Origin of the sequence: Aeromonas sp. s2 (assembly GCF_040907935.1) — a bacterium.
GTDB classification, from domain to species: domain Bacteria; phylum Pseudomonadota; class Gammaproteobacteria; order Enterobacterales; family Aeromonadaceae; genus Aeromonas; species Aeromonas dhakensis.
In genome coordinates, this window is record NZ_JBFOCR010000016.1 from 115,032 (window position 1) to 203,782 (window position 88,751).

The window sequence follows — 88,751 nt, forward strand, 5'->3', positions numbered from 1 at the left end:
GGCCTGATCCAGGGTCAGCTCATCGAGCCACTCCAGATCTTTTTCCAGCAACACCAGCAGGTGCTTGTCATTGAGCCTGAACTCCCTGGCCTCCTGACCGAGGCGGGTCGAGCTGACCACGGTCACCGGATGGGTCAGATCCTCGGGCTGCAGCTGTCTTACCCGCTCCTTGACGATCCGTACCCGGGCCGCCCCGTCCAGGCGACCGAATTTCGCCTGCAGCATCACTATGGGTTCGTGAAACAGGGTCAGGGTCTGGGCCTGCTCCTGCTCGGTCGGCTCCAGTCTCGGCTCCGCCGCCCACCCGCTATCGACCATGAGCAGGGCCAGCAGCATCCCTGCCAGCCTGATGATCCCTCTGTGCCCCATAACCTCTCCCTCGTGACCGTCAGGTTTCATCATGATGACCACGTTCGGCAACGGACGGGGCAACGTCCCCCTATCCCTCTCCTGGCGTCATCCATGACACATAGGGCTCATCGCCCTCGCTTGCAAAAAATCGAGTCATAACAAAGATCACCAGCAGTAATAGCACTGCCGTCGCGGCGGCGAAAGGGGCAGCACTGCATTGTGCCACTGTGCTCACTTCGCCGGTCTGGCGCCTCAGTCAGGACTCATATTGATATGCTGCCAGAGGCACGCATAAAAATGAACGCCATGGCGTCCTCTTCCTGATCCATCGCGCGTCAAGGTGGCGAGCCAGCGGCTGCCTTTCACCCTGCTCTGCGCGACATGAGTAAACAACAGGGCCGCTCAACCCCGGTTGAGCGGCCCTGTTTCATCGAGACGGCGGTCTGCTTATCACCCCTGCAGCAGGGCCCCGGCCACCAGCACCGCCATGGTGATGAGGGCCACCCCTATGATGAAGGGCAACACCCAGCGCACGAAGCGATCGTAGGGGATCCTGGCGAGCGCCAGCCCCGCCACCAGGTGGGCGGCGGTGGGGGCGAACAGGTTGATCCAGCCGGAGGCGGACTGGTAGGCGGTGATCACCAGATCCCGCGAAATGCCGGAGAAGTCAGCCAGCGGCCCCATCAGCGGCATGGAGACAGTCGCCAGCCCCGAGGTGGAGGGGATGAAGAAGCTCAGGATGATGTGCACCAGATAGGCCATCAGGATGAACACCGACGAGGAGAGCCCGCTCACCAGCCCCTCGGCCCAGTGCAAGATGGTGTCGATGATGACCCCATGCTCCATCACCACATAAATGCCGCGCGCCACCGCCACCACCAGCGCCACCCCGATGAGATCCCGCGCCCCGTTGAGGAAGGTTGCCACATAGTTGGACTCCGGCATCCGGTTGATCAGCGCGATCAGGATGGAGGCGCTGAAGAAGAGGGTGGAGAGCTCGTCAAACCACCAGCCCAGGGTGGGCAGCAGATCGATGCCCAGATCGGACCAGGGCACCACCGCATAGATCATCAGCAAGAAGGAGCCGAAGAAGACCAGCATGGTGAGCTTCTGCTTGCCGCTGAAGGCGAGGTTGCCGCTCTTCATCTGGGAGAACTCGTCGTCATAGGCGATGTCGGCCAGCACGGAGCGGGACTTGTCCTGCTGCACCTGCTTGGCGTAGCGCATCACGAACCAGGAGGCGAAGATCACCAGCAGCAGCCACTGGATGACCCGCAGGCCAATCCCCTCACCGATGGGGATGCCGGCAAAACCGGAGGCGATGCCGGTGGCAAACGGGTTGACGGTGGAGGCGAGCACCCCGACCCCGGAGCCGAGCAGGATGATCCCCGCCGCCACCATGCGATCGAAGCCCGCCGCCATCATCACCGGCACGATCAGCGCCCAGAAGGCCACCGTCTCCTCCGCCATGCCGAAGGTGGAGCCGCCGAGGGCAAACAGGGCGATGAGCACCGGAATGAGCAGCCGCTCGCGCCCGGCAAAGGCACGGACGATGGCCCCTACCCCGGCATCGAGCGCCCCGCTCTGCATGGTCACCGCCAGAAAGCCACCGATGATGAGCACGAACAGCGCCACGTCCGCCGCCTTGTGAAAGCCCTGAATGGGGGCCTTGAGCACATCGAATAGCCCCTGCGGCTGGGAGGGGAGCTCGGTGTAGCTGCCTGGCACCGGTAACAGCCGCTCGTCGCCGCTGTAATCTGCCACGGCCGCCGCAGCCACCGGCTGCTGGCTCTTAGCGGTCACATAGTTGTATTTGCCCGCCGGCAGCACCCAGGTGAGGGCCGCCATCAGGGCGATGATGATGAAAAGCAGGGTGTAAACCGTGGGGAGTTGGCGCTTCTTGGGCGCGTCATTTGGAGTGGTCATAGCTTCCGTACCTCGGCAATGCCGTCATGTGATCCGATCACCGCCAGACTAGCGGGTTTGATATGGGAAAAAGGTGATCGCGGATAATAAAATTTCGCAAGTTGGCGGGATTTTTGCCAAAAAAACGGGGCCCCGCGGGGCCCCGTTTTCACTTGGGTCAGACTCAGAGTTCGACCACGTCGAACTGCACGTCCGGATTCACGTCCGCGTCGTAATCCACCTCGTCCAGCCCGAAACCGAACAGGCGCAGGAACTCCTGCTTGTAGCCGGTGTAATCGGTCAGCTCGGAGAGGTTTTCGCTGGTGATGGACGGCCACAGGTCGCGGCAGGTCTGCTGTACGTCTTCGCGCAGCTCCCAGTCATCCATGCGGATGCGGGCCTGCTCGTCCAGCGCCAGATCGGCGCCGTACAGACGGGTGCGCATCATGCGATCCACCTGCTCCATGCAGCCCTCGTGAATGCCCTTCTCCTTCATGATCTTGAAGGCCATGGAGATGTAGAGCGGCATCACCGGAATGGCGCTTGATGCCTGGGTCACCACGGACTTGAGCACGGCCACGTGGGCGGTGCCGCCCTTGGCGGCCAGATCGCCACGGATGGCGGCGGCGGCGCGGTCCAGATCTTCCTTGGCGCGGCCCAGGGTGCCATGCCAGTAGATGGGCCAAGTCAGATCGGTACCGATGTAGGAGTAGGCCACGGACTTGGCGCCGTCGGCCAGCACGCCCGCATCGCGCAGGGCAGCCATCCACAGCTCCCAATCCTGACCGCCCATGACGGTGATGGTGTTCTGGATCTCTTCCTCATTCGCCGGCTCGACGGTGGCGGTGATGATCTGATCCTTGTTGGTGTCGATGGCGGTGGTGGTGTAGACCTCGCCGATGGGTTTGAGGGCGGAGCGCACCACTTCACCGGTTTCCGGCATCTTGCGCACCGGCGAGGCCAGGGAGTAGACCACCAGGTCAATCTGACCCAGATCCTGCTTGATGAGCTCGATCACCTTGGCGCGGCATTCGTTGGAAAAGGCATCGCCGTTGACGCTTTTCGCGTACAGACCTGCCTCTTTGGCGGCCTTGTCGAAGGCGGCGGAGTTGTACCAGCCGGCGGTACCGGTCTTGGTTTCGCTGCCCGCTTTTTCAAAGAAGACGCCGAGGGTGGCGGCGCCGGAGCCGAAGGCGGCGGCAATGCGAGACGCCAGGCCATAACCTGTGGAGGCGCCGATCACCAGCACCTTCTTGGGGCCATTCTCGATGGTGCCCTTGGCCTGGGTATAGGCAATCTGACGACGAACATTGGCTTCGCAACCGACCGGGTGAGTGGTGGTGCAGATAAAGCCGCGAACCTTGGGTTTGATGATCATGTGTTGTCTCTTATCCGTTTGATGGATGAAATCGGGGCATAAGATACCTCATCTTGCCGCGATAAGGTGCTCTGATGTGTTGAATCGCAGGGAAAATGAGCAAATGGAGGGACAAAAACCGCCGCCGCCCCTCCTACCGTCACGCCCTCAGGCGGACTTGCCCCGTTCCCCCTGTTGCCGCTCCCCCACATGGAACAATAAATAACGACAAAACAAGCAGTTCCCCCCAATGGCCAAGGCGATGGCCAAAGAACCTGTACTAGTATTCAGACGGTCGGTTATTGTCATGAAGAGCCTCACAGGGGTCTTAACAAGGAGCTCCGCCATGTTTTGGAATCGCACGGGAAATCACGACAAGAGTGAACAAGCGGCAAAGATCGCAGCACTCGGCGCCTTTGAGCAGGCCATCCAGTCACGGCTGCCCTATATCGAATTCACCCCGGAGGGGGTCATCACCTTCGTCAACGATCGCTTTCTCGCCATCGTGGGCTACGGCCGGGAGGAGGTGATCGGCAAGCACCACAGCTCTCTCTGCTTCCCCGACGATGTCAACACCCGGGAATACGAGCAGCTATGGCAGGAGCTGCGGCGGGGAGAGTCGCGCAGCGGCCGCTTCATTCGGCAGGCCAAATCGGGCAAGGCGGTCTGGCTCGAAGCCAGCTACTTCCCGATCCTCCTCGATGGCAAGGTGATCAAGGTGGCCAAGGTGGCCTCCAACGTCAGCGAGCAACAATCCACCCTGGAGCGCACCCAGGCCCTGCTGACAGCACTGGACAAGTCCCTGGCCGTCATCGACTTCCAACCCGATGGCACCGTCATCACCGCCAACCAGAACTTCCTGCACTGTTTTGGCTACCGGCTGGACGAGGTGGTGGGTCAGCCCCACCGCATGTTCTGCGACGAGGAGTTTTATCAGCAGAATCCCAACTTCTGGCGGGATCTCGGATCCGGCGCCATCCAGTCCGGGCTCTTCATGCGCCGCGGCCGCCACGGCGAGAAGATCTGGCTGGAGGCCACCTACAACCCCATCTTCAACCACGAGCGCAAGGTGGTGAAGATCATCAAGCTGGCGAGCGACATCAGCGAGCGGGTGGAGAAATCCATCTCGGTGCGCGAAGCGGCCCAGAAAGCCTGCGCCATCGCCGGTGAGACCGTCTCGAGCGCCGCCAAAGGGCGGGAGGTGATCGACAAGGTGCTGGAAACCTCGGCCCACATCAACAGTTCGGTCAGCGAGGTCACCCGGCAGATAGAGAACCTCAACCAGCAGTCGAGAAGCATAGAGTCCATCATCTCGACCATCAGCAGCATCGCGGATCAGACCAACCTGCTGGCGCTCAACGCCGCCATCGAAGCGGCCCGCGCCGGCGAGCAGGGGCGCGGATTTGCGGTGGTGGCCGATGAAGTGCGCCAGCTGGCGGCCAGAACCTCCACCTCCACCGGCGAGATTGTCTCCGTCATCCGGCTTAACTCCGACATCACCTCCAGGATCACCCAGACCGTCTCGGTGGTATCGGAAAAGGCGATGGCAGGTCAGGCCCAGGCCGACATCATCGCCGGCGTCATTCAGGAGATCATCGAGGACGCCAACTCCGTCTCGGAGACGGTCAAAGGGCTCTCCATCTAGCCATTTCGCCCACAACAGACAGGCGACGCCGGTGCGTCGCCTGTTTGCTTTGTCTCCTGTGTTACCCGCCTGCATTCGATGGGGTGCTCCGCCCGTTACCCCTCGGCGGTGACGGCCTGCGCCCCCTTGCGCCTGGCCGGCAGTTGCCCCAGCGCGATGCCCAGCAGCACGGCGCCGCAGGCCACCCATTGCAGGGCATTGAGGGTCTCCCCCAACAGCAGGTAGGCCAGCAGCAGGGTAAACACCGGGATGAGATTGACGTAGGCTGCCGCCAGCGTCACCTTCACCTGGGTCACCGACCAGTTGTAGAGCAGGTAGGCCCCGAGCGTCACGCAGGCACCGAGAAAGACGATGACCGCCATATCCTGCCAGGCCCAGTCTGCAGGCCAGGGCTCGCTGAGGGCAAAGGGGGCGAAAAAGAGGGTGCCGACGAAAGCCTGCAGGGCGGTCAGGGTCAGCACGCTGTAGCGGCTGCAGAGCATCTTGAACACCACCGAGTAGGTGGCGGCGCAGAACATGGCCGCCATCTCCAGGCTGTTGCCAAGCAGGGCGTTGGGGGCAGACTCATCGGCTCCGCTGCCAAAACCGAGCAGGGCGATGCCGAAGATGGCCACGGCAAAGCCGAGCAGCTGGCGGCGGCTCACCCGCTCCCCGATCAGCAAAAAGGCGACCAGGGCCACCACCAGCGGCAGCAGGGCGCAGACCATGCCCGCCTGGCCGGCGCTGGTGTAGCGCAGGGCGTTGACCTCCAGCAGAAAATAGAGACAAGGCTCCAGTGCCCCCATCAAGGCCAGCCAGCGCCAATCCCCTGGCTGGTAGCGAAAATTGCCGAGATAGCGGTAGCAGCACAGCCAGCAAAGGGCCGCCACGCTCATGCGCATGAAGAGCACCTGACCGAAGCCCCAGACCGCCAGCACGTGCTTGAGCGCGATGAAGGAGCTGGACCAGAGCAGCATCGCCAGAGTCAGGGTAAAAATGGGTAAAGGGCGCACGTTTCCTCCATGAAATTGGCTATTTGAATAATAACCATGCGGCCTTGCGGTTGTTAAAAGGCACCTAAAATCAGATAATACCGCCGCCTTCAAACCGGATAACCAACCTGCAATGACTGAGTACCTGCTTTTACTGGTCGGCACCGTGCTGATCAACAACTTCGTGCTGGTGAAGTTTCTTGGCCTGTGCCCCTTCATGGGCGTCTCCGGCAAGCTGGAAACCGCCATCGGCATGGGGTTGGCGACCACCTTCGTGATGACCCTGGCCAGCGCCTGTTCCTATCTGATGGAACACTATATCCTGATCCCGCTGAACATCGCCTACCTGCGCACGCTCGCCTTCATTCTTGTGATCGCCGTCGTGGTTCAGTTTACCGAGATGGTTATCCGCAAGAGCAGCCCCACTCTCTACCGTCTGCTTGGCATCTTCCTGCCGCTCATCACCACCAACTGTGCCGTGCTGGGGGTGGCGCTGCTCAGCATCAACGAGCACCACAACTTCATCCAGAGCATCATCTACGGCTTTGGTGCCGCCACCGGCTTCTCGCTGGTACTGATCCTGTTTGCCGCCATGCGTGAGCGCCTGGTGGCCGCCGATGTTCCCACCCCGTTTCGCGGCGTCTCCATCGCCATGATCACCGCCGGCCTGATGTCGCTGGCCTTTATGGGCTTTACCGGCCTCATCAAGATATAGCGCTATGATTCACATTCTTTTTGCCGTTCTGGTGTTGGCTCTGCTGGCCCTGGCTTTCGGCATCATTCTGGGCTTTGCCGCCGTCAAGTTTCATGTGGAAGCCGATCCCATCGTCGATCAGCTCGACGCCCTGCTGCCGCAAACCCAGTGCGGCCAGTGCGGCTACCCTGGCTGCAAACCCTACGCCGAGGCACTGGCCAACGGCGATCAGATCAACAAGTGCGTGCCCGGTGGCGATGCCACCATGCGCAAGATTGCCGATCTGATGGGGGTCGAACCCCAGCCGCTGGGCGGCGCAGAAGCCGCCGTACCGGTCAAGAAAGTCGCCTTCATCCATGAAGATCAGTGCATCGGCTGCACCAAGTGCATCCAGGCCTGCCCGGTCGATGCCATCGTCGGTGCCACCAAGGCGATGCACACCGTGATCAAGGACGAGTGCACCGGCTGCGATCTCTGCGTCGATCCCTGCCCGACCGACTGCATCGAGATGATCCCGGTGCCCACCACGGTCGACAACTGGAAGTGGGATCTCAACAACGTCACCATTCCGGTCAAGATAGTGGAGTAACCATGCAGTCCTTACTCGAACGCATCAAAGCCGGCACCCTGTGGGATTTTCACGGCGGCATTCATCCTCCCGAAAACAAGGAGCAGTCCAGCCTCACCCCAGTGGTGGACGCGGGTCTGCCGCCCCAGCTCATCATTCCGGTGCGCCAGCACGCGGGCCCGGCCGGCGATCTGCTGGTGCGGGTCGGCGACCGGGTCAAGAAGGGTCAGCCACTCACCCGTCATGAGAAGGGGCGGATCGTGCCGGTGCACGCCTCTACCTCCGGCACCATCACCGCCATCGGCCACCATACGGTGGCCCACCCCTCCGGTCTCGACGATCTCTGCATCACCCTCACCCCGGATGGCGAAGATGCCTGGGGCGAGCGCAAGGGCCAAGCCGACTACTGGAATCTGGAGCGGGGTGAACTGCTCGAGCGCATTCAGCAGGCCGGTATCGCGGGCCTTGGCGGCGCCGTGTTCCCGACTCACAGCAAGCTCGATGGCCGCGGCCAGCTCACCGAGATCCTCATCGTCAACGGCCTCGAATGCGAGCCCTACATCACCACCGATGACCGGCTGATGCAGGAGTATGCCGACGAGATCATGGACGGCATCCGGGTGCTCAAGCACCTGCTCAAACCCAAGCTGACCCTGATCGGGGTGGAAGACAACAAGCCGGCCGCCATCGGCGAGCTGACCCGTCACGCCACCGACGAAGACGTACTGGTCAAGACGGTCCCCACCAAGTACCCCTCGGGCGGCGCCAAGCAGACCATAGAGCTGCTCACCGGTCGTCAGGTACCCAAAGGCGGCCGCGCGGTGGACATGGGCATCATGGTGCTCAACGTGGCCACCGTGTTTGCCATCAAGCGCGCCATCATCGACGGCGAACCGCTCATCTCCCGCATCGTCACCCTCACCGGCGACGCCTTCAAGAAGCCGGGCAACGCCTGGGTGCTGCTGGGCACGCCGGTGCGCTGGCTGCTGCAGCGCTTCGAGCTGCAGCCCGAGGCGGATCAGCGGGTGATCATGGGGGGGCCCATGATGGGCTTCACCCTGCCCCACGCCATGGTACCCGTGGTCAAGGCCACCAACTGCCTGCTCTCCCCCACCCGGGCCGAGCTGCCGCCACCCGGTCCGGAGCAGGCCTGCATTCGCTGCAGCGCCTGTGCCGACGCCTGCCCGGCCAACCTGTTGCCGCAGGAGCTCTACTGGTACAGCCGGGCCAAGGAGTACGACAAGGCAGAAGGGCTCAACCTGTTCGACTGCATCGAATGCGGCGCCTGCGCCTGGGTCTGCCCGAGCGAGATCCCGCTGGTGCAGTACTACAAGATTGCCAAGGATGATATCCGCGAGGCCCGCGCCGAGGCCGAGAAGGCCGAGCGCGCCAAGCAGCGCTTCGAGGCCAAGCAGGCCCGCTTCGAGCGGGAGAAAGCCGCTCGCGAAGCCCGCCATGCCGAGGCGGCCGCCCAGCGGCGCCAGGCCATGACGGCGGCCGGCGGAGAAGATCCGGTAGCCGCGGCCCTGGCCCGTCTCAAGGCCAAGCAGGAGGCTCCCGTCACGGCCGTTGCCGCCACTGCCGAAGGTGTGCCCGACAACAGCGCGGTGATCGCCGCCCGTGAGGCCCGCAAGCGGGAGGCGGAAGCCCGCCGCGCCGCCAAGGCGCTCGACACGACGGCAGCCGAGCCGGGCGATGCCACTGCCACCACTGAGGCGGATCCGAAAAAAGCGGCCATCGCCGCCGCACTGGCGCGGGCCAAGGCCAAGAAAGCAGCCCAGAGCGGTGACACCGAGGCGGCACAGGCCACCCCGGAGGATGCCACAGCATCAACCAGTGCTGCTGCCCAGAGCGATCCCAAGAAGGCCGCCATCGCGGCAGCCATTGCCCGTGCCAAAGCGAAGAAAGCGCAAGCTGGCAGCGAGACAGATGCCACCGAACCAGGCGCTGACAGCAGTGCGGCGACAGCCGAGCCGACCGGCGCGGGAGACGATCCCAAGAAGGCAGCCATTGCCGCCGCCATCGCCCGTGCCAAGGCCAAGAAGGCCGCGGCTCAGGCACAAGGCGACAAAGCCGTAACCGAGGGTGAAGAGGCCGTTGCTGCCGTCCAGCAGCCTGACACTGCCGACGCAGATCCCAAGAAGGCAGCCATCGCCGCCGCCATCGCCCGTGCCAAGGCCAAGAAGGCCGCGGCTCAGGCGCAAGGTGACACTGTCGTAACCGAGGATGAAGAGGCCGTTGCGGCGGCCCCTGCTTCCGCCCCGCAACCTGACGCTGCCGATGTGGAACCCAAGAAGGCGGCCATTGCCGCCGCTATCGCCCGCGCCAAGGCCAAGAAGGCCGCGGCTCAGGCGCAAGGCGACACCGCCGTGAGCGAGGGTGAAGAGGCCGTGGCGGCTGCGCCAGCAGTAGTTTCGCAGCCTGATGCCGCCGAGGCGGATCCCAAGAAGGCGGCCATCGCCGCCGCCATCGCCCGCGCCAAGGCCAAGAAGGCTGCGGCTCAGGCGCAAGGCGACGCAGTCGTAAGCGCGGATGAAGAGGCCGTTGCTGCCGCCGTCCCGCAGCCTGATGCCGCCGAGGCGGATCCCAAGAAAGCGGCCATCGCTGCCGCCGTGGCCCGTGCCAAGGCCCGGAAACTGGCGGCCGAGGCGGCAGCCCAGGCCTCCCCTTCTCCATCGACCGACAAGAGCCACTGATCCATGTTCAATATCGCGAGTGCGCCGTTTGCCCATAACCGCAGACAGACCCAAACCCTGATGTTGCTGGTGATGCTGGCCTGTCTGCCCGGTTTTCTGGCGCAGAGCTGGTTCTTTGGCTGGGGCACCCTGATCCAGATCCTGCTGGCCCTGGTCACGGCGCTGGCCTCCGAAGCCCTGGTGCTGCGTCTGCGCCAACGCCCCGTCAAGCCAGCCCTGCTGGATGGCAGCGCGGCGCTCACCGCCGTGCTGATCGGTCTCTCCCTGCCGCCGCTGCTGCCCTGGTGGATGCTGGTGCTGGGCACGGCGTTTGCCATCATCATCGCCAAGCACCTCTACGGCGGACTGGGCCAGAACCTGTTCAACCCTGCCATGGTGGCCTATGTGCTGCTGCTGGTCTCCTTCCCGGTGCAGATGACCAGCTGGCTGCCGCCGTCGAGCATCGCCGCCTACGACATCGGCTTTGGTGATGCGGCCTCGGTGATCTTCACCGGCTTCAGCCTGGATGGCTACAGCATGGCCCAGCTCAAGCAGGGGGTGGACGGACTGACCATGGCCACACCGCTGGATACCCTGAAAACCGGGCTGACCCAGGGCCTCACCGCCGGCGAAGTGATGACCCACAAGGTGTTCGAGGGCTGGGGCGGCATCGGCTGGAGCTGGGTCAACCTCGGCTACCTGCTGGGCGGTCTGTTCCTGCTGCAACAGAAGGTGATCAACTGGCGCATCCCGGGGGCCATTCTCGGCGCCCTGCTGCTGGCTGCCACCCTGGGTTATCTGGTGACGCCGGATGCCACCGCCACCCCCATGTTCCACCTGTTCAGCGGCGCCACCATGCTGGGGGCCTTCTTCATCGCCACCGATCCGGTGAGTGCCAGCACCACACCGCGCGGCCGCCTGGTCTATGGCGTGCTCATCGGGGTGCTGGTCTACCTCATCCGCCGTTTTGGCGGCTACCCGGATGCCTTCGCCTTTGCCGTGCTGCTGGCCAACCTGTGCGTGCCGCTGATCGACAGCCTGACACGCCCCAAAGTCTATGGAGCCCGCCGCAAATGATCTCGACAGCCAACGCCTGCATGGCTTGCTGGACAGACAGCCTGAGCTGTCCCGGCGCCCATGACGCCCGTCGTATGAACGTCGCGCACACCTCACTCTCAGGAACGATGCAATGTTAAAGAGCATGCGCAAGAACGGCGTCACCCTGGCCATGTTCGCCCTGGCCTGTACCGCCCTGGTGGTGCTGACCAACGAATTGACCCAGGGCCGGATCGCCCATCAACAGCAGCTGGAGAAGCTGCGCACCCTCTCAGCCCTGTTGCCGGAGGGGAGCTATGACAACGATCTGGTGGCCAGCTGCAAGCTGGTGCAGAGCAAGCGCTACCTGGGCAGCGATCAGCCAATGCCCCTCTACACCGCGACCCTGCAGGGCACCACCACCGGCTATGCGCTGGAAACCGTGGCCCCCGACGGCTACAGTGGGGCCATTCGCCTGATCGTCGGCACGGACGCCAAGGGCACCGTCAGCGCGGTGCGGGTGTTGACCCACAACGAGACGCCCGGTCTTGGCGACAAGATAGAGTTGAAAAAATCTGGCTGGATCAACAGCTTCGTCGGCAAGTTCCTCAACCGCGACAACGAATCCAGCTGGGCCGTGAAGAAGGATGGCGGTGAGTTCGACGCCTTCACCGGCGCCACCATCACCCCCAGGGCCGTGGTCAAGGCGGTGAAGAACCTGCTGTTGCTGCAACAGGAGCACCCCGAGCTGCTGCGGGACGCCCCCGCCTGTGACGCCACCCCCTAACGCCGGAGCACAAGCTATGGAACAAGTTGATGTGATTGACGGGCAGAGCCCGATCAGCGAGAGCAATGGCCGCCGTGAAGAGCTCAAGGAGCTGATGCTGCAGGGGCTGTGGAAGAACAACCCTTCCCTGGTGCAGGTGCTGGGGCTCTGCCCCACCCTGGCGGTCTCCTCTACTTTCACCAATGCGCTGGGGCTCGGCCTTGCCACCATGGCGGTACTGGTCAGCTCCAACCTCGCCATCTCCCTGGTGCGCAACTGGGTGCCCAAGGATATCCGCATCCCGGTCTACGTGATGATCATCGCGGCCCTGGTGACCAGCGTGCAGCTGTTGATGAACGCCTACACCTACGGCCTCTATCAGGCGCTCGGCATCTTCATCGCCCTCATCGTCACCAACTGCGTCATCATAGGCCGGGCCGAGGCCTATGCCTCCAAGAACCCGCCGCTGCTGGCGGCCATCGACGGCTTCATGATGGGGCTGGGCTTTACTCTGGTGCTGCTGGTGCTGGGGGGCCTTCGCGAGATCATCGGCATGGGCACCCTGTTTGACGGTGCCGACCTGCTGCTGGGTGAGTGGGCCAAGTCCCTGCGCATCGAGCTGTTCCATGCCGACGCCAGCCTGCTGCTGGCGATCCTGCCCCCTGGCGGCTTCATCGGCCTCGGCCTGATGATCGCCGGCAAGAACGCCATCAACGACTGGATGGGCCGCAAGCAGAGCGCCGAGAAGGCCCACTGCAGCGTGCCGGCCGCGGGTGCCCGCGCGACCCAGCTCTGAGCCAAGAGGGAGCCATGAACAACCAGAAACGCAGACTGATCCTGGAGCGACTGCGGGACGACAATCCCCACCCCACCACAGAGCTCAACTTCACCACACCGTTCGAGCTGCTGATCGCCGTGCTGCTGTCGGCCCAGGCCACCGACGTGAGCGTCAACAAGGCCACCGACAAGCTCTACCCGGTGGCCAACACCCCGCAGGCCATGCTGGATCTGGGGGTGGACGGGCTCAAGGAGTACATCAAGACCATTGGCCTGTTCAACACCAAGGCCGAGAACGTCATCAAGACCTGCGCCATCCTGCTGGAGCGCCACGGCGGCGAGGTGCCGGAGAATCGCGAGGCCCTCGAGGCCCTGCCTGGTGTTGGCCGCAAGACCGCCAACGTGGTGCTCAACACCGCCTTCGGCTGGCCCACCATCGCCGTCGATACCCATATCTTCCGGGTCTCCAACCGCACCGGTTTTGCGGTGGGCAAGAACGTCGATCAGGTGGAGGAGAAGCTGCTCAAGGTGGTCCCGGCCGAGTTCAAGCTGGATGTGCACCACTGGCTGATCCTGCACGGGCGCTACACCTGTCTGGCCCGCAAGCCGCGCTGTGGCTCCTGCATCATTGAAGATTTGTGTGAGTACAAAGAAAAAGTCTACCCCGAGAGCTGATCCGCAGGGCGAGGCCTGGCTCACAGGCGTCTGCGGACCCGGGCCTCGGGCCATAGATTCAAGGCAGTACCAATCACCAACCCGGAGAATTGAGCAATGAGAATTCTGCATACCATGTTGCGCGTCGGCGATCTGCAACGTTCCATCGACTTCTACACCCGTGTGCTGGGCATGAAACTGCTGCGCAAGAGCGAGAACAGCGAATACAAGTACACCCTGGCCTTCGTCGGCTACGGCGACGAGAAGGATGAGGCCGTCATCGAGCTCACCTACAACTGGGGCGTGAGCGAGTATGAGCTGGGTTCGGCCTACGGCCACATCGCCCTGGAAGCGGACGACATCTATGCCACCTGCGAGGCGCTGCGCGCCGCCGGTGCCAAGATCACCCGCGAGCCGGGTCCGGTCAAGGGCGGTACCACCGTCATCGCCTTCGTCGAGGATCCGGATGGTTACAAGATTGAACTGATCGCCAAGAAAGATGCCGGCAGCGGCCTTGGTGAGAGCTTCTGATCCAGGCTTGTCCCCGAAAGAACCAAAAAGAGCGCCGAGGCGCTCTTTTTTATGGCGAAGATATCGCTCAGATGGCGCCATTGCGGCCCATGTTGATCACCACCCGCCGGTTCTTGGCACGGCCACCCTCGGTCTCGTTGGAGGCGACGTGCTGCTTCTCGCCGTGCCCTTCCACCGAGATCTTGCCGGGATCGATGCCCAGATCGACGAATACCTTCTTGATGGCATCGGCCCGTTTCTCGGAGAGCTTCTGGTTCGGCCAGCGGCCGCCATAGCTGTCGCTGTAGGCGTCGATCACCACCACGTCGATGCTCTTGTCCACCTTCACGTACTCGCCGATCATCGCCAGCCGCCGCTTGGAGGCCAGCGACAGCTGATCGCTGTTCTTGTCATAGGTGAGCACGCTGAAGGCGATGTCGTTGAAACTGTAGGGCAGCAGGCCGTTCACGCAGTCCATGAAGGCCTGGTACTTGACCCGGAAGTTGACCGAGGAGAGGGAGACCCGCACCGGCCGGTTCTGGCGATACCAGTCGCGATACTGGAAGGTCGGCATGCGCCCTCCCTCCAGCTCGTCCAGCATGGTCCAGGCGGTCTGCCCCTCCACCAGGCCATCAAACTGCTGGTAGAAACGCAGCTGGCTTATCTCCCGGCCGGCCAGGCCAGGACGCCAGATGGGCGGCATGATGCCCAGACTCACCGTCTGGGTCTGGGCCTGCTGGCGCAGCCCCTTGAGTTCGAAGTCCAGATTGATCTTGCGACCGGCGCGGCTGACGAAGGCCCCCGTGCCCCAGCTGGGGATGGGATGCTCGAGCCGGCACTCCACCTGGGTATCAGAGGTCAACCGCCAGACGGATTGATCCAGGCCGGCACCGAATTCGGTGACTCCCGCCTGCAACTGCATACTCACTGATATGCTGACCAACCCCAACACCCAAGCGTTCAACTGCCTGCCCTCCACACGATCTCTGGTTAGGTATCGGCAGGGGCAGGACAAGCTTTAGGTCAAAGCGCTCAATGGGGTGAAGATCCGCCCATCAGCTTGAAGCTGGCGATGCGGCCTGCCAGCTCTCGTGCCAGCTGATCCAGCTCAACGCTGTTCTGCTGCAGGGTCTCCGAGTGCTGGCGATGCGCCTCGTACACCTCGCGGATGGTCATCACGTTGTGCTGGATATCATCGGTGACGTAACGCTGCTCCTCGGTGGCGGTGGCCACCTGGGCCGTCATGTCGCTCACCTTGCGCACCTCGTTGACGATGTCGGTCAGCTCGCTGCCCGCCCGCTTGGCTTCGGTCACGCTCAGCCCCGCCTGCTCGGTTCCCAGGTGCATGGCCGTCACCGCCTGATTGGCCCCCTGGCGCAGACGCGCCAGCATCCGCTCGATGTCGTCGGCAGCCTGCTGAGTGCGCGATGCCAGCGCCCGCACCTCTTCCGCCACCACCGCAAAGCCGCGACCGGATTCTCCGGCACGGGCCGCCTCGATGGCCGCGTTGAGGGCCAGCAGGTTGGTGCGATCCGAGATCTGCTTGATGAGGTTGAGGGCCTCCCCCACCGACTCGGTATCCTGATGCAGGCTGTCCACCAGTTGCTGGGTATCGCTCAGGGTACCCGCCACCAGCTGGATGGCGTCTATGGTCTGATCCACCTCCTTGTCCCCCTGCCGGGCCCGGCCGATGGCCTGCTGGGTCGCCAGCGAGGTCTGGGTCGCGTTGCGCGCGATCTCCGCCACCGTCGAGGCCATCTCGGTGGCGGCGGTCGCCACCAGGTCCACCTGACCAAAGCCCCTGGCCACCCCGGCGTTAACCTCGGAGATGACGTTGGCCGAGGCGGCGGCGCTGCGGGTCAACACCTCGCAGGAGCGGCGAACCGCCAGCAACAAGCCTTCCAGGTGTTCGAGGAAGTGGTTCAGATCCCGCGCCAGCGCCCCCAGCTCGTCGCCGGATTGCCAGTTGACCCGCACCGTCAGGTCGTTCTCCTTCACCAGCCGCTTGAAGGTCTGATGCAGCGCCGTGAAGCCCAGGTGCAGATCCCGCACCACCCGCCAGCAGACGAAGGTGGTCAGTGCCACGCACAGCAAGACCCCGATGGCAGCCCACCAGAAGTCGCTGGCACTCTGGGCCCGCATCTGGTCGACCCGCTCGGACAGCTGTTGATAGAGGCGATCCTCACTCTGTTTGAGCAGGCCTATCTTGTCGGTACTCAAGGCAAACCAGGCTTCGGCATCCACCCCGAAACCACCGCTGGCCGCCTTGTCGAGCGCCAGTTTCTCCATGGCGGCCACCTTGGCTACCACGGGCGAGGCCAGGCTGTCGGCCAGCAGCTGGCGCTGGGAGGGGCTCGCCACCGCCTGGAAGCGTTCAAGATAAGTATTCTGGGCCGCCAGCAGCGAGATAAACTGCTGCAGCAGTGCCGGCGTGAAGCTGTCTCGGCCGAACACGTTGCTCAAGGTCGCCCGCTCCAGCCCCATCCGCTCCTTGCTCTGCAAGAAGGCGGCATAGGCGTTGGTCTGCAGCGCTATGGTGGCATCCCGGCTGTGGATGCTGATCTGATCCACCACCGCCAGCAGGCGGGAGATGATCCGGCTGTAGACGCCGACCTGCTCCGCCACCTCCACCCCCAGCGCACTGACCCGCTCGCGCATGGCCGTCAGCCCGGCCAGCTCCTGCTGCACCTCGCTGAGCGCCAGCAGGGCCGGGTCTTGTGCAAAACGCTGCAGCAGGCCATCCACCACCTTGCGCTGGGCCGGCAGGGCATCGCGGAACTTGTTGCCGCCAGAGCCGAGGAAGCCGGCCGACATGCCGCGCTCTTTTTGCAGCTCGTGGGCCAGTTGCGCCGCTTCCCGAACCACATCCAGCGCGGCCTGGGCCTGGCTCATCTCCTGTTCGACCCGATAACGCTCATACACGTACCGGCCGGAGAAAAACAGCAGGGCCAGCAGTGGCAGGCAGACAACCAGCAACATCTTGTGCGCCAATCCCAGCTTCTTCATCCTTGCTCTCCATTCCATTGATTGAGTGGTCAATTATAAGCTCGCGTGTCGATAATAGAATCGGCTAGCGCCTGCAGGGCGGCGGAGATGGGACAAGGGCCCGCTTTTTTGCCATAATGCCGCCTCATTTCACGCCGACCGAGATACCATGACCGACGCAGTTCACACCCTCAAGGGCCGTTTTCGTGGCTTTTACCCCGTCGTCATCGATGTTGAAACCGCCGGGTTCAATGCCAGAACCGACGCTTTGCTGGAGATCGCTGCCCATACCCTCAAGATGGACGAGCAGGGCTGGCTCGTGCCCGATCAGATCTTCCATTTTCATGTCGAACCGTTCGAGGGCGCCAACCTGGAAAAGGCGGCGCTCGACTTCACCGGCATCGACCCCTTCAATCCCCTGCGTGGCGCCGTCAGCGAGAAAGAGGCGCTGACCGAGATCTTCAAGGGCATTCGCAAGGGGATGAAGGAGCAGGATTGCGGCCGCGCCATCATAGTGGCCCACAACGCCACCTTCGATCACGGCTTCGTGATGGCCGCCGCCGAGCGGGCCGGCCTCAAGCGCAATCCGTTCCATCCGTTTGCCACGTTCGATACCGCGGCGCTCTCCGGCCTGGCCTTGGGTCAGACGGTGCTGGCCAAGGCGTGCCAGAGCGCCCGCATCCCGTTCGACAACAAAGAGGCACACTCCGCCCTCTATGACACCGAACGCACCACAGAGCTGTTCTGCCATATCGTCAACCGCTGGAAGAGCCTGGGTGGCTGGCCACCCGCTCACCCGGACAACGAGAGTGACGATGCGGGCGAATAAACCCCGATCTCAAGCAGGCTGCCACGGCAGCCGCTTTTCTTTGCACGGTTTGCCTCTGCTGGTTTATTCCTGATCTGGTTTGACCAGAATAGATAATAAAGTGCCATCCAGCGCCTTTTTTCACGCCTCCGACCCCGTTGTCGGCAGCAGAGCGCCGTGAATGCTGCAGATAGGCCATCAGCCTGATTTTTTACTCGACATTTGTCACATTTTTCGCAAACTAACTGCCTTTCACACGACAGACAGCAACACAAACTATAAGGAAATCAAATGAATCCTGTTGTTATCGCAGTGGCGCTGATGCTGGTGCTCAGCCTACTGCGGATCAATGTGGTGGTCTCCCTCGCCATCGGCGCCATCGCGGGCGGCCTGATCGGGGGGCTCACCCTTGAGCAGACGCTCTCCACCTTTACCGGTGGCCTGGGTGGCGGCGCCGAGATCGCCCTCTCCTACGCCATGCTGGGTGCCTTCGCCGTCGCCATCTCCCGTTCCGGCATCACCGATCTACTGGCCCGCAAGGTGATCAGCCAGCTCGGCAAGGATGCCAGCAGCACCCGCATTCTCTGGGTCAAGAGCCTGCTGCTCGCCTCCGTGCTCGCGGTCTCCGTCTCTTCCCAGAACCTGATCCCGGTCCATATCGCCTTCATTCCCATCCTGATCCCGCCGCTGCTGCACGTCATGGCCCAGATGCAGATCGACCGTCGTCAGGTGGCCTGCGTCATCACCTTCGGCCTGACCGCGACCTACATGCTGCTGCCGGTGGGCTTTGGTGGCATCTTCCTCAACAACATCCTGGCCAAGAACCTGATCGACAACGGCGTGCCGGTCGAGCTCAGCCAGCTGCCGATGGCGATGGCCATCCCGGTGCTTGGCATGTTCTGCGGCCTGCTCATCGCCGTCTTCTTCAGCTACCGCAAGCCGCGCCAGTACGATCTGGAGAAGATCCTGGCCGCCGAGCCGGAGACGGTCGAGCTCAACCTCAGTCACATCTGGGTGGCCCTGCTGGCCATCGCCGTGGCGCTGGGGCTGCAACTGATGACCAACAGCATAGTGCTGGGGGCCCTGGCGGGTTTCGTCATCTTCACCTGTGGCGGCGTCATCAAGTTTCGCGAGAGTCAGGATGCCTTCACCCAGGGCGTGCGCATGATGTCCCTCATCGGCTTCATCATGATCTCCGCCGCCGGCTTTGCCGCCGTGATGAAGGAGACCCACGGGGTCGACAGCCTGGTGCAGTCCGTAGCCGGCATGATGACCGGCCACAAGGGGCTGGCCGCCCTCCTGATGCTGCTGGTGGGCCTGCTCATCACCATGGGGATCGGCTCCTCCTTCTCCACCGTGCCCATCATCGCCACCATCTATGTGCCGCTGTGCATCCAGCTCGGCTTCTCGCCCATGGCCACCATCGCCCTGGTGGGGGCAGCCGGCGCGCTGGGGGACGCGGGTTCGCCCGCCTCGGATTCGACCCTGGGCCCCACCTCGGGCCTCAACGCCGACGGCCAGCACGACCATATCTGGGACAGCGTGGTGCCGACCTTCATCCACTACAACATCCCGCTCATCCTCTTCGGCTGGATTGCCGCCATGGTGCTCTAAGCCGGGCAGCAAGAGACAAGACAACAAAAAGGCGACCTACGGGTCGCCTTTTTGCTGCCTTCATCGTGCCATGTATACGCCGGAATATACGAGCGGACAGGCGAGGTACTTTTCCTTCCTGGCTGCGCTGTCGGCCCTCTCTTGTTCTGTTCGCTCTCCCCTTCGCGCAGGTTCTGCTCGCAACGGCACAAGGCGGCTCCTGGGCTTGCAACCTTAGTTACCATCCTGCACCTGGCAGTCGATACCGGTGGCAGTGCCAGGCAGTCTGTCGGTGATATCAATGGCGCTCAATGGGTGAGCCCCACCAGCACAGCATGGGTAAACCACAGGCAACAAAAAGGCCGCTCGATGAGCGGCCTTTTTAAATAACAATCAGAGCTTAGCTGTCGCGGCGCTTGCCACCGAACTTGCGACCCTTGTCGAAACCGCCTTCACGGCGATCCTTGTTGAAGGGACGGTCACCCTGCGGACGGCGATCCTTGTTGAAAGGACGGTCGCCACGGAACGGACGATCACCGCGCGGCGGACGGCTACTGGTGTTACCACCGGCCGGCACCTCGGTGTAGCGGCTGATCTGCAGCGGACGCTGGCAGACACGGGCCTTCTTGATCACTTCCAGCACGTCCGGGCTGATGCCCTTGGGCAGATCGACGGTGGAGAAGTCGTCAGCGATGTCGATGTTGCCGATGAAACGGCTCTCGATGTTCGCTTCGTTGGCGATGGCGCCCACGATCTGACCCGGCTTGACGCCGTGATGGGCACCCACGTCTACGCGGTAGCGCTCCATCTCCACGTCCGGGTTGTCTTTGAGCGGACGCGGCTCCAGGGACGGCATGCGACGGGCCGGGCGATCGCCACGGTCACCGAAGTCACGACCGCCGCGGTCGTTGAACTCACGACGCTCGAAACCACCGCGATCGTTGCTGTTGCTGAACAGCGGATCCGGGATGGAGTCATCCAGCAGCAGCGGCTGATCACCCTGTACCAGCTTGGCCAGTGCAGCAGCCAGCTCCAGCGGATCGGCAGAATCCTCTTCGATCAGCTCGTTCACCAGGTTCACGTAGATCTCGAGCTCTTCGCCCATCATGGTTTCGCGGATGCGCTCCTTGAACTTGGCCAGACGGTGCTGGTTGATGTCCTCGGTGCTCGGCATCTTCATCGGCTCGATGGCCTGACGGGTAGCGTGCTCGATGGCGCGCAGCATGCGGCGCTCGCGCGGTGCCACGAACAGGATGGCCTCGCCCTTGCGACCAGCACGGCCGGTACGGCCGATACGGTGAACGTAGGATTCGGTGTCGTACGGAATGTCGTAGTTCACTACGTGGGTGATGCGCTCGACGTCCAGACCACGAGCAACCACGTCGGTGGCGATCAGGATGTCCAGCTGGCCCTGACGCAGCTTGTCGACGGTACGCTCACGCAGCTTCTGCGGGATGTCGCCGTGCAGCGCTTCACAGGCGTGACCACGAGCAGCCAGCTTGCCGGCCAGCTCTTCGGCGGCGTTCTTGGTACGCACGAACACCAGCAGGGCTTCGTAGGGTTCCACTTCCAGCAGACGGGTCATGGCGTCCAGTTTGTGCAGACCGGTCACCTGCCAGTAGCGCTGGCGAATGGTGGTGGCGGTAGCAGTCTTGGAGGCGATCTTGATCTCTTTGGGCTGCTTCAGGTGCTTCTGGGCCACGCGACGGATCTGCTCCGGCATGGTGGCAGAGAACAGGGCAACCTGACGACCGGCCGGGCACTGATCCATGATCCAGTCCACGTCGTCGATGAAGCCCATGCGCAGCATTTCGTCCGCTTCGTCCAGCACCAGGGCTTTCAGACCGGAGAGGTCCAGGTTCTTGCGACGGATCAGGTCCATCACGCGGCCCGGAGTACCCACGACAACCTGAGCACCGCGACGCAGGGCGCGGGTCTGGGTTTCGTAGGAGGCGCCGCCGTAGATGGGCAGCACGTGGAAATCAGGCATGTGGTGGGCATAGCGTTGGCACGCCTCAGCCACCTGCAGGGCCAGTTCGCGGGTAGGCGCCAGCACCAGGATCTGGGTGTTGCGGTTACCAGCTTCCAGACGAGACAACAGAGGCAAGGCAAAAGCAGCGGTCTTCCCTGTACCGGTTTGCGCCTGCCCCAGCAGATCGTGGCCCGCCATCAGGTGGGGAATTGCTGCGGCCTGGATGGGGGACGGGCGCTCATAGCCCACGTCCTGCAGCGCTTTCAGTACAGGCGCGGCCAGTCCAAGCTCACTAAAAAGGGGCAGTTGTTCGGTATCAGACATAGATTCTTCCAGATTAAGGCAGGCGGCTAACACCGCGGAATAGCAAAAAGGCGGCGATTATAGCGCCACTTTGTTCTGCTGTCTTGAAAAATGTGATAGGCCTCTCAAGACGTTGGCAATTATAGAGGGATCTGACGACTATGGCTTGCTTATTTTTCACTCATGGTGCGTGATTGCGGATCACGCTTCGCCAGAGTCCTTGTCCCGCTTGTGCTTGAGCACCGCCATGGTCAACCGGCTGGTGCACAATAAACGACCACGTTCATCGCGAATTTCTATCTGCCACACCTGAGTGGTCGCCCCCAGATGCAACGGCGCGCAGCGCCCCGTCACCACTCCTTCCCGCTTGGCCCTCAAGTGGTTGGCATTGACCTCCAGCCCCACGCAGTAACTGTCAGGTCCGACCGCCATGTTGGCCGCCAAGGAACCCAGCGTCTCCGCCAGCACCACAGAGGCGCCGCCGTGCAGCATACCGAGCGGCTGATGGGTGCGGTGATCCACCGGCATGGTGGCCTCCAGCCAGTCAGGGCCAAAGGCGGTGTAGACGATGTCGAGGTGGGCCATCAGGGTATTGCGGGAGCTGGCGTTGAGCCCCTCAAGGCTCATGGGCTTGCGCCAGATGGGGGCGTTATCTTGGCTCATGACGAGCTGACTCCTTCTGTGATCAATGGGTTATCGCTGCGCCGTAGCGGCAAACCAGCAGTGTCGGCGAAAATGGCGCAGAAAAAAAGATGCCCCGCTTGAGGGGGCATCTTCAGGGCTGGCCGGCTGGCCATGCCTTGTCACCAGGGGTAGGTCACCCCGGGCCACTCGGCCCAGGGGACGTCCCGCCCAGGCAGGCTCGGCTCGGGCCATTGCCACACCTTGCCAAGCCAGGCGCGCAGTTCGGCCTCCAGTTCGACATCGGTGAGCGGCGCCTCAGCCACCTTCCAGAAGAAGAGCTCCACCGCCACCTCCGGCAGCACCGAGGGGTAGAGGTAAACCCCGCCCCAGAACTCGGGTTCCCGCGCCGGGCTCCAGAGGCCATAGGCAAAGGAGCGCTTGGCCAGGAACTCGGAGCGCTGCCACTCCAGATCGGCCTCGTGCTGGCTCAAGCTGAAATTGGCGGAGGGCCACACATCGTCCGGGCGAAACAGCTGATGAAGCAGCTCGCGCTCGCGCAGCATGGCGACGAACTCCACCACCGCCTGGGCCGGGCTGACCGGCAGCAGCAGGAAGTGCGGGTGCCGATAGGCTTGCGGCACCCGAAACCGCTTGGGTAGCGTCAGCATCAGAGCAGTTCCAGCAGGGCCTGCAACGGGTGCTTGAGTTTCTCCCCCTCCATCCGCTTGACCTGGCTGCGGCACGAATAGCCGGTGGCCAGGCAGCGCTCCTTGGGCAGGCGCGCGAGGGGCTCGGCCCAGCTCAGACCATAGATGCCTTTGGAGTTCTCCACCTGTTTGGCGTCGTGGCCATAGGTACCGGCCATGCCGCAGCAGCCCACCGAGACCGGCTGCAGCGTGGCACCGAAACGGCGGAACAGGGTGCTCCAGTCACCGTGGGTGGTGGGCTTGGCGGTCTTCTCGGTGCAGTGAGCGAACAGATACCAGGGTTCGCTGCCCGCCTCTTCTCGCACCGGCAGCCCCTCGGCCGGCAGGGAGAGCAGCCACTCCTGGGGCAACAGCACCTGGAAGTCGCCACGGGCGGGGCCAAGTGCCTTCACGTATTCATCCCGATAGCAGAGCACCAGGGAGGGATCGACCCCCACCATGGGGATGCCAAGCGCCGCCACCTTGTTGAGGAACTGGGCGCTGCTGGCCGCGGTACGGGCGAAGGCGCGCAGGAAACCCTTCACGTGCTGGGGTTTGCCGTTGGGCTTGAACGGCAGCAGATAGGGCTGCAGGCCGAGCTTGCTGGCCAGTTTCACCAGATCGCGCACCACGGGGGCGTCGTAGTAGCTGGTGAAGGGATCCTGCACGATCAGCACCACTTTTTGACGCTGCTCTGGGCTCATGGCCTCCAGGCCCGGCAGATCGAAATAACGGGCGCGATGGTCGCGCAGCTCCTCGGCCAGGGTCGGCACGCTCAATAGCGGCACGTCCACCATGCCGATGCTCTTCTCGGTCGCCTTCTGAGCCCACTCTTTCTCGAGGAAGAAGTTGACCAGTTTCGGCGCCTTGGCCAGCAGGGGGGCGTAGCTCTCCACCGTGCCGACGAAGTAATCCTTGGGGCCGCGCAGATAACGGCTGTGATAGAGCTGCATGAAACGGGCGCGGAAGGTGGGTACATCCACCTTGATGGGGCACTGACTGGTGCACGCCTTGCACGCGAGGCACCCCTCCATCGCCTCCATCACCTCGTGGGAGAAGTCATACTGGCCCCGGGCGCGGGCCACCGTATTGCGGAACTTGTCGACAATCTGCTTGAAGCGCAGACCGCCGCTTTGCAGCGCCACCTCTTCGGCAAGAGGGTCGAAACCCTGCTCCGCCAGCTGGCGCAGCCATTCGCGCATCAGACCGGCCCGCCCCTTGGGGGAGTGGCGGCGATCGCGGCTGATCTTGACCGAGGGACACATGGGGGAGTCGGTCTCGAAGGTGAAACAGAGACCGTTGCCGTTGCAATCCAGCGCCCGGGTATAGCTGGTGCGTACCGCCAGCGGGATCTGGCGGTCGAACTTGCCGCGCTTGGGCCCATCCACCGAGACAAGCTCGGCACCACTGCCATAAGGCATGCAGATCTTGCCCGGGTTGATGCGATTGGCCGGGTCGAACGCCCCCTTGACCCGTTGCAACTCCTCCCACAGCTCGCCGAAGAAGGCGGGGCTGTATTCGGAGCGAAAGCCCTTGCCGTGCTCCCCCCACATCAGGCCGCCATATTTGGCGGTGAGCGCCACCACCTGATCCGAGATGCGCCGCAGCAGCACCTCCTGCTCCGGGTCGCACAGATCGAGCGCCGGGCGCACGTGCAGCACCCCGGCATCGACGTGGCCGAACATGCCGTAGTCAAGGCCATGGGCGTCCAGCAGGGCACGAAACTCCATGATGAAGTCCGCCAGGGATTCCGGCGGCACGGCGGTGTCTTCGGTGAAGGCCACCGGCTTCTTGCGCCCCTCGGCGTTGCCGAGCAGCCCCACCGACTTCTTGCGCATGCCGTAGATGGTCTCGATGCTCGGCAGATGGTCGCACACCTGATAGCCGATGACCCCGGCCTCACCACGCGCCAGCAGGCCGTCGATACGCCGGCACAGCTCGGCTACCTTGGCCTTGTGCGCATCCTCGTCGGTGTCGGCAAACTCGACGATGTTGAGCCCCTGCAGATCCTTGCCGGGTACGTCCTGGATGAGATCCTTCACCGAGTGCCAGATGATGTCGGCGCGGGCCAGCCCCAACACCCGGGAGTCCACCGTCTCCACCGACAGGGCGTGCGCCTCCACCATAAAGGGGGCGTTGCGCAGGGCCGAGGGGAAGCTGTCGTACTTGACGTTGACCAGGGTCCGGTAGCGCGGGATGGGGGTGATGTTGAGCCTGGCTTCGGTGATGAAGCCCAAGGAGCCTTCCGAGCCGCACAATACGCGGCTCACGTCCAGGGTGTCACTCTCCGGGATATAGAGGTGCTTGAGATCGTATCCGGTCAGAAAGCGGTTGAGTTTGGGGAAGGTGGCCTCGATGTCGGCGCGCCGCTCGCGGCCTATGCGATAGAGGGTGCGATAGATCTCCCCTTCACGACTCTCCAGCGCCAGCTTGTCAGCCAGTCGCTCACCGGTCACCGGCTCGGTGGCCATGAGTTCGCCGTTTTCCAGCACGGCCTTGAGACCCAGCACGTGATCCGAGGTCTTGCCGTACACCAGCGACCCCTGCCCGGAGGCGTCGGTGTTGACCATGCCTCCCAGGGTGGCGCGGTTGGAGGTGGATAGATCCGGCGAGAAGAAGTAGCCATGAGGCTTCAAATAGGCGTTGAGCTGATCCTTCACCACCCCGGCCTGGGCTCGCACCCAACCCTCTTCCAGATTAATTTCCATGATCTGGTTCATATGGCGCGAGAGATCGACGATAATGCCGCCGCCCAAGGATTGACCATTGGTGCCGGTACCGCCGCCGCGAGGGAAGAAACTCAAGGCTGCGTACTCGGGCCCCTGGGCCAGCTTGAGCATCACCGCTATATCGTCCGCGCTGCGCGGATAGAGAACCGCCTGAGGTACGACCTGATAGACGCTGTTATCCGTCGCCATCGCCAACCGGCTTGCATAAGACTTTTCGATATCACCACGAAATGCTGATCGCGCCAGCAACTCAAGAAACTGCAGGGTTGTAGGTGACAAACTGTCCTGGTAATCGAGTCTCGGGATCATGAATCCTTGTTCCCATCCTTTGCTTGATGCCGGCATTCCGGCGACAACGACCGTTCGGGCCAGCCTCTTCGCGGGCCCCCGAACCAGTCCGCTCACATGTGAGCGGGCAGTATATCAGCTAGAAAACCGCTTGCGCGCGCAATCTTCACCATTTGAAAGGAGGACTTTTATGGCTCACTACAGCCATGTTATCAGTACGCTTATCCGCACCGAAAAACAGGCGCTGACCCTGTCGCTGTTTGGTTGCATCACCTTTGCCATTTTCGGCATCGGCTATGGCCTCTTCGTCGGATCCAACGCCATCATGCTCGACGGCATCTTCACCCTGTTCAGCATGGGCATGACGGGGCTGGGGCTCATCACCGCCTACCTGGTCACCCGCCCCTCCGACGCCCGTTTTCAATACGGCTACGCCCACTTCGAACCCATCGCCAACGTCATCAACGGCACCATCATTCTGCTGGTCTGTCTGGCGGCGCTCTACAACGGCCTGACCACCCTGCTGGCGGGGGGACGGGAGATCGATCTCGGCCACGCCCTCATCTATGCCGTCGTCTCCACCTTCTTCTGCGGCATCATCTATCTGGTCGAGGCCAACGTGGCCGAGCGGGTCAACTCAGAGCTGGTGCGGGTGGACTCCAAGGAGTGGCTGGTGGACACCCTGCTCAGCACCACCCTGCTCATCGGCTTCGTGGTCGCCATTGGCCTCGATGCCATCGGCTACGGCCACTACAACCGCTACATAGACCCGCTGCTGGTCTCTCTCTTGGCCCTGTGCGCCACCCTCATTCCCATCAAGGTGCTCGGTCGCAACCTGCGGGAAGTGCTGAAAATTGCCCCCAAGGGGGACGTCTCCCGGCTGGTGGCAAACGAAGTCGAGGCCCTGCGCCTGCGCCATGGCGTCGAGTGCTACAGCCATCTGGCGAAAAGCGGCCGCCGCTTCGATCTCGAGCTCAACATCCTGGTGGCCCCGGGTCAGGAGTGGCCCATCGAGCGCCAAGATGCCCTGCGCCAGGAGCTCTGGTCCCGCCTCGGCGATACCCTGGGGGACGCCTGGCTGTCGGTCTGCTTCACCCGCGAAAAGCGCTGGCTGTAACCGCCGCTTGAACTGCCGTTTGGGGGAGGCCAGCCGCCTCCCCCAGTCATCACATCTTCATGGCTTCCCTCTTGCCAAAACGGCGCCAACCGCTATCATCAGGGCTCACTTTTAACCCGAGGTTTTATTGCCCATCATGGACAATCCCCGAAGTTGCCCTTCGTTTCTTCCCGTCAAAACCTATCTTTATCTGCTTAATCAGCGCCTCTGAATAACGTCATAGCCTTGCTGTCACTACGGCCGTCGTGCGCCGTGATCACTCTTTGCTCTGTCTGTTTTTATTGAGGTCACTACATGGAATTGCTGCTGGATCCCCACATCTGGATCGGTCTGTTTACCCTGATCGTTCTGGAAATCGTGCTCGGGATCGACAACCTGGTCTTCATCGCCATCCTGGTGAAAAAACTGCCTCCCGCCCAGCGGGACAAGGCCCGCATCATCGGCCTGTCGCTGGCCCTGCTGATGCGCCTGGGGCTCCTGAGCGTCATGTCCTGGATGGTCACCCTGACCACCCCCATACTGCACATCTGGGATCACCCCTTCTCCGGGCGGGACCTGATCCTGATGGGAGGCGGCCTGTTCCTGCTGTTCAAGGCCACCTCCGAGCTGCACGAGCGGCTTGAGGCCAAGCCGCCCGAAGAGGGGCCGGTCGGCGTCTATGCCAGCTTTGGGGTGGTGATCACCCAGATCCTGGTGCTGGATGCCATCTTCTCGCTGGACTCCATCATCACCGCCGTCGGCATGGTGGAACAGCTCGGCGTCATGATGGCGGCCGTGACCATCGCCATGGTGGTGATGGTGCTCGCCTCCAAGCCGCTGACCCGCTTCGTCAACGCCCACCCCACAGTGGTGGTGCTCTGTCTGAGCTTCCTGTTGATGATCGGCTTCAGCCTGGTGGCGGAAGGGTTCGGTTTCCATATTCCGAAGGGCTACCTCTATGCGGCCATCGGCTTCTCGGTGCTGATCGAGTTCTTCAACCAGCTATCCCAGCGCAGTGCCGAGCGCCACGAGGCCAAGCTGCCCCTGCGCGAGCGCACTACAGCCGCCATCTTCAAGCTGATGGGCAGCAAGGCGTATCAGGACAAACCGGACGACGATCTGGATGCCCCCGCCCCCGAGCCGGTGAGCTTTGGCGAGGAGGAGCGCTACATGGTGACCGGGGTGCTGTCGCTGGCCGATCGCTCCATCCGTACCATCATGACCCCGCGCTCCGAGATGGCCTGGATCGACGTCAACGACACCGATGACGAGATCCGCGCCCTGCTGAAGCAGGAGCCCCACAGCCTGTTCCCGGTCTGTGACGGCGATCTGGACGAGGTGATCGGGGTGGTCAAGGCGCGCGATCTGCTGTTTGCCCTCAACGAGGGGCAGTCCCTGAGCGCACTGGCCAAACAGAACGACCCCATTATCGTGCCGCAGACCATCAACGTGATCAGGTTGCTGGCGGAGCTGCGCCAGGCCAAAGGCAGCCTCATCCTGGTGGCCGACGAGTTCGGCATCATCCAGGGGCTGGTGACCACCCACGACCTGCTGGAGGCCATCGTCGGCGAGCTGCCCGATGAAGATGAAACGCCGGACATGGTCCGCGACGGGGCTGGCTGGCTCATCAACGGCAGCACCAACATCCACCACGTGGAGCAGGTGCTGGAGCACGAAGGGCTGGTGAGCGAGAGCGACGAATACGTGACCCTCGCCGGCATGCTGCTCTCCCACTTCGGCACCCTGCCCGCCCCGGGCCAGCAGCTGCAACTGCAGCAGCTCTGCTTCGAGGTAGTCGAGGTGAGCGAGCGGCGTATCGAGCGGGTGCGCGTCATGCCGCTGGCGGCCTGACGCCATCTCGTAAACCCTGCTGCAAAAGGGGACCTTGTCGGTCCCCTTTTCTATTTATCCCCCCCTTTCTCCTCTCTCATTTCGCCATTGCTGTCATCAGCGCAATTCTTTTCTGCAATTACCCCTCTTTTTCGCAAGGGATGCCAGCACTAGAGTGAGCCCATCATCACCATGAGGAATTCACCATGCACCACGATCACCTGTTCTGCCCTCTGCGCCTCGGCCAGCTGCACCTCAACAATCGCATCGTCATGCCCCCCATGACCCGCTCCCGCGCCAGCCAGCCCGGAGACGTGGCCAACGCCATGATGGCCACCTACTACGCCCAGCGCGCAGGGGCCGGTCTCATCATCAGCGAGGGCACCCAGATTGACCCCATGGGCAAGGGCTACGCCTGGACGCCGGGGATCCACAGCGCCGAACAGGTGGCCGGCTGGAAGCTGGTGACCGACGCCGTGCACGCCAAGGGCGGCACCATGTTCGCCCAGCTCTGGCACGTGGGCCGGGTCACTCACCCCGACAACCTCGGCGGCGCCCAGCCCATCTCCTCCTCGGCCATTCAGGCCAAAGGGGTCAAGGTGTTCGTCGACAACGGCAGCGACGCCCCCGGGTTTGTCGAGACCGTCACCCCGCGCGCCATGACCCAGGCCGACATCGACCAGGTGGTGGGGCAGTTTCGTCAGGCGGCCCGCAACGCCATGCTGGCCGGCTTTGACGGTATCGAGCTGCACGCCGCCAACGGCTACCTCATCAACCAGTTCCTCGACTCCGAGTCCAATACCCGCACCGATGGCTACGGCGGCTCGCTGGAGAACCGGCTGCGTTTCCTCAAGGAGGTGACCGAGGCGGTTTGCAGCGAGATCGGGGCCGACCGGGTCGGGGTGCGCCTCGCGCCGCTCACCACCTTGAACGGCACCGTGGATGCCAACCCGCAGGAGACCTATCTGGCCGCCGCCCGCCTGCTGGGCCGGCTCGACGTGGTCTACCTGCACGTTGCCGAGGCGGACTGGGACGACGCCCCGCTGATGGCTGAGAGCTTCAAGCAGGGGCTGCGCGATGCCTTCCCCAACACCCTCATCTACGCAGGCAAGTATGACGGCGAGCGCGCCCGGGCGGCGCTCGAGGCGGGCTGGGCCGACATGATAGGCTTCGGTCGCCCCTTCGTGGCCAACCCAGACCTGCCCGAGCGGCTGCGCCACGGCTATCCGCTGGCCCCTCACGATCCGGCCACCCTGTTCGGCGGTGGCGAGAAGGGCCTGACCGACTACCCGACCTATCAGGCGGCCGCCCAGCCCCACTCGGCCTGAATCAAACCCGCCCAGGCATAAAAAACGCGCCCACCATCACTGGTGGGCGCACCGTTTTTACTTTTCATGCGAGCCAACGCTCAGTAGAGGCTGACCCCGTAGCAGGCGGCGTAGCTTCTGATCTCCCGGGTCAGCCGCGCCTTGTCGGCCAGGCTCAGCCAGCTCGCCTCGACGGCATTGAGTGACAAACGGCAGAGCTGGTTCATGCTGGCCCCCAGCTCATGGGCCAGAGCGTGGAAGTTGGCGTTCATGTAGCCGCCGAAATAGGCGGGGTCGTCCGAGTTGATGGTGACGCACAGCCCCTGCTCCAGCAAATTCAGTACATTGTGGTGGGCCATCTGGTCAAACACCTTGAGGCGGGTGTTGGAGAGGGGGCAGACGGTGAGCGGCAGCCGGGTATCGGCGAGATAACGCAGCAGCTCGGGATCGTCGACGCAGCGTACCCCGTGATCAATGCGTCGCACCTCCAGCTCCCGGATGGCCTGCCAGATGTAATCCGCCGGCCCCTCTTCGCCGGCGTGGGCCACCACCGGCAACCCCAGCTCGCGGCAGCGGGCAAAGACCCGGGCAAACTTGCCGGGCGGATTGCCCTTCTCCCCCGAGTCGAGGCCGATGCCGTGAATGCGCGACAAGAAGGGAGTGGCCTCTGTCAACGTGGCGAAGGCCTCCTCTTCGCTCAGGTGGCGCAAGAAGCTCATGATGAGCCGCCAGCTGATGCCAAACTCTTTCTCCCCGCGCTGCAGCGCCCGCTCGATGCCGCCCAGCACGGTGGCAAAGGGCACGCCGCGGGCGGTGTGGGTCTGGGGGTCGAAGAAGATCTCCACGTGCACCACCTTGTCGGCTGCGCAGCGCGCCAGATAGGCCCAGGTCAGATCGAAGAAGTCCTGCTCGGTGACCAGCACGCTGGCCCCCAGGTAGTAAAGATCGAGGAAGGATTGCAGACAGTCGAACTCGTAGGCGGCGCGCACGCTGGCCACGTCTGGCCAAGGCAGGGCCACGCCGTTGCGCTGGCCCAGGGCAAACATCAGTTCCGGCTCGAGCGAGCCTTCAATATGGAGGTGCAGCTCCAGCTTGGGCAGACCGGCAATAAAGTTATCCATGATGACGGCTCCATCAGTGCACAGACAGCGGGACCCGCCAGTGGCAGAGCGGCTCCCTCCCCTGCAATTGATTGTGCACCTATCTCTGTTTATGGGGGAGACTTGTCATCAAACAGACTTATAATGGCGTCACAAAAACAACATAACTATTTGAAGATCTTGAGAGTTGGCGCAACTTTCCGCCGCCTCTTGCGCCTACACAAGGAGTCCCCATGAAGAAAAGCGTCATCTGCGACATCGACGGCGTCATCCTGCACAACAACGATCTGGTGCCGGGCGCCGACCGTTTCGTCCACCGCCTGCTGGAGCAGGGCAGCAAGCTGCTGTTTCTGACCAACTACCCGGCCCAGACCCAGAAAGATCTGCAAAACCGCTTCCGCTCCGCCGGGATCGAGGTACCGGAGGAGTGCTTCTACACCTCCGCCATGGGCACCGCCGACTTTCTCAAGCGCCAGGACGGCAAGAAGGCCTATGTGATCGGTGAAGGGGCACTGACCCACGAACTCTACAAGGCCGGTTTCACCATCACCGACATCGATCCCGACTTCGTGGTGGTGGGCGAGACCCGCAACTACAACTGGACCATGATGCAGTTGGGGGCCAAGTTCGTGGATCAGGGGGCCCGCTTCATCGCCACCAACCCGGATACCCACGGCCCCATGATGCACCCGGCCTGCGGCGCCCTGTGCGCCCCCATCGAGCGGATGACCGGCAAGAAGCCGTTCTATGTGGGCAAGCCGAGCGCCTGGATCATCCGCGCGGCGCTCAACCGGATGGAGGCCCACTCCGACGACACCATCATCATCGGCGACAACCTGCGCACCGACATTCTGGCAGGCTTCCAGGCTGGCCTCGAGACGGTGCTGGTGCTCTCCGGGGTGAGCAAGGTGGCCGACATCGACCGCATGCCGTTTCGGCCGAACCACATCTTCGACTCAGTAGTGGACATCGACATCGTCTGACCCGCGACCCAGGATAGAGAAGAGGGCAGGCCGGCCCTGCCCTCGCAGGAAACAACATGGAACCCATTCTTATCGCCGTGGCCTTCGGCTGCGGCATGCTGGTCAACCTCATCGGCCTGCCGCCCCTGCTGGGCTTTCTGGCCGCCGGCTTCATCCTCAACGCCATGGGCTATCACAACACCCCGGCCCTCAGTGAAGTGGCCGATCTCGGCGTCACCCTGCTGCTGTTCACCATCGGCCTCAAGCTCAACGTCAAGATCCTGATGCGGCGCGACGTCTGGGGCACCACCAGTTTGCACCTGCTGCTCTCCACCCTGCTCTTTACCGTGGTGCTGCTGGTGTGCAAGGGGCTCGGGCTGGCGCTGGCCATGTCGCTCGACTGGAAGCTGGCGCTGCTGCTGGGCTTTGCCCTCTCCTTCTCCAGCACAGTATTTGCGGTCAAGGTGCTGGAAGAGCGCAGCGACATGAACGCCCTCTATGCCCGTCTCGCCATCGGCGTGCTGGTGATGCAGGATCTGTTCGCGGTGGCCTTCCTGGCGGTCTCCAGCGGCGAGTGGCCCAGCATCTGGGCGCTCTGGATCCTGGGGCTGCCGCTGCTGCGCCCCTTGCTGCTGAAACTGCTGGAGCGGGCCGGTCACGGCGAGCTGCAGGTGCTGTTCGGGATCTTCCTGGCGCTGGTGGTGGGGGCCGCCGGCTTCGAGGTGGTGGGGCTCAAACCGGATCTGGGGGCACTCATCATCGGCATGCTGATCGCCTCCCACCCCGCCTCCGCGGGGCTGGCCAAGTCGCTGTTCAACCTCAAAGACTTGTTTCTCATCTGCTTCTTTCTCACCATCGGCCTCAACGGCCTGCCTACCCACGACACCATGTTGCTGGCGCTGGCACTGGTGCTGGCCCTGCCGCTCAAGAGCGCGCTCTACTACCTGGTCTACAGCGGCGCCCACCTGCGGGTGCGTACCGCCCTGCTCTCCACCCTGGCGCTCACCAACTTCTCGGAGTTCGGCCTCATCGTCGCGGCCATCGCCGCCAAGGCGGGCTGGATCTCCCACGAGTGGCTGGTCGCGCTCTCTCTGGCGCTGGCGGCCAGCTTCATGATCTCGGCCCCCCTCAACGGCCAGAGCGAGCGCATTTACCATCGGCTCGGCAACTGGCTGCGCGGCATGCAGGCCACCACCCTGCACCCGGAGGACAGGCCCATCGAGCTCGGCGATGCCGAGGTGATCATCCTCGGTATGGGGCGGATCGGCCAGGGCGCCTACTTCGAGCTGGAGAACAAGTACGGCACCGTGATCCTCGGGGTGGAGAACGACAGCGACAAGCTGCCCACCCTGCGCGCCCAGGGCATGAACGTTATCGAGGGGGATGCCACCGATACCGATTTCTGGGACAAGGTGCTGCTCTCCAACCAGGTCAACCTGGTGCTGCTGGCCATGCCTCACCACTCGGGCAACCTCTACGCCATCGAGAAGCTGCGCAGCCACGGCTTTGCCGGCAAGATTGCCGCCATCGTCCGCTTCGAGGACGACATCGCCTCCCTGAAAGAGCAAGGGGTGGATGCGGTGTTCAACGTCTACGACGAAGCGGGCAGCGGCTTCGCCCGCCACGTCATCAAGCGGCTGCAGCCACTCTGAAGGGCGGGAGCAGCCCCTTGGCAAGGAGGACGCTATCGTTTACGTTATGCGTAACCTCGTTTAATAAAACGAACAATCACGGGGCCAGGATGGCCCTGTTTTTTATCCCTTGCCAAGGAGGCAGCATGAAGACCCTCAACGACTGGATCCTGCTCGACCGCCACGAGGTGGCTCCCACCCCGCTGATGCCCGCCCCCGATCGCCTGCGCGCCGGCAACCCGCGCCAGACGGTGTGGAACCACTACTCCGACCCGAGCCAGCAGTTCCATGTCGGCTTCTGGAGCTGCGAGCCGGGGCGCTGGGCCATCCACTACACCGAGCATGAATACTGCCAGCTGCTGGAAGGCGAGGCAGTGATCCACGACGGCCAGGGCGGCAGGCTGCCCCTCAAGTCCGGCGACCAGTTCGTCATTCCCGCCGGCTTTGTCGGGGAGTGGGAGACCCTCACCCCCTGCCGCAAGCTCTATGTGATCTTCGAACCCACCAGCTGACGTTCACGTCAACCTCTTCTCTTTTTTCCGGCGGCCGGACGGGTCGCCGCACTCCCCTACCTGCTTGACGCTTACGGCATGATTTTCTGCGGTTTTCCCGCTTGCAAAAGGTTTTTGCACTAGGCATTGTGATTGGCGAGGAATGTAAATGGAATTTCGAGCCCGAACGTGGGGGGCTCATATAAAAATCAAGAGGATTACCGCCAATGTGTTCTATTTTCGGCATTCTGGACATCAAATCCGATGCGGCCGCCCTGCGCAAATCGGCGCTGGAGATGTCCAAGCGATTGCGTCACCGCGGTCCTGACTGGTCCGGCGTCTACAGCTCCGACAAAGCCATTCTGGTGCACGAGCGCCTGGCCATCGTCGATCCGGGCAACGGCGCCCAGCCGCTCTACAACCCCGAGCGCACCCATGTGCTGGCCGTCAACGGCGAGATCTACAACCACAAGGAGCTGGAGAAGAACCTCAAGGTCGACTTCCAGTTCCAGACCCACTCCGACTGCGAGGTGCTGCTGGCCCTCTACAAGGAGAAGGGCCCGGCCTTTTTGGACGATCTCAACGGCATCTTCGCCTTTATCCTCTACGACGCCGAGCAGGATGCGTACCTGATTGGTCGCGACCACATGGGGATCATCCCCCTCTACACCGGTCGCGACGAGCACGGCAACTTCTATGTCGCCTCCGAGATGAAGGCGCTGGTGCCGGTCTGCAAGAGCGTCGAAACCTTCCCGCCGGGACACTACCTGTGGAGCAAGGATGGCGAGCTTAAACAGTGGTACAAACGCGACTGGATGGAGTACGGCGCGGTCGAGCACAACGTCAGCGACAAGGCCGAGCTCAAAGCGGCCCTGGAGGCGGCGGTCAAGCGCCAGCTGATGTGCGACGTGCCCTACGGCGTGCTGCTCTCCGGCGGGCTGGATTCGTCCGTCATCTCCGCCATCACCAAGCTCTATGCCGCCCGCCGGGTGGAAGACGATGGCAAGAGCGAAGCCTGGTGGCCGCAACTGCACTCCTTCGCCGTCGGCCTGGAAGGCTCGCCGGATCTCGCCGCCGCCCAGAAGGTCGCTGATCACCTCGGCACCATCCACCACCAGATCCACTTCACCGTGCAGGAAGGTCTGGATGCCCTGCGGGACGTCATCTATCACCTCGAGACCTATGACGTCACCACCATCCGCGCCTCTACGCCGATGTACCTGATGGCCCGCTACATCAAGGCGATGGGGATCAAGATGGTGCTCTCGGGCGAGGGCTCCGACGAGCTGTTCGGCGGCTACCTCTACTTCCACAAGGCGCCCAACGCCCGCGAGTTCCACGAAGAGAACGTGCGCAAGCTCGCCTCTTTGCACCTCTATGACTGCCTGCGCGCCAACAAGTCGATGGCCGCCTGGGGGGTGGAAGGCCGCGTGCCCTTCCTCGACAAGGAGTTCATGGACGTGGCGATGCGTCTGCAACCTGCCGACAAGATGTGCGGCAAGGGCAAGATCGAGAAGCACATCCTGCGCGAAGCGTTCGAGGATCTGCTGCCCCATGAAGTGGCATGGCGCCAGAAGGAGCAATTCTCCGACGGCGTAGGCTATTCGTGGATCGACAGCCTGAAAGCCATGGTCGAGCAGGAAGTGACGGATCAGATGTTCGAGGCGGCGGCCTTCCGCTTCCCCGTCAACACCCCGCTTACCAAGGAGGCCTACTACTACCGCGCCATCTTTGACGAGCACTTCCCGCTGGAGTCCGCCGCCCGCACCGTGCCCTATGGCAAGTCGGTCGCCTGCTCCACCCCGACTGCGCTGGAGTGGGATGCCAAGTTCAAGGAGATGGCAGACCCGTCCGGTCGCGCCGTGATGGACGTGCACCAGCAGGGTTACTGATCTGCCGGCGACCTCCTTTGCCTCAATGCCAAGCCCCTCCTGCGAGGGGCTTTGTTTTTTCCCGCCGACCCATTCCCGCTTTTTGCATAACAAGGGCCCAACTCGCCCTTGGCGGCCGGGCTCGCTCGTGTCACATTGTTGCGGCTTGGAAGCAACCACAACAACACAAGGAGCACGTGATGAACCGACTGCTATTGCCGCTGGTGCTTGGCACCGCCCTCTTTCATGGCGAGGCGTACAGCGCCGACCACCTCTGGAGCCAGACCCTGCCCGATTACAGCCAGGGCTATGACGAGCAGCGGGATCCGGCCCGCGATCTCGCCGCCGCCACCGCCAAGGCCAGTGCAGAGGGCAAGAAAGTCCTGCTGCTGGTGGGCGGCGAGTGGTGCAGCTGGTGCCAGGAGATGAACCACTTTCTGGACCAGAAACCCGATCTTGCCGGCCAGCTCAACCGCACCTTCGTGGTGGTCAAGGTGAACGTCAGCAAACAGAACAAGAACGAATCCTTCCTCAAAGGTTATCCCGAGTACCTGGGGGTGCCCCACTTCTACGTGCTGGATGGCAAGGGCAAGCTGCTCGAATCCTTCAACACCGGGCTGCTGGAGAAGGGGGACAGCTACGACGGGGAGAAATTCGGCAAGTTCATCGCCTATTTCCAGCCCAAGCCCACCCGCGGCTAGCGAGCCCCTGATATGAAAGCCTCGCACGATCGGCTGACGGTGCGGGGCTCGATAATTGAAACCTGGCAGGAAGGCGCAGCCTCAGGGCTGGGCATCCGGCTGATTGGCGGGGGCGGCCTTGATAAATGCCTGCAGCTGCTCGCAGTTGGCGACGATGCGGTTGATGGTGGGATAGTCTTCCAGCGACATGTCGTAGCGGCGAGCGTTGTAGACCTGGGGCACCAGCATGCAGTCCGCCAGGGTCACCTCGTTGCCGACGCAATAGATGCCGGCAGTGGTCATCAACAGCTGCTCCAGCGCACTGAAGGTTTCGTCAATCCAGTGGCGATACCAGGCCGCCTCCTGCTCCTTGCCCGCCCTGAGATGCTCTCCCAGGTAATTGAGCACCCGCAGGTTGTTGAGGGGATGGATGTCGCAGGCGATCATGTTGACGATCTGGCGTACCCGGGCCCGCTCCTCGGGGGCGGACGGCATCAGCGGGTGAGCGGGGTAGGTTTCGTCGAGGTACTCCATGATGGCCACCGACTGACCCACCTGCACCTCGCCATCCACCAGAAACGGCACCAGCCCCTGGGGATTGAGCCGGCGATAGGCCTTCTCGCGCTGCTCGCCCTGCCGCAGATTGACCGGATGCTGCTCGTAGTCGAGCCCCTTGAGCTGCATCACGATCCGCACCCGATAACTTGCCGATGAACGCCAATATCCAAACAACTGCAACATACTTTGTCCCTGTGTTGACAGGTACATGGACACCTGCCGCTCACCCGTCGGCCTCGTGTCCATGCCGGCCCCTTCACTTCGTCTGACTGGCCTCTGCCGGCGTGACCCGCTGCAAAATGGTGCCAAACAGACTCATCCCGTTGCGATCCTGCATCGCGATGGACACTGTATCACCAAAGCGCAGAAAGGGTGTAGTGGCTTGACCTGACTCGATAATTTCCAGCATCCGCAGCTCGGCGAGGCAGGATGAGCCGCGGCTTCTGTCGTAGTTGGAGACGGTCCCCGAGCCGATGATGCAGCCCGCCCCGAGCGGCCGGGTCTTGGCGGCGTGGGCGATCAGCTCATAAAAGTTGAAGGTCATGTCCACCCCGGCGTCGGGGGCCCCGAACAGGGCGCCATTGAGGTGGGTCTCGAGGGGCAGATGCACCTTGCCATCTCGCCAGTCATCCCCCAGCTCGTCCGGAGTGATGGCCAGCGGCGAGAAGCTGCTGGAGGGCTTGGACTGGAAGAAGCCGAAGCCCTTGGCAAGCTCACCCGGAATGAGGTTGCGCAGGCTCACGTCGTTGACCAGCATCAGCAGCTTGATGTGGCCGGCGGCCGCCTGCGGGCTGGTGCCCATCGGCACGTCGTCGGTGATGACGGCGATCTCCGACTCGAAATCGATGCCCCACTCCTCCGACCCCATCGGGATGGACCCCCGCGGCGGCAGGAAGCTGTCCGAGCCCCCCTGGTACATCAGGGGATCGTGCCAGAAGCTTTCCGGCATTTCGGCGCCGCGCGCCTTGCGCACCAGCTCCACGTGGTTGACGTAGGCGCTGCCGTCGGCCCACTGGTAGGCACGCGGCAGCGGGGAGAGACAGGCCGTCTCGTCGAACGGGAAAGCATCGGCGCAGGCGCCATCGTTGAGCTGCTGATAAACGGCGGTCAGCTTGGGCGCAAGCTCGGCCCACTCGTCGAGGGCAGCTTGTAGGGTGGCCGCAAGGTGCGGCACGCGCACCGCGCGGCTCAGATCGCGACTCACCACCACCAGGGCGCCGTCCCGTTTGCCATTGTTCAGGGTTGCCAGTTTCATAGGGATTCCTTTTATTTGCCGTTGGTGGCGGGTGTGAGTTCCGGGCGCAACCAGCTGGTGACATAACGCGGGTTCTCCACCCCGTCACACAGGCTACCGACGTTGAGCGCATCTCGGGTATCGAGCATCACCGCCACCTCGTCGGTGAACTTCTTGGTGTAGGCCTGACCCGCCGCAAACGCCTTGGGATGGGGACCGTGGGTAAACCCGGCGGGATGGAAGGTGACCATGCCCCGCTCTATGTTGTCCCGACTGAAGAAATCCCCGGCGTGGTAGAAGAGCACCTCGTCGTAGTCGTCGTTGCTGTGGTAGAAGGGCACCTTGAGGGCGCCGGGATCGCTCTCGATGGGGCGCGGTACGAAGGTGCAGACCACGAACCGGCTCGCCACGAAGGTGGAGTGAGCCGACGGCGGCAGGTGATAGCGGTGGCTCATCAGCGGGCGGATGTCCCGCCAGTTGAGGCGCACCACGCACAAGTCCCCGTGCCACCCTTGCGCATCCAGCGGGTTGAACGGCCAGGTGATGACCGACACCTGGTTGTGGCGCTTGACCTGCAGCGACCAGGGATTCTCATCCTGCTGGGCCAGGAAGCGCTCGTTGATGGCGGGTACATCGAGCGCTGCCGGGTCGAAGATGGCGTGATTGCCCACCAGCCCCTTGTCCGGCAGCTGGTAGCTGTCGTTGGTCGCCTCGATCATCAGGATGAAGAGGGGGGCCGTCGGCTCGATGCGCCACATGGTGCCGCGGGGGATCACCAGGTAATCGCCATCGCGCAGGGTCAGGTGACCATAGTCGCAGTAAAACTCGCCGCTCCCCTCGTGGATGAACAGGAGCTCGTCGCCATCGGCGTTGCGCACCAGAAACGGCATGGGCTCATGCAGGCGCCAGATGCGGTAGCGGCAGTGGGGGTTGCTCAGAATATCCGGCATCACCCAGGGGGAGAGAGAGCTCACCTCCTCGCCCAAGGCGTTGAGATCGAACAGGCGCGGGCGCAGCGGCCCCTCCCAGTTGATCCAGTCGGTGGGGGCATGCTTGTGGTGCATGTGGGTGGCCGGCCCGAAAAAGCCGGAGCGGCCCAGTTCACGCTCATAGATGGCCTGCTCGGGCAGGTCGGCATGAGCCTGACGGGAGTGGGTCCCCTCCCGGTGGGGAAAGTTAATCCAGTTACGCATTGCCAACCTCCCTTGCCTGACCGACAACCTGCGCGTGGCGGCTTTCGTTACGCATCATTGAGCACCCCGCGGCGGATCTGATCCAGCTCGATGGATTCGAACAGTGCCTGGAAGTTGCCCTCGCCAAAGCCTTCATTGCCCTTGCGCTGGATGATCTCGAAGAACACCGGGCCGATCACTGTATCGGTGAAGATCTGCAGCAGGATGCCATCCTTGGTGGGGGAGCCGTCGATCAGGATGCGCAGCTCTTTGAGCGCCGCCAGATCCTCCTGATGCCCCTCGACCCGGCTGTCCACCTTCTCGTAGTAGGTGTCCGGGGTCGGCATAAAGCCGGTGCCACGGCCGCGCAGGGTACGGATGGTGTGGTAGATGTCGCTCGACGCCATGGCGATGTGCTGGATCCCCTCCCCCTTGTACTGACGCAGGTACTCTTCAATCTGGGACTTGTCGTCGGAGGATTCGTTGATGGGAATGCGAATCTTGCCGCAAGGGGCGGTCATGGCGCGGGAATGGAGCCCGGTCAGCTTGCCCTCGATGTCGAAGTAGCGGATTTCGCGAAAGTTGCCGATCCGCTCGTAGAAATTGGACCAGACATCCATGTTGCCGCGCTGCACGTTGTGGGTCAGGTGGTCAATCTCATACAGCCCTGCATCCACCTCGGCCATGCGCGCCTGCCAGTCGGGATAGAAGACGAAATCCACATCATAGATGGAGCCCTTGTCGCCGTAGCGGTCGACAAAAGAGAGGGTGCTCTCGCCGATGCCGTAGATGGCGGGGATGTTGAGCTCCATGGGGCCAATCTTGCCGACGAACGGCTTGGCGCCCTTGGCGATGGCGTACTGCTGGGCCTTGCCGGCATCGCTCACCCGAAACGCCATGCCGCAGACACTCGGCCCGTGCAGGCTGGCAAACTGCTCGGCCTGGGAGTGGGGCTCGGCATTGACCACGAAGTTGATGTCCCCCTGACGATAGAGCCAGCACTGCTTGTGCTTGTGCTTGGCCACCTCGGCAAAGCCCAGTGAGACGAACAGCGCCTTGAGGGCGGCAATGCCCTTGGCATCGGGCGCCGTGTACTCGACGAATTCGAAACCATCGGTACCGAGCGGGTTGATGGTGTGAGTACGGGCAGAAGAAGTGGTCGTCATGATGCGCTCCTTGCGATTGACTGATAACGAAACGGGTCACACCGGGGCGCTGCGGGCAGCTGCCCCGGCGTTGTTAACAACTTGTTTCATTAGAGGCAGGGGCGTAGCGGAAGAAAAGAGGCGGCGTTCAGATAGTTTGGCGGGGGGCGGCGCTAAAAGATGTAAATAGATTGTGACATTTAAGCCGCAGCCTTGTGGCACGCTCGGTGGCGACCCACAAGGCTGTCAGTTTTGCCTTACAGGGACCAGTATCTGGGCTCGATGCGGGGCAGTGACTGCCGCGCTCGTTGCAGCCGCGCCGGGGTGGGGTTGATGAGCCAGGCCGCCTGCCCCTCTGCCAGCAGTGGCAAGTCGTGCAGGCTGTCGCTCAGGGCCAGGGTGGCGCTGAGGGCCTGGATCCCGGGCAGGATCTTGTGGCGGCCGTGACAGTAAAAACGTGGCATCAGGCCGCCGAGGCGATAGTGCATCCGCGAGCCCAGAATACGATGGGGCAGCTGGCCGGGCAGCTGCTGATGGAGCTGACCCCGCACCAGGGCGCGGGGGCTGGCGGAGAGCACCCAGCAGCGCTGCCCTTCGGCCAGCAGCAGGGCGCGCGCCTCCTGAAACAGCCCAGGTCTCGTGCGGCAATAGGCCCGCACCAGGCGGCGCCACCCTAGCGGCGAGAGCCCGAGGGTGATGGCCCACCAGATCAGTGAAATGCCGCGCCGACGCTGGCTTGGCAGCAGATAGACCAGCCCCCCCAGCGCCATCACAGGCCACAGCAGCAGCGGCCAGATGCGGCGACGCAGGATGAAGCGCAGCAGCCCGGCATGGCTGTCATCCGGCGCCAGGGTGTCGTCAAAATCCGCCAGGATCCAGCCGCTGGCGGGCAGATCCGAGGCCCCTTGCATGGCAGCCCCCTTCATTCGGCCAACCCCGCGATGGCGGCGTGCAGCTCAGGCAGCACAAACAGCGCGCCTTCGTCGGGCGGACAGACAAAGTCGAACGCCTCCCCCGCCAGGGTGAAGGCGAGGCGCCAGGCGTGCAGATAGCCGCGATCGGCCGCCGTGCCGCCGTAGCGCTCATCCCCGAGGATCGGCGCCCCCACGCTCTTCAAGGCCACCCGGATCTGGTGGGTCTTGCCGGTCTGAGGCTTGATGCGATAAAGGCGCAACCCCTCGCGCACCGAGACCGAGTCGAACCAGCTGATGGCGGGGTTGTCGAGTGTGCGGGCCAGCATCCAGCTGCCCCCCCGCCCCTTCTGCATGTCCCCCTTCACCCAGCCCTGCTTCTTCTTCGGCTTGCGATCGGAGAGGGCCAGATACTGCTTGCTCACCTCCCGCGCGGCAAAGGCCATGCTGAGGGCCCGGTTGGCCTCGGTGGTGCGCGCCAGCAGCACCAGCCCGGAGGTCATCTTGTCGAGCCGATGCACCGGATAGAGCAGCAGACCCGTGTCAGCCTTGACCCGGCTGACCAGACCAGGATGGAGCAGGCCGGACTCGTCGGTCTCGTCGTGCATGCCGAGCCCGGGTCCCTTGTTGATAACCATGAAATCTTTGTGCTGCGCTAGTATCCGGTACATCAATAACCCTTTAGAATGTTTTTAATTACAAGAAGATGACCCTGCGGGGTCGCACCCCATGAACACTCAGAACAAGACTCGCACGGATGAAGAGATGCTTGCTTTGGCTGCTGCTGATCGGTATCAGCCATGCTGTTCCCCTGCGGGCCAGCGAATCCCCCCTTGAAGCCCCGGAGCGGGTGGTGCTCCAGTTGCGCTGGCTGCACCAGCCCCAGTTCGTTGGCTATCACATGGCCAAGGCCAAGGGCTTCTATGCCAGTGCCGGGCTGGACGTCGAGATACGGCCCGGCGGCAAGGGCATCAGCCCGGTAGAAGAGGTGCTGAGCGGACGAGCCGACTTCGGGGTCGGCAACACAGAGGTGCTGACCAGCTATGCCAACGGCAAGCCGCTGCTGGCGCTCGCCAGCGTCTATCAGCACTCCCCGTCCATCTTTCTGGCCCGCCGTGACAGCGGCATTCTCACCGTTGACGACATGCGTGGCAAACGGATCATGATGTTTTCGGCCCATCAGGACGCCGAACTGCTGGCCACCCTCTTCTATCAGGGGCTGAGCGAGCGTCAGCTCATCCCGCTGCCCACCTCGGTCAACATCGAGGATCTCATCCAGGGCCGGGTCGACATCTTCAACGCCTACCTCAGCAACGAGCCCTTCTATCTGGAGGAGCGCGGCATCCCCGTCTCCGTCATCAATCCGCGCAACTACGGCATCGATTTCTACAGCGACATCCTGTTCACCACCCAGGCCCAGGAGCACGCCCATCCGGATCGGGTGGCCCGCTTTCGGGCCGCCAGCCTGGCCGGCTGGCGCTACGCCCTGGCCCACCCGCAGGAGGCCATCGCCCTGCTGCGCAAGGAGTATGGCGTCAACCGCAGTCAGGCCCACATGGAGTACGAGCTGCAGGTGAGCAAGGAGATGATCCAGCCGCTCTATGTGGAGATCGGGTATATGAATCCGGACCGCATGGCCCATATCATGCAGCAGCTGGTGGAGATCGGGTTGGTGTCAAAGCCGGTCTCCTTGAGCGACTTTCTCTATCAGGCCCCCTCCGAGCAGTGGATCTTCTGGCGCCCCTGGTTCCTGCTGAGCCTGGCAGCCAGCGTGCTGATCCTGCTGCTGGCCCTCTATCTATTGATGTGCAACCAGCGGCTCAACCGCGAAATTGCCCTGCGCCGTCAGCGGGAAGAGGAGATCTGGCAGTTGGCCCGCCGCGACCCCCTCACCAACCTGCCCAACCGGCTGAGCCTGATGGAGCGGCTCGATGCCCAGGTCAAGGGGCCGGCGCCAGGCTGCCTGCTGTTTTGCGATCTCAACGATTTCAAGCAGGTCAACGACAACTTCGGCCACAGCCACGGCGACGCCCTCCTCTGCCAGCTGGCGGAGCGGATCAGCCGCAGCCTCGGGCCGCAGCACTTCTTCGCCAGGCTGGCCGGCGACGAGTTCGTGTTGCTGTTGCCGGGCCATGATCAGGCGCAGGCCGACGCCATCGCCGAGCAGATCAGGGCCACCATGCAACCGCCATTCGAGGTGGAGGGAGTCCCGCTGTCGGTCGGTATCAGCGTCGGCATCAGCCAGTACCAGCCGGGCTGGCGTCCCGAGCAGTGGTTGATCCAGGCCGACCGCGCCATGTACCACGACAAGGGAAACCCGCTGAGCCAGGCCACTGCCTGATCGACACGCCTGACAGAACAAGGCCACCCGTGGGTGGCCTTGTTCTCTTGTTGATGACAGGCGCCGGCTAGCCGAAGGTCTGCCCCAGGGATTTGAGCTGTCTGGCCTTGGTCAGCAGGATCTCGCTCGACTCGTCCACGTCCTGCATCTTGTTGCTGTTGGCGTGGGAGTGCTGGGAGATGAGGTTGACGTTCTGGCTGATGTCCTCCACCACCGCCTGTTGCTGCTCCGCCGCCGCCGAGATCTGGGCCGAGAAGTCCATCACCAGCTCGATCTCCGCCAGCACCTGATGCAGGCTGTCCGACCCCATCCGGGTCATCTCCACGCAGGCCTGGGTCTGTTGCAGGTTGTTCTGCATCATCCCCTTCCAGCCGTTCAGGGTGCGCTGGATCTGGCCGATGCTGCCCTGGATCTGTTCGGTCGCCTTGTGGGTGCGGGTAGACAGGGTGCGCACCTCGTCCGCCACCACTGCAAAGCCGCGCCCCTGCTCGCCAGCCCGGGCCGCCTCGATGGCGGCATTGAGCGCCAGCAGGTTGGTCTGATCGGCGATGCCCTGGATCTCCCCCATCAGCACCCCGATGCGATCCGACTCGCTGGCCAGCGCCACCGCCGAGGCAAAGGCGTGCTCCGCCTCCTTCGCCAGATCGGTGATCTTGTGCTCGGTCTCGATCAACTGCTGATCCGTGTGCTGGCAGTGAGCCTTGGCCTCGGCGATCTGGCTGTTGGTGTCCTGGATGTTGCGGGCAATCTCCTGCGCCGTGCTCGCCATCTCAGTGATGGCGGTCGCCATCTGCTGGGTCTGGGCATCCTGCTCGGCAATGTCCGAGCTCGCCTCGCTGGAGGCGCTCTTCAGATGTACCGCCAGATCCTGCAACGAGTGCGTGGCGTCGTCCACCCGGCCAAGCACGGTGCGAATGCGGGCCTGCAGCAGCTTGATGTGAAAGTCGGCGATGGCGCTCGGCTCCTGCCCCGAGTAGATGAGGCGGGTCAGGCTGTCATACTCGCCGGCCAGTTGCTGCAAGTAACGGGGGGTGGTGATGAGCTCGTGACGATAGAGCAACCCCAGCAAGATCAGCGGCAGCGCCATGTAAAGCGCGGCCCAGCCGCCCAGTTCTACTGTGCCGAGCCAACCCAGTGTCAGCAGCCCGGCCACCGCCACCCCGTGGCGCAGCCGCGCCAGTGAAATCCTGGGCCTGCCGCCTCCCTGCTCGGCCGCCCGCAGCCGCGCATAGGTGCGAGCGGCGATCTGCTTCATTTGAGGATCGGCGCGGCAGCGCACCGACTGGTAGCCGCTGATCTTGCCCTGCTCGAAGATAGGGGTGACATAGGCATCCACCCAGTAGTAGCGACCATCCTGGCAGCGGTTCTTCACCATGCCGCGCCATGGCTGGCCCTGCTTGAGCTTGCCCCACAGGTCGGCAAATGCCGCCTTGGGCATGTCGGGGTGGCGCACCATGTTGTGGTGCTGCCCCACCAGCTCGGCCCGGCTGTAACCGGCGACCCGGCAGAAGTTGTCATTGGCGTAGGTGATCACGCCCCGCAGATCCGTGGTGGACACCAGCTGTTCATCGGCGGCGAAATCCACTTCCTGATCAACTAGATGAGCTCTTTGTTCGCGCATGCAGCCCCCTCTACTGTTTTATTGCTCAGTAGAGTGTTGGGAAGCAATCCACGCCTGTAAAGGCGGAATCAAAAAGAAACAGGCCGGCTGCGCGCAATCCGGCCTGATAGGGAATGAACTTTGATTTACATCAAGTTTTTTTGCCCGCGTTCACACTTACTGCAGGTTGAGATGGCTGGCGATGGCCTTGAACAGCACAGGGTAGTCATCCTCGAAATGGTGGGCACCTGGCAGGGTCACAGTAGTCACGTTGGGCTGCTGCAAGTGGGGGCAGAGCCGCACCGGCGAGTCGTCATCCGCCCCCTGCACGCAGAGCATCGGCAAGGTGTGGATGGCGTTGACCTCGGGCTGGGTGGGATAACTGCCTGCCTTGTCGCGGGTCACCATGTCGCTGACGTGGATTTCGAAATCGGAGGCGGTCGAAGGGGAGAGCATCACGGCCCCGACCAGGCTCTTGCGGAAGGGTTCGGGCAGCCGGTTGATGACGAAGGGCACGATTTCCGCCCCGAAGGAGAAGCCCACCAGCAGCCAGCGCTGGCGCCCCCAGCGGGACTGGTAATCATCCAGGATCCGCACCAGATCGGCGGTGACCTGCTCTGGATCCTTCTTCTTCCAGTAGTAGGTGAGCGAGCTCCAGCCCACCACCGGCATGCCGTGCTGCTGCAACTGGGCGCTGAGCCCCTTGTCCAGCGCGGCCCAGCCACCATCACCGCTCAGAAACACCACCATGGGGGCACTCGAGGCTTGCGCCACCGGCAGCTCCACCAGCCCCAGATCTTCTTTCACCGGCGCGGCCGAGAGCGAGAAGGCGCAGCACGCCAGCAGCAATAACAGGATCCTCATGAACGACTCCTACTTTTTGATGAGCCCGAACGGGCCTCGGCTGATCAGGGAGATCAGGTTGGTCAGCACCCGCGGCAACACCAGCTTGCTGGCGCAGAGCAGGTAGCGCGGCTCCCAGTCCGGCGAGAACTTCTCCTTGTAGCGCCTGAGCCCCTGAAAATTGTAGAAACGGCTGCCCCGGGTGAAGATGGTGTTGCCAAGCTTGGTCCAGTAACCGCTCAGGGGGTGATCGTTGAAGCCGGACATGGGCGCCATGCCGAGGTTGAAGCTGGCGTAGCCCTCGCCCTTGCCCCACAGCAGAAGCTCGACGAACAGGAAATCCATGATGGGGGCCGTGCCCGTGTCCAGGCTGTAGCGCATCAGGTCGATGGAGAGGCTCGCCTTGTTGTCGCTGACCCAGAGGTTGGCAAAGCCGACAATCTGCCCCTCGTGCCACACCAGGGCGGCCGGACTCAAGCTGAGGTAGGCCGGCTCGAAACTGCCCACCGAGAAGCCCTTCTCCTTGCCCTGCTTGCTCTGCAGCCAGGTGTCCGACACCTCCTTGAGGCGGGGCAGCAGCGCAGGCACGCACTCCGGCGCCACCACCTCGAACGACAACCCCTCCCGCTTGCCCTTGGCATGGCTCTGGCGCAGGTTGCGCAGCCGGCTGCCGGCCAGCTCGAAGGCTGCCAGATCGACGATGGCCTCCTCCCCCAGCTTGAACGGGATCAGCCCCAGCTCCAGATAGAGCGGCAGGTAGCGGGCCGACACCTGGTAGAACACCGGGCTGGCATCGTGCTGATCGCACAGCTCGCGAAACTGCCAGAGCAGCTCCTCGATAAGCTCAGGCTGACCGATGGGATCCCCCATCACGATCCAGCCATTGCCCTCGACGCCGTACATCAGAAACGCCTCGCCGCCGGGATGAAACAGCAGCGACTTGTCGCCAAGCTGGGCCAGGTAACCGTGACCGCCCCCCTCGCGCAGCACCAGGGCATGGGCGCGGGCCAGCTCGTCCGGCTCCGGCTTGCGCCCGGAGACCCGCAGCGGCGCCAGCAGCTGGGCTACTCCCACCACCGCCAGTACCGCCACCACGCTGCCCATGGCCCGCAGCCCGCGGGAGGCGGCGCCATGGGGCGAGAAGTGGAACCAGAGGGCGTGGTCATACTCCACCTGGCGATAGGAGAAGAGCAGCAGCCAGAGCGCCCCCAGCAGCACGGCCCCCACCGAGATGAGCCAGCCCGGGGTGAACTGGGCGTGCAGCAGGGAGCCCTTGCGATAGAACAGCGAGCGGCAGGGGGTGATGATGAGCAGGAACAGCCCGAGCAGCAGGGCCGACTCCCAGTCAAACCCCTTGAGCAGGGAGAAGATCATCCCCAGCCCCAACAGCAGCTGGGTGATGCGAAACGCCGCATCGTGGCGCCGGTAGAGGCTGCGAGCCAGCAGGATCAGCAGCACGCCGCTGACGCTGCCCAGCACATGGGAGAGCTCCAGCAGGTGCAGCGGCAATACCTGCAGGAACATCTCGATGCGCCCGCGCATGGTGGGGATCATCCCGGAGCAGAGCAGCAGGCTGCCCGCCGCGAACGCTCCCAGGCTGATCAGCGCCGGCAAAAACTCGCGCACCGCGCTCATGATGCCCTGCAGCCGACTCCAGCGCGCCTTCTGCTGCAACAGCTCCTGGCTGGTGAACAGCAGCAGGGCGCACAGGAAAGGCAGCACATAGTAGATGCAGCGATAGAGCAGCAGGGAGGCCAAGAGCTTGTCCACCGGCAGGTACTTGGCCAGCAGCAGGCTCATGCTCGCCTCGAACACCCCGATCCCGCCGGGCACATGGGCCAGCACCCCGAGGAAGCTGGCCAGCACGAAGGCACTGAGCAGCACCGGATAGGAGACGCTGTCTGCCGGCAGCAGCACATAGAGCACGGCGGCGGCGGCCATCCAGTCCAGCAGCGCCACCAGCAGTTGCAGCAACCGGGTTCTGAATACCGGCAGCACCAGCTCGTGGCCGCGCCAGACCAGCACGGGCTTGGGCCAGAACAGGTAACCAAGCACCGCCAAGAGCGCCAGCCCCCCCGCCAGGTTGAGCAGTTGATCAGCCCACAGCGGCCAGTCCGGCAACAGGGTGGTGGCCTGCCCCACCAGCAGGGCCGAGCCCCCCCAGGCCAGCAGGCCGAGGAAGAAGGTCACCGAGCAGAAGAGGATGATCCTGGCCACCTCCCCGGTGTTGAGCCCGAGGGCCGAGTAGATGCGATAGCGCACCGACGAGCCGGTCAGCAGGGCGAAACCCAGGGTATTGGAGAAGGTGTAGGCGATAAACGAGGTGACTCCCACCTGCTGCCAGGGCAGCCGCTTGCCGAGGGCGTGCACCGCCAGCATGTCGTAGCAGCAGAGACAGCCATAGCTGAGCAGGGTCAGCAGCAGGGCACCGCCCAACAGCGGCAGCGGCAAAGACCAGATGGCCAGCCGGATGTCGTGCCAGTGCCAGAGGTGGGTCAAACGATAGAGGACGACCAGCGCCGCCCCCAACAACAACAAGCTACATAACGGGCCTAACCAGATAAACAGATGACGCCGCATTGCCAATCCCTACCGACGCGGCTCATGGCTGCCTGCGTCATGTTGCTGAACATTGCACCGATGGCGGGCAGTGCCCCTGGCACGTACTCGCCCCTTGCTCTTTGATTGCTGTGTGATGCGCCATGACGGACGAGCCGGGAAGGTGAGCGTGACGACCTGTTCCTCCGGCAAACCAGCGCGCCCCAGCATGGCATCCCACTTTATATCGACTCTTTTGTAAAAGACGAGTCTCGCCGCGAAAATAAATTACTCAGCCCTGGTCGGATTAATTCCCCGGCGACGCAGACCCACATCCCACCATCGCTCTGAACAATTAACAAGCAGAAATATCATACACCAGATAAAGGGAGCCGCCCGCCCCATCTGGTCGGTGCGGCAAGTCGCTCAAAGGATAATCATACTGGCGCACCAAAATAAAAAGGGGAGCCTGGCTCCCCTTTCTCTCGCTATGGCGTTATTGCACGCTGCGACACTGGCTGAAGATATCCAGTGGCTGTTCATACACGGCCGTATTCACATCCCAGATCCCCAGCATGGAGGAGAACAGGTAGTCGTGAGAATAACGGGTATTGGCCGCCTTCTGCTGCAAACAGTCGAGGTTCATCCCCTTCTCTTTGGCAAAACCCGATGACATCCACACCTGCATGGGGACCCGGGTCTGATCATCCGGCGCAAATTTATAAGGGGTGCCATGCAGATAAAGTCCCAATGCCCCCAGTGACTCACCGTGGTCGGAAATATAGATCAGCGCCGTATTGTATTTGTCCTCGTACTTTTTCAAGCGCTCGATCATGCTGGCAATCACATAGTCGGTATAGCGAATGGTGTTGTCGTAGGTGTTCTCCAGCTCCTGATCGGTGCAGTTCTCGATGTCGCTGCGCTGGCAATCCGGCAGGAAGTGGCGGTGCGAGCCCGGATAACGCTTGTAATAGGTTGGCCCATGGCTGCCGATGAGGTGGAAGCCCACCAGCTTGTCCCCCTTCATGCCCGCCAGTTCGTCATCCAGCCCCTCCAGCACCACCTCGTCATAACAGGTGTTCTTGTCGCAGAACTTGGGGTGATCCTTGGGGTTGACCACCATGTTGGGCACCCGATCGCACACCCCCTTGCAGCCACCGTCGTTCTCCTTCCAGAAGATGGAGACGCCGCTCTTTTGCAGCACGTCCAGCAGCCCTTCGCTGTTGCGGGCCTGGTTGCCGTCGAACTGGTTGCGCCCCATGTTGGAGAACATGCAGGGCACCGAGACCGCGGTCGCCGTGCCGCAGGAGCGCACGTCGTTGAAGGAGATGATCCCCGCCTGCTTGCTGGTGAAGGGGTTGGTCTCCTTGTGATAGCCGTTCATGGAGAAGTTCTTGCCGCGCGCCGTCTCCCCCACCACCAGGAACATCATGGTTGGCTTGTCCGCACCGGCCACCCGCCTGGCGTCGTCGCCCAGGCGCTGGAACGGCACCGGCTCTGTCAGATAGCGTTTCTGCAGATACCTGGCGGTGCTGTACATGTAGTTGGCCGGCACTATCTCCCGGTTCAGGGTCTGGTTGTTGCGCCCGACCGAGGCGTAGTCCTGGTAGTAGGCCGCGGCGATGAGCCCCAGCACCACGAGGGAGGCCAGCATGGAGAGCCCGCGCTGCAGCAGCCCCTGATACCATCTGGCCGGATACTCTATCTTGACGAAGAACAGCAGCACCGCCGGCAGCACCCCGGCCAGCAATACCCAGATCACGATGGGCACGCTCAGATAGGAGTGCGCCTCGCTCTGGTTGGTCTCAAAGATGTTCTGGATCATGTCGCCATCAAACAGCACCTTGTATTTCATCATGGTGTAGCTGGCAATGGCACCCGTAATAAACAGAAAGGCAAAGAAAGGCTTGATGAAATAACGCGCAGAAAATGGCATGAAGACAAAGTTCAATGCTGCAACCAGCACGATGGGAATAGAGATGGCAAACCCGATTTTAAAATGTTCAAGCTGCGTCAATATTTCATAAAAATGCAGCAATACTGGCCAGTTGAGCAAGAAGGCAAAGATGAATGCCAGCAAAAACACAAATGGAACAATTCTTATTCTAAGAAAAGAAGGCATGTATATCTCCCTGTTACACTTCTTTATTACACCTTGAAATACCCGTTCCGGAGTCGACACGCCGATATTTGGCGCCGGATAGTAACAGTGTGTTGAAAACGCCAAATACGATATTTTCAGACATTTTCAATAATGTGATGCATATCAACAATCACAACAAACCGACAGCCTAACCGGCAAAACTTAAGGAAGAATTAAGCAATCCGTGTTATGTGGTCGCTCAAAAAACCGGCACACTGTCATATTGAATGACAACACCCTCCCATCGGCACGTCGTTACCACCATTTTTCAGGTCCCTCTCCCGCTCTTAAGTTTCGCTTAAGAGTGCTCGGCGACGCTCTCTCCTGACGAGTCCTCGTCATACGACAGATACGAGAGAGGGTTAACATGCACGACAACAGCAAGGCAGCGATCAGCAAGGTACCAGAGATCACCCTGGCGTTCTGGGTCATCAAGATCCTGGCGACCACCCTGGGGGAGACAGGGGGGGACGCCGTTTCCATGTCGATGGAACTCGGTTATCTGGTGAGCACAGGCATCTTTGCCGTGATCTTCTTCGTCTCGGTCAGCGCGCAGATCGCAACGACCTCCTACAACCCCCTCCTTTACTGGACCACCATCATCGCCACCACCACGGTCGGCACCACACTGGCGGATTTTGCCGATCGCTCGCTCGGGCTGGGCTATGCCGGCGGCTCCACCCTGCTGCTGGCCTTGCTGATGGGCTCCTTCCTGCTCTGGTATCGGCTGCAGGGCAGCATCTCCACCGGCAGCATCACCACGCCGCGCACCGAGCTGTTCTACTGGGTGACCATCATGTTCTCCCAGACCCTGGGCACCGCACTGGGCGACTGGACCGCAGACGAGGCCGGCTTTGGCTATGCGGGCAGCACCCTGCTGTTTGGCGGCATGCTGGCCGCCATCGTTGCCGCCTACTACCTGACCCGGCTATCGCGCACCCTGCTGTTCTGGGCCGCCTTCATCCTGACCAGGCCCCTTGGCGCCGTGGTGGGGGATTTTCTGGACAAGCCACTCAGCAAGGGCGGGCTTGAACTGAGCCGTTACTCCGCCTCCTTTGCACTGCTGGCCGCCATAGCCACCCTGGTGCTCATCTCGACCCTGCGCAACCGGCAACCGGTTCGGGCCGAACTCGACATCGAGCAATGATGCCGTGACCGCAGGCAACCGCCTGCGCTCACGCTGGCAGACATGACCAGCCAGCCCGGCAGCCTTGTGGCGGCCGGGCTGGCTATGCTCTGGGTGAATCGATGCAAGGCAGGAGAACCCCATGACCACGACAAGCCGCCCCCCCGCTCCCCAACCCGCCGGCCGGATCCCGGGTGGCGTCTGGGTGCTGGGGTTTGTCAGCCTGCTGATGGACATCTCTTCTGAAATGATCCACAGCCTGTTACCCCTCTTCATGGTGACCGTGCTTGGCAGCAGTGCCCTCACCATCGGCCTCATCGAAGGGATGGCGGAAGCCACCGCCCTGATGGTCAAGGTCTTCTCCGGCACCCTGAGCGACTATCTGGGACGTCGCAAGGGGTTGGCCCTGCTGGGCTACGGGCTGGGAGCGCTGACCAAGCCGCTGTTTGCAATCGCCACCGGCAGCGGACTGATCCTGACCGCCCGCCTGCTGGACAGAGTTGGCAAGGGCATCCGTGGCGCCCCCCGCGATGCACTGGTGGCCGACCTCACTCCGCCGGAGCTGCGCGGCGCTGCCTTCGGCCTGCGCCAGTCTCTCGACACGGTCGGCGCCCTGCTGGGGCCGCTGCTGGCAGTGGGGCTGATGCTGCTCTGGCACGATGACTTTCGCGCCATCTTCTGGCTGGCGGTGGTGCCTGGGCTGGCCTCGGTCACTCTGCTCGCCATCGGCCTGCGTGAACCCAAAGCGGCTGGCCACCACGCCCGCAGCAACCCCCTGCGGCGCGACAACCTGCGCCGGCTGGGTAAACCCTATCGCTGGGTGGTGCTCATCGGCGCCCTGTTTACCCTGGCCCGTTTCAGCGAAGCCTTTCTGGTGCTGCGCGCCCAGCAAAGCGGCATGGCGCTCGCCCTGGTGCCGCTGGTCATGGTGGCAATGAACCTGGTCTATGCCCTCGGCGCCTATCCGTTCGGCCGCCTCTCGGATCACATGAGTCACCGCACCCTGCTGGTCTGGGGGTTGCTGGTGCTGGTGGCCGCCGATCTGGTGCTGGCGGCCAGCCCCCACTGGGGGTCATTGCTGTTGGGGGTGATGTTGTGGGGCATTCATCTGGGGATGACCCAGGGTCTGCTGGCCGCCATGGTGGCCGCCAGCGCGCCCGCGAAACTGCGCGGCAGCGCGTTCGGCTTCTTCAATCTGGTCTGCGGCCTCGCCATGTTGCTGGCCAGCCTGCTGGCCGGGCTGCTGTGGGACACTCTGGGCGCCGCCTGCACCTTCTACGCCGGCGCCGCCTGCTGCCTGCTCACCCTGCTGGTGCTCGGCAGATACAAGCAGCCCGACGTCGGCAGCCAGCCATGAGCAGCGCATCCCGCTTGCAACAGACAGCAAAAAGCCCCGGCAACCAGGTTGCCGGGGCTTTTCTGAAGATGGCGGAGGAGGTGGGATTTGAACCCACGGATGGTCGCCCATCGCCGGTTTTCAAGACCGGTGCATTCAGCCGCTCTGCCACCCCTCCGAACGGCGTGCATACTACGTCAGCCCCTTGTTCATATGCAATACATATTTGATTTGGAATAGTAGGGGGCAACAGGCTGGGGTGGGGCTTGAAATCAGCGCTCGTCATCCCGACATTCAGTGCATACAATGCGTTAACGAGGCGGCGTTGCCGTCTCACCCCGGAAATCAAGAGGACACCCAAGATGGATACCCGTTCTATCTATACCGGCACCCAGAGTGCCGCGCGCGATACCAACAAGGTACTGCGCAACACCTACATGCTGCTCTCCCTCACTCTTGGCTTCTCTGCCGTGGTGGCCGGGGTCGCCACCGTGATGAACATGCCGCCCCTGCACTGGGCCATCTTCCTCATCGGCGTCTACGGTCTGATGTTCCTGACCGAGAAGAATCGTGACAACGGCATGGGGCTGGTGTTCACCTTCGCCCTGACCGGCCTGCTGGGCTATAGCCTGGGCCCCATCATCAACATGTACATGAACAACGGCGGCGGCGAGATCGTGATGACCGCGCTCGGCGGCACCGCGCTCACCTTCTTCGGTCTGTCGGCCTATGCCCTGACCACCAAGCGTGACCTCTCCTTCATCGGCGGCATGCTGTTCGTCGGTTTCTGGGTGCTGCTGGTGGCCATGATCGCCAATATCTTCCTGCAGATGAGCGCCCTGAGCCTGGCCCTCTCCGCCATGTTCATGCTGTTCTCCTCCGGTGCCATCCTGCTGACTACCCAGCAGATCGTACGCGGCGGCGAGACCAACTACATCTCCGCCACCGTCACCCTGTACGTCTCCATCTACAACATCTTCCTGAGTTTGCTGAGCCTGCTTGGCGGCAACCGCAACTAATCAAACACCCCGCTTCGGCGGGGTTTTTATTGGCGCCTGTTTCTGTCAGGATAAGTTGCAAATCAAGGATATGAAGCGAAGTGGCCCTGATCCAAATCAGGGCCGTTTCGTTGTTGACCGGTTATGCTCTCGCTTTCGTTTCGCTCAAGGGTTGCGCTCTCCCATGCCCACGGATTTCTCTGGCCTGCTGCGCCGGCTGCTGACTGACAGTCATATCTATTTTGCCCTCAAGGTGCTGCTGGCCATCATGGGGCTGCTCGCCTTCACCCTGGCGACCGGCGACATCCAGCTCACCGTGCTGCTCTCCCTCGGGGTGGTGGCCGGCGCCATCGCCGAGACCGACGACAGCCTGTGGGGCCGGGTCAAGAACCTCGCCATGACCCTGCTCTGCTTCCTGTTCGCCTCCCTCTGCGTGCAGTACCTCTTCCCCACCCCCTGGCTGTTTGCCATCGGGCTGGCGGGCTCCACCTTCATCTTCGTGATGGTGGGGGCGCTCGGTCAGCGTTACGCCACCATCAGCTTCGGCTCCCTGCTGATTGCCATCTACACCATGCTGGGGGCCGCCAAGGCGCCGGATCTCTTCTATCAGCCGCTGGCCCTCGGCGCCGGGGCTCTCTGGTATGGCCTGGTGTCGCTGGTCTGGCTCTGGCTGCTGCCCTACAAGACCCTGCACGAGCAGCTGGCCCAGAGTTACTTTGCCCTCTCCCGCTATCTGCTGGAAAAATCCCGCTTCTTTCCGGCCAACGAGCACGGCGCCCAGGCCATTCGCCACAACCTAGCCCAGCTCAACATCAATCTGGTCAATGCCCTGACGCTCACCAAGTCGGCCCTCAACGCCCGCCTCAGCACCCGTCACCGGGCCTCCCCCGAGCTGGCGAGCCTGCTGCGCCTCTACCTGCTGGCGCTGGAGATCCACGAGCGGGCCACCTCCAGCCACTACCCCTACAGCAAGCTGGAAGCCGAACTCAAGCAGGGCATCGTGCTGGACGGCTTCCAGGAGGTGTTCTTGCAGCTCTCAGAGGCGTGCCAGCGGCTCGGCTACGCCATCCTGGTGCACAAGCCCTATGCCCACAACAAGCGCATCCACTGGACGCTGGAGGCCCTCGGTGATCAGTTGGAGTTCACTCACCTCAAGCAGCACTACCCGAAAACCCTGCTGACGCCGATGAAGTTTCTGCGCCGCAACCTGGCCAGCATCAACCAGCTGCTGCAAAGCGCCGAGGAGCTGCAAAACCCCGAGCAGGCCCCGCAGAGCCTGCCGCCCCTGGCCAGGCCCGCCCGCCTGCCACTGCTGATCCAGCTCAAGCAGCACCTGACCCCCAACTCCATGGTGTTTCGCCATGCCCTGCGGCTGTCGCTCGGGTTGGTGGTGGGCTACGGCATTCTGCAGGCCTTCCAACTGGACAAGGGCTACTGGATCCTGCTGACCGTGCTATTCGTCTGCCAACCCAGCTACAGCGCCACCCGCCGCCGGCTGGTGCAGCGCATGCTCGGCACCTTCGCCGGCCTGCTGGTGGGGATCCCGGTACTCTGGCTCTTCCCGGAACTGCACGTGCAGCTGGTGGTGATGGGGCTGGCCGCCTTCCTGTTTTTCACCCAGGTGCGCAGCAACTACAGCGCCGCAGTCTGCTTCATCACCCTCTACGTGCTGATGGCGTTCAACCTGCTGGACGGCATCGGCTTCGCCATTCTGGGACCGCGCATGCTCGATACCCTGCTCGGCTGCCTGCTCTCCTACGCCCTGGTGGCCTGGCTCTGGCCGGACTGGCAGTACAAACGGCTGCCGACCCTTATCGCCAATTCGCTGTCGGCCAACGCCCGCTACCTCTCGGCAGTGCTCGCCAGCCTGCAGCAGCAGCGGGATGAGTCACTCGACTACCGGGTGGCGCGCAAGAGCGCCCATCTGGCGGACAGCGAGCTGGCCATGGCTTGGCAGAGCATGCTGGTGGAGCCGCAAAAGCGCCGCCGTTTCCTCGACCTCTGCTTTACCCTCACCTGGCGCAACCATGCCCTGCTCTCCTACATCTCGGCGCTGGGCGCCCATCGCGACAAGCTGGAGGCCATCGGTGAGCTGGACGAGATCAGCCGCCACCTGAGCCACACCCTGGAGCGGGCCGCGGGCCATCTGGCGGGAGAGATGCCGGAGCAGATCGAGGGGCAGTGCCCTGTCATCACCCCGGACAGCAGCGAGGAGCAGCTGATGCTGACCCAGCAGCTCAATCTCATCAGCCAGCTGGCGGACGAATTGCTCGCCCTGGCCAACGAGAGCCGGTTGCTCACCCGGGAACAAGGCGCTACCATGCCCGCCCAATCCTGACAGGCCACAAGGAGCCCACCATGTCCGAGCACCACCAGCTGGAATTCAACGGCCAACTCATCGAAACCGATGCCAAGGGTTATCTGCTCAACAGCAACGACTGGAGCGAGGCGCTGGCACTGGTACTGGCCGAGCAGGAAGGCATAGTACTGGAGGAGCCGCACTGGGAAGTGGTGCGCTTCGTGCGCGCCTTCTATCTGGAGTTCAACACCTCCCCCGCCATTCGCGCCCTGGTCAAGGCGATGGAGAAGCAGTACGGCCCCGAGAAGGGCAACAGCCGCTACCTCTACAAGCTGTTCCCGGAAGGCCCCGCCAAGCAGGCCACCAAGATTGGCGGCCTGCCCAAACCGGTGAAATGCATCTAAAAAAATACCGCGCCCATCCAGAATGAAGCGTGGTATTTTTTTATCTTGTGGTCCCTCTTAGGGGTTGTAAGCCACCACGGAACCACTCAGGCCGGTCATCTGGCCGATGCGGCTCTGCATGCCCTGCAGCTTGGTCTTGGAGACATCCGGTCCGATGAAGACCCGGTTGAGCTGACCCTGCACCGGCGTGCGTGGCGAGGTGTGAGCCGAGTAGCCCGCCGCCCGCAGCTTGCCCACCAGCGCGTTGACGCTGTCGACGTTCTTGAAGGCGCCGAGTTGCAGGATCCAGCTGCCCTGGGCCGGGGCCGTCGCTGCCGGGGCTGCGGTCGTGGTCGCTTGCCCCATCTTGCTGGCGATGAGATCGTCCATCGACCTGATCTGGCCCGCCTGCGGCTTGCTCTCCACCGGTTTTTGCACCTCTACCGGCTTGGGCGGCACCACTTTGGGCTTGGGCTGCTCCACCGGTTTCTTGGCGATCACTTCAGGCTTGGGTTGGGGCTTGACCGCCGGCGGTGTAACGGGCTGGGTCACCGGCTTGGCGGCCGGCTGCTGCACCTGCGGCTGGCCCTGCTTGGCCCCCAGGGTGACCGGCTCGGGCACCTCTTCCACCTGCCACTGTTCGGCAGCCGACGCCTGCTGCTGGCTGGCCAGATGTTCCGCCGGCAGGGTGCTGGCGGCCGATACCTGCAAGGCGGGCTTGGCGGGTTCCAGCTCGGGGCGCAGCGGGATCTTGGCAAACGCCTCTTCCTTCTGCTCCAGCTTGTGGCCGTCCATCAGATCCGGCAGAAAAATGACTACCAGGGCCACCAGGATGACGGTCCCCACCAGACGGTTTTGAAACTTAGAGGCCAAGTTGAATCCTACCTTTACGTAACTCAATATGCGATCTGGCTCCCCGCCAAAGGGCCGGGGAGCCGGGGTGTGGCCTAGACGGCGACACCCGCCAGAATGTCGGCGACAGTGTAAAACGAACCAAACACAATGACCATATCATCAGGACTCGATGCGGCCAACGCGGCAGCATAGGCCTGCCCCACATCGTCAAAGGGGGTCGCCGGCCCCCGCTCGCAGCCAAGGGCCGCCGCCAACTGGGCCGCGCTCGCCGCCCGCGGGCCGCTCAGGCTAGCCAGATACCACTCGCCGATGAGGCCATCGAGCTCGGCAAGCGACCCCGCCATGTCCTTGTCCTTGAGCATGCCGACCACGGCGCGGCGCACGCCGCTGCAGGGCAGCTTGCGCAACTGGGCTGCCAGATAGGCTGCCGAATGGGGGTTGTGGGCCACATCGACGATGACCAGCGGCGCGCTTTGCAGTTGCTGCATCCGGCCAGCCAGCCTGGCGTTGGCCAACCCGTCACGGATGGCGGACTCCGGCAACGGCAGACCGAGGGACTCCAGCGCCGCCAGCACGGTGACCGCGTTCATCAGCGGCAGGGCCGGCTTGGGCAGGTCGTGCCACTGATGAAGGCCGTGATAATCCCAGCCGGTTTCGTGCTCATCGCCACGAAAATCGATGCCAACCTGACGCAGGCAGGCGCCGAGGCGGGCCGCCTCGCTGGCGATGGTGACGGGCGGGTTGGGCTCACCGCTGATGGCGGGTTTGCCGGCGCGATACACTCCCGCCTTCTCCACCGCCACCGCCTCGCGGGTATCCCCCAGCCAGTCGCAGTGATCGAGCGCAATGGAGGTGATCATGGCCACATCGGATTCCACCACATTGGTGGCATCGAGCCGGCCGCCCAACCCCACTTCCAGCAAGAGCACATCCGGCGCGGCGCGCCGGAACAGCCACAAACCGGCCAGGGTGGCGAACTCGAAGAAGGTAAGGGCTATCTCGCCGCGGGCCGCTTCCACCTCGGCAAAGGCGGTGCAGTGATCGCGGTCGGCCAGCTCGGCCCCGTTGATCCGCACCCGTTCGGTGAAGCGCAGCAGATGGGGAGAGGAGTAGACGCCGACCTTGTGACCGGCTTCCATCAGTATGCTGGCCGCCATGGCGCAGCTGGAACCCTTGCCGTTGGTGCCTGCCACCGTGATCACCTTGAACGGCAGTTGGGTAAGATTCATGCGGCGGGCGACGGCGCCGACCCGATCCAGTCCCATGTCGATGTTGACCGGGTGGATCTGCTCCAAATAAGAAAGCCAGTCGACCAGCGACCGGCTTTGGGATTGTTGCATGTTGGAACTCATCTTCACTCTTCGATGACGTGAGTATTCAGCATTTTGGCGAGCAGGCTGGCCAGACGGTTGCGCATGTCGCGGCGGTCGATGATGAGATCGATGGCACCCTTCTCCAGCAGGAACTCGGAGCGCTGGAAGCCTTCCGGCAGCTTCTCGCGCACGGTCTGCTCGATGACGCGGGGACCGGCAAAGCCGATCAGCGCCTTGGGCTCGCCCACGTTGATGTCACCCAGCATGGCCAGACTGGCGGAGACGCCGCCCATGGTGGGGTCGGTCAGCACCGAGATATAAGGCAGGCCGGCTTTGGAGAGTCGGTCCAGCGCCGCACTGGTCTTGGCCATCTGCATCAGGGAGAACAGCGCCTCCTGCATGCGGGCACCACCCGAGGTGGAGAAACAGACCAGACCGCGCCCTTCCTTGATGCTCTCCTCGACGGCGCGCACGAAGCGGGCGCCCACCACGGAGGACATGGAGCCACCGATGAAGGAGAACTCGAACGAACAGGCGACGACCGGCACCCCCTTGAGGGTCCCCTTCATCACCACCAGCGCATCTTTCTCGCCCGTATCCTTCTGGGCGGCTGACAAACGATCCTTGTAGCGCTTGGAATCCTTGAATTTCAGTACATCCTGCGGCTCCAGCTCGGCACCGACTTCGGTGCGGCCCTGCTCGTCGAGAAAGCTCTCGAGGCGGGCACGGGCGCTGATGCGCATATGATGATCACACTTGGGGCACACTTCGAGATTGCGCTCCAACTCTGCCCGGTAGAGCACCTGTTCACAAGCACTGCACTTGGTCCACACCCCTTCCGGAATGTTGTGGCGACGCGGGGCAGTGATCTTGCTCTTGGGAAGGATCTTCTCAAGCCAGCTCATGGAATTCCTTAATGCTTTTGTGCCTGACAAAACGCATCGAGCCTAGATTGTTCAATGACTTAATAGCTCGATGGCAATAAATGACGGATCATTAAACCACAAATTTTCGGGCCCAGTTACTAAAAACTGGTCGTACCCGGTGCCGAGTCCGGCAGCCACAACGGACCGAGCGGCACCCGCGGCAAGCCCAGTTCCAGCGGGTAATCCACGTCCACCAGATAGAGTCCCCCCGCCTTGGCGGTGGGGCCTGCCAGGTTGCGATCCCGGGCCGCCAGCACCTCGGCCACCCACTCCACCGGTTTGAGCCCCTGCCCCACCAGCAGCAGGGAGCCGGTGATGTTGCGCACCATGTGATGCAGGAAGGCGTTGGCCCGGATATCCAGCACGATATAGGGGCCCTGGCGGCTGACGCACAGGTGGGTCACATTGCGCCACGGGGTCTTGGACTGACAGCCGACGGCCCGAAACGAGCTGAAGTCCTGCTCACCCAGGAGGCACTGACCTGCCTGGTGCATCAGCGTCGCGTCGATCGCTTCGTGGTAGTGGCTGACGCCGCTGCCGAGGATGGCCGGCCGGTAGTTGTGGTTGTAGATGACGTAGCGGTAGCGACGGGCGGTGGCGCTGAAGCGGGCATGGAACCCCTCGTCCACCTCCTTGACCCAGCGCACGGCGATATCCGGCGGCAGGTTGGAGTTGAGCCCCAGGGTCCAGGCCCCTTCGGCACGGTTCGCATCGGTATCGAAGTGGATGACCTGGCCGGTGGCGTGGACGCCGGCATCGGTGCGTCCTGCACACTGGATGGAGACGGGGTGATTGGCGATCCGGCTGAGGGCCTTCTCCAGCTCCTCCTGTACGCTGATCACTTCGCGCTGACGCTGCCAACCGAAATACCGGCTGCCGTCGTATTCAATACCTAGGGCAATTCGCATGGATAAACTTGTCTTCTGATGAAAGGATGCGGTGAAAGAAACGGGGCGGATTATACCCATCTCGCCTCAAAAATCCCAAATCGCAGCGCCCAGGCCAGACCAGGCGCCAAAAAGAAGGGGCAGCCCGTCGGCTGCCCCTGCTGTCATCATGGTGCTGTGGCTACCTAGCCAAGGCGCTTGAGCAGCTTCTCGGCCTCGGCCCGCTGATGCTCGGTGCCCTGCTCCGCCGCCTCCTGCAGCAGCTCGCGGGCGCTGTCCTTGTCGTCGATCTCGAGGTAGGCGCGCGCCAGATCCAGCTTGGCCCCCACTCCGCCATCGTCGGCATCCACGTCAAATCCGGTGGACTCCGGCAGCACCTCGGGGAAGCCATCCAGCCCCACATCCAGCGAGAAGCCCTGATAGGGTTCCTGCTCCGTGGTGGTGGCATCGGCCTCGGCCAGCAACTTGTCGATCTCGACATAACCGCTCTCCTGGGCCTGCTCGCGCGGCTTGACCTCGCCCTGATGGGGCTCCACTTCGGCGAAGGCATCCTCAAAATCGGAGAGGGCCATCTCGTTGGGATCCCAATCCGGTTCTGCCTCTTTCTTACCTTTGACCGGCTCGGGCTCCAGCCCCAGCTCAGCCAGCATCTCGTCGGCACCGGCAGCGGCAGCCTGGTCGGCCCCCGGCTCGGCAAAGGCGGTCTCAAAGTCGCTCAGATCGAAGGAGGCGAGCTCCTCATCGCTCACCACCGCCTCGGCGTCCGGCTGGCCGTCATCGGCGCCATCCAGCGTCAGGTCGGCCTCCAGATCCGCATCCAGCTCGGCGAACAGGGCAGCCTGCAGCTCCTCTTCACTCATGACCTCGTTGTCGGCCTTGGGCTTGGGATTGAACTCGCTGGCGAGATCGAGATCCGGCTCTGTGTCGAGGGTGATGGGATCGTCATGGGCCAGATCCAGATCGGGCACCAGATCCGGATCCCGGATGGCGGCCTTGGCGGCTGGTGCCGGCTCGGCATCGAAGCTGGCCAGATCCATCTCGCCATCATCGCTGAACACCAGATCGGCCGGCGCGGCGGGCTCTTCCACCGCCATGTAGCCATCCGGCGTATTGAGATCCGGTGTCGGCCGCATCGGCTCCTCGTCGGCTATGCCGACCGTCATCAGCTCGTCAAACTCGCTGCTCTCCTGATCCATCACCATGGCGGTGGATTCGGATAGGCTCTTCTCCTGCTCTTCCAGCTCGCGGCGAGCACGAGCCCGCAGCCACAGAGTCACCAGCGCCAGCACCAGCAGCACCGGCAACAAGATGATCATGGCGAGGTTGAGCGGCGAGGAGAGCAGGTCCATCAGCCAGTTCTGTTTGGGCTCGGGGGCCGGCGCCGCCGGCGGAACCGGCTTGGCCTTGAGCTCGGCGATCTCTTTTTGCAGGGCGGTCTGATCCTGCAGCTGGGCCTTGAGGGTTTCCACCTCTTCGGTCAGCGACTGCAGTCGCAGCTTGAGCCTGTGGTTCATCTCGGTGACCTGACCGAGCTGGGCATTGGCATCTTCCAGCGCCAACGCCATCTCGGTGGAGGGCTTGCCGACCGGCTTGTCGAGGTCGGCCGGCAGCGGGGCCGGTGCACTGGCGGTGGCGGCACTGGTTGCCGCGGCCTGGCTCGCGACCGGCTCGGGGGCCTTGGCGACCTCCTTGACCTCGGTGGCCGGCTGGGGCGCCTCCACCTTGGGTGCCGGAGCCGGAATGGGCGCCGCCTTGGCGGGCGCTACCTTGGCAACCTCGGGCTTGGTCGGCTCGGCTGCCTTGGTGGAGGTCGCCTTGGGCTGGGCCGGCTTGGTGGCCACCGGTTTGGCAGGTTGAACATGCTTGTTGGCCAGGTATTTCGGGCTCAGCCCTTTCCAGCTGGCGTTGTCACTGCGGAATTTGGCGCGGGCCTCGGCATCCGTGATGACGCTGGCCTCGGCGGCGGTGGGCAGCAGGATGCGCGAGCCTACCAGAATGTGGTTGATGTTGCCGTCAGCGAAACTGCGGGGATTCTTCTCGTAGATCGCCACCATGGTCTGGTAGACGCTGACACTGTTGGAGGGGCGGTACTTGCTCGCCAGGCTCCAGAGGGTGTCGGTGGGACGAATGGGACCATAACTGCCGGCATTGCTCGCGACCTGCCGCACGATCGGCTGGGCCGTCGCTCGGCTGGGCTGGGGCGTGGCGCTGGGTTGTGCCAGCGGCTGGGAATTGACGGCGGGCGGAGCCGGCTCGTCCGGGCCTTTGAGCTCAACAAAAAAGGGCTCCCGCGTCGAGTCTTCGGCCTGGGCCATGCCCAGCAGACCCAATGCGAGTAGCGTTGCCAATGTTATGCGGGAATGTCCCATATTCGTTCCTTCGTATGACGGCCCTATCACATTGAAAAATCTGGATAGTTACCCCAAAACAGTCGGTTCAATATAAATCAGGCTCAGGTTGCAAGCCAGCAGTCCGACACATTTAGCACCCAACTTGCCCCTGAGTGTAGGAAAAAACTTAATCAGTTGATATCGCGAAACATTCCAGAAGTCGCACTGTGCGCCCCCGGTCACATCTGCCTCGCGTTCGGCGGTGCCATCTCTGGCGGGCATCCCTCCCCGCCAGACCCATGGACTCTCCGATCAGAGGTAATCGCGCACCAGCAGTTCGGCAATCTGCACGCTGTTGGTCGCGGCGCCCTTACGAACGTTATCGGCCACGATCCACATATTTATACCGCAGGGGTGAGAAATATCCTGGCGAACCCGGCCCACCTGTACCTCGTCCTTGCCGGTTGCGTCGCGCACCGGGGTCGGATAGTCATGCTCGTCGTCAAACAGGGTGACGCCCGGCGCCTGGCGCAGCAGCTCTTTCACCTGCTCGGCGTCGAGCGGCTGATGCAGCTCGACGTGGACCGCCTCGGCATGGCCGTAGAAGACCGGCACCCGCACGCAGGTGGGGTTCACGGCGATGCTGGCATCCCCCAGGATCTTCTGGGTCTCCCACACCATCTTCATCTCTTCCCGGGTGTAGCCGTTGTCGGTGAAGCTGTCGATCTGCGGAATGAGGTTGAAGGCGATCTGCTGCGGGTAGAGGCTGGGCTCCACCGGACGACCGTTGAGCAGATGGGCGGTCTGGCCGGCCAGCTCGCTCACCCCCTCCTTGCCGGAGCCGGAGACGGACTGATAGGTCGCCACGTTGATGCGAGCGATACCCACCTCATCGTGCAACGGCTTCAGTGCCACCAGCATCTGGATGGTGGAGCAGTTGGGGTTGGCGATGATGTTGCGGTTGCGAAAATCGGCCAGGGCGTCCGGGTTCACTTCCGGAATGACCAGCGGGATCTCTTCGTCGTAACGGAAGCAGGAGGTGTTGTCGATGACGATGCAGCCGTGCTCGGCGGCAATCGGCGCCCACTTGGCAGAGACCTCGGCCCCGGCGGAGAAGAGGGCGATCTGCACCTGGCTCCAGTCAAACTCCTCCACGTCCAGGATCTCGACGTTCTTGCCGGCAAAACGCACCGTGTCGCCGGCGCTGCGGCTGGAGGCCAGCGGATAGAGGGTGGCGATCGGGAAGGCACGCTCTTCCAGGATCTCGATCATCGCCTCGCCCACGGCGCCGCTGGCGCCCAATACCGCTACGTTGAATTGCTGACTCACTGCTGTTCTCTCCTATGATGGTGCCGGTGACGCGCGCTGGCATCACCGTTGGCAGGCGGACCTGCCTGATAGCGGGTCTGGCGTCAGCCAGACCGGGTATGGGCGGGACAAGGCTCCCCCCCTTCAAGTATGTAGAGCGCTCAGCCGGGCTGGCAGACAAACCCGAGCCGGGCCAGGGTATCGCTCGCAAACGGCCCCTTTAGCTGCAGGGCCGAGAGCTCGCGCCGCTCCGGATAATCTTTGCGCTGCTCATCGAAGCTGCCCGCCACACCGAGCCGGTTGCGAAAACGGGCGTCATCACGGCGCACGTCATAAATAAGGTGGACCAGTTGCTTGATCAATGCCTGATCCGCCGGCTGGCCCGGCGTCACCTCGCGCACCTCGGGGATGGGCAGCAGACTCTGCAGATCCTGGCGCGGCGTGCGCCCCAGTTGGCGGCAGAGCGCCTCATAGAGCATCCAGGTGCCACGGGCCTTGCCCTCCAGGCTGTAACCTGCAATGTGCGGTGTCGCCAGCTCGGTATGGGGCACCAGAGCCTGCAGCGGCTCCGGCTCCCCTTCCCACACGTCCACCACCAGTCGCAGCGGCGCCTGGCTCTGCTGGCGCGCCAGCAAGGCCTGGTTGTCCCACACCTCGCCGCGGGAAGCGTTGATGAGGATCTGCCTGGCCGGGCGGGCGGCAATCTGCGCCGCATCCAGCAGATGGAAGGTGGCATCCGGCCCTTGACGGGTAATGGGAACGTGGAAGCTCACGATGTCGGCCTCAAGGGCCTGCTGGTAATCGACAAACTGCGCCGCCTCGTTGGCCTCGGCGGCGCGGGCCCGGGGCGGATCGCAGCGCAGCACCCGCATGCCGAGGGCCTCGGCCTTGCCTGCCACGCACTCGCCGGTATTGCCGGCGCCGATGACCGCGAGGCTCATCTCGCTCAAGTTGAGCTCATGGCGCTCGGCCAGCACCAGCAGGGCGGAGAGCACATAGTCGCCGACCGAATATTTGTTACAGCCGGGGGCACTGAAGAAGGGAATGCCCCGCTCGGTCAGCAGCGCCTTGTCCACATGATCGGTGCCTATGGTGGCGGTGCCGACGAAGCTCAGTCGCGGGCAGCTGGCCAAGAGGGCTGCGTCCACCCGGGTGACGGAGCGCACCAGCAGCACGTCGGCCTCTTGCAGATCCGCCGCCTGCATCTGCCTGCCGGGCAGCGGGACGACCTCGCCAAACTCGGCAAACAACTCACGGGCGTGGGGCATATTTTCATCAACGACGATCTTCATCGGGCTCTCTCACTTCGCTAGCGGCCACAAGCGCGCCATTCTAGCCCAAACAGACCGAAGTTTCAGATGCTTATTCACCCATACGCGGCCGTCGCCGCGACTTTCTGCCGGGGTGGGTGCGCTGTTGCCTCATCTGCGCCCGATGAAGCGCCCTGCCCGGGCAATATCTGCTGACCGCCCCCGCCATCAGCAGGCCTTGGTCAACAATCAGACCATCATCACACTCATTTGTAACCCCGTGTTACAGGGAGCGGGGCGCGACTTGACCGACCGGGTTGGACTGGCACAATGACGCCTCTTTTTTTCTGCCCAGGAATGGGCACCTTGCCGAGCCCCGTTATGCCGACTCACGCCTCTTCCCTGCCGCGCCGCCAGGTGCTTTGTTTCAGTGCAGCCTTGATCCTGCCGCTGCTCCTGCTGGTCTGCCTGCCCTGGCAACCGTTCATGAGCCAGGCCCTGCACTCGGACTGGCTCTGGTGGCCCTACGCCCTTACCCGCATGGTGGATGTGCCCGGCATCGGCGTCAGCATCCTGGCCCTGCTGCTGCTGACCCGACACAAGCTGACGCTCAGCCTGCCGGCACTGCTGGCCCTCGGCGGCGCCCTGTTTGCCGTGCTGGCCGGCGACTGGCTCATCAAGAGCCTGATCAAGCATCTGACCGAGGAGCCCCGCCCCTACCTGCTCTGGCTGGAGAGCCAGCAGCTGATCCCCGCCATCCAGCAGTTCTACGCCGGCAAGGTGGAGGTGCGCAGCGAGCAGGTCCATGCCGCCAGCCAGCTGCTGGCACTGCCCGAGTGGCTCGCCAACCACTGGCAGGCGGAGGTGAACTACGCCTTCCCCTCCGGCCACAGCATCGCCGCCATGAGCCTGGCCCAGTTCTTCGGCCTGATCTGGCTGGCACGCGCCCCTGCCGGCGCCTGGCTGCTGCCGCTGTGGGCCATCGGTGTCGGCCTGTCGCGCATGCTGATCGGCATGCACTGGCCGCTGGATGTGCTGGCGAGCGCCCTGCTCGGCAGCCTCACCTCGCTGTTCGCGGTGCGCTGGTGGCTGCGCCGTTACTAACATCCGCACGATACAAAAAAACGGGCACCCGCGGGTGCCCGTTTTTGTTCTCTGCTCTCTGCCGTGGTGGCTCAGTTGCTGGCGCTCGCGCCCTGCCACCCTTGCGGGTACTTGTAGCCGACGAAGCGCTTGGCGGCATAGGCCTTGAAGGCGGCCGAGTTGTAGGCCTCTGCCACATCTTTGGCGAAGGGCTTGTCCGCATCGGCACTTTTTACCACCACCCAGTTGATGAAGTCGTAGCTGCGCTCAAGGAACAACCCGGAACTGAAGGGAATGCCGCTTGAGGCGGCAAAATTGCCGTTGATGACCGAGAAGTCCACGTCTTCGCGCGAGCGGGGCAGCTGGGCCGCCTCCAGCAGCACCAGCTTGAGGTTGTGCGGGTTTTGCACCACGTCGAACTCGCTCGCCTTGAGCGGGTTGATCCCCTCCTTGAGGGTCAGCCAGCCCAGATCCTGCAACATAAGCAGCGCCCGCGCCTGATTGGTGGGGTCGTTCGGTATGGCCACCGTGCTCCCCTCCTGCACCGCCTTCAGATCTCCCAGCTTGCCGGCATAGAGCCCCATGGGGCCGGTCGGTACCTGGGTAATGGGGGCGAGCGACAGCCCCCGATCCTTGGCAAAGCTCTCCAGATAGGGCTTGTGCTGGAAGCAGTTCACGTCGAGCGAGCCGTCGGCCAGCGCGATATTGGGGGTCACGTAGTCGGTGAACTCCACCAGTTTGACCTGGTACCCCTTGGCTTCGAGCTGCGGCTTGATGGAGTCGGTCACCATGTCGGCAAAATCCCCCACAGTGGTGCCGATGACGATCTCCTGTTTGGCCGGATCGGCGGCCAGCGCGGCCAATGGCAGGGTGCCGGCCAGCAGGGCCAGGGTGGAAAGGGCAAAGAAGGAACGACGCTGCATAAAAACTCCCTGTAAAGATCTCAACGGCTGACTCGATGGCAGAGTCGTGCTTGAACCACCACAACCATCTAGCCATCCAAACGGCTAATTGAGCACACCATAACAGAGCCGTTTCTCTTCGCCAAGCAACAAAACCGGGCAAGCTTTACCGGATGCTTGCTAACCCCGGCTTTCAACCTTGCTGGGTACCCAAACAAGAAATCTTTGATAAACCACACAGTTATTGCTTTTGCCCTCTCCCCTAATCGGCTATAGCTGGCTTATCGTGGTCACTTGATGGCTGTTGCGTGTGATGGACCTTGTTATTCAACCAGCAAAGGAACTGCTGTGGACACATATCTGGCACTCAATGCTCTCATTTTGCAGGCCAAGAATATTCCATACATAGAACAGACTGCAGCACAGTTCTTTTTCCGAACAGGAGGAGTGTCTAGAGCGTGATACGTTTTCTACAACTGGATTTATTGCGATGACAGGAGGTCACTTGAAGGATAAAGAGAAAATAGCGGTCTTTATCGATGCAGATAATGCACCAGCCAGCAAGATGGATAGGGTATTGTCAGAGCTGGCTCGCTATGGTGTAGTCAATATTCGTAAGGCATATGGCAACTGGAAAAACCCGACCCTCAAGTCATGGGAAGAAATATTGCATGAATTTGCCATTCAACCTGTGCAGCAATTCGACTTGACCAAGGGAAAAAATGCGACCGATATGGCTTTGGTCATCGATGTTATGGATGTGCTTTATACCAAGGATGTGGATGTCATCTGCCTCGTCTCTTCTGACTGTGACTTCACCCCACTTGTTACCCGATGTCTGGCTGATGGCAAGTTTGTGATTGGGTTTGGAGAGCGTAAAGCCTCGATGCCTTTCGTCAATAGCTGCTCTCGCTTTCTCTATCTGGATGCAGAACTGCAGGATATTCAAGAAGAGCACCCCGTTACCAAGCAAGCCAAGAATCTCAAGAGTGATACACGCCTCATCAATTTGCTCAGACAAGCCATTGAAGCAGTTGAAGAAGGCGGAGGCTGGGCAAGGTTAAGCCCAATTGGCAGCCATATCTCAAATCATGCCTCATTCGATCAACGAAATTATGGATTTAAAAAACTCAGTGACCTGTTCATGGCAATTGACTTGTTCGAGATGAAGAAGACAGACAACTCTGTATTATGGGTAAGAGATAAAAAACGGGCTTCCCAATTAACCAAGTCCAGATGAAATGATGGTTGTTTTTTCAACTGGCAGGCAGGTGCAGGAAAAATACTTCGGCTCAGAGCTGCTACATTTTATGGCTTGGTTGCCACCAAATTTACATTTTGAATTACTTTATTTTTGACCTGCTCCGGCCCTGCCGGTAGGTTTATGCCTTATCGACACAGTGCCGTGACTCATATTTTATACGTCACCTTGTCAGTCGCGAACGACATGGAGGGTTCGCTAACTCACCAGCAGGGAGCACGACCACACCCTATTCAAGGAGTATTCATGACCCCCAAACAACATCTGCTCGCCAAGGCCATCTTTATCCTTGCCACTCTGTTCTCCCTGGCCATGATCGCCTTCGTCGCCTGGGCTGTCGTCACGGTCAGCCCGCTCCACCCGGCTGACATGGCGCCGTCGCAGAGTCTCAGCCTTGGCCTGGCAACCGCCATCGCCCTGTTTGTGCTCGCCTTCAACTATGTGGCTTATCGCGGGCTCACCGAACAGGTGACCGCCTTCAAGGTGGTCTTCTGGTGCTTCGTCGCCCTACAGTTGTTCGCCTTTCCGATCGGTACCGTCATCGCGCTGACCCTCATCTATCTGTGGAACCAGTCGCGCGCCTCCCTCGCCCGCCCACTCGGCGCCACTGTCTCACTCTGATCCGGGAGAGTATCCATGCTGACCACCACGAACACCGGCCTGCTGGTCGTCGATATTCAGGGCAAACTGGCCCGTCTGGTCGAGGGGAGCGATGCCCTCATCGCCAACACCGCCAGACTGGTGGCGGGGGCCCGTCTATTGGGCCTGCCGGTTGTCTGGCTGGAGCAGAACCCGGACAAGCTTGGGGCCACCGTGCCCGAGCTGCAGCTGATGCAGGCAGGCGATCTTGTGCTGCCCAAGCACAGCTTTGGCGCCCTGGGGGAACCGGTACTGGCCGACGCCCTCGCCCGCCAGGGCGTCAGCCACTGGCTGGTGTGCGGTATCGAGGCCCATATCTGCGTCTACCAGACGGTGTTGGGATTGCTGGACGCGGGCAGCCAGGTGTCGCTGGTGGTGGATGCGGTGTCATCGCGCAGCGCCGCTAACCGGGAGCTCGCCACCCACAAGCTGGCGGCGCACGGGGCCGAGCTCACCTCGGTGGAGATGTGCCTCTACGAGCTGCTGGGCGATTGTCGCCATCCGGCGTTTCGATCCATTCTGGCGCTGATCAAATAGCCTCCCCTATCGGCCAGTCCCTCCAGACCACCCGGCGCCATTGGCGCCGTGTGGCTTGCCTGCAGTGCCCCCTGTTTTCATCGCAGCGGCGCTCCCGCCAGCGCGAAGATTTCCCCCATCCTGCGCAGATCTGCCCCGCCTATCTCACACCAGTAACGGCCCGTCAGACGTTAACAAACGGTTACTAATTAATTGATATAAAAAGATAAATATCAATAGTATCAAACTGAGAAAAGTTCTCAATACAGCACAGAAAAGGATTCACAGGAACCCCCACATGGTCTGTCGATGATTTGTTATGAGATTTCTTTGAGCCTTATCCCAGAATGAAAATGAGTGCTTTTTGACTCTGTTCTTCCCATGTATAGATGCCAGTCGCACCCAGGACGGTGCGATATAAGATGGAGTTTATTAATGAGAAAAACATCGTTAGCGTTGGCAATCTCGGCCCTGCTCTCGGCCCTGCCCATCGCTTCAGTTCAGGCGAGTGAGAGTTGCACCCCATTGACCGGCAAGGAAATCGGCCTCGATACCGGCCGCAGCAGTGCCGAGCGCTGCCTGCCCGGCATCAACCCGCTGCAGGATCAGCAGTGGCACCTGCTCAACAGCGGCCAGAATGCCTTCAGCCCCCGCGGCGGCGTGGCAGGCAACGACCTCAACCTCTGGTGGGCACACCGTACCGGCGTGCAGGGTCAGGGCATCAACGTGGCCGTGGTGGATGACGGCCTGGCCATCGCCCACCCGGACCTGGCCGACAATGTGCGCCCCGGCTCGAAGAACGTGGTGACCGGCAGCAGCGACCCCACCCCGACCGATCCGGACAGTGCCCACGGCACCTCGGTCTCCGGCCTGATCGGGGCGGTCGACAACCGCATCGGCACCCTGGGGGTGGCGCCCCGCGTCCAGCTGCAGGGGTTCAACCTGCTGGATGAGCGCAGCAAGCAGCTGCAGAAAGACTGGCTCTATGCGCTGGGCGGCAGCACCGCCACCGCAGACAACCGGGTCTTCAACCAGAGCTACGGCATGAGCCTGGTGGATCCGCAAAGCGCCAGCGGGCTGGATCAGGTTCAGCTCGATCGCCTGTTCGAGCAGCAGACCCAGCAGGCGCAGGGCGCGGCCTACATCAAGGCGGCAGGCAACGGCTTCAACCGCATCGCCGCGGGTGACTACATGTTCAGCCGCACTGGCGTCCTGCCCAAGCTGCCGTTCGAGAACAGCAACATAGACCCCTCCAACAGCAACTTCTGGAACCTGGTGGTGAGCGCCATCAACGCCGATGGAGTGCGTTCCTCCTACTCCAGCGTCGGCAGCAACGTCTTCCTGAGCGCCCCCGGCGGGGAGTACGGTACCGATGCGCCGGCCATGGTGACCACGGATCTGCCCGGCTGCGACATGGGCTACAACCGCACCGACGATCCCAGCACCAACCGGCTGCACAACAACCCGCAGCTGGATGCCACCTGTGACTACAACGGCGTGATGAACGGCACCTCGTCGGCCACCCCCAACACCTCGGGCGCCATGGCGCTGCTGATGTCCGCCTATCCGGATCTGTCGGTGCGGGATCTGCGCGATCTGCTGGCCCGCAACGCCACCCGCATCGATGCCGGCCAGCAGCCGGTCCAGGTCAGCTATACCGCCGCCAACGGTCAACCCCGCCAGGTCACCGGCCTGGAAGGGTGGGAGCGCAACGCCACCGGCCTCTGGTACAGCCCCACCTATGGCTTTGGTCTCATCGACGTGAACAAGTCCCTGACCGCCGCCGCCAACCACACCCCGCTGCCGCCGCTGGTACAGTTGCCGGCTCAGAAGGTGACTGTGCCGCGCAGTGAAGGGAGCATCGCGGATGTGGGCAGCAGTGCCACCCGCTCCAGCACCCAGGTGGCGCAGGCCTTGACCGTGGAAGCGGTCCAGGTCACGGTGAGCCTGGATCACCAGCGCCTGCCCGACCTGCTGATCGAGTTGGTCTCCCCGTCCGGCACCCGCAGCGTGCTGCTCAACCCCAACAACAGCCTGGTGGGGCAATCCCTCGACCGGCAGCAGCTGGGTTATGTGCGCACCAAGGGGCTGCGCGACATGCGCATGCTCTCCCACAAGTTCTATGGCGAAGCGGCCCAGGGCGAGTGGCGACTGGAGGTGACCGACGTCTCCAACAGCAGCCGCCAGCTGACGCTGGTTGACCTCAACACCAACCGCCGCAGCACCCTGACCGAGCGCAACAACAGCCAGCCGGGTCAACTGCTCAACTGGTCCCTGCGGGTGATCGGCCACGATGCCGCCCGCTCATGATCACAAGGAGTCTCAAGATGAAACACAGCCTACTCGGCCTGGCTCTGGCCGGCCTCCTGGCCTCGGCCGGCGTGCACGCCGCCGATGAATCGGTGGTGATCGACGGCAAGCAGTACCGCACCATCGAGGTGAACGGTCAGACCTACCTCACCCCGGACAACGGCAGCAAGCAGCGGGTCGCCCGCAGCGCAGACGGCAAGGCGCCCCGGCAAACCCTGCGCAGCGGCGACGTGTTGCTGCAAGGGGTGGCCAGCCCGGAACTCACCGCCAGCGGCACCCTGCTGGTGGAAGCCGATGACAACCAGGCCAGCGCGCTGGCCAACCGTCACGGCCTGCGCTTCAAGCAGAGCAGCGGCGGCATCGCCCTGCTGGAAGCCAAGCCGGGCACCGATCTGAACGCCATCGCCACGGCGCTCAAGCAGGAGGGGGTCAAGGTGCAGATTGAACTCGCCGGCGCCCTCAAACGGCCCAAGTGAGCCGCTCCGGGCCATTGCCCGGGCATATCAGCTGATCTTCGAGGGGGCCACCGGCCCCCTCGCGTGTTGCCCGCGGCCAGCGTCATTGGCCATCAAGCCACCCGTTTTCCCGCATCTTTCCCGCCCTTTCCCCCTCTTGCCACCTTCCACCCTTGGTCTGGCACCGCCTTTCGATGCGACCTCGCTCACAACTCGGCCCCCTTGCTCCCGTCGGCACATTTCTCGCTCCCCCGGGGCAAGGCGGCCATCGCCCGGCTTGTTAACCTGCCTGCAGCCAAACGCCTGCCCACGGGTCCGTTTGGTCTTCCTTGCGATATCCAATGGCAGCCGCCAGCAGAGCGGCCCAGCCCGGGCGGATGCCTTGCGCCCGGTGTCGATATCTCCTTTTTACTTTTATTCAGACAGTTACGAGGACGTCTTCATGCCTATCACCACAAAATTGAAAGCGGTTTCACTGAGTGTCAGCCTGGCGCTGGCCGGCCTGCTGGTCGGTTGCAACCAGAATGACTCGGATCCCCTGGTCAAGGACGATGCCTATTACCGTGGCCAGGCCGAGGCCATGGTGGCCAGGCTGACCCTGAGCGAGAAGCTGGACCTGCTCTCCGGCCCCGGTTACGGCAGTGCCAACGGCGCCATCAACGTCAAGCAGGATGTGCCCGGCGTGGCGGGTTACATCAACGGCGTGCTGCGCAGCGCGGACGGCATCGACATTCCGGCCCTCAAACTGGCGGACGGGCCGGCCGGGGTGCGGATCAACGCCAACCGCGACGGTGACAGCGCCAGCTACTACGCCACCGCCTGGCCCATCGGCTCGCTGCTCGCCTCCAGCTGGGACGTCAAGCTGGTCAAGGCCGTCGGCGAAGCCATAGGGGACGAGGTGCGCCAGTACGGGGTCGACATCCTGCTGGCCCCGGGCATGAACATCCAGCGCAACCCGCTCAATGGCCGCAACTTCGAGTACTACTCGGAAGACCCTCTGCTCACCGGCAAAATCGGTGCCGCCATGGTCAACGGGGTGGAAAGCAACGGGGTGGGCACTACCATCAAGCACTACTTCGGCAACAACTCCGAGACCAACCGCAACCAGATCAACGACATCGGCGAACCGAGAACCTTCCGCGAGATCTACCTGCGCGGCTTCCAGATAGCGGTGGACGAGGCCCAGCCCTGGGCGGTGATGACCTCCTACAACAAGGTCAACGGCACCTATGTCAACGAGCGCAGGGATGCGGTGACCGACCTGCTGCGCGGCGAGTGGAAGTTCGACGGCCTGGTGATGTCCGACTGGTTTGCCGGCGACGTGGCCAACAACGCCTACAAGCAGGTGCTGGCGGGGCAGGATTTGATCGAGCCGGGCAACGTCAAAGAGCAGTTGCAGCAATCCATCGAGCACGGCCAGCTCGACGAGGCCAAGGTGAACGAGGCCGCCATCCACATCCTGACCCAGGTGATGAAGAGCCCCTCCTACAACCAGCTGGCCATCAGCAACAGTCCGGATCTGACCGCCCACGCCAAACTGGCCCGTCAGGCCGGCGCCGAGAGCATGGTGCTGCTGCGCAACGAGGCCGCGGCCTTGCCGCTTTCGGCAAGCAGCACCCTGGCCAGTTTTGGCATCAACCAGATCAACACCTACAAGGGTGGCACCGGCAGCGGGGATGTGAACGCCGCCAGCACCACCACCATCGCGCAGGGACTGGCGGCACGCTTCCCGGTCAACGAGGCGCTGCAGAGCTACTACCGCGATTTTTACGAGAACAACAAGGTCTACCACGAGGGGCAATTTGGCGCCAAGGGCTACTACACCTGTGCCGAGGCACCGATCAGCGGAGATCTGGAGGCCCTGATCGCCAGTGCGGCCGCCACCCAGCAAGCCGCCGTCATCAGCATCGGCCGCCAGGCCGGGGAAGGGGCGGATCGCAGCAGCGGCAAGGGGGACTATCTGCTCGGCGATGACGAACGCGCCCTCATCGACGCGGTGAGCAGCGCCTTCCACGCCCAGGGCAAGAAGGTGGTGGTGGTGCTCAACGTCAACGGCGTCATCGACACCGCCCAGTGGGGCGACAAGGTGGATGGTATCCTGCTGGCCTACATGGCTGGCCAGGAGACCGGCCACGCGGTGGCGGACGTGCTCTCCGGCGCGGTCAACCCGAGCGGCAAGCTGGCCCAGAGCTTCCCGCACAGCTACGCCAGCGTCCCCTCCGCCGGCACCTTCCCGGGCGAGGACACCGACGGGGACGGCGAACCGGACGATCTCTACTACAACGAGGGGATCTACGTGGGCTATCGCTACTACAGCACCTTCGAGCAGGCGGTCTCCTACCCGTTCGGCTTCGGTCTCTCCTACACCAGCTTCAGCTACACCAGCCCCGCCATCGCCAGCAATACCCTGGAGGGTGGCAGCGCCGGCAACCTGGTGCTGACCGCCACCATCACCAACACTGGCGCCGTGGCAGGCAAGGAGGCGGCCCAGGTCTATGTGACCGCCCCCGAGGTCAAGCTGAAGAAACCGCTCATCGAGCTCAAGGCCTTTGCCAAGACGGCGCAGCTGGCACCGGGGGCCAGCGAACAGCTGAGCTTCACCATTCCGGCCAGCATCCTCGCCAGCTTCGATGAGGCCAGCAACCAGTGGATCGTGGAGCCCGGTCGCTACAGCGCCTATATCAGCCCCTCGTCGGATGTCTCCGCCATCACGCCGGTCAGCTTCACGGTGAGCAAGGAGATAGTGGTGAGCAACACCACGCCGGGGGCACTGGCACTGCCGGCCGGAGTGGATCCTGCCAGCGTCACTACCGTTACCCGCTAGCAGGGGCAGGCACGGCCGGGCACCCAGCCCGGCCTTGCCTGACTGTTGCCCAGCAGAGACCCGACCACGGGACCGGCCTTGCGCCGATCCCGTTCTTATTGGCGGGCGTTGCGGTAGGCCCGCGGCGTCATCCGGGTGTTGGCCTTGAAGAAGCGGTTGAAAGCGCTTTGAGAGGAGAAGCCGACCCGATCGCTGATGTTCTGCAGCGGTTGATCCCCCTCGCCCAGCAAGCGGCAGGCTTCGCTCACCCTCGCTTCCCTCAGCAGGGTGGAGAAACTGCTCCCCTCCCCCTGCAATTTGCGATTCAAAGTCCAGCGACTGACATTCATGGCCGCGCACACCTCCTTGAGCAGGCTCTCGTCACTCTCCAGCTCCCCTTCCCGGATCTTGTGGCGGATCCGCTCCCCCACCAGATAGGCAAAGGGGGCCCGCTCGGCGATGTCGGCACATATCTGTGCCAGCTGAGCCAGTTGCAGATGACCCAGCGGCTCGTTGTAGCAGTGGCTGGGGCAGTCGAGTTGGGCGTTGTCTATGGTCAGGGTGTTTTCCCCCTGCTCCCAGCGGCAGCGGGTGGCGAAGAACTGATCCAGTAGCTGATGGCGCGGTGGCGGCCGCCCCGTAAAGCCCACCGAGACCCGGAGATCCGCCAGATAGACCCGCAAAATCCGGTAGAGCATGATGAAGTTGGGGATGGCCTGACTCGCCCCCAGGCTGGCGGGCCCCTGATTGACATACAGGTATTGGCTGGCCTGCGCCCCCCGCCTCACCCGCAGCTCGTCACAACTGCCGATGATGGGGCGGTAGGCCAGCAGCACCTCGAGCGCCGCCCGCGGCGAGGGCTGGTTCAGGCACAGGCTGATGAGCGGCGGATAGTGCTGGTAGAGCTGGCCGATATCGTAGGAGAGGATGGTTTCGTGAAAACTGGCCAGATAGGGCTGCATCAGTTGCAGCATCCGGTAGTGGCTGTGGGCCGGCAGCCTGCCCTGTTCCCGCTCGATGTCGAACGACGTGAGACCGCCCGCCATCAGAATGGCATGAGGATCGCCCCCCTGCTGCTGGCAGGCGCCCAGCATTCGTCTGATCACCTGGTTTGATACGCTCTGTGACATCTGCCGTCCTGGCCTCCGTGCTGACAGGAAACTGCTCGTGATCCCCCGGCCCGCCACTGCCGGAGGGCCTGCCACCCCGTGCAGCGGGCTGGCGGGACCATTATGGGGCGGTTGCAAAGCGGGCAGATGTAACGGAGTGTAAAAGCACGTGTCAGCGCGCCATTTTGGGCACATCTGGCCGCCATATCGGACCAGTTGCGTCAGGTTCGGTCATGAAAAATGGCGCCCGTGGGCGCCATTTTGGTGGGGGGGTGTGCAGCCTGCGTCAGTTCGCCTTGTGCTGCTCGGCCAGATAGAGCCAGGTATCGACCACGGTATCCGGGTTGAGCGACACAGAGTCGATGCCCTGCTCGACCAGCCAGGCGGCAAAGTCCGGGTGATCGGATGGCCCCTGGCCGCAGATCCCCACGTACTTGCCCGCCTTGCGGGCAGCGGCAATGGCCATCGCCAGCAGCGCCTTGACCGCCTCGTTGCGCTCGTCGAACAGGTGGGCGATAAGCCCCGAGTCCCTGTCAAGTCCAAGCGTCAGCTGGGTCATGTCGTTGGAGCCGATGGAGAAGCCGTCCACGTGCTCGAGGAACTTGTCTGCCAGCAGGGCGTTGCTCGGGATCTCGCACATCATGATCACCTTGAGCCCCCGCTCGCTGAGCCCCCGCTCGCCACGGCGCAGACCGTTCTCGGCCAGGATCTCGATCACCTGCTCCGCCTCGCCCACGGTGCGCACGAAGGGGATCATCACCTCGACGTTGGTCAGCCCCATGACATCGCGCACCCGCTTGATCGCCTCGCATTCGAGGGCAAAACAGGGGCGGAAGCTGTCGGCGATATAGCGCGACGCACCGCGAAAACCGATCATCGGGTTCTCTTCGTGAGGCTCGTAGTCACGACCGCCCACCAGGTTGGCGTACTCGTTGGACTTGAAGTCCGACATCCGCACGATCACCCGCTCCGGCCAGAAGGCGGCGGCCAGGGTGGCGATGCCCTCGGTCAGCTTGGCGACATAGAACTCGCGCGGGCTCTCGTAGCCGGCGATCATCTTGCCGATGGTGGCCTTGAGCTCGGGGCTCTGGCTGTCGAACTCCAGCAACGCCTTGGGATGCACCCCGATCATCCGGTTGATGATGAACTCTAGGCGAGCCAGTCCGACACCGGCGTTGGGCAGCTGGGCGAAGTCGAATGCTCTGTCCGGGTTGCCGACGTTCATCATGATCTTGATGGGCAGGCGCGGCATGTTGCCCACCTCGGTCACCGCCACGTCGAAGTCGAGCTCGCCGTCGTAGATGAAACCGGTATCCCCTTCCGCGCAGGAGACGGTAATGAGCTGGCCCGGTTCAATGCGCTTGGTGGCATCACCGCAACCCACCACCGCCGGAATGCCCAGTTCGCGGGCGATGATGGCGGCGTGACAGGTACGCCCGCCCCGGTTGGTGACGATGGCGGAGGCCCGCTTCATGATGGGCTCCCAGTCCGGGTCGGTCATGTCGGTGACTAGCACGTCGCCAGGCTGCACTTCGTCCATCTGGCTGATGGAAGAGATGACCCGTGCCGGACCTGCCCCGATCTTGTGGCCGATGGCTCGCCCCTCGATCAGCACCTTGCCCGCTTGCTTGAGGGCAAAACGCTCGAGGGTGTTGGCCTCCTGGCGGCTGCGCACGGTTTCCGGACGCGCCTGGACGATGTAGAGCTTGCCATCCTGCCCGTCCTTGGCCCACTCGATGTCCATCGGGCGGCCGTAGTGCTGCTCGATGATGAGTGCCTGCTTGGCCAGCTCCATCACCTCGGCATCCGTGATGCAGAAACGGCTGCGCTCGGCCTCATCGGTGTCGACGATCTGCACCTGGCGGCCGTGGCTGGCATCGCCGGAATAGGTCATCTTGATGAGCTTGGAGCCGAGGGTCTTGCGCACCACCGCCGGGCGTCCTGCCTTGAGGGTCGGCTTGTGCACGTAGAACTCGTCGGGGTTGACGGCGCCCTGCACCACCATCTCGCCAAGGCCTTGAGCGCCGGTGATGAACACCACGTCGTTGAAACCCGACTCGGTATCCAGGGTGAACATGACGCCGGAGGCGGCGAGATCCGAGCGCACCATGCGCTGTACCCCGGCCGACAGGGCGACGCCCTTGTGGTCATAGCCCTGATGCACCCGATAGGAGATGGCGCGATCGTTGAACAGTGAAGCAAACACATGCTTGACGGCAATCATGACGGCGTCGATGCCGCGCACGTTGAGGAAGGTCTCCTGCTGGCCGGCAAACGAAGCATCCGGCATATCCTCGGCAGTGGCGGAGGAGCGCACCGCAAAAGAAGCGTCAAGCCCGCCGCTGAGCTTGTCGTAGGCAACCCGGATCGCCTGCTCCAGCTCGCTCTGGAACGGGGCTTCAATCACCCAGTCACGGATCTGCTGGCCTGCCCGGTTGAGGGCGGCGATGTCGTCCACATCCAGGCTGTCGAGCAGATCGTGGATCTTGCCGTTGAGGCCGCTTGACTCCAGAAACTCGTTAAACGCAAAGGCGGTGGTGGCAAACCCGCCCGGCACCGATACGCCGGCGCCAGAGAGGTTGCTGATCATCTCGCCAAGGGATGCATTTTTGCCGCCAACTCGTTCTACGTCCTGCATTCCGAGTTGCTCGTACCAGAGTACGTACTGTTGCACTTGCATGTCTCCAGGTTGGTGGGCACTGTGCCGCCATGGCACCTTGTGCGCCAGTTTATGTGCGTTATTGTCTGTTTCTACTGTTGCCAACGACCATGAAAACGTTTTCTACTTATTGTCAAAAAAATCCCCGAGCAAGATTTGGGGATGGTCGAATGACACAGACATTCTACAATGCCAACACAAAAAGGTAACGACTCAGGTTTGCAAGCCACTTCACAACTTGGGCACGGCAGACCGGTTGACAAAAACGATATGGTTTCGAGAGATACTTCTTGCCAGCCAGCTCGCCGACCCCCTCACAGGAGCCCCCAGTGCACACCGTATTCTATGTTTCAGACGGCACCGCCATCACAGCCGAAGTGTTCGGCCACGCCGTGTTGAGCCAGTTTCCGCTGGCCTTCGAGCAGATCACCATCCCCTTTGTCGAAACCCTGGAGAAGGCGCGCCAGGTACGGATGCGCATCGACGAGCAGTTTCGCCAGACCGGGGTTCGCCCCATTCTGTTCCACACCATCGTCGATCATCAGGTGCGCGAGGAGGTGCTCAAGGCCCAGGCCAGCAGCCACGACTTTCTCAACACCTTCGTCAGCCCGCTGGAGCACGAGCTCGGAGTAAAAGCCGAGCCCAGGCTGCACCGCACTCACGGCATGGAGAACCGCAAGCTCTATGACGATCGCATCGAGGCAGTCAACTTCGCGCTGGCCAACGACGATGGCATCACCACCAAGGAGTATGAGGAGGCCGACATCATCCTGATCGGGGTCTCCCGCTGCGGCAAAACGCCGACCAGCCTCTATCTGGCGCTGCAGTTCGGCATTCGCGCCGCCAACTACCCCTTCATCGAGCAGGACATGGGGGTCCTGGATCTGCCGGCCGCCCTCAAGGCCAATCGTCACAAGCTGTTCGGCCTCACCATCGCCCCCCAGCGGCTGCACGAGATCCGCAACCAGCGCCGCGCCAACAGCCGCTACTCCTCGCTGGAACAGTGCGAACAGGAGCTGGCCTGCGTCGAGCGGCTGTTTCGCCAGGAGGCGATCCGCTTCCTCGACACCAGCTCCCACTCGGTTGAGGAGATCAGCGCCAAGATCCTCGAGGCCACCGGCCTGCGTCGTCAGCTTTATTGAGAAACGCCGCGCGCCGGCAAGCTGGCGATACGGCAAACGACCATAAAAAAGCGCCGGATACATCTGTATCCGGCGCTTGTGGACTGAACCTCAACGGGATTGGGAGCCCGGGCGGTTCAGCTCTCTGTTGTTCATCAGCATGGCGTAGAAGTTGAGCACACCGTGACGCCGCCGTACCCGCTCGGTCAGCCAGAGGGCCGGTAGCAGGCCGATGGCACCGGCGATCAACAAGACCGTCCGCAAGTGCATCACCAGATAGTCATCACCCTGTACGGCCCACACCAGCAGACACCCCGCCGCCATGGTCAGCAGCAGGGGCGAAAGCCACACGGTGAGCCACAGCGCGACGGCCAGCAAACTGCCAATAATACGTTGCATGCAGCGCATCCTTGTTGCAAGGGAGGCTTCATAAAACAGGAAATACCAGAAGAGTCAACCGAGCTGCATTCGATTGTTCACAATACAGCCAAACACTTCTCTGCCAGCTTCATCGCTCCCTAAAAACCTGCCTTTCGCCGAAAAAACCAGCGAATGATGAGGAAAACAGGTGCATCCGCGATGGATTATCACTATTCTGCTTCCGTTGGTAGTCGCCATAAAAAACAGAAAGCGACTCACTGTAACGAAATAAATACGGATTTCGTCACGTTTCAGGCACGCTTTGCCGTGCATGGTCACATGGAGTGACCCGACGGACGAGATGACAGACGAATGACTTCAGAAGACGTAAGGAAGGAAGAATGGATCTTCAACAAAGCGGCGAGGAGCTGAAACGCGGTTTGAAAAACCGCCATATCCAGCTCATCGCACTGGGCGGCGCCATCGGCACCGGCCTATTTCTCGGCATTGCCCAGACCATCAAGATGGCGGGCCCCTCCGTGCTGCTTGGCTATGCCATCGGTGGTTTTATCGCCTTCCTGATCATGCGCCAGCTGGGCGAGATGGTGGTGGAAGAGCCGGTAGCCGGCTCCTTCAGCCACTTCGCCTACAAATACTGGGGTGACTTCGCCGGCTTTGCCTCCGGCTGGAACTACTGGGTGCTCTACGTACTGGTGAGCATGGCCGAGCTGACTGCGGTGGGCATTTATGTCCAGTACTGGTGGCCCGAGATCCCGACCTGGATGTCGGCGGCCTTCTTCTTCGTGCTGATCAACGCCATCAACCTCTCCAACGTCAAGGCGTTTGGCGAGATGGAATTCTGGTTCGCCATCATCAAGGTGGTGGCCATCATCGGCATGATTGGCTTTGGCGGCTACCTGCTGGCCAGCGGCAACGGCGGCCCGGACGCCAGCATCAGCAACCTGTGGGCCCAGGGCGGCTTCTTCCCCAACGGCATCAGCGGTCTGGTGATGGCGATGGCGGTGATCATGTTCTCGTTTGGCGGGCTCGAGCTGGTCGGTATCACGGCCGCCGAGGCCGACAATCCCGAGAAGAGCATCCCCAAGGCCACCAATCAGGTGATCTACCGGATCCTCATCTTCTACATCGGTGCCCTGGCCGTGCTGATGTCCCTCTACCCCTGGGGCAAGGTGGTGGAGGGTGGCAGTCCCTTCGTCATGATCTTCCACGCACTGGACAGCAATCTGGTGGCCACCGTGCTCAACATGGTGGTACTAACCGCGGCCCTGTCGGTTTACAACAGCTGTGTCTACTGCAACAGCCGCATGCTGTTTGGTCTGGCCAAGCAGGGCAACGGCCCGCGCAGCCTGCTCAAGACCAACAAGAGCGGTGTGCCTGTGGTGGCCATCTCCGTCTCCGCCGCGGCAACCCTGCTGTGCGTACTCATCAACTACCTGATGCCGGGCAAGGCGTTCGAGCTGTTGATGGCGCTGGTGGTCTCCGCCCTGGTCATCAACTGGGCCATGATAAGCTTGGCGCACCTGAAGTTTCGCAAGAGCAAGCAAGCCGAAGGCGTGGTTCCCAAGTTCAAGGCGTTCTGGTACCCGTTCGGCAACTACCTCTGCCTCGCCTTCATGGCCGGCATCCTGGTCATCATGTACCTGACCCCGGGCATCCAGATCTCGGTACTGCTCATCCCGGTCTGGATCATCGTGCTGGCCATCGGCTATCAGTTCAAGCAGAAGCGCCGGGCTCGCGTCGCGGCCAACCTGGGTTGATGGCATCAACTTCATCGCCCCTCAAAAGCCGGTCACTGACCGGCTTTTTTCTAGCCGGCGCTCCCTCCGCGAACCAACATCCATATCGGCCCCCCCTCTTCACCTATGCAGATGGCCCTGAGCCGGGTCAACCTCAAGCGCGGGCCGTCACAGCCCGACAAAGTCTGTCAGCAAGAGGGCTTCTCCCTGAAAGCAACAAGCCCGAGACACTGGGCTCGGGCTTGGAGACGACAAGGGGCGAAAGCCGCTGGATTATTCCAGCAGGAAGACGGCTTCCACGTTGTCGGTAATGCTGATCTGCTGCTGTTGATAGCTGTTTTCCATCATGTCGGCGGCGGGCGACATGGCGGCAGCCTTGAGGGCCCGGCTGTAGATCGGCATGGGGGTATTGTTGCGATATTCGACGCTGTAAACCTTGCCGAGCTTCATGCCAAATGCCTTGGCCAGCGACTCCGCCTTGCTTCTGGCATCCTCAACCGCACCGAGGCGAGCCTGTTCTTTCATGGCTTGCGGTGTCTTTAGGCCGTATTCAATCTGGGAAACGGACTCCAGCCCGGCCTTGAGCGCGGTGTCCATCAGCTCGCTCAGCTTGTCGAGTTGATAGAGCTTGACCGCCAGCTGGCGCTGGGCACGATAACCCACCAGTTCCGGCTTCTTGTTCTGCGGATACTGATACTCCGGGGAGATCACCAGATTGCCCGCCTCAACGTCAGTGCGCTTGATGCCCAGCCCTTCGAGCTGACCAAAGAAGGCGGCGACCTTGCCATCCACCTGCTGTTTGGCCTTGATGCCCTGTTTCTCCAGCGCTGTCACGGAGACATTCAGGGTCAGCATGTCGGGCTCTGCTTTTTGCTCGGCATAGCCGCTCACCACCAGATGTGGAGCCTGCGGCACTTCGATGGCAAACAGGGGAGCACTGACCACCAGAGCGGACAGGGTAAGAAGGGGACGCCACATAAAAAAAGACCTCAATCTATTGGAGTGAGGTCATTATGCCCGTCGCCGAATGGGATTCATATATCGTGCAACGGCGGGATCTGATCCAGTACCTGATTGGTCATGTCGATATTGATGCTGATCTCACTGCCAGCCGGCTCCGGATGGCCAGCCGTTACGGGGGAGGCACTGCGGGAGCTGAGCAGCACATCATCATCAAAGTGGAAGGAGTCCCACGACAGAACGTGTCCGGCCAGCGGGGTGACCGGGTCTGCCATGGTATCCACCGTCAGAGGGGCGCAGTCGATGTTGTCGGAATGACCAAGCAGATCCTGCAGGCTGATATCGCTCAGACTTTGCAGCGTATACTCCTGCTCCCCCTGCTCATGGCCAACCAGCACCATCATATGAGGTGGCTGCTCACCCTGGGCCGGCGTGAAGGAAATGGTTGCCGCAGCAAAGTCCACATTCAGTGAACCCGCTACCTCGCCATCATCGCTCTCCAGATCCAGCGCATCAATCCGATCACCCGCCATCGTGGCGTGATAGCCAAACTGGCCGGTACAGGTAATACTGCCCTGCCCGTCCCAGCTATAGCGAATGCCATCGATATCGATCCAATTAAATGACTGCATGGTGACCCTCTCCTGTACTGCCGCTATCTTAGCCGCCCCCTCAGTCAAAAAACAGGGGCCAGGCATGGCCCGGCCCCGTTCACTGGTTACGGATCAACCTTGAGGTTGCCGTCATCAAGCAGCTGCTTGATGATGTCGTGGTTGGTTGTGAGCCCTCCGTTTTGATCCAGATCCAGGTTGCCCTGGAACTGGACGGTCAATTGAGAGCCGCCACTCGCCGATCCGTTCGTGTCTATGGTCAGCTTGTTGGTCGTGGTGTCGAACTGCAGATAGTTGTTGAGCACCGTGGCCAGATCATTGTTGTTGAACCCAGAGGGAACACCGACCAGCAGATCCGACAGATCCAGCACATCCCCCCCGTTGGACGGGTTGCCCAGCGTGAAGTCGGTAATGGTGTCGGTACTGCCATCCGCATCGCCAGCAATCCACTTGAAGGTATCGCTGCCAGCGCCCCCCGTCATGGTGTCGCTGCCCAGACCACCGATCAACAGATCGTTGCCATCTCCTCCTTGCAATATGTCGTTGCCAATTCCGCCGATCAGGGTGTCATTGCCGGATTCCCCATAGAGGGTATCGTTGCCGCTGCCACCATCCAGCACATCATTGCCCGACCCGCCAACCAGGGTGTCTTTGCCTCCCATCCCGTACAGCAGATCATCACCATCACCACCCGACAGGATGTTGTCCAGGCTGTTGCCCGTGATGCTGTCTCCAAAGTCGGACCCGATGGCGTGCCCTTGCGTACTGGTCAGGGTCACATTCACCGCGCTGGCGGAGTCTTCGTAGTCCACGGTAAAGGGGGCATCCGGCAGCAGGCTCAGACCGATGTTGCTGTGAACGGCATCGCCATCGCCGTCCGTCAGTGTGACCGGCAACTGCAAGTTGACCGGAATACCCGGGGTCGCCACGCTGGAGCCGAAGTCGCCAATCTTGAAGGTGCTCCCTGCGGCATAGTGGAACTCCAGACTGTTGTAACCATCTGCTGTATACGCCGCCAGTTTGGTATTGGAGATCACCCCGGCAACTGTCGCGACATAAGCCACACCAGCGGTCGGATCGTCATCGGTAAAGTTGACCGTGAAGCTATGGCCTCCCACCGAGACAACCTGGGACATTCCGGCTCCGATACTGACAATCCTGGTTGAACCGTTGTAGCTGATTGCCACGGCGGTCAGCGACTCCTTGTTGCCATCGCCAATATCGTTGTCATTGTCCACATCCTGACGGGCTACCAGTTTTACACTGGAGCTGCTATTGATCGCCGTAAACATGGCGGAGGCACCATTTACATCGTAGTGAGCCTCAAAGGCATGGGTCTGGTTCGCCAGGACACCGTAGGAGCCACCACTAACCGGGTTACCGGTCAGATCGATGACAAAGTCTATCCGCATCGCCTCACCCGACCCGACGGATGAACCGCTACTGATCCCCCCCGTGTTGGCAGAGGTGTTGACGGTACCGCCATCCACACCATTGGTCATCGCCGTCAGCAGCAGATCCTTGCTGTCGTCATTGGCTAGCGTGTTAAAACCGGCCCAGGACGCATTGCCGCCAACGAAGTCGTAACCCCCGCCGTTGAAGTCGATGGTGGTTTGCCCGCCATCCACTTCACCAATCATCTGGATCTGATAAGTCCCGGATGCAGGTTGCAAGGTGGCAATGAACACGGTGCCGGCCGCCGTTGTAGCTGTCAGGGTGATACCATCCGACGACAAGGCGTAAGTGATGGGCAAGCCACCCGAGGTCAGGCCACTGCTGCCATTCAGACTGCTGTCAAAGCGGATCGAACCACCATCAGCCCCGTAGTTGTTCAACAGCGAGCCATCGCCATCCAGCAGGAAGGTCTCAGTAAGCCCGGACTGGTTCAGCATGACTCCCATTGCGGGCGTCATGACAAGAGGCACATCATCTTCAACCTGCACGATGAAATCCCGCACCAGAGTCACATTGTCCGGTCCTTCATGGGCAGTGATCGCGCTGGAGAGGTTCAACGCCTTCAGTTCCAGATCATTGCCATCAGCCTGAGCATGATCTATCGGCCCCTGCAGGGTGAAGGTGTAATCACCATCCGCCTCCACCGCCAGCGTAAAGATCGGTTTGCTGCCGGCCATGGCCACCAGGGTATCCACCCCGACACCATGGACGATGCTGTAGGTGATCGGCACACCGCCTGAGGTCAACGCCGGCAAACCTGCTGTGCTGCCAACACCGAAACTGACGCCGGCGCTGTCAATCACCATATGGGCCAGTGAACCGCCCACGGTTGTCAGGGACGGGTCGTTGCCAGGCAGGCCGGTGGGCAAGCCATCCTCGAATACGGAGGCCGTGATCGGTGTAGTATCCAGCACCAGTATCTTCAGCAAGGCACTGGAGGTGTCACCATCTGCATCCACTATGGTGTAGGTAAAGGTCTCCAACGTATCCACTGCTACATCATTGGGCGGTGTGTAGGAGTAGGAGCCGTCGGCATTGACCACCAACTGGCCACCCAGAGGCGTAGTCATGGGACCCGTTGTTCCTCCTTGCACCAGGAAGGTCACGACATTGCCATTGATGCTGTCGGCAACCCCCACATACGCAGCCGGATTGCTGACGGTGAAACTGACCTGGAACACGGTTGCAGGGGCATCGGCGCCTGCACTGTCCACGCCGGCAGTCGCATCCACATCCGTGATCACATTGCCAGTGGCAGGAGGCGGCACAGTCGCCTGCAAAGTGGCATCCAGGTCATAGATATTGTTGACCAGCGTCACCGCATCCCCGTTGTCCTCCACCAGTCCCAGCTGGGCGATCGCCGAAGCATTGCCGCTCACGTTCAGACCAACGGCGTAAACTTCAACGTTGTTGTTGTTCACAAAGCTGGTCCAGCCGGCGGGGACATTGCCTTCATTGGGCGCACCATCCGACAGGAAATAGACCTTGGTTTCATACCCGGCCAAGGCAGGGTTTGCCAAATCCGTTGTCAGTTGATTCTGTGCCAGTACCAGAGGGGCGTTGTAGTTGGTACCACCGCCATCCGTCGGCAAACCGGAAATGCTGGCCTTGGCCACATCAGGATCACTGGTTTGCGGGATCAGGACTGCACCACTGGCAAAATCAATGACCGTAATGACCAATGGAACCCCCAGAGCCACATACGAGTCGATCATGTGGTTCAGGGCATCTTTGGCCAGTTCCAGACGGTTTGGCGAGCCATTTGACGTCGTACCTATCTGCCACAACATGCTGCCCGAGGTATCGATCACCATCACGAGGTTGAAAGGCGGCAACCCAGCCTCGGTAATGACGATGCTGTTGTCCTTGGCTGTCGGCACATCGTCTTCAAAGTTGATGTTGCCGCCCAGGTCCGCACTCACCGTCCCGGTCGCAGTGTCGTTGTCGCCATCCACCACCGTCACGGTCGCACTCAGCAGCACCTTGCCATTGGCCAGGCTGATGAGGTTGTTGTCGTTGCTGTTGTCCACGTCCTCCGGCAGATGGTCCAGCTCCGCCGACTGCGTCAGCGTCACCGTGCCATTGCTCGCCACGCTGATGCGGAACACTTCCCCGTCCGTGGTCGAACCCACAATGTCGTTGCCCACCTTGGTCAGGGTGATGGCCAGCCCGTTGCTGGTCAGTCCGCTGTTGCTGTCGGTCACGCTCAGGCTGTAGCCGCTCACCGTGGTGCTGCCCGGACCGTCCGCCCCATAGTTCGGCACCGCCGCTGCCAGGAATGCCGCCGCAAAGCTGCCGGTCGCCGTGTCACTGGCCGCACCGATGGTCTGCGCATCCTGGGTAGTCAGGGTGATGCCACCGTCCGCCACCGCATTGATGGTCACGCTCGG

The 88,751-nt window shown here is 62.5% G+C and carries 69 protein-coding genes and 1 tRNA gene (1 of these 70 only partly in view); 34 read left to right on the top strand and 36 right to left on the bottom strand.

Annotated features, from left to right (window positions below; genetic code table 11):
* From AB5Y81_RS13890 to fabV, 3 genes are all read right to left on the bottom strand, one after another.
* Positions 1-369, bottom strand: partial view of a mechanosensitive ion channel family protein gene (locus AB5Y81_RS13890; RefSeq protein WP_201891342.1) — the start only. 1,263 nt of this gene lie to the left of the window's left edge; only the first 369 of its 1,632 coding nucleotides appear in the window; the start codon lies at positions 367-369; its stop codon lies beyond the left edge, outside the window.
* Positions 370-801: 432 nt separating this feature from the next.
* Entirely contained in the window at positions 802-2,277 is a 1,476-nt protein-coding gene (locus AB5Y81_RS13895; protein WP_279484182.1) for a YfcC family protein, read from the bottom strand.
* Between the two features lie 163 nt (positions 2,278-2,440).
* Positions 2,441-3,634, bottom strand: a complete 1,194-nt coding sequence (gene fabV / locus AB5Y81_RS13900; protein WP_005302251.1) for an enoyl-ACP reductase FabV — start codon at positions 3,632-3,634, stop codon at positions 2,441-2,443.
* Between the two features lie 325 nt (positions 3,635-3,959).
* Between fabV and AB5Y81_RS13905 the strand changes: the two genes are divergently transcribed.
* Entirely contained in the window at positions 3,960-5,258 is a 1,299-nt protein-coding gene (locus AB5Y81_RS13905; RefSeq protein ID WP_017784045.1) for a PAS domain-containing methyl-accepting chemotaxis protein, read from the top strand.
* Between the two features lie 95 nt (positions 5,259-5,353).
* On the opposite strand, the gene AB5Y81_RS13910 is transcribed toward AB5Y81_RS13905, so the two are convergent.
* On the bottom strand, positions 5,354-6,250 hold the full coding sequence (locus tag AB5Y81_RS13910; protein WP_279484181.1) for a DMT family transporter: 897 nt from the start codon (positions 6,248-6,250) through the stop codon (positions 5,354-5,356).
* A gap of 112 nt (positions 6,251-6,362) precedes the next feature.
* Between AB5Y81_RS13910 and rsxA the strand changes: the two genes are divergently transcribed.
* The 8 genes from rsxA (at position 6,363) to gloA (ending at position 13,929) form a co-directional block, all read left to right on the top strand.
* On the top strand, positions 6,363-6,944 hold the full coding sequence (gene rsxA / locus AB5Y81_RS13915) for an electron transport complex subunit RsxA (protein WP_005302262.1): 582 nt from the start codon (positions 6,363-6,365) through the stop codon (positions 6,942-6,944).
* Positions 6,945-6,948: 4 nt separating this feature from the next.
* Positions 6,949-7,512, top strand: coding sequence for an electron transport complex subunit RsxB (gene rsxB, locus AB5Y81_RS13920; protein ID WP_005302265.1), 564 nt, complete (start codon positions 6,949-6,951; stop codon positions 7,510-7,512).
* A gap of 2 nt (positions 7,513-7,514) precedes the next feature.
* Positions 7,515-10,187 (top strand): electron transport complex subunit RsxC, encoded by a 2,673-nt coding sequence (gene rsxC / locus AB5Y81_RS13925; RefSeq protein WP_279484180.1) that lies wholly within the window; start codon positions 7,515-7,517, stop codon positions 10,185-10,187.
* Positions 10,188-10,190: 3 nt separating this feature from the next.
* Complete coding sequence (rsxD, locus tag AB5Y81_RS13930; protein WP_005302270.1) at positions 10,191-11,243, top strand: electron transport complex subunit RsxD; 1,053 nt, start codon at positions 10,191-10,193, stop codon at positions 11,241-11,243.
* 112 nt (positions 11,244-11,355) lie between these two features.
* A complete protein-coding gene (gene rsxG, locus AB5Y81_RS13935; protein ID WP_010633633.1) occupies positions 11,356-11,988 on the top strand; it encodes an electron transport complex subunit RsxG in 633 nt (210 codons plus the stop codon).
* A 16-nt stretch (positions 11,989-12,004) separates the two neighbouring features.
* Complete coding sequence (locus AB5Y81_RS13940) at positions 12,005-12,763, top strand: electron transport complex subunit E (RefSeq protein WP_017764207.1); 759 nt, start codon at positions 12,005-12,007, stop codon at positions 12,761-12,763.
* A 14-nt stretch (positions 12,764-12,777) separates the two neighbouring features.
* Positions 12,778-13,419, top strand: coding sequence for an endonuclease III (nth, locus tag AB5Y81_RS13945; RefSeq protein WP_017778817.1), 642 nt, complete (start codon positions 12,778-12,780; stop codon positions 13,417-13,419).
* A gap of 96 nt (positions 13,420-13,515) precedes the next feature.
* The gene (gene gloA, locus AB5Y81_RS13950) at positions 13,516-13,929 is read left to right on the top strand and encodes a lactoylglutathione lyase (protein ID WP_017764205.1); all 414 of its coding nucleotides are present in this window, start codon (positions 13,516-13,518) and stop codon (positions 13,927-13,929) included.
* Positions 13,930-13,996: 67 nt separating this feature from the next.
* Here gloA and AB5Y81_RS13955 read toward each other — a convergent pair whose 3' ends face one another.
* Together AB5Y81_RS13955 and AB5Y81_RS13960 are read right to left on the bottom strand one after the other, a co-directional pair.
* A complete protein-coding gene (locus AB5Y81_RS13955) occupies positions 13,997-14,872 on the bottom strand; it encodes an OmpA family protein (RefSeq protein WP_005302285.1) in 876 nt (291 codons plus the stop codon).
* A gap of 68 nt (positions 14,873-14,940) precedes the next feature.
* Positions 14,941-16,914, bottom strand: coding sequence for a methyl-accepting chemotaxis protein (locus AB5Y81_RS13960; RefSeq protein WP_017778815.1), 1,974 nt, complete (start codon positions 16,912-16,914; stop codon positions 14,941-14,943).
* A 148-nt stretch (positions 16,915-17,062) separates the two neighbouring features.
* Between AB5Y81_RS13960 and rnt the strand changes: the two genes are divergently transcribed.
* Both rnt and AB5Y81_RS13970 read left to right on the top strand, forming a co-directional pair.
* Positions 17,063-17,722, top strand: coding sequence for a ribonuclease T (gene rnt / locus AB5Y81_RS13965; RefSeq protein WP_017764203.1), 660 nt, complete (start codon positions 17,063-17,065; stop codon positions 17,720-17,722).
* 270 nt (positions 17,723-17,992) lie between these two features.
* On the top strand, positions 17,993-19,315 hold the full coding sequence (locus AB5Y81_RS13970) for a Na+/H+ antiporter family protein (RefSeq protein WP_005302295.1): 1,323 nt from the start codon (positions 17,993-17,995) through the stop codon (positions 19,313-19,315).
* Positions 19,316-19,694: 379 nt separating this feature from the next.
* Here the strand turns inward: AB5Y81_RS13970 and AB5Y81_RS13975 are convergent, their stop codons facing one another.
* The 4 genes from AB5Y81_RS13975 to AB5Y81_RS13990 all read right to left on the bottom strand — a co-directional run bounded on the left by AB5Y81_RS13975 (position 19,695) and on the right by AB5Y81_RS13990 (position 25,917).
* A complete protein-coding gene (locus AB5Y81_RS13975; protein WP_201989391.1) occupies positions 19,695-21,590 on the bottom strand; it encodes a DEAD/DEAH box helicase in 1,896 nt (631 codons plus the stop codon).
* 180 nt (positions 21,591-21,770) lie between these two features.
* Positions 21,771-22,232 carry a hotdog fold thioesterase gene (locus tag AB5Y81_RS13980; RefSeq protein ID WP_042008973.1) on the bottom strand — a complete coding sequence of 154 codons (462 nt, stop codon included), beginning with the start codon at positions 22,230-22,232 and terminating at the stop codon, positions 21,771-21,773.
* A gap of 140 nt (positions 22,233-22,372) precedes the next feature.
* Entirely contained in the window at positions 22,373-22,861 is a 489-nt protein-coding gene (locus AB5Y81_RS13985) for a hypothetical protein (RefSeq protein ID WP_024941104.1), read from the bottom strand.
* The gene (locus tag AB5Y81_RS13990; RefSeq protein WP_279484179.1) at positions 22,861-25,917 is read right to left on the bottom strand and encodes an FAD-binding and (Fe-S)-binding domain-containing protein; all 3,057 of its coding nucleotides are present in this window, start codon (positions 25,915-25,917) and stop codon (positions 22,861-22,863) included. The genes AB5Y81_RS13985 and AB5Y81_RS13990 overlap by 1 nt, the downstream gene beginning before the upstream one ends.
* A gap of 169 nt (positions 25,918-26,086) precedes the next feature.
* Here AB5Y81_RS13990 and AB5Y81_RS13995 point away from each other — a divergent pair, with 169 nt between their 5' ends.
* The 3 genes from AB5Y81_RS13995 to AB5Y81_RS14005 all read left to right on the top strand — a co-directional run bounded on the left by AB5Y81_RS13995 (position 26,087) and on the right by AB5Y81_RS14005 (position 30,150).
* A complete protein-coding gene (locus AB5Y81_RS13995; RefSeq protein ID WP_279484178.1) occupies positions 26,087-27,013 on the top strand; it encodes a cation diffusion facilitator family transporter in 927 nt (308 codons plus the stop codon).
* Positions 27,014-27,307: 294 nt separating this feature from the next.
* The gene (locus tag AB5Y81_RS14000; RefSeq protein ID WP_279484177.1) at positions 27,308-28,843 is read left to right on the top strand and encodes a TerC family protein; all 1,536 of its coding nucleotides are present in this window, start codon (positions 27,308-27,310) and stop codon (positions 28,841-28,843) included.
* Between the two features lie 185 nt (positions 28,844-29,028).
* Positions 29,029-30,150, top strand: a complete 1,122-nt coding sequence (locus tag AB5Y81_RS14005) for an alkene reductase (protein WP_279484176.1) — start codon at positions 29,029-29,031, stop codon at positions 30,148-30,150.
* A gap of 80 nt (positions 30,151-30,230) precedes the next feature.
* Here AB5Y81_RS14005 and AB5Y81_RS14010 read toward each other — a convergent pair whose 3' ends face one another.
* The gene (locus AB5Y81_RS14010) at positions 30,231-31,250 is read right to left on the bottom strand and encodes an adenosine deaminase (protein ID WP_279484175.1); all 1,020 of its coding nucleotides are present in this window, start codon (positions 31,248-31,250) and stop codon (positions 30,231-30,233) included.
* A 212-nt stretch (positions 31,251-31,462) separates the two neighbouring features.
* On the opposite strand from AB5Y81_RS14010, the gene AB5Y81_RS14015 reads away from it, so the two are divergent.
* From AB5Y81_RS14015 to AB5Y81_RS14035, 5 genes are all read left to right on the top strand, one after another.
* The gene (locus tag AB5Y81_RS14015; RefSeq protein WP_005302324.1) at positions 31,463-32,212 is read left to right on the top strand and encodes an HAD-IIA family hydrolase; all 750 of its coding nucleotides are present in this window, start codon (positions 31,463-31,465) and stop codon (positions 32,210-32,212) included.
* A 56-nt stretch (positions 32,213-32,268) separates the two neighbouring features.
* Entirely contained in the window at positions 32,269-33,843 is a 1,575-nt protein-coding gene (locus tag AB5Y81_RS14020) for a cation:proton antiporter family protein (RefSeq protein WP_005302326.1), read from the top strand.
* Positions 33,844-33,968: 125 nt separating this feature from the next.
* A complete protein-coding gene (locus tag AB5Y81_RS14025) occupies positions 33,969-34,334 on the top strand; it encodes a cupin domain-containing protein (protein ID WP_279484174.1) in 366 nt (121 codons plus the stop codon).
* Between the two features lie 206 nt (positions 34,335-34,540).
* Positions 34,541-36,205 carry an asparagine synthase B gene (asnB, locus tag AB5Y81_RS14030; RefSeq protein WP_010633616.1) on the top strand — a complete coding sequence of 555 codons (1,665 nt, stop codon included), beginning with the start codon at positions 34,541-34,543 and terminating at the stop codon, positions 36,203-36,205.
* A 179-nt stretch (positions 36,206-36,384) separates the two neighbouring features.
* Positions 36,385-36,885, top strand: coding sequence for a thioredoxin family protein (locus AB5Y81_RS14035; protein ID WP_279484173.1), 501 nt, complete (start codon positions 36,385-36,387; stop codon positions 36,883-36,885).
* An 81-nt stretch (positions 36,886-36,966) separates the two neighbouring features.
* On the opposite strand, the gene maiA is transcribed toward AB5Y81_RS14035, so the two are convergent.
* The 6 genes from maiA to AB5Y81_RS14065 form a co-directional block, all read right to left on the bottom strand.
* The gene (gene maiA, locus AB5Y81_RS14040; protein WP_041203201.1) at positions 36,967-37,605 is read right to left on the bottom strand and encodes a maleylacetoacetate isomerase; all 639 of its coding nucleotides are present in this window, start codon (positions 37,603-37,605) and stop codon (positions 36,967-36,969) included.
* Positions 37,606-37,678: 73 nt separating this feature from the next.
* Positions 37,679-38,677, bottom strand: coding sequence for a fumarylacetoacetate hydrolase family protein (locus AB5Y81_RS14045; protein ID WP_054544656.1), 999 nt, complete (start codon positions 38,675-38,677; stop codon positions 37,679-37,681).
* Positions 38,678-38,688: 11 nt separating this feature from the next.
* Positions 38,689-39,849 carry a homogentisate 1,2-dioxygenase gene (locus AB5Y81_RS14050; RefSeq protein ID WP_010633612.1) on the bottom strand — a complete coding sequence of 387 codons (1,161 nt, stop codon included), beginning with the start codon at positions 39,847-39,849 and terminating at the stop codon, positions 38,689-38,691.
* A gap of 47 nt (positions 39,850-39,896) precedes the next feature.
* Complete coding sequence (gene hppD, locus AB5Y81_RS14055; protein ID WP_005302356.1) at positions 39,897-40,994, bottom strand: 4-hydroxyphenylpyruvate dioxygenase; 1,098 nt, start codon at positions 40,992-40,994, stop codon at positions 39,897-39,899.
* A 236-nt stretch (positions 40,995-41,230) separates the two neighbouring features.
* On the bottom strand, positions 41,231-41,899 hold the full coding sequence (locus AB5Y81_RS14060; RefSeq protein WP_279484172.1) for an HAD family hydrolase: 669 nt from the start codon (positions 41,897-41,899) through the stop codon (positions 41,231-41,233).
* Positions 41,896-42,555, bottom strand: a complete 660-nt coding sequence (locus AB5Y81_RS14065; RefSeq protein ID WP_099359131.1) for a TIGR01621 family pseudouridine synthase — start codon at positions 42,553-42,555, stop codon at positions 41,896-41,898. Before AB5Y81_RS14065 ends, AB5Y81_RS14060 begins: the two co-directional genes overlap by 4 nt.
* Positions 42,556-42,641: 86 nt before the next feature.
* Between AB5Y81_RS14065 and AB5Y81_RS14070 the strand changes: the two genes are divergently transcribed.
* Positions 42,642-44,225: an ABC transporter substrate-binding protein gene (locus tag AB5Y81_RS14070; protein WP_368146702.1), complete on the top strand. Its 1,584-nt coding sequence runs from the start codon at positions 42,642-42,644 to the stop codon at positions 44,223-44,225.
* 67 nt (positions 44,226-44,292) lie between these two features.
* On the opposite strand, the gene AB5Y81_RS14075 is transcribed toward AB5Y81_RS14070, so the two are convergent.
* From AB5Y81_RS14075 to AB5Y81_RS14090, 4 genes are all read right to left on the bottom strand, one after another.
* Positions 44,293-45,846, bottom strand: a complete 1,554-nt coding sequence (locus tag AB5Y81_RS14075; RefSeq protein WP_139752684.1) for a PAS domain-containing methyl-accepting chemotaxis protein — start codon at positions 45,844-45,846, stop codon at positions 44,293-44,295.
* A gap of 156 nt (positions 45,847-46,002) precedes the next feature.
* Positions 46,003-46,689 carry an AcvB/VirJ family lysyl-phosphatidylglycerol hydrolase gene (locus AB5Y81_RS14080; protein ID WP_123246412.1) on the bottom strand — a complete coding sequence of 229 codons (687 nt, stop codon included), beginning with the start codon at positions 46,687-46,689 and terminating at the stop codon, positions 46,003-46,005.
* 9 nt (positions 46,690-46,698) lie between these two features.
* Positions 46,699-49,248: a bifunctional lysylphosphatidylglycerol flippase/synthetase MprF gene (gene mprF / locus AB5Y81_RS14085; RefSeq protein ID WP_024941090.1), complete on the bottom strand. Its 2,550-nt coding sequence runs from the start codon at positions 49,246-49,248 to the stop codon at positions 46,699-46,701.
* 454 nt (positions 49,249-49,702) lie between these two features.
* Positions 49,703-51,328 (bottom strand): MCR-3-related phosphoethanolamine--lipid A transferase, encoded by a 1,626-nt coding sequence (locus AB5Y81_RS14090; RefSeq protein WP_279484170.1) that lies wholly within the window; start codon positions 51,326-51,328, stop codon positions 49,703-49,705.
* A 388-nt stretch (positions 51,329-51,716) separates the two neighbouring features.
* On the opposite strand from AB5Y81_RS14090, the gene AB5Y81_RS14095 reads away from it, so the two are divergent.
* Both AB5Y81_RS14095 and AB5Y81_RS14100 read left to right on the top strand, forming a co-directional pair.
* On the top strand, positions 51,717-52,496 hold the full coding sequence (locus tag AB5Y81_RS14095) for a hypothetical protein (protein WP_279484169.1): 780 nt from the start codon (positions 51,717-51,719) through the stop codon (positions 52,494-52,496).
* 121 nt (positions 52,497-52,617) lie between these two features.
* Positions 52,618-53,832 (top strand): MFS transporter, encoded by a 1,215-nt coding sequence (locus tag AB5Y81_RS14100; protein ID WP_279484168.1) that lies wholly within the window; start codon positions 52,618-52,620, stop codon positions 53,830-53,832.
* A gap of 69 nt (positions 53,833-53,901) precedes the next feature.
* Here AB5Y81_RS14100 and AB5Y81_RS14105 read toward each other — a convergent pair.
* Positions 53,902-53,989, bottom strand: a tRNA-Ser gene (locus tag AB5Y81_RS14105).
* A 184-nt stretch (positions 53,990-54,173) separates the two neighbouring features.
* Between AB5Y81_RS14105 and AB5Y81_RS14110 the strand changes: the two genes are divergently transcribed.
* From AB5Y81_RS14110 to AB5Y81_RS14120, 3 genes are all read left to right on the top strand, one after another.
* Positions 54,174-54,830, top strand: coding sequence for a Bax inhibitor-1/YccA family protein (locus AB5Y81_RS14110; protein WP_010633601.1), 657 nt, complete (start codon positions 54,174-54,176; stop codon positions 54,828-54,830).
* A 163-nt stretch (positions 54,831-54,993) separates the two neighbouring features.
* A complete protein-coding gene (gene yccS / locus AB5Y81_RS14115; RefSeq protein WP_279484167.1) occupies positions 54,994-57,147 on the top strand; it encodes a YccS family putative transporter in 2,154 nt (717 codons plus the stop codon).
* Between the two features lie 20 nt (positions 57,148-57,167).
* The gene (locus AB5Y81_RS14120; RefSeq protein ID WP_011706490.1) at positions 57,168-57,512 is read left to right on the top strand and encodes a TusE/DsrC/DsvC family sulfur relay protein; all 345 of its coding nucleotides are present in this window, start codon (positions 57,168-57,170) and stop codon (positions 57,510-57,512) included.
* A gap of 57 nt (positions 57,513-57,569) precedes the next feature.
* Here the strand turns inward: AB5Y81_RS14120 and dedD are convergent, their stop codons facing one another.
* From dedD to AB5Y81_RS14155, 7 genes are all read right to left on the bottom strand, one after another.
* A complete protein-coding gene (gene dedD, locus AB5Y81_RS14125) occupies positions 57,570-58,364 on the bottom strand; it encodes a cell division protein DedD (protein ID WP_017783038.1) in 795 nt (264 codons plus the stop codon).
* A 74-nt stretch (positions 58,365-58,438) separates the two neighbouring features.
* Complete coding sequence (folC, locus tag AB5Y81_RS14130; protein WP_195879774.1) at positions 58,439-59,698, bottom strand: bifunctional tetrahydrofolate synthase/dihydrofolate synthase; 1,260 nt, start codon at positions 59,696-59,698, stop codon at positions 58,439-58,441.
* A 2-nt stretch (positions 59,699-59,700) separates the two neighbouring features.
* Positions 59,701-60,564, bottom strand: a complete 864-nt coding sequence (accD, locus tag AB5Y81_RS14135; RefSeq protein ID WP_005302503.1) for an acetyl-CoA carboxylase, carboxyltransferase subunit beta — start codon at positions 60,562-60,564, stop codon at positions 59,701-59,703.
* A gap of 119 nt (positions 60,565-60,683) precedes the next feature.
* On the bottom strand, positions 60,684-61,493 hold the full coding sequence (truA, locus tag AB5Y81_RS14140; protein ID WP_029305766.1) for a tRNA pseudouridine(38-40) synthase TruA: 810 nt from the start codon (positions 61,491-61,493) through the stop codon (positions 60,684-60,686).
* Between the two features lie 164 nt (positions 61,494-61,657).
* Complete coding sequence (locus AB5Y81_RS14145; RefSeq protein ID WP_279484165.1) at positions 61,658-63,841, bottom strand: FimV/HubP family polar landmark protein; 2,184 nt, start codon at positions 63,839-63,841, stop codon at positions 61,658-61,660.
* Positions 63,842-64,114: 273 nt separating this feature from the next.
* On the bottom strand, positions 64,115-65,131 hold the full coding sequence (locus AB5Y81_RS14150) for an aspartate-semialdehyde dehydrogenase (protein WP_054544574.1): 1,017 nt from the start codon (positions 65,129-65,131) through the stop codon (positions 64,115-64,117).
* A gap of 140 nt (positions 65,132-65,271) precedes the next feature.
* Positions 65,272-66,402, bottom strand: coding sequence for a 4-phosphoerythronate dehydrogenase (locus AB5Y81_RS14155; RefSeq protein ID WP_279484164.1), 1,131 nt, complete (start codon positions 66,400-66,402; stop codon positions 65,272-65,274).
* A gap of 315 nt (positions 66,403-66,717) precedes the next feature.
* On the opposite strand from AB5Y81_RS14155, the gene AB5Y81_RS14160 reads away from it, so the two are divergent.
* Positions 66,718-67,464, top strand: a complete 747-nt coding sequence (locus AB5Y81_RS14160) for a phosphatase PAP2 family protein (RefSeq protein ID WP_279485534.1) — start codon at positions 66,718-66,720, stop codon at positions 67,462-67,464.
* 71 nt (positions 67,465-67,535) lie between these two features.
* On the opposite strand, the gene AB5Y81_RS14165 is transcribed toward AB5Y81_RS14160, so the two are convergent.
* On the bottom strand, positions 67,536-68,366 hold the full coding sequence (locus AB5Y81_RS14165) for a MetQ/NlpA family ABC transporter substrate-binding protein (protein ID WP_279484163.1): 831 nt from the start codon (positions 68,364-68,366) through the stop codon (positions 67,536-67,538).
* Positions 68,367-68,850: 484 nt separating this feature from the next.
* Here AB5Y81_RS14165 and AB5Y81_RS14170 point away from each other — a divergent pair, with 484 nt between their 5' ends.
* From AB5Y81_RS14170 to AB5Y81_RS14195, 6 genes are all read left to right on the top strand, one after another.
* Positions 68,851-69,585, top strand: a complete 735-nt coding sequence (locus AB5Y81_RS14170; RefSeq protein WP_095592481.1) for an NYN domain-containing protein — start codon at positions 68,851-68,853, stop codon at positions 69,583-69,585.
* 267 nt (positions 69,586-69,852) lie between these two features.
* Positions 69,853-70,227 (top strand): hypothetical protein, encoded by a 375-nt coding sequence (locus AB5Y81_RS14175; RefSeq protein WP_054544569.1) that lies wholly within the window; start codon positions 69,853-69,855, stop codon positions 70,225-70,227.
* Between the two features lie 15 nt (positions 70,228-70,242).
* Positions 70,243-70,782 (top strand): isochorismatase family protein, encoded by a 540-nt coding sequence (locus tag AB5Y81_RS14180; RefSeq protein ID WP_139397828.1) that lies wholly within the window; start codon positions 70,243-70,245, stop codon positions 70,780-70,782.
* A 414-nt stretch (positions 70,783-71,196) separates the two neighbouring features.
* A complete protein-coding gene (locus AB5Y81_RS14185; protein WP_279484162.1) occupies positions 71,197-73,071 on the top strand; it encodes a S8 family serine peptidase in 1,875 nt (624 codons plus the stop codon).
* Positions 73,072-73,088: 17 nt separating this feature from the next.
* The gene (locus AB5Y81_RS14190) at positions 73,089-73,547 is read left to right on the top strand and encodes a hypothetical protein (RefSeq protein ID WP_279484161.1); all 459 of its coding nucleotides are present in this window, start codon (positions 73,089-73,091) and stop codon (positions 73,545-73,547) included.
* 421 nt (positions 73,548-73,968) lie between these two features.
* Positions 73,969-76,350 carry a glycoside hydrolase family 3 protein gene (locus AB5Y81_RS14195; RefSeq protein WP_279484160.1) on the top strand — a complete coding sequence of 794 codons (2,382 nt, stop codon included), beginning with the start codon at positions 73,969-73,971 and terminating at the stop codon, positions 76,348-76,350.
* A gap of 95 nt (positions 76,351-76,445) precedes the next feature.
* Here AB5Y81_RS14195 and AB5Y81_RS14200 read toward each other — a convergent pair whose 3' ends face one another.
* Together AB5Y81_RS14200 and ppsA are read right to left on the bottom strand one after the other, a co-directional pair.
* A complete protein-coding gene (locus tag AB5Y81_RS14200) occupies positions 76,446-77,423 on the bottom strand; it encodes an AraC family transcriptional regulator (RefSeq protein ID WP_279485533.1) in 978 nt (325 codons plus the stop codon).
* Positions 77,424-77,724: 301 nt separating this feature from the next.
* The gene (gene ppsA, locus AB5Y81_RS14205; RefSeq protein WP_368146705.1) at positions 77,725-80,118 is read right to left on the bottom strand and encodes a phosphoenolpyruvate synthase; all 2,394 of its coding nucleotides are present in this window, start codon (positions 80,116-80,118) and stop codon (positions 77,725-77,727) included.
* Between the two features lie 308 nt (positions 80,119-80,426).
* On the opposite strand from ppsA, the gene AB5Y81_RS14210 reads away from it, so the two are divergent.
* On the top strand, positions 80,427-81,239 hold the full coding sequence (locus AB5Y81_RS14210) for a pyruvate, water dikinase regulatory protein (RefSeq protein ID WP_005302533.1): 813 nt from the start codon (positions 80,427-80,429) through the stop codon (positions 81,237-81,239).
* A gap of 90 nt (positions 81,240-81,329) precedes the next feature.
* Here the strand turns inward: AB5Y81_RS14210 and AB5Y81_RS14215 are convergent, their stop codons facing one another.
* The gene (locus AB5Y81_RS14215) at positions 81,330-81,617 is read right to left on the bottom strand and encodes a hypothetical protein (RefSeq protein WP_005302535.1); all 288 of its coding nucleotides are present in this window, start codon (positions 81,615-81,617) and stop codon (positions 81,330-81,332) included.
* Positions 81,618-81,979: 362 nt separating this feature from the next.
* Here AB5Y81_RS14215 and AB5Y81_RS14220 point away from each other — a divergent pair, with 362 nt between their 5' ends.
* Positions 81,980-83,356 carry an amino acid permease gene (locus AB5Y81_RS14220; protein WP_017778779.1) on the top strand — a complete coding sequence of 459 codons (1,377 nt, stop codon included), beginning with the start codon at positions 81,980-81,982 and terminating at the stop codon, positions 83,354-83,356.
* A 252-nt stretch (positions 83,357-83,608) separates the two neighbouring features.
* On the opposite strand, the gene AB5Y81_RS14225 is transcribed toward AB5Y81_RS14220, so the two are convergent.
* The 3 genes from AB5Y81_RS14225 to AB5Y81_RS14235 all read right to left on the bottom strand — a co-directional run bounded on the left by AB5Y81_RS14225 (position 83,609) and on the right by AB5Y81_RS14235 (position 88,745).
* Positions 83,609-84,313 (bottom strand): SIMPL domain-containing protein, encoded by a 705-nt coding sequence (locus AB5Y81_RS14225; protein ID WP_017783052.1) that lies wholly within the window; start codon positions 84,311-84,313, stop codon positions 83,609-83,611.
* A gap of 56 nt (positions 84,314-84,369) precedes the next feature.
* A complete protein-coding gene (locus AB5Y81_RS14230) occupies positions 84,370-84,927 on the bottom strand; it encodes a hypothetical protein (protein WP_017764162.1) in 558 nt (185 codons plus the stop codon).
* Positions 84,928-85,013: 86 nt separating this feature from the next.
* Entirely contained in the window at positions 85,014-88,745 is a 3,732-nt protein-coding gene (locus tag AB5Y81_RS14235; protein ID WP_368146707.1) for a type I secretion C-terminal target domain-containing protein, read from the bottom strand.
* Positions 88,746-88,751: the final 6 nt, after the last annotated feature.

Bases quoted from the DNA above. Each gene is read 5' to 3' on its own strand.
- AB5Y81_RS13990 (WP_279484179.1), bottom strand. From the start codon at position 25,917: ATGATCCCGAGACTCGATTACCAGGACAGTTTGTCACCTACAACCCTG.
- AB5Y81_RS14145 (WP_279484165.1), bottom strand. From the start codon at position 63,841: ATGGGACATTCCCGCATAACATTGGCAACGCTACTCGCATTGGGTCTG.
- AB5Y81_RS13905 (WP_017784045.1), top strand. From the start codon at position 3,960: ATGTTTTGGAATCGCACGGGAAATCACGACAAGAGTGAACAAGCGGCA.
- AB5Y81_RS13940 (WP_017764207.1), top strand. From the start codon at position 12,005: ATGGAACAAGTTGATGTGATTGACGGGCAGAGCCCGATCAGCGAGAGC.
- AB5Y81_RS13970 (WP_005302295.1), top strand. From the start codon at position 17,993: ATGAATCCTGTTGTTATCGCAGTGGCGCTGATGCTGGTGCTCAGCCTA.
- rsxC (WP_279484180.1), top strand. From the start codon at position 7,515: ATGCAGTCCTTACTCGAACGCATCAAAGCCGGCACCCTGTGGGATTTT.
- hppD (WP_005302356.1), bottom strand. From the start codon at position 40,994: ATGACGACCACTTCTTCTGCCCGTACTCACACCATCAACCCGCTCGGT.
- rsxA (WP_005302262.1), top strand. From the start codon at position 6,363: ATGACTGAGTACCTGCTTTTACTGGTCGGCACCGTGCTGATCAACAAC.
- AB5Y81_RS14070 (WP_368146702.1), top strand. From the start codon at position 42,642: ATGAAGAGATGCTTGCTTTGGCTGCTGCTGATCGGTATCAGCCATGCT.
- AB5Y81_RS13975 (WP_201989391.1), bottom strand. From the start codon at position 21,590: ATGTCTGATACCGAACAACTGCCCCTTTTTAGTGAGCTTGGACTGGCC.
- AB5Y81_RS14065 (WP_099359131.1), bottom strand. From the start codon at position 42,555: ATGTACCGGATACTAGCGCAGCACAAAGATTTCATGGTTATCAACAAG.
- AB5Y81_RS13985 (WP_024941104.1), bottom strand. From the start codon at position 22,861: ATGCTGACGCTACCCAAGCGGTTTCGGGTGCCGCAAGCCTATCGGCAC.
- AB5Y81_RS14230 (WP_017764162.1), bottom strand. From the start codon at position 84,927: ATGCAGTCATTTAATTGGATCGATATCGATGGCATTCGCTATAGCTGG.
- mprF (WP_024941090.1), bottom strand. From the start codon at position 49,248: ATGCGGCGTCATCTGTTTATCTGGTTAGGCCCGTTATGTAGCTTGTTG.
- rsxB (WP_005302265.1), top strand. From the start codon at position 6,949: ATGATTCACATTCTTTTTGCCGTTCTGGTGTTGGCTCTGCTGGCCCTG.
- AB5Y81_RS14005 (WP_279484176.1), top strand. From the start codon at position 29,029: ATGCACCACGATCACCTGTTCTGCCCTCTGCGCCTCGGCCAGCTGCAC.
- AB5Y81_RS14215 (WP_005302535.1), bottom strand. From the start codon at position 81,617: ATGCAACGTATTATTGGCAGTTTGCTGGCCGTCGCGCTGTGGCTCACC.
- AB5Y81_RS14200 (WP_279485533.1), bottom strand. From the start codon at position 77,423: ATGCTGGGCGCCTGCCAGCAGCAGGGGGGCGATCCTCATGCCATTCTG.
- accD (WP_005302503.1), bottom strand. From the start codon at position 60,564: ATGAGCTGGCTTGAGAAGATCCTTCCCAAGAGCAAGATCACTGCCCCG.
- AB5Y81_RS13895 (WP_279484182.1), bottom strand. From the start codon at position 2,277: ATGACCACTCCAAATGACGCGCCCAAGAAGCGCCAACTCCCCACGGTT.
- AB5Y81_RS14050 (WP_010633612.1), bottom strand. From the start codon at position 39,849: ATGCGTAACTGGATTAACTTTCCCCACCGGGAGGGGACCCACTCCCGT.
- nth (WP_017778817.1), top strand. From the start codon at position 12,778: ATGAACAACCAGAAACGCAGACTGATCCTGGAGCGACTGCGGGACGAC.
- AB5Y81_RS14155 (WP_279484164.1), bottom strand. From the start codon at position 66,402: ATGAAGATCGTCGTTGATGAAAATATGCCCCACGCCCGTGAGTTGTTT.
- AB5Y81_RS14080 (WP_123246412.1), bottom strand. From the start codon at position 46,689: ATGAGGATCCTGTTATTGCTGCTGGCGTGCTGCGCCTTCTCGCTCTCG.
- AB5Y81_RS14095 (WP_279484169.1), top strand. From the start codon at position 51,717: ATGCACGACAACAGCAAGGCAGCGATCAGCAAGGTACCAGAGATCACC.
- fabV (WP_005302251.1), bottom strand. From the start codon at position 3,634: ATGATCATCAAACCCAAGGTTCGCGGCTTTATCTGCACCACCACTCAC.
- AB5Y81_RS14015 (WP_005302324.1), top strand. From the start codon at position 31,463: ATGAAGAAAAGCGTCATCTGCGACATCGACGGCGTCATCCTGCACAAC.
- AB5Y81_RS14035 (WP_279484173.1), top strand. From the start codon at position 36,385: ATGAACCGACTGCTATTGCCGCTGGTGCTTGGCACCGCCCTCTTTCAT.
- AB5Y81_RS14190 (WP_279484161.1), top strand. From the start codon at position 73,089: ATGAAACACAGCCTACTCGGCCTGGCTCTGGCCGGCCTCCTGGCCTCG.
- AB5Y81_RS13995 (WP_279484178.1), top strand. From the start codon at position 26,087: ATGGCTCACTACAGCCATGTTATCAGTACGCTTATCCGCACCGAAAAA.
- AB5Y81_RS14165 (WP_279484163.1), bottom strand. From the start codon at position 68,366: ATGCAGCGTCGTTCCTTCTTTGCCCTTTCCACCCTGGCCCTGCTGGCC.
- AB5Y81_RS14120 (WP_011706490.1), top strand. From the start codon at position 57,168: ATGTCCGAGCACCACCAGCTGGAATTCAACGGCCAACTCATCGAAACC.
- AB5Y81_RS14160 (WP_279485534.1), top strand. From the start codon at position 66,718: ATGGGCACCTTGCCGAGCCCCGTTATGCCGACTCACGCCTCTTCCCTG.
- asnB (WP_010633616.1), top strand. From the start codon at position 34,541: ATGTGTTCTATTTTCGGCATTCTGGACATCAAATCCGATGCGGCCGCC.
- maiA (WP_041203201.1), bottom strand. From the start codon at position 37,605: ATGTTGCAGTTGTTTGGATATTGGCGTTCATCGGCAAGTTATCGGGTG.
- AB5Y81_RS14010 (WP_279484175.1), bottom strand. From the start codon at position 31,250: ATGGATAACTTTATTGCCGGTCTGCCCAAGCTGGAGCTGCACCTCCAT.
- AB5Y81_RS14175 (WP_054544569.1), top strand. From the start codon at position 69,853: ATGACCCCCAAACAACATCTGCTCGCCAAGGCCATCTTTATCCTTGCC.
- yccS (WP_279484167.1), top strand. From the start codon at position 54,994: ATGCCCACGGATTTCTCTGGCCTGCTGCGCCGGCTGCTGACTGACAGT.
- truA (WP_029305766.1), bottom strand. From the start codon at position 61,493: ATGCGAATTGCCCTAGGTATTGAATACGACGGCAGCCGGTATTTCGGT.
- AB5Y81_RS14025 (WP_279484174.1), top strand. From the start codon at position 33,969: ATGAAGACCCTCAACGACTGGATCCTGCTCGACCGCCACGAGGTGGCT.
- AB5Y81_RS14100 (WP_279484168.1), top strand. From the start codon at position 52,618: ATGACCACGACAAGCCGCCCCCCCGCTCCCCAACCCGCCGGCCGGATC.
- rsxD (WP_005302270.1), top strand. From the start codon at position 10,191: ATGTTCAATATCGCGAGTGCGCCGTTTGCCCATAACCGCAGACAGACC.
- folC (WP_195879774.1), bottom strand. From the start codon at position 59,698: ATGAGTTCCAACATGCAACAATCCCAAAGCCGGTCGCTGGTCGACTGG.
- AB5Y81_RS14045 (WP_054544656.1), bottom strand. From the start codon at position 38,677: ATGAAACTGGCAACCCTGAACAATGGCAAACGGGACGGCGCCCTGGTG.
- AB5Y81_RS14195 (WP_279484160.1), top strand. From the start codon at position 73,969: ATGCCTATCACCACAAAATTGAAAGCGGTTTCACTGAGTGTCAGCCTG.
- AB5Y81_RS14185 (WP_279484162.1), top strand. From the start codon at position 71,197: ATGAGAAAAACATCGTTAGCGTTGGCAATCTCGGCCCTGCTCTCGGCC.
- AB5Y81_RS13960 (WP_017778815.1), bottom strand. From the start codon at position 16,914: ATGAAGAAGCTGGGATTGGCGCACAAGATGTTGCTGGTTGTCTGCCTG.
- gloA (WP_017764205.1), top strand. From the start codon at position 13,516: ATGAGAATTCTGCATACCATGTTGCGCGTCGGCGATCTGCAACGTTCC.
- rnt (WP_017764203.1), top strand. From the start codon at position 17,063: ATGACCGACGCAGTTCACACCCTCAAGGGCCGTTTTCGTGGCTTTTAC.
- AB5Y81_RS14225 (WP_017783052.1), bottom strand. From the start codon at position 84,313: ATGTGGCGTCCCCTTCTTACCCTGTCCGCTCTGGTGGTCAGTGCTCCC.
- AB5Y81_RS13980 (WP_042008973.1), bottom strand. From the start codon at position 22,232: ATGAGCCAAGATAACGCCCCCATCTGGCGCAAGCCCATGAGCCTTGAG.
- AB5Y81_RS14060 (WP_279484172.1), bottom strand. From the start codon at position 41,899: ATGAAGGGGGCTGCCATGCAAGGGGCCTCGGATCTGCCCGCCAGCGGC.
- AB5Y81_RS14090 (WP_279484170.1), bottom strand. From the start codon at position 51,328: ATGCCTTCTTTTCTTAGAATAAGAATTGTTCCATTTGTGTTTTTGCTG.
- ppsA (WP_368146705.1), bottom strand. From the start codon at position 80,118: ATGCAAGTGCAACAGTACGTACTCTGGTACGAGCAACTCGGAATGCAG.
- AB5Y81_RS14075 (WP_139752684.1), bottom strand. From the start codon at position 45,846: ATGCGCGAACAAAGAGCTCATCTAGTTGATCAGGAAGTGGATTTCGCC.
- AB5Y81_RS14180 (WP_139397828.1), top strand. From the start codon at position 70,243: ATGCTGACCACCACGAACACCGGCCTGCTGGTCGTCGATATTCAGGGC.
- rsxG (WP_010633633.1), top strand. From the start codon at position 11,356: ATGTTAAAGAGCATGCGCAAGAACGGCGTCACCCTGGCCATGTTCGCC.
- AB5Y81_RS14000 (WP_279484177.1), top strand. From the start codon at position 27,308: ATGGAATTGCTGCTGGATCCCCACATCTGGATCGGTCTGTTTACCCTG.
- AB5Y81_RS14020 (WP_005302326.1), top strand. From the start codon at position 32,269: ATGGAACCCATTCTTATCGCCGTGGCCTTCGGCTGCGGCATGCTGGTC.
- AB5Y81_RS14110 (WP_010633601.1), top strand. From the start codon at position 54,174: ATGGATACCCGTTCTATCTATACCGGCACCCAGAGTGCCGCGCGCGAT.
- AB5Y81_RS14220 (WP_017778779.1), top strand. From the start codon at position 81,980: ATGGATCTTCAACAAAGCGGCGAGGAGCTGAAACGCGGTTTGAAAAAC.